Raw genomic sequence first — 115,343 nt, 5'->3', positions numbered from 1 at the left:
CACTAACACTTGTTTACCGTTAATGGTTTGCTGCACCAGCCACACAATATCTTTGGTTAAAAGCGATTGCTGTGAATCGGTTAAGGCAATACCAACCGATAAATTTAATGTACCCATTTGCTCTTTAGCATTATCATAGAGCTGGGTGATTTGTGCGTTAGCATCGGTAATACCAGGGGTGATAAAACGTGTGCCTAGTTTTTTAAGCAAGGCATCTTCAATTAATTGTGTTTCGTAAAAAGGATCGCCTAATAATAAGATGGTGTGGTCAAGCTGATAACCGAGTTGATCTAATAAGTAACTGGAACCCACATAGCTATTTTGATTAATGTTTGGTATTTGGGTGGTGATCAAGTAGGGTGAGTTAGGATCGGATGCTACTCCAAATAAACCACCTACGCTAACATTCACTCCAGGGGAGACTACCGATGATTGATCAATACGTGGGGTAATTAATACGCCGTTTATTGGAAGCGATGTCTGGTTATTCACCAAATTACCACCCAACGTTAATGTGCCACCGGCTTCAATGGTGCTGGCGACATGGCCGGATTGGTAGACGAGGTCAAACGTTTCAAGTGAAGCGATAGAGCCAACCAAGTCATATTCATTGATGACTGGATTATAGATATGCGGTAAACAGCCGGAAGTCATGCAGGTATAGCGCAGGATACTGTTAATATCCATCCCGGTATTAGTAACATTAGCGGTACCTAAATCAACATTGCCGCTGGCGCTGATGTAACTGACTTGCTGGTTAAGGGTGGCGGTGTCTACTACCAGGTTTCCTTGGGAAATAATTTCGCCGGCACGCTCGGTAAAATCTTCTGTTTCTGTAATGACCTGACGTGCTACACCTGGAGGAAGGTTGGGATCGGCCTGCCAGGTAGAGTTATTATCGACCATGAATTTAATGCCGTCTAAATACGGATCAGCATTAAAAATCAGCCATTGATTATCACTGCCGGTATGTGCCAGCATATCGTCATTGCCATGACCTAAGCGGATATCAAAATACTCGATATCGCCTGCATCCTCAATAAAGGAAGGATTCCCGACGCGGTGGTTGCTGAGAGTGTCTGCGACTAATGTCATTAAACCACCGGACTGGATTAAGCTGCTTTGGTTTCTAATAAAACCATGCGGGTGTTGTTTAAGCCACCCATCCATAAAGTGCCAGTTTCTGCCAGGATATAACCCTGGTCATTGAGGAGGTGATTTCCAACTTCTATGTTCATATTGCCGTGCGTATAGAGTACGCCTTGGTTCGTTAGGTCATGTGTAGCACCGAGTAACGCATCATCGTTGGAAGCGATAACACCGGTTGCGGTGTTGTTTAAATCGAGTGCGCTTATATCGATATGCGTTGCCGAAGAGAGTTCTCCTTGATTGGTTAAGGTTCCACCGACTGTTAAAGACAAATCACCCAGCATCGATATAATCGATGTATCATTTAGCCAATTGCCGCTTACGTTTTGCAAGAGGGTGTTGGCCAGTAAGGTGCTGTTCGTTGCGCTGAAACTGCCATTAGTTAGGGACAATTCGTCATTAGCCACAATCTGACTGGTCGTGATAGTGGTTGCTCCAGTGGAAATAAACACCACCGAGTTCGCCAGTATCTCGCTATCGCTTATATCGAGGCTGGCAGCTGTCATGGATATCACATCTTCTGTTCCGCTAGAGAGTAGATGTGTTAAACGAATAGAGTCTGCATTGCCCGTAATGGTGTTGGCTTTCACAAACGCAAAGCCAGAATCAGCATTTGAGCCATCCAACGTAAGTTGATTGCCAGCAGTGAGAGTAAGCTGATCACCAGCATAGATATATTGACCACCTAATGCTGCATCACTCTGTGCATTCACGGTTACAGAACCACCAGCAGAGGTTCTGCCGGTATGGGTCACTTTGCTGGCTGTTGAGGTAAGCTTCACATCTGCAGTAGCAGAAGCAGTGCCGGCCTGAACAAGCTCACCATCTGCGGTGATTTCTAAATTACCGTTACTGGCTTGCAAGATGCCGCCATTATTCACACCAACGCCTGCTTCGGTGCTTTTAAGGTAAATCTTTCCCGCATACATTCCACCCAGTGCTGAGGTATCAATCGCAATGGTGGGTTTGCTTGCTTCGGATTCTGGCGTGGCAGCAAGTGGAGTGGCCACACCCGTTTGATAATGGACTTGGTTGCGGCCTGTTGTGACGCGCACTGTATTACCACCATAAATAGCTGCGTGAATTTGCGTAGCGCGCGAGATAATATCAAACGAATCCGTCTGGCTGGCATCAACGCCGCTGCCTTCAATGAGGATAGTCCCCTTATCCACATGAAAAGAGGTAAGATGGCCGCTACTGTCTAACTGGGGAGTGCCCGTGGTAAGGGTGACTTTGGGCGTATTGATGAAACCACAGCCATTGCAGCTGATGCCGTTGGGATTCGCCACCACATATTCGGCCGTTTTACCCACGATTTCCGTCGGGCCGTTAAGGCCGGTGGTGTTAGTACCGGTGACTTCGTTAAGGATAATGGTTGCTTCGTGGCCGCTAGCAAGATTCGCATTGCCCTGGACAATACTACCAAGGGCTGAATTTGCTGTTGAAGCAGAATTATTAACAATTAACCCTTCGCTTCCCACTTGTAAGTCGGTTAATTGATTGTGAGAAACTCCCGCAGAAGAGGGAGTAGCAATGTTTTCAACCGGCGTATGATTAAGCGATTCAGCCACATTAGGTTGATTACCAGCAGGAGCGCCAACATCTGGCACAATCACCGTTTGCGCATAAGCCATCGAGCCCAGCACAGGCTGCAGTAATAAGATCGTAGACAATGTTAAAACAAGAAGGAAATCTAATTTCCTTCGCAGGGAACGATACACAAGGTTCATAAATGCCAAATACAAACGGGTGGCTGTTTTCAAGATTAAAAAATTGTATACCAGATCGCGACTTTAGAAACAAGCGATTATTTTCAATTTTGGGTTTATAAAATTCTTGAACATATCTCGATGTAAATAAGTGGGGAATTAGGGTGGAATGTTGCTGGTTGCAACAGAGTGCTGCGCTGGATTCTCCAGCCTATTACGCTTACGCTCATAGGCCGAAGATGGCGGCCAAGCCCCTGTTATTTCCTAGTCCACGTCTTAACTGCAACAATAAAGTGCAACGGATGGGGGGTGTGGGCACGCATCTTCAAGAAAAATTAATCTCCTCCGCCCCATGGTATCCATCGGTAAATTTATTGTTGTGTATTATAGACACTTCATATTGCCAATGAACACCATTGCTTAAAACACACCAACGACAATCATTTGATTTATAAAAGAAAAAAGCCCAGAACCACAAAAACCTGACACATTGAAACTGTCCGTTTCAATCCATCAGGTTTCATGGTAATTATTTAGACTAAATGACGTTCGCAACTTACTTCGGACCAAGCATATCCTGAGGACGCACCCATTCTTTAAACTGCTCTTGCGTTAATAAGCCCAATGCAATGGCTGCTTCTTTCAATGTTGTCCCCTCATGATGCGCTTTCTTGGCAATCTTGGCGGCATTGTCGTAGCCAATATGTGGGTTAAGGGCGGTAACTAACATCAGCGATTCATGCATGATTGCATCGATACGTTTGGTGTTTGCTTCAATGCCAACCACGCAATTATCGGTGAAACTACGGCAGCCATCCGCAATTAAAGCAATGGAGTGCATCACGTTATGGATGATCACTGGCTTGAACACGTTAAGTTCAAAATGGCCATTGGAACCACCGATCGTGACCGCAACGTGATTACCCATCACCTGTGCGCATAACATCGTCACAGCTTCACATTGGGTAGGATTCACTTTGCCTGGCATGATCGATGAACCTGGTTCGTTTTCGGGGAGGTTTAATTCGCCCAAACCACAACGTGGGCCAGAACCGAGCAACCGAATATCATTAGCAATTTTCATCAGGCTGACTGCCAGCACATTGAGTGCGCCGGAAATTTCAACCATCGCATCATGGGATGCCAAGGATTCAAATTTATTGGGAGCGGTGACAAAAGGCAGTTTAGTGATCGACGATACTTCCTGTGCAAAAGCTTCAGCAAATCCTTTTTTAGCATTAAGCCCCGTACCTACTGCCGTACCACCTTGAGCCAGAAAATAAAGACGTGGCAAGGTGTTTTTAACCCGCTCAATGCCGTAGGTTAATTGGGCTACATAACCCGAAAATTCCTGTCCTAACGTCATTGGGGTTGCATCTTGCAAATGGGTCCGACCAATTTTAATGATGTCTTTAAACGCATCCGATTTCGCCTGCAGTGCATCGCGCAAATACGTAAGCGACGGGATTAGGCGATGATGGATTTCTTCAACGGCGGCAATGTGCATTGCTGTTGGGAATGTATCATTGGATGATTGGCCACAATTCACATGATCATTCGGATGAACTGGCTTTTTAGAACCGAGCTCGCCACCCAGCATTTCAATCGCACGATTGGAAATCACTTCGTTCGCATTCATATTGGTTTGCGTGCCAGAACCGGTTTGCCACACAACCAGCGGAAACTCATCATTCCAGGTTCCTTCCATCACTTCGGTTGCTGCTTTAATGATAACATCACCAATCTCTGCCTTCAATGCACCATTGGCGATGTTCACAGATGCCGCAGCTCGTTTAATAATACCCAGCGCACGAATCACCGGAAGCGGCATGGTGTCCCTGGGGCTAATATCAAAATTTTGCAGCGAACGCTGTGTTTGCGCACCCCAATAGCGATTCGTTGCCACATTGATTGGGCCAAAACTATCGGTTTCGGCGCGAAAGGTTGTGGTATTATTTTGTTTTTGTTTGAGCTGGACTGACATAAAAACTCCTTCATTTGCATAAAGAACCATTTTTCACGGATATGAGCGTAAGTCAATAGGTCTAGGCTTATTGACTTCATATCCCTTATCACTATTATCCTACCTCAATCAGTATTGAGGGATGCTATGCATAATCATTTATCAAACACCATTACCCATATTCCTGTAAAAGAGTCGATGAAGGAAACAGCACATATCAACGCTGAAGCCTATGCCCGTCTTTACCGCCAGTCATTAGAAGATCCCGAGGGCTTTTGGGGCGAACAGGCCCGACAACACCTGGACTGGATAACCCCTTTTTCCCGTGTTAAAAACACGTCCTTTGCCGATCCTGTTTCTATTGCATGGTTTGAAGACGGCGCTTTAAATGTAGCAGCGAATTGTGTAGACCGCCACGCAGCAAAAAATCCCTCACGCACAGCTATCATCTGGGAAGGCGACAATCCGAATGAGTCACGCCATATTTCCTATAAAGAATTGCAAGAAGAAGTCTGCGCATTAGCTAATGTCCTGACATCGCTTGGCGTGAATAAAGGCGATCGGGTGATTATCTATTTACCCATGATCCCTGAAGCCGCCTATGCCATGCTTGCCTGCGCGCGAATTGGCGCTATCCACTCTGTCGTCTTTGGCGGATTTTCTGCCGAATCGCTCTATGGACGTATTGATGATTGCAAGGCAAAAGTGATCATAACAGCGGATGAGGGCGTGCGCGGTGGTAAACCCATCTCGCTGAAGAAAAATGTGGATGAGGCACTTGTCCACAAAACACCTGTAACACATGTCATAGTGGTTAAACGCACAGGCAATCCCGTTGCCTGGCAGGAGGGGCGAGATGTGTGGTATCACGAACTGACCGCCAAAGCAGCCCATACCCATGAAGCACAACCTATGAATGCAGAAGACCCGTTGTTTATTCTGTATACATCAGGCTCTACCGGTAAGCCCAAGGGAGTTTTGCATACGTCTGGCGGTTACCTGCTTTATGCAGCAATGACCCATAAATTTATTTTTGATTATCATCCCAGCGATATTTATTGGTGTACGGCCGATGTCGGATGGGTAACCGGACATAGTTACATTGTCTATGGCCCCCTTGCCAATGGTGCCACCACATTGATGTTTGAGGGCGTTCCCAATTATCCCGATTTTTCACGATTTTGGCAGGTTATCGATAAACACAACGTGACGATTTTCTACACAGCACCCACCGCCATTCGCGCTTTAATGCGTGAAGGGACCGCCCCTCTTCAGTCCACATCAAGGGAAAGCTTGCGATTATTGGGATCCGTTGGAGAGCCCATTAACCCAGAAGCATGGCTATGGTATTATAATGAAGTCGGCAAGTCACGTTGTCCGATTGTCGACACGTGGTGGCAAACAGAAACCGGGGGAATCCTGATTACACCACTGCCAGGTGCGATTGATTTGAAACCCGGTTCAGCCACATTGCCATTCTTTGGTATCCAACCCGTTATCGTTGATGCTGCCGGCAAGCCGCAAGAGGGCGAGTGCTCTGGCAATCTCTGCATTGCCGATTCATGGCCCGGGCAAATGCGCACCGTCTATGGCGACCATTCGCGTTTTGTACAAACCTATTTCAGCCACTATCCTGGTTATTATTTTTCAGGCGATGGGGCAAAGCGCGATCAAGATGGTTATTACTGGATTACCGGACGCGTCGATGACGTGCTCAATGTATCAGGACATCGTATCGGCACAGCCGAGGTAGAAAGCGCTCTGGTTGCCCATCCTAAAGTAGCTGAATCCGCCGTTGTTGGCCAACCACACGACATCAAGGGAGAGGCCATTTATGCTTATGTTACCCTGGTTCAGGGCGTTATACCCTCACCTGAACTTGTAGCAGAACTTAAACAATGGGTGCGCAAAGAAATTGGCGCCATCGCCATTCCAGATACCATTCAATGGGCTCCTGCCTTACCAAAAACCCGCTCTGGAAAAATTATGCGCCGTATCTTGAGAAAGATTGCCACGCGTGATTATGACAATCTCGGCGACACCAATACTCTCACCAATCCAGAATCCGTAGCGTCACTCATTGAGGGAAGAAATAGCATTTCATGATGATCAACCCTTGAATTCGTATTTTAGATTTAATAGGATAGCTCAGGGGCGACCACAATGTCGGAGGACAGAGATATGGCTACTAATACCGTGTTAATCGTTGAAGATAACGAATTAAACATGAAACTCTTCAGGGACTTATTGCAAACGCACGGTCTTAGTATTATTGAAACCAAAAATGGTTTTGATGCTGTTTCACTTGCAAAAACACATTTGCCTAATCTTATCCTCATGGATATTCAATTACCTGGCATTTCTGGTATTGATGTTATTCGCTCCATTAAAGCAGATCCACAATTAGCCAATATTCCTATTATAGCGATAACGGCGTTTGCGATGAAAGAAGACCGCGACCGCATTATGGAATCAGGCTGTGAGGGATATCTGCCAAAACCTATTTCCATTTCACTGTTCCTCGATATGGTCAGTAAATATCTAAATATCGATTTAAAGAAAAAAGGTAACAACAATGAGTAACCGGATTCTGGTTGTTGACGACTTGCCCGCTAATGTTAAATTGCTTGAAGTAAAACTGAATAGCCAATATTACGAGGTCTCCACAGCAAGCAATGGAAAGGACGCCTTACAAGTGGCACAAACCAAAACACCAGACATTATCCTGCTGGATGTCATGATGCCCGAAATGGATGGATTTGAATGCTGCAAAAGGCTTAAATCAGACCCTAAAACAGCTTATATACCCGTAGTCATGGTCACGGCTCTTAGCAGCGTACAAGATCGCGTTACCGGTTTATCGGTGGGGGCGGATGACTTTCTGACAAAACCAATTAACGATCTTGCCTTATTTGCCCGTATCCGTTCCTTATTGCGCCTTAAGCAAATGACGGATGAATTCCGGTTGCGTAATCTTTCTGGTTCAGAATTTACTGAAGCTGGAGAGACAGGGTTGCCTACCGACATTAACACAGAAGATGCAAAAATTGCCCTTGTTGATGATGACATTGTTCAAGCCAAGAACAATGCTGACAAACTAAGCGCCAAAGGCCATAAAGTAAGCATTTATTCTGATCCTAAAGAAGCAATGGAAGCCATTAAATCACCCGATCTAGATCTGATTATTGTGAGCACACAATTAATCGAGATGGACGGACTGCGTTTATGTTCGCATTTTAAGAGCCAGTCCGAAACACGTCACGTACCGTTACTGATGCTCATTGAAGAAGACGACACAGAAACGATCGTGAAAGGGCTTGATTTAGGTGCTAACGATTATCTGGTAACTCCCACCGATGTAAATGAGTTAACCGCCAGGGTTATCACCCAAGTACGAAGAAAACGCTACCAAAATGCGTTACGCAGTAACGTACAGGAAACAGTGTCAATGGCCGTTCGTGATGGCTTAACCAATCTTTATAACCGTCGCTATTTTGATGTGCATATTAAAAATATGCTCGAAAAAATGAAAGCCGATGGCAAGCCCCTGACGATGATGATTAGCGATATTGATCATTTCAAAAAGATCAATGATACCTATGGACACGTTGTTGGCGATGAAATTTTACGACAAGTCCCAACCGAAATGATCAATAATATCCGCGCCACCGATTTAGTTGCCCGTTACGGCGGCGAAGAATTTGTGATTGTGATGCCGGGGATTGAAACACCCCCTGCACAAGATGTAGCCCAGCGTATCTGTAACAAAATAGCTGCCCAAAATTTTAAGATCAGCGGAGGTGACGGCACCCTTAAATGTACCGTCAGTATTGGCGTTGCTTCGGCCAAACCCGATGACACACCAGAATCTCTTATCAAACGCGCTGACCAGGCTCTTTATCAAGCCAAGGAAAGCGGGCGAAACAGAGTGGTTACCAGCAGCGAGTCGGCAACACCACCGACTGCCGCTTAGGACATCGAGTTTATCGGTCATTTCACACGAAATAACGGGCAGACGAACGGCATGAGGATTGAGCGTCAGTGCTCGAAAGGATATGCGATTACGTATTTTTCTTATAATCAAACTTCCAACGCTTATGAATCCATAACCATTGTCCAGGATGCTGATTCACCCAATCGCCAACCAGGCCATTGACGCGTTCCATGGTATGATGCACATCCCGCTCTTCACTCTCTGTGTTCTCGGCCATAAACGGCTTATGAATAATCACTTTAAACCTTACTCCGCCTAAACGCACAATCTGTACCGGCAAAACAGGCATGTGATGGCGGCGCGAAAGAAGAGCCAAAGCGTCCGCCGTCATCGAAGGATGCCCCAGAAAAGGCACCTCAACACCAGCATTCATTTTTTGATCAATCAACATACCCATCGATCTCCCCCCTTGAATGGCCCTCACCATTGGTTTAATCCCTTTTGGACCCTTGGGAATCAACTGAATATCACGGTTATATTGATAACGCATGGAAGATATCATGCGGTCAATCACGTCTTTCTTGGGTTTTCGATAAATGAACGTTAGTGGTGATTCAAGCCTCTTGGCTACTCGCAACAGAATTTCCCAATTTGCCAGATGTGCCGAAAAAACGATTCCGGCCTTCCCCATCTCACGCCATTCTTTAACATAATGAAGATTCTCTATCTGCACATGGTCATAAAATGCTTCTTCGCTAAGCCGCGACATGGAAGAGAACTCTGCAATATTCCGCCCAAGATTATCCCACACATCCCCCAAAATGATGGACTTTTCCTTTTCAGATTTTGAAGGATAAACATGTTCGAGATTGATTTTGGCCACCTTATGAAAATGAAGCCAAGGACCAATAAGACGCCCCAAAAGTCCCCCTAAAGCAGATGAAAAGCTTAGTGGCAAGATTCTAAAGAGTCCGAAAAGACAAAAAACGAATCCCGAACGAAGAAACGATTTCACGTCAAACAATGCATTTTCCATATAGAAGATGGGGCGAGCAACCGGGATCGAACCGGCGACCCCCAGTGCCACAAACTGGTGCTCTAACCAACTGAGCTATGCCCGCCATAAACTAAAAATAAAAAGAGCGCCCCTACGTGGGGTAAGAACAGGCGCTTTCACTAGGAAACTAGATAAAATAAGCCAAAACGTCAAGTACTAACTTTACCAGAACGCTTAAAACTATGGATTTCTTCGGGGAAGCGTCTGGATTTTACTTCATCGGCATACTGTTTTGCTGCATTCTCGATAATGGTCGCCACATCGGCATATTGCTTTATGAATCGAGGCTTATGCTCATTTGGCGCCAGTCCTAGCATGTCTTCCGTTACCAGCACCTGGCCATCGCATTCGCGTGAGGAACCAATACCAATCGTAGGGATTGATAATTTCGCCGTTATGTCCTTTGCCACCCCCTGCTCTACACATTCCATCACCAACGAAAAAGCACCAGCCTCCTGTAAGGCAAACGCATCTTCTATCATTCTATTGGCTTCTTCCTGCTCTTTGCCCGCGAACCGATAGCCTCCGCGCGCATGGACATGCTGCGGCATTACGCCGATATGCCCCATGACTGGAATACCGCGTTTTACCAGAAACTCTACTGTTTCAGCCATTTCCTCACCGCCCTCTAATTTTACTGCGGAGCACCCCGTCTGGGCAAGGATAGAGGCGGCATTCTCAAAGGCCTGCTCTTTGGATGTTTGGTAACTGGAAAAAGGCATATCCACGACAACCAAGGCTTTCTTGGATGATTTAACAACGGCTCGACCATGGGCAATCATCATCTCAACCGTCACCGGCAGAGTCGTCTCCATTCCATAGAGAATCATGCCCAGACTATCGCCCACCAGCAAAATATCAGTCTGCATGTCCAGCAATTTTGCCACAGGCGCAGTATAGCACGTCAGACAAACCAGTGGGGTTTGATCTTTTGCCATTTGGATATCGATGGTAGTAAGGCGTTTATTCGTGAGTTGCATTGGCATTATCCGATGGTTTTTCAGAGGCATCTCCCAAGGGGAGAGGGCTTCCTTTTACGGCCGGAAACTTGATCGTAACGGTGGTTCCAAGATTAACTTCGCTTTTAATCTCAAACGTTCCATTCATTAATTCAACCAATTTCTTACTTAAAGGAAGACCAAGGCCTGTACCTTCATAACGCCGACTGAGTTTATTGTCAACCTGACCGAAGGTTGCCATTGCTTTGGCAATATCTTTGGGAGCGATACCAATGCCAGTATCTTTCACTTCGATGGTGATTTTTCCATCCCCGCTATCAGGCCAGACAACCAACAAGACTTCTCCACCTTCGGGGGTAAATTTAACCGCATTGGTTAATAGATTGAGGATAACCTGCTTTAAACGTTTTGGATCCGCCTTCAGGATGATGTGTTGTTTTGGAATATTTTCTTTGAGCTCCACTTTGGCATCTTGAGCCCGAGGCAATACCAGACGCATGGCCGTTTTCACCGCCTTGGTTAAATCGACATCAATCATTTCGACTTCCAGCTTATTGGCATCTGCTTTAGAAAAGTCGAGAATGTCATTGATTAAACTTAATAAATGGACGCCGGACGTATGGATATCGCGAATATAATCACGATATTGCTCGCTCCCTAAAGGCCCAAATTGTTCGTCACGCATAATTTCAGAAAATCCAATAACCGCATTTAAAGGCGTCCTCAATTCGTGGCTGATATTGGCAAGGAATTTTGATTTTTCCTGATTTTGTAATTCCGCCCTGTTTTTGGCATCAATCAATTCTTGATTGGCCTCTTGCTGCCTGTTAATAATTTTTGAGGCACTGTAGGATTTATAGAAGGTGAGAAAATAAATAAAAACACCAATAAGTAACAAGCCTCCAGAAACGGCCATTTGGAAATAATTTAAGTAATCCCAGGCCATCGTGATGTTATAATACATATCGATGTAGGCAATCACCTTCCCTGAATCAATAATTGGGAATTTATTTTGTATCAATGAACCGCTGGCCAGATTGCCGTCTTTATCTCTAAAGCTGGTATTAGGTAAAATCTTAGCGGTATTTGTGCCCTTTTCCCCGCCAGCTATTTTATCGTCATAAACGGCTATATCGTATTTATTGGTGGTAATGTAGGTTTTGCCTTGTGGGCTAATGATTTGCACCTTAATCATCGGCAAACGGTTAAAGTAAATAATCGTCTCCTCCACAAATTGTCTTCGCGACTGCGATTTCATCTGGATGTTGTGCATATATTTTGCCCAGATGCTCTGATAATACTGGCTGGCGTAATAGGACGTGTTTTCTTCGACAATCGGCAGAATGATATGTTTCTCTGTCAGTACGCGGATATACTTACCAACCCCAAAAGCCGCTATAATAATAGCCAGGACCGTAAATATCGAAAAATAGCGAAGCATCCCACCCATGGGTCATCCTTAAGGGGCTTTAATCCATTAATGATACGAAAGAATGGTTACTAAAGTATTTCTACCCAGCTTAATTACGGTCGAATCGACCCTCTTTTAAACATAAACAGTGATAGTCTCACGGCTAGGCCCGATCAAGCGGTTGCTTCATCTGACGGAATGTTGTCGTGGCGCATAATAATAATCACTATAGATCCATAAGTTGCTTATTGGACATTAGTGCATAGCACGCGCCACCATCAACGATTTTGAAATGTGTGAATGACTTATTAATCATTCACAGCCGTAGCCTTGGTGGTTTTATTCTCTGGGGTAGTGCCTTGCTTTACGTTAGATGATGAAGCTGAGCTGGCTTGCGCTTTAGCTTGATCCTCTTTCTTTTTCTTCATCACATCTTGGTAACGTTGATCTTCACTTGCCATAATCGCTTTATCACAGGGACGCTTTTCATAGATTGTAATTAATCTCGATGAGCGCTCATTTGCTAGATCCAACGCCTTACTACCATTCATTTCATTGACGATAATTCCCGGCCAAAATAAAAGACCCATGCCGACATTGCGACCAGAAAAGCCTGTTTTTTCATCCACGTCTGATTTCAATATCTTTAAATCGACAATTTGTTTTGCTAGATCGGGGCATGAAAGATCGGCATCCCCAATTTGATTAACTTCGACTTTTTGATGCGTACAACCGGCAGCAAACGCAACGACACAACACAATGATAGCAATGATTTTCTTACCACACAAACTCCTGCAAAAAATAAACACGCCAGAGCATATACAATTCACACGCGGTGTCAATGAGTATTTAAAAGAATTTACCACCGCTACAAACAGCAGCTTTGATGGCTGTCAACGCCTACCAATGCGATAAGAAAGCTTAGTTCAACTCTTCAATGCCAATATTTTGCTTATCGACGACATCATGCATGCGGACAACTTTAGGCGCCTGAAATTCTTCGGTATATTCGATATGATCATATTGCTGAGTAATGGTGGTACTGTCAAAACGCTTGCATTGAGCATCCAACAATGCGCCATCTTCAATGGTCAATTTTTCATACATGATAACACCTGAAACCCTAGCGGTTTTAGAAAGTTTTACGTTTTTAGCTTTGATCAACCCTAAGGTCTTGCCTGCTATCACGATATTCTCAGAGACGATATCACCTTTAACATAGCCACTTTCTCTAACCGTTACGCTATGAGCGTGGATATTGCCCTCAATACTGCCTTGAATTTCAATGTTTCCGCCTTCTCCAACCAGATTGCCGAGAATACTCATGCTTTCTGCTATAATAGACGGCGTAACAGCCGTATTTTGAACAACGTGGCGACTTTCCCCTTTAGTGCTAGAAAACATACGTACCTGCCTTTAAAAATTTCTTAGGATCCACGGCGTCCCCATCCACCCTCACTTCATAATGAAGATGGCTCCCCGTACTCCGACCAGTGCTTCCCTGCAATCCGATCACCTGCCCCCTACGGAGGCGCTGACCGTTGCGTACGAAGATTTGACTTAGATGCCCGTAACGGGTGCTAACTCCGTTACCATGATAAATTTCCACAAATCGGCCATAAGCGCCGTAGCGACCCGCCCGAAGAACACGGCCATCCCCGGTTGTATAGACTTTACCGCCTTCAGGGCCAACAAAATCAAGGCCCTTATGAATAGCTAAAATATTTGTCATTGGGTCGCGCCTAACTCCAAACCCGCTGGATAAACCCGCAGACGGCATCGGCCTTGCAAATGGGAGTGAACGAGCAAGGGTTTCAAGCTTCATTAAATAATCAACTTTTGCCTGCAGCATCGACGGGCTGATTTGTGATGAAAACAACTTGCTCACCAAGGGTATGAATGGCCCACCTTGTCCGACTATTCCTTTTTTTTCGGTGACTAACTTTTGATCGCCAACGTTTAAATTATCAAGATCAAGCCCGGCAACGTCAAAACCATCTTCTACCGTATCGATTTTGCTCGACACATTATCATAAATTTCATTTAACAGACTGTTGGTCTGTTCCGATAATTGTTCAACTTTTGCATTTAGCTCTTTATCTGAATCACCCTTATTCTCAAGCTTTGATAATGGCTTAATCCGCTTGTCGCCTTTCTCAGCATCGGCGGTTTGATGCCCGTGTGTTGGACTTGATTTTAGATATTTGTTCAGTGTCTGCAAATGCTTCTGCAGCTCATCCATTTGTGCCACCAAATTTTTATTGGCTTTGGTCGCATGGACAATTTCGCCTTCCTTGGTTGTGAGCAGGGTTTCAAACACCACAAACTGACCACTTGCATACACCATCCAGGCAGTAAGAACAAACGCAACAGCCGCCACCGATCCTTGAAACCATGGATGCAAATGAATCGTAAAAATAGCGGCATCCGAAACCACAATAATGCGGCGGGGCTTAAACCACTTCTTTAACAAGCTGCGTATGTTCATAATAACTGTTTCAAAACGAGACATGTACCTGGAACCTTTAAATAACGCTTTAAATATGAAAAAAATATTAACATCTTCAGCTACGCAACCGAAGACAACCATCATACTAAAGCAAAAACCAAACAGCAAGCTTTTATGGTCGCAAGAATCGAAAACCTTTATAAATCAGCAGGTTTCAAGATCATTCTAGGTAGGATTATTATAATTTGGAGCCTCCCGTGTCAAAATAATGTCATGAATATGGCTTTCACGCAGTCCTGCCGAAGTAATCATCCTGAAGGTGCATTGGGTCTGCATGCTCGCTATATCGGCATTGCCAGTATAGCCCATTGCGGCCTTGAGTCCGCCAATCAGCTGATGGACAACGCCGGCTGCTGGCCCCTTGAACGGCACACGCCCTTCCACCCCTTCCGGAACTAATTTCATTGAATCACGCACTTCCTGTTGGAAATAACGATCTGCCGAACCTCTAGCCATTGCTCCTACCGATCCCATACCACGATACGATTTATACGATCGTCCTTGATATAAAATAACTTCGCCAGGGCTTTCTTCTGCGCCAGCTAAGAGCGATCCCACCATCACGCAATCCGCGCCGGCAGCGATTGCTTTTGCCAAATCACCTGAATATTTAATTCCACCATCGGCAATCACTTTGATCCCTTCTTTATGGCAGACTTCAACCACTTCCAGAATCGCCGACAATTGAGGCACACCGACACCCGCAACAATACGGGTGGTGCAGATTGATCCCGGGCCAATCCCTACTTTCACAGCATCTGCACCGGCTTTAATGAGCGCTTTAGCTGCCTCTGCAGTCGCAATATTGCCGCCAATCACCGCTACAGTGCCACATGACTGTTTAATGCGTTTTACTGTATCCAATACCCCTTGGGAATGGCCATGAGCGGTGTCGACAATAATCACGTCAACACCGGCATCTACCAACATCTGTGCACGCTCGAATCCTTTATCACCCGTACCCGTGGCCGCAGCAACCCTCAGTCGCCCCTGGGCGTCTTTACACGCGTTGGGGTGCGCATGGGAGCGCTCCATGTCTTTTACGGTAATCAGACCAATGCAGCGATACGATTTATCAACTACCAGCAATTTCTCGATACGATGCTTATGTAATAAGGTTTTAGCGACATCCCTATCGACATTTTCTTCAACCGTGACCAGATTCTCTTTGGTCATAAGCTCACTCACGGGCTGCTTGAGATTGCTGGCAAAACGGACATCACGGTTGGATAGGATTCCCACCAATTTCCCTGTCTTTTTCTCCGCAACCGGAATACCAGTAATTCGGTATTCCTGCATTAAAGCCAGAGCATCAGCTAAGGTGGCTTCAGGATGAATCGTCACCGGATTCACCACCATTCCTGTTTCAAATTTCTTTACTTTGCGGACTTCATCTGCCTGCTCTTCTGGGGTCATGTTCTTATGAATGCAGCCGATACCTCCATGCTGTGCCATAACAATGGCTAACCCACTTTCCGTTACCGTATCCATGGCTGATGAAATAAGGGGTATTCCCAATTTTATACCTGCCGTCAGGTAGGTTTCCGTTTTAGCATCAGCCGGCAAGATATTTGAATAAGCAGGGACAAGAAGTACGTCATCAAAGGTAAGGGCAGGAGTTCTATCGAGATTCATATTGGCAACCTTTCATCACCCAAGACGGGCGGTTAATTGAATGTAGTATGAAAGGGAACGCAAGGTACGCATTGAGAGCCTTTCACCTTGCGGATGTTTTATACCACAAAAACGCCCATAAATAAAGAATTTTATACAGTTTATGCAGATTTTAATTGCTTAGGTGCGTGATACACATTAATTACTTGCTATGCCCTTATTCATCTTCGAGGTTCTAAGATTATGCAATTAACACGTTTTTTCCTTCCTATACTGAAAGAAGTCCCTGCTGATGCGTCTATTGCTTCACACCAGCTAATGTTGCGTGCAGGCCTTGTCCGGCAATTGGTTTCTGGCATTTATAGCTGGCTTCCTTTGGGACTGATGGTTCTTAGAAATATAGAGACAATCGTGCGGGAAGAAATGAACCGTGCCGGTGCCATTGAGCTTTTAATGCCAACCATTCAACCGGCTGATTTGTGGAAAGAGTCCGGACGCTATGAAGATTACGGCAAAGAAATGCTGCGCATTGAAGATCGTCATGAGCACCCATTATTATACGGACCCACGAACGAAGAGGTGATTACCGATATTTTCCGTAAATCTGTCCGCAGCTATAAAGACCTGCCACTGAACCTCTACCACGTCCAATGGAAATTCCGGGATGAAGTGCGCCCGCGCTTTGGTGTTATGCGTGGTCGGGAATTTCTGATGAAAGATGCTTACAGCTTTGATGCCGATCAGGAAAGCGCCATCCGCTCCTACCAAACAATGTTCTTTGCCTATATTAACACATTCAAGCGCATGGGGCTAACTCCCATTCCCGTCAGAGCAGACACCGGCCCAATCGGCGGCAATCTCAGCCATGAATTTCATATTCTGGCCGATACTGGAGAAAGTGCACTCTATTATGATGCCGCCTATGAAGAGATGATGTTAGGCGACATCCATTCGTTTGAGCAGGCGACCTCACTTTACGCAGCCGCCGATGAAATGCATAATCCTGATAATTGTCCGGTTCCTGCCGATCGGTTAAAAGTGCGCCGCGGCATTGAGGTAGGACATATTTTTAATTTTGGCACGAAATACTCTAAGGCTCTCAATGCGAAGGTTACCACCAAAGAAGGTAAAGATGTCCTGGTTGAGATGGGCTCTTACGGCATTGGCGTCTCCCGTTTGGTGGGCGGCATCATAGAAGCCAACCATGATCAGCATGGAATTATCTGGCCAGAACCAATTGCTCCTTTCAAGGTTGGGATCCTTAATCTCAAACAAGGCGACAGCGCGTGCGATGCAGCTTCAGAAAAACTTTACCAATCCCTGGTATCTAAAAATGTATCGGTACTCTATGATGACCGCACCGAAGGCGCTGGCAGTAAATTTGCAACACAAGACCTAATCGGCACACCATGGCATGTCGCCATTGGGCCGCGAGGCCTGGGCGAGGGTGTGGTTGAAATTAAAAATCGACGGACGGGCGAGAAATCGAATGTTTCGGTTGAATCCGCCCTTAACCATTTAATTTAGTAAGGATGCCTCGAATGGCTCTCAGTTTTGAAACCTCTATTGCGTTTAAATATCTACGTTCAAAACGTAAAGAGGGCACCATTTCGCTCATTGCCGTTTTTTCGCTATTAGGCATTGGACTCGGGGTTGCCACATTGATTGTGGTCATGGCTGTGATGAATGGGTTTCATACCGAATTATTATCGCGTATTGTCGGCATTAGCGGTCACATTACCGTAACGGGCACGCATGAAGGGATCACCGAGTATGACAGCCTATCGAATACGATTCGTAAAGTTCCTAATGTTACCAAGGTTGTTCCCTTTATCCAGGGACAGGTCATGGTCACCGCCAACGGAGCCGCAACGGGTGCTTTGGTGCGTGGCTTTCGCTTAGACGACTTAAAAGGAAAAACCGTCATTTCTTCGCATATTTATGCGCCTGATCTTAATCAGTTCAATGAGCCTGATTCCGTTATTTTGGGACGAAATTTGGCGATGCACCTGGGAGTATCGCTTGGCGATATGGTTACCCTGATTTCACCACAAACGACGGCTACCCCATTTGGATTGGTTCCGCGCCTTAAATCTTATCGTGTGATAGGGATGTTTGAAATCGGGATGTACGAATATGACAACTCAACGATCCTGATGCCTCTGGAAGCGGCACAACTTTATTTTAAGTTACCCAATAAAGTCTCGGATTTAGAAGTCACCACAAAAGACATTAATCATACAGCTCCCGTTGTTGCTGCCATTCAGAAACAAATCGGTAGTTGGTTCTTTGTAACTGACTGGCAGCAACAAAATGCCAGTTTTTTCGATGCAGTGAAGGTGGAGCGTAATGTGATGTTTTTAATCCTCACCCTCATTATACTGGTCGCTGCCTTTAATATTATTTCAAGCCTGACCATGCTAGTACAGGATAAATCAAAAAACATAGCCATCATGCGTACTATTGGCGCGTCCCGCTTCAGTATCATGAAAATCTTCTTTATTTGCGGAGCATTTATCGGCGTTACAGGTACCGTCTTTGGTACCATTTTGGGTATTATTTTTTCTCTGAATATTGAAAATATCAGGCAGTTCTTGCAACAGATAACCGGGACCACCCTTTTTGATCCTGTCATCTATTTTTTAAGTGAACTTCCTGCGGAACTCACGTGGGGAACTGTTTTTAGCGTCATGGGTATGGCGCTCAGCTTATCCTTCCTCGCCACTATTCCTCCCGCATGGAAAGCTGCTAAACAAAATCCTGCGGAGGCATTGCGTTATGAATAACCCCATCATCCACCTGCAATCCGTTCATAAACATTTTATGCAGGGCGATAATCTGCTGGAAATTCTGGTTGATGTCAATTTATCGATTGCACCAGGTGAATTAGTGGCGCTTGTGGGACCTTCAGGTTCTGGCAAAACAACCTTATTACAAATAGCAGGGCTACTGGATGTGCCCACCAGTGGCGAAGCGATTATCTCGGGAAAACGCACCTCTGAACTTTCCGAACATAAACGCACCCTTATCCGCCGCTATGATCTTGGTTTTGTGTATCAATTCCACCATTTAATTTCCGAGTTCACAGCGCTTGAAAATGTGATGCTGCCGTTGCGTATTGCCGGCGGGAAACCTAAAGATATTAAAGAAACAGCCGTTCAAATACTAACCGAATTAGGCCTAAGCGACCGAATGGATCACACACCAGGACAACTCTCAGGTGGCCAACAGCAACGTGTTGCCATTGCCCGGGCAATGGTCCATAAACCCGCTCTTATCCTTGCCGATGAACCAACCGGCAATCTCGATCCCCACACGGCCGAAGATGTATTTGAAACCTTTATCAAAGCTTCGCGCGACCATAATCTCTCCGCACTGATTGTTACTCATAATCAGACTTTGGCCGAAAAACTTGATCGCAGAGTAACGCTGCATAATGGAAGACTAGAAGAGTTAAATAGCTAGAAGGTTTGCCGCTAATAAATCGATAGGTTTAAGACAGCTTAAAACGATCTTTCATAGTTCTCAACCTGGCAAAGTCGTCTACATTAGAAACGCGGAGAAACGGGTTACAGCGCTTTTCTATTCCTACGGTGGTAGGTATGGTTGGCAGTCCCTGTTCTCGAAGGGTTGTGGCATTGGCAAGATATGCCATCAAATCCTTATTGTTGGGCTCAACCATCGTAGCAAAGGCACCGTTCGCCAGGGTATATTCATGTCCGCAATAAAGTTTCACATCATCAGGATACGTGGCTATCGTTTGCAGGCTTGCAAAGAGTTGTGCCGGCGTTCCTTCAAATAATCGACCGCAGCCAAGCGAGAATAATGTATCACCACAAAATAAGGCATTCAGTTCGGGCACATGGAGTAGAGTCTGGCCAAGCGTGTGGCCCGGGGTATGCCTCACATCAAAATGGAAACGGCCAAGCCGGTAAGAACCCTTATCTTCCCAGGTTTCATCGATGGCTGGAATACGATGAGCATCCCCCTTATAGCCAATGACCTGACATGATGTTTGCTGCTTAAGCTCAACATTCCCATCCGTATGATCCCAGTGATGGTGTGTATTGATAATGTGTGTCAGCATCCAGCTATGCTTCTTCAGTTCTTTTAATATGGGATCGGCTTCTGAGGGATCGATGACGATGGTAGTATTCGTGGCATCGTCTCGCAATAGATAGGCATAATTATCCTTGAGAACAGGGATAACGATAAGTTGCATGATGAGCCTCTTTAATTCCCCAAAAGAAGCGTGACGCGACCTGCTCCCTTGAGAAGAAGGTCGCTGGATTCTTCTTTATTAACTATGAATCGGTTTTGAGAATGTCGCTAATGCTGCTTCTTTTACCGCCTCAGATAAGCACGGATGTGCATGGCAAATGCGGGCAATATCTTCAGATGCCGCTTTAAAGGCCATGGCCGTCACTGCTTCTTGAATCAATTCACCAGCCTGTGGCCCTACTATATGAACACCCAATACCATATCGGTTTCTTTGCAGGCAATGATCTTAACGAAACCTTCGGTATCCTGATTGGCCCGTGCACGGCTGTTGGCCATGAAACTGAATTTTCCGATATTAACCGCAATGCCCAGCTCTTTCAGTTGATCTTCTGTTTTACCAACGGATGCCACTTCTGGGTGCGTGTAAATCACACTTGGTACCAAATCATAATCCACATGTCCTGCTTGGCCTGCCATGGTTTCAACAGCGGCAATACCATCTTCTTCGGCTTTATGTGCAAGCATTGGTCCAGGAATAACGTCACCAATCGCAAAAATGCCTTTTACGTTGGTTTCAAAATGATCATCGACCAATACGCGTCCACGGTTATCTTTGATGACGCCAACTTCTTCGAGACCTAAACCATCGGTATAAGGACGACGGCCAACCGCAACCAGAACAACATCCGCTTTGATATTTTCACTTTCGCCTGTAGCCAATGATTCAACCGTTAGCGTTACGGTTTTACCGGATACTTTTGCCGCAGATACTTTAGCACCCAGCTTGAAGGAGAAGCCTTGTTTTTCTAACGTACGCTGGAATGCTTTACGAACATCTTTATCCATAAATGGCAAGATCTCTTGGGAATATTCAATCACCTGGACTTCTGAACCAAAACGGCTCCAAACGGATCCCATCTCTAAGCCAATAACCCCAGCACCAATCACCACTAACTTTTTAGGGACTTCCGATAAAGTAAGCGCACCAGTCGACGATACGATTCGCTTCTCATCAATTTCAACGCCCGGAAGAGATGATACTTCAGATCCGGTGGCAATAAGGATACGTTTGGTTTGAATGGTTTCGCTTTTGCCTTTACCAGCAGACACAACCACTTCGGTTGGCGATTTAATGTTGCCTGTACCTTGTATGTACGTAACCTGATTTTTTTTGAATAAGCCTTCAATCCCTTGGGTTAACCCTTTCACGACATTGTCTTTGTTAGACATAACCGTGGACAGGTCAAGATCCAGGCCTTTGATCTTGATGCCAAGATCATTGAAATGTTTAGCATCATGATATTTATGGGAAATATTCAAGAGTGCCTTCGAGGGAATACAGCCAACGTTTAAGCATGTCCCGCCTAAAGCACCGCGCTTTTCAACACAGGCGACTTTCATGCCTAATTGTGCTGCTTTAATTGCGGCAACATACCCACCAGGACCACCACCGATTACAACCAGGTCATATTGACTCATTGGAAAACTCCCTTTCTTACCAAACTAAACGTCTAACAATAAACGCTGAGGATCTTCTACATATTGTTTAATGCGCACCAGGAAGGTCACAGCCTCTTTTCCATCAATTAAACGATGGTCATACGACAGAGCCAGGTACATCATCGGACGAATCACGATTTGACCATTCACCACAACCGGACGCTCTTGAATTGAGTGCATTCCTAAAATAGCCGATTGCGGAGGATTAATGATCGGGGTCGATAATAATGAACCATAGACACCACCATTAGAAATAGTGAATGTACCGCCGGTCATGTCATCAACCGTTAATTTACCATCACGGGCACGCGCACCAAAATCAGCAATTTTCTTTTCGATCTGCGCGAATGACATTTGCTCTGCATTACGAATAATCGGCACAACCAGACCTTGTGGCGTACCAACAGCGACCCCAACATCACAGAAATGTTTATAGACGATATCGTCGCCATCAATTTGTGCATTCACCACAGGAATATCCTGTAATGCCTTAACGGCCGCTTTAACAAAGAACGACATGAAACCTAATTTCACACCATGGCGTTTTTCAAAACTGTCTTTAAATTCGTCGCGCAAGGCTTTGATCGCGCTAAAATCAACTTCATTGAATGTTGTTAAGATAGCCGCTGTATCTTGCGATGCTTTCAAGCGTTCCGCAATCCTTTGACGCAAACGAGTCATGCGGACGCGCTCTTCGAGGCGCGGGTTAGATTCATTTGCCGCAACGGTTGATGCCGCAACAGCGCCAGATCCTGATTCGACGACTTTGAGTACATCACCTTTTGTGGCTCTACCACCTTTACCGGTACCAGAAACAGCATCCGCATCTATTTGATTTTCCTTGGCAATTTTCTGTGCAGCAGGTGAAAGAATCTTGCTTGCTGAAGACGCTGCAGCTGGTGCAGAAATTGCTGCAGCTGGTGTTTTAGACGACGACAACGAAACAGGTGTTTCTGCCCGCGCCGGCGCACTGCCTGCTTTGCTTGGATCAATCGATCCCAACGTAGCTCCTGCTTTTACCGTAGCGCCTTCGCTGACTTTTAATTCGGTAATCATTCCAGCTGAAGGAGCGCTGACTTCAAGCGTCACTTTATCGGTTTCAAGCTCCATAATGACATCATCTGCCTTCACCGTATCGCCTGCTTTTTTCATCAACTTGGCAACCGTTGCTTCACTTACCGACTCACCCAGGGTAGGAACTTTGATTTCTACTGGCATGTTTTGCTCCAATATAGATTAATTATGATAAAGCAGTTTTAACTAAAGAAGCCTGCTCTTCGTTATGCACTTTTTGATAACCAACAGCTGGAGAAGCAGACGCCTTGCGTCCTACATAACCAGCACGCTTGGTTTTGGCATCGGCCTTCGCCAATACGTCTTCCAAAAGAGGCTCAACAAAGGACCACGCTCCCATATTTTTGGGCTCTTCCTGACACCACACAACTTCGGCATTCTTATAGAGCTTCAATTCTGCAATGATCTGGCTTTCTGGGAATGGATAATACTCTTCCATACGGATAATAGCGACATCTTTAATTCCCTCTTTTTCGCGGGCCTCATAGAGATCGTAATAAACCTTGCCACTGCATATCACAAGCTTTCTTACTTTTGCAGGCTTGAGATCGCTGACTTCCGAAATAATCGGTTTAAACGCTGTGCCTGTGATAAAATCATCCATGCTTGAAACGGCCAAACGATGACGCAACAACGATTTAGGCGACATGACAATGAGTGGCTTACGATAATTACGCAGCTGTTGCCGACGCAGAGCATGAAAATAATTGGCTGGGGTAGTGCAATTGACAACATGCATGTTGTCCTCAGCGCACAATTGCAAGAATCGCTCCGGACGCGCCGAGCTATGCTCAGGCCCCTGCCCTTCAAACCCATGCGGCAATAACATCACCAACCCGCTTAAACGCAACCATTTGGTTTCCGCCGAAGCGATAAACTGGTCAATCACCACTTGTGCCGTATTGACGAAGTCACCAAACTGCCCTTCCCATAAAACCAAATTTTTTGGATCGGCTTTGCTGTAGCCATATTCAAAACCAAGGACTGCATATTCAGACAACGTGCTGTCATAAATTTCAAGCTTCGCTTGTTTGTTACTGATTTTATTCAGTGGAATATATCGCTCATTCGTATCTTGGTCAGTCAAAACGGCATGTCGATGCGAGAACGTACCACGACGCACATCCTGCCCCGTAAAACGTATTGGCGTACCTTCCTGCAGCAATGACCCAAATGCCAAAGCCTCACCTGTTGCCCAATCAATACCTTGACCAGAAGCAACCATTTTAGCTTTTGCTTCAAGCTGCCTCTCAATTTTTGAGTTAATGGTGATATGGTTAGGTTTGGTTGAAATAACCTTGCCTACTTTTTTAAGTTCAGCGATATCGACACCGGTTTTTTCGTCTTTACGTTTTTTGCGCTCACCAGTAAGGCCTTTCCAGCTGCCATTTAACCATTCAGCTTCTGGTTTATAGGTATCCGCTGCTTTAAGTGCTTTTTCAAGATCACCCTTAAAGGTTTCACGCATAGTTTGCGAATCTTGTTCTGTTACAACACCCTCAGCTGCTAACTGTTGCGCATAGAGCACCGCAGTGGTTGGATGGACAGCGATAGACTTATACATAATAGGCTGCGTGAAAAGAGGCTCATCACCTTCATTATGGCCATAACGGCGATAACCGATAACATCCAGAACCACATCTTTTTTAAATTGCCGACGATAATCAAAAGCAAGCTTTGTAACATGGGCAACCGCATCAGGATCGTCGCCATTAACGTGAAAAATTGGAATCTGAATTCCTTTCGCCATGTCAGATGCGTACGTAGATGAGCGTGCATCCTCCGGATTAGTGGTAAAACCAACCTGGTTATTCACGATAATATGAATGCTACCCCCCGTTCCATAAGCATCGGTCCGGCTCAGCGTCAACGTTTCTGTCACCACGCCCTGTCCTGCAAAAGAAGCATCCCCATGTAATATCAATGCCATTGCTTTGTCCCAGCTCTGCTGGCCAATCCCCAAGGCATCCTGTCGTGCACGCACCCTTCCCACCGTTACGGCACCCACCGTTTCCAGATGAGATGGATTTGGCATCAGGGTTACGTGGATTTTTTTGCCTTCATATTCGCGCTCACACGTTGCACCCAAATGGTATTTCACGTCACCCGAGATATTCAATTCAGCAGGAAAAGCAGATTTACCCTGAAATTCTGAAAACATTGCTGCATATGGTTTTTTAGTCACTTTGGTGAGGACATTTAACCGCCCGCGGTGAGCCATACCAATAGCAATCTCTTCTATACCGTTTTTGGCAGCAACCGCCAATATCGTTTCAATAGAGGCTATGACCGTCTCGCTTCCTTCTACCGAAAACCGCTTTGTACCAGGAAATTTAACGTGAGCAAATTGTTCAAACGCTTCCGCTTCGATTAAATCCTGCAGTACTCGTCTGCGCTCTTCAGGCGTAACGCTATAATTTCCACGAGAAGACTCCATGCGCTCCGCAATCCACTCCCGTTCTTCAGAGGACAAAATATGCATAAACTCTACGCCGATTTTATCCGTATAGGTGTTGCGCAACGCAAGAATGATATCGTCCAATGTTCCTATTTGAAAACCGAGCTCTCCACCCATCTGGATTGGCTGACCACGATCTTGCTCGGTAAAGCCATAACGCGCAGGATCTAGTTCCTGACAGGGTGAGGGCACCTTAAGACCCAGAGGATCCAGCGTTGCCTCAAGATGTCCGAATTCTTTATACGCATTGATCAGAGCATGAATTGCCACCGTGCGTCGCAGCGCATCTGCATTAATCTCAGAAGCGGACGCTTTAGATTTGTCTTTATCTTTGGATGGCTTTTTTTCTTCCAGAGAATTGAAAAATCCCTGCCATTGCGCATCACCGGTTCCTTTAAATCCAATAATGGCATCGCCCTTTTTGGGCTCCCACGAAGCTCCCTGCAAACTGCGTTTTGCTTGTTGTGGAGACGCGTCTTTCAACTTACTGAAAAACACCTGCCAATCTTCAGAAACAGATTGAGGAGCATCCAGATAACGCTGATACATTTCTTCAATGTAAATAGCGTTCGATCCAAAAACAGCACTCGTGTTAAGAAACTCTTGGAGTGGTAAACGGTTTTTGCTCATATAAAACTCAGGCTTAGGTTAAGCAGCTTTCATCACTTTCAGCATTGTCTCGCCGATGGTCGCAGGAGAATCCGTAACAACCATACCTGCCGACTTCATAGCGTCGATTTTTGCATCAGCACCACCTTTGCCACCAGAAACAATCGCGCCAGCATGGCCCATGCGTCGTCCTGGAGGAGCTGTACGACCCGCGATAAACCCAACAACCGGTTTTTTCGTTTTTTGTGATTTGAGGAATGCTGCAGCTTCTTCTTCTGCGCTGCCTCCAATTTCACCGATCATGATTATACCCTGTGTCTCATCATCGCCTAAAAACAATTCCAGGCAATCAACGAAATTGGTGCCATTCACTGGATCACCACCGATACCGATACATGTTGTCTGACCCAGTCCAGCTGCCGTTGTTTGTGCAACCGCTTCATATGTCAACGTGCCAGAACGAGAAACGATACCAATTTTTCCACGCGTATGGATATGGCCTGGCATAATACCAATTTTACATTCACCCGGAGTAATGACACCTGGGCAATTAGGGCCAATAAGGCGCGTTTTGCTCCCACTAAGCGCACGTTTTACCCGCACCATGTCAAGCACAGGAATGCCTTCCGTGATACAAACCGCAAGCTCAACTCCAGCATCAATCGCCTCTAAGATGGCATCCGCTGCAAATGCAGGCGGGACATAAATAACAGATGCCGTAGCGCCTGTCGTATGAACGGCCTCATCAACCGTATTAAAGACTGGCAAATCAAGGTGTTTAGAACCACCCTTTCCAGGAGTCACTCCTCCTACCATGTTTGTTCCATAGGCGATTGCCTGCGTAGAGTGGAATGTACCTTGCTCTCCGGTGAACCCCTGGCAAATGACTTTTGTGTTTTTACCGACAAGTACTGACATTATGCGGCCTCCTTAGCAACGGCATTGACTACTTTTTGAGCGGCATCAGCCAGATTATCTGCTGATGTAATAGCCAAACCTGATTTATTGAGTATTTCTTTTCCAAGATCCACATTGGTACCTTCCAGACGGACCACCAATGGAACGTTCAAACCGACTTCCTTAGCTGCGGCAATGACGCCTTCTGCAATGATGTCGCAACGCATGATTCCGCCAAAAATATTGACCAGAATTGCTTTGACGTTTGGATCCGATAAAATGATTCTAAACGCCTCAATGACGCGCTCTTTGGTAGCACCACCACCCACGTCCAAAAAGTTAGCCGGACTTTGGCCATAGAGTTTAATAATATCCATGGTTGCCATAGCAAGGCCGGCACCATTGACCATACAGCCAATCGAGCCATCCATTTTTACGTAGCTGAGACTTGCTTTGCTAGCACGAAGCTCCATTGGATCTTCTTCGTTTTCATCGCGCATATCTTCGATATCTTTATGACGATAAAGTGCATTAGAATCAAAGTTAAACTTAGCATCCAGCGGGATAATTTCACCGGTACCGGTAACGACCAACGGGTTAATTTCCAACTGGCTAGCATCGGTTTCAACAAATGCTCTATAAAATTTGGCAGCCAATTTAACGAACTCTTTTAATTGAGCCCCTTCAAACCCCAAACCAAATCCAAGTTTTCGTGCATGGAAATCCTGGAATCCCGAAGCAGGATCGATGGACACCATTTGGATTTTTTCTGGATGATGCGCAGCCACTTCTTCAATATCAACACCACCTTCGGTTGACACCATGAAGGTAACGCGACTTGTTTCGCGGTCAACAACAATACCCAGATAATATTCTTTTTTAATATCCGTGCCCGACTCAATATAAAGGCGCTTTACTTCACGGCCTTCAGGTCCTGTTTGGTGCGTCACCAGAATTTTGCCAAGCATTTCTTGAGCAATTTCTTTTGCTTCATGCGGTGTTTTGCATAACTTAACGCCACCAGCCTTACCACGGCCACCAGCATGAATTTGCGCTTTCACAACAATGATTTTCGAACCAGTTTCGCTTTGGAGAATCTGCGCTTCCTTTTCGGCCTCTTGAGGCGTGAAGGCAACTCGGCCCTCGGGAACTTTTATGCCAAACTTCTTAAGAAGTTGTTTACCTTGGTATTCATGGATATTCATGACCGACCCTTTTGTGATCAAAAAAACAGAAAAAAAACGAACGCCCTCCGCAGGAGAACGTTCGCAACCATAGCACGAATGCTTGATTTTTCAAGCCTAATTTATTTTCAACTATCGTAATATTCTTATACTAGACGGTAAGAGTGATAGATGCAACCAAAGCCTTCACAGCCTCGACCGATTGATCGAACATCTTTTTCTCTTCGGGTGTAAGCTCAATCTCAACGATTCTTTCTACGCCGTTAGCGCCAATAATAACTGGAACCCCTACATACAGGCCTTTGACGCCATATTCGCCATTCAAAAGCGCCGCACATGGCAACACCCTACGTTTGTTTTCAAGATAGGATTTGGCCATTTCAATAGCCGATGCAGCCGGAGCATAATACGCCGAACCCGTTTTAAGGAGTCCCACTATTTCAGCACCGCCATCACGGGTACGCTGAACAATCGTATCGAGTTTTTCCTGGGTCATCCATCCCATTTTAATCAAAGCAGGAAGAGGAATACCAGCAACCGTTGAAAGGCGCACAATCGGCACCATGGTATCTCCATGACCACCCATTACACAAGCCGTGACATCTTCAATTGATACATTCATGGCATCTGCTAAAAAGTGACGGAAACGAGCAGAATCGAGCACGCCAGCCATACCCACGACTTTAGCGGCAGGGAACCCTGTTACTTCGCGCATCACCCAGACCATCGCATCAAGCGGGTTGGTAATCACAATGACAAATGCATGTGGTGCGTATTGTTTAATGCCTTCACCGACTATTTTAATGATATCGGTATTCGTATTCACCAGATCATCACGGCTCATTCCTGGCTTACGGGCAATTCCAGCGGTGACGATAACAACATCGGCACCTTTGATATTTTCATAAGAATCCGTGCCTTCCATTCGGCTCACATATCCATCGATAGCGCAGGTTTGCGACAAATCAAGTGCTTTTCCTTTGGCAACGCCCTCTGTTCTATCAAGCAATACAACATCCCAGTTTTCCTGGCTTGCCAAATGTGCCAACGTTCCACCAATATTTCCTGCTCCAATGAGAGCTACTTTAGGTCTTGCCATATCTAAAATCCTTATCTAAAACCATCAAAAAAAGCGACGCTTTAAAACGTTACACCCGAAAAAGAATAGTGAAAATTCCTTAACAAGTCGCTACTAAAATCCCCTTAGGAATTCATAGACTCGAAGAAATCTTCGTTATTTTTAGTATTTTTTAATTTACTTATCAAGAATTCGATTGCGTCCGCACCACCCATAGGCATAAGAATCCGGCGCAACATCCACATTTTCTGTAAACGGGCTTTATCCAGCAATAATTCTTCTTTACGTGTACCCGATTTGGTAACATCCATGGCCGGGAAGATACGTTTATCTGCAATTTTTCGGTCTAAGACAATTTCAGAATTGCCCGTTCCCTTGAATTCTTCAAAAATAACTTCATCCATTTTTGAACCCGTATCTACCAATGACGTTGCTATAATGGTGAGAGATCCTCCATTTTCACAATTACGGGCAGCACCAAAGAAACGTTTTGGACGCTGAAGTGCATTAGCATCAACGCCTCCGGTCAGTACTTTTCCAGATGAAGGAACAACGGTATTATACGCGCGGGCCAAACGGGTAATAGAATCAAGCAGAATCACTACATCATATTTATTTTCAACCAGACGTTTTGCTTTTTCGATTACCATTTCAGCTACCTGGACGTGACGTGATGCTGGCTCGTCAAAGGTAGAACTGACGACTTCGCCCTTAACAGAACGCGCCATGTCGGTTACTTCCTCTGGACGTTCGTCAATCAACAACACAATCAGATACATTTCAGGGTGATTTTCAGTAATGGCGTGAGCAATATTTTGCAACAGCATCGTTTTACCGGTACGTGGAGGAGCCACAATTAAGGCACGTTGCCCTTTACCCAAAGGCGATACCAATTCGATAATACGGGTGCTTAAAATATCTTTGGTTGGATCTTTTGTGTTGAGGTCAATTTTTTCTTCAGGATACAACGCTGTTAAATTCTCAAAATTCGCATAACGTGATTTTTCAATAGGTTTAAAATTGATCTGATCAATTTTTTGTAAGGAAAAATAGCGCTCTCCTTGTTTGGGTGCCCGGATTAAACCCGATACTGTGTCACCCTTACGCAAACCAAATTTCTTAACCTGAGCCGGTGAAACGTAAATATCGTCTGGTCCTGGCAGATAATTAGATTCAGGCGAACGCATAAAGCCAAACCCATCCTGCATGACTTCAACTACACCCTCTCCCTGTACGCCGCTATGCTCGTCTTCAGCAATATGTTTAAGGATACAGAAAATAAGATCCTGTTTTAGCATGCCACCTGCATTTTCAACCTGATATTTTTCAGCATGTTCCAGCAATTGTTCAGGAGATAATTTTTTGATATCTTTTAGATTAACTAAATTTCTTGGTTTTTCAGGTAGCGCAGTTTCATCGGGGCGTTGATCGCTTGCATTGCGATTTTCAGTATCAGACATAGGGATTCTCTTTTTGGAATAAATGGAAATTTGAATGGTGGGGGGGATATAATAATAATGATAATGACCGCTTTCTTCGCGATCCTGAGTATTATCCTATATAAAAACAATCATAAAGTCAAGTTTCATTAGTCTTTGCCTGTTAAGCATCCAGCCCACCTCTCACCCATTGGGAAATCTATTCCCAACCCTTAAAATGGCTTTACCACTGCTAAAATAATAATGACGATCATAAGAACGGTTGGAATCTCATTAATCATCTTGAAAAACCGTGCTGATTTTTTATGTTGGCCTATTTCAAAATCCTTGCGATATTTAGCTAACATCATATGGAAAGCAGCCATAATTAAGACCAAACCTAATTTTACATGCAGCCATTTTGGCATCCCATTTACAGCTATGATCATGATCAGTATTCCACCAAACAAAAAGGTGGCAATCATCGCCGGATTCATGATATAGCGCAATAATTTGCGCTCCATCGTTTTAAATGTTTGGTCTTGTTCCGACCCAGGCGTTGCTGCACAATGATACACATAAATCCTCGGCAGATATAATAACCCAGCCATCCACGAAATAACCGAAATCAAATGTAGTGCTTTAAACCATAGATAGGCATTTTCCATATAAATCCTTATTTACATTGTGTTGCTAATTGCATAAGCGCCAGGTGAGCTTGATTCAAACGCGTTGAATCATTTGATCTTGCCACTAAGGCTGTTCCTAATTTTCCCTGATGGATAAAAGGGTAGCTACCAATTTCAACATCAGGAAACTGAGATTGAATGTCTGAGAGACTGGCCGCAATCGTCCCTTCTGTCACCATCAACTCCACCGTTTTACTTTCAACTGGAGTTCCACCTTTTAACATCGGCTTAATGAAATCAAACATGGCTTGCATAATTTTAGGAACCCCTGCAAATACATAAACATTTTCAAGGTTAAATCCAGGTGCAGCACTAATGGGGTTATCAATCAATTGTGCCCCAGAAGGAACATACGCCATTTTAATGCGGGCTTCATTTAAATCGTCTTTGCCATAATGTTTCTCTAATCGAAGATAAGCCTCAGGGTGGCAAATCAATGAAACACCAAATGCCTGAGCTACGGCTTCTGACGTAATATCATCATGCGTGGGGCCAATTCCACCCGTGGTAAAAACATACGTCACCTTTTTTCGCAGTTCATTGATATGGCTGATAATCGTTTCTGTTCTATCAGGAATCGATCGAATTTCTTCCAGGTTAATTCCTAAAGCAACCAGTTGTTTAGCTAGATAATTGCCATTGCTGTCTAATGTTCGTCCAGAAAGAATTTCATTTCCGATAATCAATACTGCTGCTGTGTAAGGTGATTTTTCCATTATCTATCCCTGATTGTTCGAAGCACCGACTCAACATGTTCAATGGGCGTTTCAGGAACTATACCATGACCCAGATTAAATATCATCTTGTTTTGATCCAGCTGATGTAACATTCGCTGTGTTTCTTCAACTGCCTTTTTCGCATTGATCGCCAGAACCAACGGATCTAAATTTCCTTGAACAACTGTTTTTGATTGCAACTGTTTCATCGCATGGAGTGGAACACAAGTATCGATTCCAACAGCCTTAACCTGGCATTGCTCCACATAACGTTCATAATGATAACCGGCACCACGTGGAAAACCAATCACAGGAATATGCGGATATTTTTGTGCCAGGGCATGCACAATCTTAGCGGTTGGTTTTATGACCCATTGTTCAAACTCTGTTTCTGGCAAAATGCCAGACCATGAGTCAAATAGCTGAATTATTTCTACGCCTGATTCAATTTGTTTTTCCAGATAAACGATAATAGCATCCGTAAGCGTTTCAATTAATGTGGCAAATACCTGGGGATAACGATACGCAAATACGCGTGTTTCAGTGAAGTGATGATTACCTGAACCATTAATGGCATAGCAGGCTAACGTCCATGGCGCTCCTGAAAATCCAATAAACGCAACATGTTTTGGCAATTTCTGTTTGATCAAATCAATCGTCTCATATACGGGAGAAAGTGTTTGATGAAATCTATTTTCTGAAAATATCGGAAGTGTCTCTGCTGTTACTTTTTCAACAACGGGTCCGCCGGTTTTTTCAAATTTCACTTGAATATCTAGGGCATCAAGCACAACTAAAATATCTGAAAACAAAATAGCTGCATCAAGATCAAAACGTCTAAGAGGTTGAAGGGTTACTTCACAGGCAAGTTTTGGAGTATAACATAAGCTTAAAAAACTATCGATGGTTGAACGTATTTCACGATATTCAGGTAAATAGCGTCCTGCTTGTCTCATAAACCAGACAGGTGTCCTATGAGGCTTTTTACCTGATAAGGTTTGAAGCATGGCTTTGGAAGTGAGATCTGTCATGTTATATCCTGGTTCAATCTGAAAACGAAACAGGGATTATAACAAAAAAATATCTTATAGATATATTCTTTATATAGATAATTATAGTAGGGCGCGAATAACGAGGATAAGGTTATCCGCATGTTATCCTCAGAGTTATGCGCAATCTGTGAAAAAATGTCAATGTGGATAAGTGAGTGGATAATAGCGTAAGATAATGATGTTTGATGGTTACTTCTTTTCATATATATATAATGGAAAAAGAGGGTTTTTGAAGGAAAATTAATTATCCACAAACCAAGCCATGTGAATAACAGGGAAAATTAATTATCCACGTAAATCACGTTGTACACATTTAAAAACAGAAACAAAAAGATGTGGATAAACATTAGGATAAAAATGGTTAGAAACAGGGGATAACGTGAATAGCAAGCCATGCACGTAGTTGTGCGGTGGGTTGTCCTATAGAACATCCCCAGATTTATCCACAGCTAGTTTTTAACAATAGAAAAGATCACAATTGCTTGGGCAATAGGAAAATCGTCAGAAAGCGTGATATCAATTTGAGGGCGAAAACCCTTATTGATTTTTTCATCTAAAAACAGTTTCGCTTTGTTTTCTAGGATCAGAAGTGGTTTTCCAAGTGGGTCGTGTGAAACGATAATGTCAGAAAATTTAATACCGTTTCTAAATCCAGTCCCAAGTGCTTTAACACAGGCTTCCTTTGCAGCAAACCGTTTAGCCAGAAATGTTGCCTGTTTAATCAGGTCTTCTTTTTTAATAAGGCTGAGATCAGAATGTTCTTTTTTGCTGAGAATTTTGTTAAATGCACGTTGAGGATGGCGTTTTATTAAATCCACCATGCGTTGTATGTTAACAATATCGCTTCCAAGTCCAATGATCATATCCCTCGCGCCTTATTTATCAGCATTTTCATGTGACGGACACTTTCTGACAAACCCACAAAAATGGCTTCCCCAATAAGAAAATGACCAATATTTAATTCCACAATATCCACTATTGCAGCAATTGGTTCAACCGTGGCATAAGATATACCATGTCCTGCGTGACATTCAAGTCCAACTTGCTGGGTGAAGGCTGCAGCACGCATAATTTTTTCCAATTCTGTGTGTTGTTGTTCTGCTGTAGATGAACAATATTTGCCAGTGTGCAACTCTACGATATCGGCATCTAATTCTTTTGCAAGTTTGATATGTGCTATTTCTGGTTCAATAAATAACGATACTTTTATACCAGCTTGTTTGATGCATTGAATTTTTGTACGAAGATCTTCTTGAAGCACAGAAAGATTTAATCCTCCTTCGGTGGTAATTTCCTGGCGGCGCTCTGGCACAAAGCAAACGGCATGTGGTCGTGTTCTGAGTGCAATGGCAACCATTTCATCGGTGGCGGCCATTTCTAAATTCAGTGGCAAGCGTATGGCTGATTTAATACGCCCAACATCGCCATCAATGATATGACGACGGTCTTCACGCAAATGGATGGTAATGCCATCAGCTCCGGTGTCTTGTGCAAGCAATGCGGCACGCAAGGGGTCGGGATAATCTCCGCCACGGGCGTTTCGAATGGTTGCGACATGATCAATATTGACGCCAAGTCGAATCGGTTTCATAACTGCAACGTAATTAATTCTTTGAACCTCTTACACGCTCAACAGAATAAATGCAAGTCTCACTTCGCAACGCAGCCATTATGTTGTTTAAGTGGCCAGCTCCGCGGACTTCAATATCTAATATCATTTCAAAGAAATCATGTGAGCGATGCGTTATTTTTAAATTTCGAATATTGCCAAGGCCTTTATAAACAGACATTGCCAACGTGGCAAGGCTTCCTGCTTCGTGTGAAAGCACAACGCGGATACGGCCAATATGAATTTCATCATTGCTTTGTTTTTCCCAGGAGACGTCTACAAGTTGTTCTGGATTGTTGGCAAATGCTTCAAGTGCTTCACAATCGGTGGTGTGAATGGTTATGCCTTTTCCTGCATTCGTAATGCCTATAATTTCATCACCAGGAAGAGGATGACAACATTTTGCAAAATGAATGGCCATGCCAGGAACAAGTCCTTTAAGCGAGATAGCAGATTCTTTTTTGTCAGTTTTATCCTTAAATCGTAACAGCGAAAAAGCACTCTTGCGTTTGGCCAACGGTTTTTTATTAGGAAATAATCCGGTGGAAAGTTCGCTGTGTGAAATGGATCCATCACCAATGGCGCTGTAAAGATCATCTAATGTTTTGCGGCTGAAGATATGCAGAAGCGGTTCAATAATCGTATCATTAAACTCGATATTTTGTTCAGCAAGAATTTTTTTGATAATGGCGATGCCAAGTTTAACATATTCGCTTTTTTGTTGATCTTTAATGTAACGTTTGATTTCGGTTTTTGCTTTTCCTGTTACAGCAAAATCAAGCCAACCTGGAGAAGGAACCTGATTTTTTGAACGGATAATTTCAACCTGATCACCATTTTTTAATTCGGTATTGAGTGGCACCACACGCGAATTCACTTTAGAGCCAACGCAACTATTGCCAATATCAGAATGCACAGCATACGCAAAATCAACGGGCGTACTGCCAACGGGCAACATAATCACATCGCCGCGTGGGGTAAAACAAAAAACGTGATCATAATACATTTCGAGTTTTGTGTTTTCTAAGAATTCCTGAGAATCCGTGGCGTTTTCAAGGATATGCAGCAATTCTCTTACCCAACGATATTGTTTGCCCTCTTTATTGGTTGTGCCGGTTTTATAGCTCCAATGAGCGGCGACGCCTAACTCGGCAATTTCGTGCATTTCCTCAGTGCGAATTTGAATCTCGATAGCTTGTCGTTCTGGTCCCATGACTACGGTATGAAGTGATTGGTAACCGTTGGTTTTGGGTGTTGAAATAAAATCACGGAAAGAATTGGGAACCGTATGAAAATGCGTATGAATCACGCCGAGCGCCCGATAACAATCTTCAAGATTTTTAACGATAATTCTGAAGCCGATAATATCGGAAAGTTGTTCAAAGCTTACATTTTTTTGCTCCATTTTTTTCCAGATGGAGTAAGGCGTTTTTTCACGGCCATACACTTGTGCTGAAATTCCTTGGTTATCCAGCACTTTTGAAATGCGGTTAATAACGCGTTCAACAACGACATTTCCTTGTTGGCGTAAATAGTCAAAACGATTAACAATCGATTGGCGTATCTCTGGATAAAGTTCGGCAAACGCCAAATCCTGTAATTCATTTTTGATTTGTTGAATGCCGATACGTTCGGCAAGTGGTGCATAGATTTCCATGGTTTCTAATGCAATGCGTCGACGTTTGTCTGGAGATTTTACATATTTAAGCGTACGCATATTATGAAGGCGGTCAGCTAATTTGACCAGCAATACACGTATATCTTCCGACATGGCCAGCAATAATTTTCTGAAATTTTCAGCTTGGCGAATATGTTCAGGTTGATATTTGATCTTGGTTAATTTGGTGACGCCGTCAACAAGTTGCGCAATTTCTTCACCAAATTCTGTTTTGATATCTTCCAGGGTTATTTTGGTATCTTCAACGGTATCATGAAGGAGTGCAGTGATAATCGATGCGCTGTCGAGCTTCATTTCCGTGAGTAAGGCAGCGACTTCAATCGGATGAGAAAAATAAAGATCACCAGAGGCGCGCTTTTGCGAACCGTGAGCCTCAAGCGCAAATTGATAGGCTTTGTTAATGAGCGATTCATCCACATTGGGATCATAAGCTTTAATTAATTGCACCAAATCATATTGATGAATCATACGCCGTTATCCCCCTTACCCCACGAACATAGTAATCAAAACAATGATACGCTTTGATTAATCGTCAACGTCGAGATTTTCTTCTGATAAATAAGAATCGTCACCTTCATCAGTGTCGATATCACGCTCTTCACGGACAACGAGTGAATCCATTTCTTCTTTGATGCCGGCGAGAAGATCTGGTGAATCAGTTTCTGTTTCAAGAATATCTTTTTGCAGTAATTTTTGATTGTTGGTGACCAGCTCTTCGCGTAATTGTTCAATATTGAGTTTTGATTCAGCGATTTCACGCAGCGCAACCACGGCGTTTTTATCATTGTCGCGATTAACGTGCATACGAGCACCTGCCGACAAATCTTTTGCCCGCTGGCTGGCAATTGCCACCAGTTCAAAACGGTTTGGAATAATCTGTACGCAATCTTCAACAGTGATTCTGGCCATAAGACACCTATGTATGTAAAGAGGGTAAGAATACCCAAAGTGCAAGGAAATGCAATAAAAATGTGAATGAGCCCATATTTTATGTAGGCTCATGGCGTGGTGGGGATCTAAATTTGGTTGACTTACCTAGAGAATCTTATTTAATGGAGGCCAACAAATAAGGTCCCCCACGATGCCTCCAAAGCTCCCCATTTCCGTCTTTATTATTGCTAAAAATGAAGCTGATCGAATTTCCCATACCATCAAAAGTGTCCGGGATTGGGTCGATGAAGTGATCGTTATTGACTCAGGAAGCTCGGATGAAACGATTGTCGTTTCTGAGACATTAGGAGCGCGGACGGTATGGAATGCTTGGCAGGGATATGGTCCGCAAAAAGTGTTTGGCGAGTCTTTATGCAAGAATGACTGGCTGCTAAATCTGGATGCGGATGAAGAGGTCAGTTCGGAGCTTGCTGAGGAAGTTCAATCGCTTTTTAAGGCGGGAGAGCCGGACAGAAAAGGCTATATACTAAAAATAAAGGCGCTATACCGCTTCCAGAAGACACTGCCGAAATGGGCTCCAGGAACCAGGCAATTGCGCCTCTATCATAAAAAGTATGCAGGCTTTAAGGATTCAACGGTCCATGATTCTGTTGTAATGAAAAACAACCAGGAAACGAAAGAGTTGGATGGAGTTGTCATTCATCGTTGCTTTCGTTCGTACACGCATGCAACGGAGAAAATCAATTTTTATACGAGTATGCAAGCGGAAGATTTATTCAAACGGGGCGTCCGTTTTTCAAGTGCTTTTTTGATCATCACGCCGTTTATTTCGTTCTTTAAATGTTACTTTCTCAGAAAATATTTTCTCTACGGTGTTGATGGATTTATTCAAAGCTGTATCTACGCATTTAATCGATTGCTGCGTTTGGCGAAATTGCGTGAATTGTGGCAAGAGCATGAGCATGTTCAAATGAAAATCGACTAATATAGCCGGTGTTTAACGAACGATTAAGATGTTTTGTATACAATGTGGTCCTTTAGCTTAATAGGATAGAGTTTTATGTCAAAACAAGATGATCGAGTTTTGGGGGAAGTTGGGAATCCTGTTGGCAAAACGGAAACGGTGTTTGGTGCCATACATATGCAAAATGGAAGTTTTGAATCGCATGAACAGCGAACCGAATTAGATCCATTCAACACTTCGAAAAACAATCATCAACCGCAGAGAATCACTGAAAATTCACTCTTTAATGAGGGCAGTGTCAGCAAAGTTCGCTATGCAGGGCTTGCTTATGTATTGCAGCAAGAAGGTGAGCAGGATCCCAATACGCCAGTAGGCAAACATACTGGCAAAAAACTGACGGATCTTTCACAGAATGCCGGTGATTTTTTTAAGGAACCTGCTGTTGAGGCCTATTTAACAAAACGTTATGGAGAGTCAACAGCAAAAGAGGTCCAGGGCTTCATTCAGAATTTATTTAAAGGTGGAGGCAGTGAACAAGCAACCTTAGCCGATCTGACGACCCATTATGCTGGAGTTGGAGATTTAACGCGCGATCAAATCAAAATGTTTGATAAGCAGGGCGTTGAAAAACAGTATACCATGCCAGAACTTTTATTATGTGTACCTGAAAAAAAGGACGGCATTCCACGCGAACGCGAAACTGGAAAACCCTATGCGTTGAATGATCCCAAGATAGCCGATAAGGATTTAAGTAAAGGCCAGTACGGTGTTCATCAATATAGCAACCTAGGATATCTGGTATTGGGTGTTGCTATTGAAGCGGCCCATTATAAGAAAACAGGGGTCGTAAAGGATCACACGATCTTGCTGGATGAGTATATGTTGCATCCTACGCAAGGTAGAACAAAAGATATGATGGATGAAAAGAAAATTTCTTTTGATTCAACCCAACCCCCGGGAGATGATTTTCACAAAGATAATGTTATTAAAGCAGCCCATGGAGAAATATTGCCAAATGGGTCTCTGCGTGCAGCGGATGTTACTAAATTTAATGGAACGAATATGGCAGGAGGCGTGTTTACCTCTGCTAAAGACAGTGACACATTTTTTAAAGAATATTTCCGTGGTTTTAAAGGAACCTCAGAATATGGAGGAGAAAAAAATATATTTTTTACGGATGCTACCATCAATGCTATGGATCAGGAGTGGAGAAAGCATCCTCCATGTGATATAAATCAAAATGTTGACCGTTTTCAAGGGCCTGGTTTTAATGTATCAACTGCAAAGGGGGCCCCCGATAGACGGCCTAGCGCTGACACTCCCCTCACATACGATAAGGACGGTGATGTCTATGGGTTTAGAACCTTCATGACATTTGATCCTGCATTACAAACAGTTGATTTGGCTGTGTTTTGTAAAGAATCCGTATCAAGGCCGACACAAGAGCTTGCTCAGAAATCATCTGTTCTTCAGGATGCCCATCGACCGCCTCTTCCTCAGGAAATACTAAGCGGATTAAAGGGCGTTCAGCAACAAAGCCATTCAGGACCGCCCAGTTCAAAGCCGCCGGAAACCCCAGAAATCAAACCCGTTAACCGCCATATTTCCAAGTAACAGCTCTGTGTTTTCTTGTGCGGGAGGAGGCATTAAGGATGCCGCACATTCTGCAGTGTAGAAAATTGATGAAACAGTGAATCAAGCACCGAAGCCTTCACGGCATCATTGAGCCAAAATGTGTAAAGATAGCGCCCAAACATAGGTGTTAACCACGAAAGAGTGTGGGTGCCACGTGTTTGTTTCCAACCGGCCGAAATCGCCCTTCTGTACATAAGGCGGCGATAAGATTCTGCGCAGTCGGGATTATCGGCAAGTGCATAATAATAGGCAAGAAACCGATCGTGGTTCAGCTGTGATTTGTTTTGCGACAGATTACCAATTTCAATAGGAACGAGATTGACGATGGCCGGTGTGCTGATAAAACGGGCCGCCTTTATCGCCAATCGCACTGGCAGGGATTCATCTTGGATAAAAATCCTTTCATCAAAACCGCCTGCTTTGATAAACAGGTTACGTTCTACCAGAGTACACATGCGTTTATACCGCCCTGTTAAAATACTGTGTAGCGGATCTTTGTGGGTAAAGCAGACATCGGGATCGTCGATGCGCCATGAAAGCAACTCTTTTCCTGGTTTACCTGTTTTTTTCCACGTGCCATAGATAAAATCGCCATGGTATTTGCTGAGCATGTCATGCATCACCTGGATTGCATTTTGGGGTACCACGTCATCATGATCAAGAAAATGCAGATACGCACCGTTTGCCAGTTTTGCGCCCTGGTTTAAACGGACGCTGGGGCCTTTATTATCGGAATTGGTAACAATGGTGACGTTAGGCATTCCTTGTGTTAATTGACGAATCACCTCTACCGAATCATCTTTGGAGCAGTCGTCTACAAAAATAAACTCGCGTGAAAGCTGAGTATCCTGATGGATCAAGGATGCAATGGTATCGGGCAAATAATCTCGTTTGGTATATACGGAAACAATGTGGGAAACATCAACCATTTATTCTACCCTTATTCCTGGTCGTTCTGGTTCTTGGTATAGCCCCTAATTCCTATTTCATCAAGCTGTTCATTGCTTTTGCGCTGAAGACGGGTTTGTTCATTGGATTGATGTTGGTCAAAGAGCAAGTCCGCTTTTTTCTTTTCGCTAAACGCATCAAGAATTTGTTCTTCCATCACGGCAATGCTTGCTTCGACTGTTGCTAATGATTGGCCAAGTGCAGTAATGGTGCGCTGAGAGTGCTGAACGAAACGGATGTAAATGGGATGAAAAGAAATATCATCACCCAGTTTCGATTTTTCTTCTTCAAGTGTGTTTTTAAGGCGGACAATTGATTCTTCAAGCTTTTCCTTGTGATCATACAACGTGGCGATATCCTTTTTTTTGCTAAGGATGGTATGTTCATGTAAGCGAGCCAGGGTTTTTAGGAATTGCATGGTGTGTATGGAACGTGAAAGGCCAAAGGTGTATGTGGAAACGATCTTCAGGTGGCCACGCCACCCGAAGCTCCGCAGGAGCGAAGGATGGTCGGAACGGCGGGATTTGAACCCACGACCCCTAGTCCCCCAGACTAGTGCGCTACCGGGCTGCGCTACGCTCCGACACTAAACAACGATTACTACACGGTCTCAGCAACAACATAACGTTCATTCAAGCGTTGGAGCTTGCTGCGAAACGTTTGCAGTTCCTGATAAATCCGAGTCAATCTGGCTATATCTTGCCGCTCTACGAGTATTTCTGCAAGTGTTTTATTCGATGTGGTTAAAGATCCCGTGGCGGCTTCGGCAGATGGAGGAACCGGAATTTCCTCAGGAGCCTCATTATTTTTTAGAAAACGCTGAGCCCCTTTGATGGTCATTCCTTGTTGATAGAGCAAATCTTTGATGGTTCTAATCGCGTTGATGCTTTCGGCATCATAAAGACGTCGACCATTACATTTAATGGGACGGATTTGGTTTTTGAATTTACCCTCCCAAAAACGTAGAACGTGTGTGGGAAGGTCGAGAATCTCTGCGGCCTCCCCAATGGTTCTGAAGGCATCGTGCGTTTTAGATCCCATGTACCCCGCCCCAACGATTAGGTATTAATTTGATTCTTTAATGTTTTGGAAGGATAAAAACTAACCACGTTGCGAGCAGAGATAAGTGCTTCCTGTCCAGTTTTAGGATTGCGGCCTTGCCGAGGTTGTTTTTTGCGAACGGTAAAACTACCAAAACGAGGAATTTTCACGTGGCCTTCATTTTTCAAAGAATCTGAAATTCCATCAAGAATCGTGTCAACCAGGACGAGTGATTCGGTAAAAGGAATACCAACCCGGCTATAAAAAATATCAGCTAAATAAGCGCGCGTAACAGTTTCAGTCATAAATTCTCCTTCGACATCCTCACTCTAACCTTATTCATAAATTCCGTCAAGGTCTTGTATCATAGGGTATTTCGAGGTGGAGTACTGCTTGATTGATTAATTCATTTAATATATCGACTACTGGTTGTTCTTTTGAGACCATACCAACGCTTTGTCCGGCCATTAGAGAGCCGTTTTCAATGTCGCCTTCAATAACCGCCTTTCGCAACGCCCCGGCCCAAAAATGTTCGATAGCCAACTGAGCTTCAGGCTTAGTGAATTTACCTTCTTTAAAGTCTTTGATGGTTTGAAGTTGAAATTCCATAAACCGACGCGATGCATTATTGGTAATAGCCCGCACGGGAATCACCGGAAATTCGGGATCAATTTGTATCGATGGGATGGCGTCTCGTGCATTGGCTTTGATAAAAGCACGTTTAAAATTGGTGTGGGCGATTGATTCGCTGGCACAGACCAAGAGTGTACCGATCTGACAGCCACTAGCTCCCATTTCCAGGTAAGACACCATGGCTTCGCCACGTCCGATTCCCCCGGCGACAAAGATGGGAACTTTTTGTCCTAATTCTGGCAGAATTTCCTGAGCCAACACCGATGTGGCAACGGGGCCAATATGCCCACCTGCTTCCATGCCCTCGATGATTAAGGCATCTACACCATCTTTAATTAATTTCTTGCCGATGGCAAGGGCTGGAGCAAAGCCGATGACCTTAATGTTTGCGTTTTTAAGCAAGCTGATATGCTGAGAGCGCGGGAGCCCTCCTGCCAGTACCACATGTGAAACGGACCGATCAATACAAACATGAATCAGCGCTTCTAGATCGGGGTGCATTGTGATGAGATTAACACCAAATGGTTTCGTGGTAAGTGCTTGGGTTGCCATGATTTCGGCTTCAAGCAGCTTGGGTGTCATGGAACCGCAGGCGATAACACCAAACCCTCCAGCATTCGAAGTGGAGCTGACCAAATGGCGCTCAGAGACCCACGACATGGCGCCGCCGAGGATGGCGTAATCCGTTCCTAAAAATTCTTTGCCACGTTTCCATAACGTTTCGAGGCGCTTTAATCCAGTTGAATTCATAATTTATACCTAATCGATTAAGACGATGGTTGCATCATTGCGTTGCCAGTCGTAATATAGTGAAGGAGCGTCGGCTGTTCCAGAGGAATTTATGTTATTAGATATTTTAAATACGCCCACTACAGTGGAGAAACAAGCAGATTCAATAGGAAATCAAAGGCTTATGCTTGCGGCTTCATCGTGCAGTCACGGATCAAATAGCCAAGGAAGAAGAGCTTATCCGCAAACTGGAAGAAGTTGACCAGGAGCTTCAGAAGGCCAAACTTCAATGTCGTCACTTAACAGATGAGTGTCAGCGATTAAAAAAACAAAACACCGAAATGGCTGGACAATTTAAAGATCTTTCACAGGATATCCAGCAACCGCTATTGGAATTGGAAGATATTTTGGAGAAGTATCATGGCCCAAGTTGAAATTAAAATCGGCATGTATCATTATCAGATTGCCTGTAAAGATGGTCAAGAAGAGCATTTGCATGATTTGGCCAGACGCTTTGATCAAAGAGTAACGGATGTGGCGGGTTCTCTCAAACGTGGTGCAGACATTAAGACGATTGTGACGGCCAGCCTGTTTATGGAAAATGAAATAGAGGAATTGCGTCAAAAAATGGAGCGTTTAAAACGCCAGGCTGAAGAAGCTGGCGCTAAGGCAAATCGGTCTCCCGAATTATCAGAAGTGATGCGTTCATTAGAAGCTATTGCGGAACTCTTGGAAAAGCGCTAGAGTAGAGATGGGAATGGATGTCTGCTAGGCGCGTTATAGGTCTAATTTCCCAGGAGCCAATACTCATAGTATGGGAGCCGTCTCTTTCATTGGCTGTGGCCTTGGAACATGGTTACCCACCTTTACATAAAGGGTCTCGTGAGGACATGTACACAACGGCCCCGGTGGTGCCATTCCTAATTTTCGGGTTATTTCCTGGATGAATACGACGTTTAAAACGATACTGCGAAAGCATCATTATCAGCTCATGGCGAAGCTGGGAACGCAAGAGCGTGAAAAAATGGACCTCCAGATTTGTGACCATTTTAAACGGCATATTTCGTTGCCTAACCATGCTGTGATCGCCGGTTATTCTCCTATCAAAAATGAGTGCAGCCCTCTTCCTATCCTCGAGGATTTAGTAAGATATCAGCACGTGCTTGCATTGCCAGCCATCCTTGGCAAAGGAAAGCCATTGGTGTTTAGGGCGTGGTGTCCTGGTGATGCAATGGATGTTGGGGAATATGGTATCTTGGAGCCGCGTAACGATGCTCCTCTCGTTAATCCTTCGGTGCTGGTGGTTCCGATGGTGGGGTTTGATGTCAACGGATACCGCTTGGGTCATGGTGGTGGATTTTATGATCGAACCATCGAAATGATACGAAAACATCAATCGCTTTTATGTATAGGGATCGCCTATCATTTTCAACAGATCGAACGGTTGCCGGCTGAAGCGCATGATTGTCGAATGGATTATATTGTAACCGATAAGGAAGTGCTTGCGTTTTCTTAGGGTGAGAGGATAAAATACCATCTTATGTGATTTTATATGATTTGATGAGGAGTTTTCATGGCAGGACATTCGCAGTTTGCAAATATCAAACATCGAAAAGATGCTCAAGATAGAAAGAAGGCCGGTAGATTTACGAAAGTAGTAAGGCAGATCGTGGTGGCCGCAAAAGAAGGCGGGCCTAATACCGACTTTAATGCTGCTTTGCGGGGAGCTGTTATCGCTGCACGCGCGATCAATGTTCCTAAAGATCGCATTGAAGCGGCCATCCGCAAAGGCAGCGGTGAAGGGGAGGGAGATAATTACGAGGAGGTGCGTTACGAAGGTTATGCCCCTGGTGGTATTGCCCTTGTTATTATTGCGCTCACGGATAATCGTAACAGGACGGCTGGAGATATTCGCTCCGCTTTTACCAAATTTGGTGGCAATTTAGGCGAAACAGGCAGTGTCAGTTTTATGTTTGATAAAATTGGTTTGTTGGAATACGACCTATCGGTTGCCAGTGCTGACCAAATGTTTGAGGCGGCACTTGAGGCAGGAGCAACGGATTGCCAATCAGATGAATCGGTCCATGAAATCGTCTGTAATCCAGAGGAATTCAGTGTTGTTCGCGATAGTCTTGTTGCCAAATATGGCGATCCTAAAACGGCGCGGTTAAGCTGAGCGGCCAAAAGAAAGATTGATCGTTGATTCTCTCGAGAAAGCCGAAAAATTGTTCAAACTGATTGATGTTTTGGAAGATAACGATGACGTGCAAACGGTAGAAGGCAATTTTGAAGTACCAGACGACATCGTTAACAGCATGCAGGTATAGTTGTGAAGCAGGGTGAGCACCGCTATCGCGTCTATTACGAAGATACCGATGCTGGGGGTGTCATGTATTATGCCAATTACCTCAAATTTGCAGAGCGCGCACGAACCGATATGCTGAGGGACATGGGGATCATTCAATCGCAGTTGTGTAATGAACTAGATGTGCTTTTTGTGGTGCGGCGTGTGGAGATGGATTTAATAAAGCCGGCGCGGCTAGATGATGAGCTTACCATTTGTACGGTTATTGAACAACTGAGGGCGGCTAGTCTTACCATGAGTCAAACTATTCACTCTATCGAACAGAGGCTGACAACGATTTTAGTCGAAATTGTCTGTGTGGATAATCGTTTTAGGCCAAAGAAATTGCCGGAAGTGATCCGAAATAAATTAGGGGGTTCCCAATGAGTCGTTTACAAAAAATAGGGTGTGTAGCCAGTGATGCCGAGTTGGCAAGACGCAAATTAGCCTATTATCTAAAGCGCTATGGGTGGGTTGACATGGTTGCTACCGGTAATCATGAGGTTGATCTCGTCGTGGCGTTAGGAGGCGACGGCTTTATGTTGAGAGCGCTGCATGATTATAAAGACACAGGCGCTAAATTTTATGGTGTTAATTGCGGAACGGTTGGTTTTCTTATGAATGACCGTGATGATGATTTGCTACAAGATAATATCGAGCAGGCCGTGGAGACGCGTTTTCAACCATTGTTAATGACGGCAGTGAGTGTGACGGGGGAATCTTATACGCGTTTGGCTTTTAACGAAGTGTCGTTACTTCGGGAAACGCATCAAAGTGCAAAAATACGTATCAGCATTGATGGTGCCGTTCGCTTACAGGAGTTGGTCGGTGATGGAGTGCTGGTGGCGACGCCCGCAGGAAGCACGGCTTATAACATGGCGGTGCAAGGCCCCATTATTCCTCTGGACGCAAGATTGCTTGCATTAACGCCGATTAGTCCGTTTAAGCCACGAAACTGGCGGGGGGCTCTTTTGCCACAAACATCGACCGTTGAATTTGAAGTACTAAAGCCGGAGCGTCGCCCGGTGAGCGCCGTAGCGGATTATTTTGAAATCAGGGATGTGGCGAAAGTAAAGGTATGCGAATATCCACAGGCATCAGTGACGGTATTATTTAATGCCAACCATTCGTTGGAAGAGAGGGTGATTAAAGAGCAGTTTATGCTATAAGCCCTTGCGAAACACAACGCCTTAGGGTAATTTCTTCATAGGCCCCGTGTCGCAGATGGTATTGAATCGTGCCCACTTAAGATATAGCTGCAAGCCATGGTTGGGGAACCCAAAAGAATAACAACAACAGTAGGAACTTATTATGAGCAAAAACACTACGCCAGACACCAACAAAGCAAAAGCCCTTGATGCAGCTCTGTCTCATATCGATAAAGCATTCGGTAAGGGAGCGGCAATGCGTTTGGGAGAGCGTCCTAATATTAAAGTGGATGTTGTGTCTACGGGATCGCTTGGTTTAGATATTGCCCTGGGTATCGGGGGCTTACCACGCGGAAGAATCATTGAAATTTTTGGCCCAGAAAGCTCAGGAAAAACAACGCTGACACTGCATGTGGTGCGTGAAGCGCAAAAGGCAGGTGGAGTATGCGCTTTCGTAGATGCAGAACATGCGCTTGATCCTGAATATGCGCGCAAAATTGGTGTAGATATTGATCAGCTGGTGGTATCGCAACCTGATACCGGTGAACAGGCGCTTGAAATTGCTGATACTTTAGTGCGTTCTGGTGCTATTGATGTGCTGGTGGTTGATTCGGTTGCGGCACTGGTTCCAAAAGCAGAAATCGAAGGTGAAATGGGGGATTCCCACATGGGATTGCAGGCGCGTTTGATGAGCCAGGCTTTGCGTAAATTAACGGCGTCTGTTTCGCGTTCAAATTGTATGGTGATTTTTATCAACCAGATCCGGATGAAAATAGGGGTGATGTTTGGTAATCCAGAAACCACCACAGGAGGGCATGCGCTGAAATTCTATGCATCCGTGCGCCTTGATATCCGTCGTGTTGGTTCGGTAAAAGAGAAAGACGAAATTACGGGCAGTGAAACCAATGTCAAAGTGGTAAAGAACAAAGTCGCGCCCCCCTTCAAGCAAGCTAAATTTGATATTATGTATGGCGAAGGCATTTCGAAGTTGGGTGAAATTGTCGACCTGGGTGCGTCGTTAGGGATTGTTGAAAAATCAGGATCATGGTTTTCTTATAGCAGCGTACGGATTGGTCAGGGCAAAGAAAATGCGAAACAATATCTGCGTGATAATCCATCGATGGCAGATGAAATCGAAGGAAAAATTCGTGCACATGCCGGTTTGTTAGGACAAATGGATGAGGCCGAAATAAAAGAACATGAAGAGGAAGACGCTTTAGAGGCGGCGCTCTAAATTAGTGAGGAACTGAAAATGTATACCGTAAATGATATAAGGGCTGCTTTTCTAGGCTATTTTGCCAAGAATGGACATGACGTGGTGCCTTCGTCGCCACTTGTGCCTCATCACGATCCGTCGCTTATGTTTACGAATGCGGGTATGGTGCAGTTTAAAAAAGCATTTACGGGTACAGAGAAGCTGCCTTATGTAAAGGCAGCCAGTTCGCAGAAATGTGTACGCGCCGGCGGCAAACATAATGATCTTGATAATGTTGGTTATACGGCACGCCACCACACCTTCTTTGAGATGCTGGGCAATTTTTCCTTTGGTGATTATTTTAAGGAAAAATCAATCCATTATGCCTGGGAGTTTATTACCAAAGAAGCTGGCCTCCCCCGTGAGAAGCTTTATGTAACGGTGTATCATACCGATGATGAAGCCTTTAATTTATGGAAAAAAATCGCAGGATTTTCGGATGATCGGATTATCCGTATTGCGACCAGCGATAATTTCTGGTCTATGGGTGATACCGGACCATGCGGTCCATGTTCGGAAATATTTTATGATCATGGCGACCATATTCCTGGAGGGCTTCCTGGGACACCTGACGAGGATGGAGACCGTTTCATCGAAATTTGGAATTTGGTGTTCATGCAATATGAACAGCTTTTAGGTGGTGAGCGTATTAATTTACCTAAACCATCGATTGACACTGGTATGGGATTGGAGCGGATTGCTGCCGTGATTCAAGGTGTGCATGATAATTATGATATTGATTTATTTAAACATCTTATTAAAACCTCCCAGGAAATAGTAGGAGATGGTGCTAATAAACATCGCGTATCTCACCGCGTTGTTGCTGATCATATCAGGGCGAGCTGCTTTTTAATGGCCGATGGTGTTATGCCGTCCAACGAAGGGCGAGGTTATGTGCTGAGGCGTATTATGCGTCGGGCAATGCGTCATGTCTATCATATGGATTATCATGAACCGATGTTGTGCCAGCTTGTGCCTACGCTTGTAGAGCATATGGGAGCTGCCTATCCCGAATTGCTTCGTGCCCAACCCATGATTGAAGAAAATTTGCGCCTTGAAGAAGAGCGTTTTGGTGAAACATTGGGACGTGGTATGAAATTGCTGGATCAGGAGGCTGGGCATTTATCCAAAGGTGCACAGCTTGCTGGCGATGTGGCTTTTAAACTCTATGATACCTACGGATTTCCGTTAGATTTAACGGTGGATATTCTACGTGGGCGTGGCATTAGTGTCGACGACCAAGGTTTTGCTGCGTCGATGCAGGAGCAGAAAAAACGTGCTAAAGCGGCATGGGTAGGATCGGGTGAAAAAGAGACGGACGTATTATGGTATGATATTCGCTCTCAGGTGGGCGTTTCAGAATTTGTAGGATATGGTTCTACGTCTGCTGAGGCCATTGTCCAAGCGATGGTTGCCGATGGAAAAATAATTGAGCAAGCGTCTGCCGGTGAAGAGGTGGTGGTGATTCTGAATCAAACGCCTTTCTATGGTGAATCCGGCGGTCAAATGGGTGACCACGGTACATTACAAGCAAACGGCCTCGTGGTTGAAATTAAAGATACCCAGAAAAAATTAGGGGATCTTATTATTCATTTTGGCACGGTTTTGCAAGGAACTATTAAAACAGGCCAGACCCTTACCGCCTCTATTGATATTATAAGAAGGGATGCACTGCGGTCGAATCACTCAGCAACCCATCTTCTTCATTCGGTTTTGCGTGAAGTTCTGGGCTCGCATGTGGTGCAAAAAGGATCGTTAGTCGCTGCGGATCGTTTGCGTTTTGATTTTAGTCATAATAAATCATTAACAGCCGAAGAAATAACGGCCATTGAAACCAAAGTAAACCAGTTGGTGATTCGCAATACCCCAGTTAATACGCAGGTGATGAAACCTGAAGATGCTATTAAAAAGGGCGCTTTGGCATTGTTTGGTGAAAAATACGGTGACCAGGTGCGCGTCGTCGATATGGGGCAAGAGCAATACGAAACACATCCTTACTCAGTCGAGTTATGTGGTGGTACCCACGTGAAGGCAACCGGTGATATTGGCTATTTTAAAGTGCTGGGTGAAGGTGCGGTGGCTGCTGGTATTCGGCGGATCGAAGCGACCACAGCCATGCAGGCATATCAAATGGCCCGTTCGCAGGACGTCTTGCTTCAACAAATCGCTGGACTTTTAAAGGCCACGCCTGCTGAACTTGTGACCCGCATTCATGACCTGATGCAGGAACGCAAGAATCTTGATAAAGCGCTGAGTCAGGCACGAAAAGATGCTGCCCTAGGAGGCGAGGGTGATACGCTTCAGGTTGAGCAAATAAACGGCATTTCCGTGGCAGCTAAAATCCTCCAGAATATCCCAGCTAAAGAATTGCGTGATATTGCTGAAAACATGAAAAAGCAAATGACCTCTGGAGTTGTGGTGGTAGCAAGTAATACCGATGGTAAGGCGGCTATTATCGTGACCGTCTCTTCCGATTTAACCGGAAAAATAAGTGCAGTAGAGCTGGTGAAGGCCGGTACAGCCGCTGTGGGAGGGGCTGGCGGTGGGGGTAAACCCGATTTTGCCCAATCTGGTGGTCCGCAAGGTGAGCATATTGATCAAGCACTAGCGGCAGTCAGAGAGAAATTGCAATCGATTCTGTAATCGTGAGGTTGCCTCTATTTCCCTCTTGGAAGATGGATAGCCACGTGGGTTATTATGTTTCTCCAGTCGTATAAAAATTTAGACACGGATTGTCATCTTGTTTTCAAGCAGAATGAGCCGTGGGCGCAAGGACATCAATGTCATTAATAACATTGGCATGATACGTGACATCGCACCGATATGAATCATTGCGAAATAGGACGATGATGCGTTTCCGAGGTTCTGTGCTTTAATTATGGTTTTTGGGGTGGTAGTAAGTCATCCAAATCGTCGAGGTCATCAAATGAATCGTCACTATTGTCGTCATCATCATCGTCGTCATCGTCATCAAGATCGTCAAACAAATCGTCATCATCATCAAAATCAATAGGTGGGAATGGTGGCAGGTTTGTAGGTTTAGATTGAGGAGGCGCTGGCGGAGGAGGCGCTGGTGGTGTAGGAGGTAAGGCCGGTGCGGGCTGTTGGACGGGCTTCGGTGCATCTGCAGGTTGATCTGCTTTTGATTTGGCTTCAAATTTACGCGGATCGTAAGGCTCTTGCTGTGGAATTTCAATCGGAGGAAGTAGCCGCTTTTTGAAGAACCTTTCATTATAGTAGAAAATCTTCTTGGATTTAATCGGAGGGGATGACTCAATAAGGAGAATCTGCTGATCACGAGGCAAACCGATAACCTCTTGTGGTAGCAACAATGCTCGTTGGGCTTCCGAAACGTGTAACGACCGTGAAGCCGGATTTAGATCTAAGAACTTAGGGCGGTTAACCGATTCCTGTTTAACGGTTTTGTTTCCGATCAATTGCGAAATCAAGTTTGCGGTTTCGTAGTTGTTCGCAGCAAAGGTAATACGGTAGGTGGAGTTTGACAGGAATGAGTTCATTCCTGATTCTTCGTAAATACCTTTAAGCTGTTCAGTATCTTGAATAATAATGAAAAGACGTACTTTGTATCCCCGGAAATAAGCAATACCTGTTTGGAATTGTTCCATTTTTCCAAGCGTAGGAAACTCGTCCAACATGAAAAGAACGCCATAGGGCTCATCTTTTTTTGGAATCTTACGGCAAAGAAATTCGGTCGCTTGCTGATAAAATACCTGCATGAGCGGTTGTAAACGATTAATGTTATCGGGGGTTAAGCCGACGAAAACTGAGGTGCGATCGCGCTTAAAACTAAGGAAGTTAAAGTCGCTGGACGCGGTTGCTGTATCAATTAAGGGGTTGGCCCATAATTCAAGCGAAGAGTTCATGGTTGAAATAACGCCTGAACGCTCTTTATCTGCTTTTTGCAAGAAAGCCGCAATGTTCATATAAGCGACTGGGTGGATTACCTTACCGATCGTATCAAGCACCACGGCTAAATTATACACCACATCATCGCTACGCATGGTGCGCACGACTTCTCCAAATGATTTAACTTTTTCTGGAACAGCCAATAGATACAGCACGACTCCAACGAAGAGGCTTCGCGCTTCGTTATTCCAGAACTCCTGTTCAGGGAGGATCAGGTTGGCGATTTTCTGTACGTCATCCACCATTTGTCCAGGCTTACTACTGATCCAATCAAGCGGGTTATAGCAATGGCTGTAGCCATCGGGATCGGCCGGGCTCCAGACATAGGTTTTTTGTTTTAGCTTTTTGGCGCGGTAACCACTGCCAAGTTCATAGTTTTCAAGTTTAATATCATGAACAACAATGGATTCATGCCAAAAAAGCAAGTTCGGAATAACGAAGCCCACACCTTTACCAGAACCCGTTGGTGCAAATAATAAGGCATGTTGATAGCCATCAGCAATTAAAAGCCCCTGTCGGTCTCGCCCCAAGAGAATACCTGTTTTGCAGCGTAATTTGGCTTTCTTAATATCTTTTTCGGTTGCCCAGTGCGCATCACCGTGAACGGATTCTTTCTTTTTAAAGGGGCGATAATCAATGATAGGCGCGCGGAAGACATACAGAACTAAGCCAAGGAAACCAAACGTTCCAAAGGAGCATATGAATAGTCTGGCAGGGAAATATTCATGATATTCCCAGGGCATAATACTTTTGTAGGCCCACCAATATTGCCAGTAATGTAGCATAATGGCGCGCAAATAGGCCGGGTCAATATATTGATTTGAAAAGGCATTAAAGCCTATTTCTGAAATTAAAAATAGGAATGCTGAAATATAAAAGGTAACGATACCCACCAACGTGACAAGCACACTAATGATAACAAAATTCCGTATCTGGTTAAAAGCAACTGATTCAGAACTCATACTGTTTAACTTCTCGCTTTATAATAGACTTCGGAGATAAAACGACGTCCCTTCTCTCCCCGTTTGAGTTGAACGACGACATCAATGACATTTTTAACATATTGATAAATTTGATCACGGCTAATTCCAAGTCCAGCCTGCATTACCATTAGAACCAGCTGTTCAAAAGCAAGCTGAGGTGTATCGGCGTGTAGTGTTGAGATAGACCCTGGGTGCCCCGTATTGATAGCTCTTAAAAAACTAAATGCTTCTTTTCCTCGTAACTCACCCACAATAATACGATCAGGGCGCAAGCGCAGACAGGCTTCAATAAGGTCTTGGGTGGTGACGTTCGCCCTTCCCTGCCCGCCTTTGGAGGCGATTAAGTGAACGCGATTAGGTTGATCCAAAAATACCTCACGAGCATCTTCAACCGTTATAAGCCTCTCAACATGCGGAATTTCTTTAAGAAGCGCATTGGTAAATGTTGTTTTTCCCGTCGATGTACCGCCACTGATGATCAGGTTCTTTTTCCTTAATACGGTTTGCCGCAGGAATTCTTTGAGTTGGTTGGCATCCAGAAGCTTGTTAAGTTCTTCTTTGTCGAGATCATCTTTTTCATGGGAGGTGGCGGATGCAAAGGCACCTAACTCTTCATATTTATCAAGGTTAAAGTTCAAAACGGTTTGTTTACGGATAGATACTGTCACGGTACCAGATTCACATGCGGGTGGGAACACGATTTGAACCGATAACCCGCTGGAAGCGTTGCTGATAAAAGGGCGTTTCTTCACTGACGCGTTGTTCGGTTGATTGTGCAATCAAATGTGCCAGGCCTTTCAAGTGCTCTAGATCAAGCTCGGGGACTTCATGGCGAAACATGTCCCCGCGTTGTTCAACCCATACTTCACCCGGTTTATTAATCGAAACCTCACTTACGCCTTCTTGCGCAAAGATGGGCTGTAGAGGGCCAAGATAGGTTTCAAGAGCTGTAAAGGTCATTTTACCAATCTCACATCAGTGGAGGAGCCTTCTGGGAAAACCAGATCACGATTCACGAACACCTTAATTTTAGTTCCTTGATCAATCGTAATGGTCGGTTTGACTTGAGCAAAATCGGAAAGCAAGCCCTTCCCTAAATTTCCTAGGCTGGTAACGCCCTGAAGCAGGGCAAAATCAGATGCGCTGCCGCTGGTGGTGGTGCCTCCTCCAGAATTTTGAGTTAAGGAGACGCCATTATCGCTGCCTGAAATTTTCTCAGCGCCAATCGCCGTTGTGAAAGTAAGGATGCTTACGAGCAATGAATTTTGCAGCATTTCGCCGTAACGATCGTAGACGGTTCCTTCGATTCCCGAACGGCCAAGTGGATCAACAGCAGGAGATTTAAGTTCGATGTCCGTTCCATTGGGACGGATAAGCCTGTCCCAGGAAATGGCAACGCGCGATTGTCCACGAACCACATTTGCTTCATATTTCCCGATCAGACGTGATCCTTTCGGGATCAGTACGGCCTTGCCTGTTTCCGCGTAGATATCGCGATTGACGATACCACGGAGTGGGCCAGGAATATCAGTATTAATAGCGGTCTCAAGCACGGCATCAATGATTTTCCCCTGGGCGATGATGATGGACGGGTCGCCAATGGTTTTTGCGGTCGATTGATCGGCGCCGGTACGTTCGATCTTTTCATTGGCTTTTTGCTCGTCTCTTCCAAACATTCCGCCAATATTAAGACCCTTCCCGCCTTTGACAATAATTCCGGCTTTTTTGCGCGCATCCATACGTTGCTTTAACTCTGGATCATCGGACTTAGTTTTTTCTGCCGAGACATCAAGGCTTGGGGGCGGAGGTGGAAGAACAGCATTCGGTTCGTCACCTGTAGGCATAACGGGACCCGCCTGAGCTGGAGTAGGAGGTTCTGGAAGCGTCAATTCTTTAAGTGGGGGTGGTTCAGGCAACGAAGGTGCTGGTGTTGGAATCACCTCAACCGGAGGAGGTGCAGGCTTGGTTTGTATTTTTTCACTCATATCCACGGGGGGATTCAAGGGGGGCGGTGCTTTCTTATTCTCGGAATTTCCGCCAAAAACAAGCCATGCAATAATGGCACACCCACCCACAATGAGTCCAATCATAAGGAGATTTCGCCCCTTAGAAGACGCAACAGCCGTGGCGCCCTGGCTGATTTCAGGGGTTATATCTTCGGCTGAATCATAATGGTTGGGTGGTACTGGTGTGATCATAAAGGAGGTTGTGACTGAGGGGTTGGCATTGATTGGCCCATTGGCGCAGCCTGCGCCGAAAATTGCCTTTCATTATAAATGCAGATGAGGTCATAACCAGACCTCATGATTAAATGAGGGAATGTTTGGCTGATAACATAATAAGGTCCAAGCCTTCTGAAGGAAATGGGGATTTCCTTGTTGTTATCAATGATTGAGAAACTGGGAGCAATGCTCTCATTTTCGAATTGCAAATAAGTGGACTGCCCATCATCAAATACACGAACGGGCGATGCGCGTTCTGGGCCTTTGAGAGCATAATCAAAATTAAAGCTGGAAATACGAGGGGCTTGAAGGGAGCCTAAGCTGTCTTTGCCAATCGCGCCGGCGACCCCAGCCATTTCAGGATTGTCGGATTCGTCAAACTCGGTTTCCTTATCTGGGTAATAAAAACGGATGACGTAAGCGAGCTCTTCGTCTTCAACATCCGTCTCGGATTTAGTTTGAATTTCAAAATAATAAGACCGCTTGGTGGTGATAACCGTGAGGTTCGTCTTAGAATTGTCTTCCAGGGGCTTTAGAAAAAGTCTCCGGCCAACAGGGGTGGCGTCGAGAATAAAAGAATTACCCATAGAAATGGTTTGAATATCCTCACCAACGCCAAATTCAATATTGGTTTGATAGCCATATTGAACGGTTACATGATAAACCTCATTTGCGCTATAAACCAGCGTCTTTATGCGGCTATCTGTGGCAATGGGTTTGCCAATGCCTCCCATCGCAGTAAAGGGAAGGCAAAGGAAAATGAATAATAATGTAGTAAATAATTTATTGGACAGCATCTTGATCTACTCTATAACCGACAACAGTGAATCCCAGTGGATTGGCATTTCTTTCATCAAAATTGAATTCCAAATTGGGTCTAAATTCAAAATCGATGATAGCAATTTTATGTTCAGGCTCCATTCTGCCAGCAAGGCCATCGCCTTGAACAACGAATCTAACTTGAGCGCTGATGACATTATTCCCCGTTTCTTTTTTCAAATTGACCGATTTAAATTCGACAACGCGGGTAAAGGCGGTGCCAAAGCGCAAAATCGGACTGTTGGGATTTTTTAGGTCAATTTGAGACTTGAACGCTCCGTATACTCGATCAGAAGACATAATACGGATGGTCTGATAAAAATTCTCCCGGTAGCGGTTGGGGTCGTATCCTTCGCGGGCTCTTACGTATTGGACAATAAATGACTTAAGCAGCGCGTCTTCGGCGGTGTATTGTTGAATAGTGGCGGGGTTTACGATGTGAACAATCCCTGTTTTATCCTCAATTTCAATAACAAAAGGAAGTATTTTTTTGCTTGAAGAAATCGAAATAACCGTAAATAAACCAACGGCAATGCATAATAATGATGAAATAGAGATAAGCGCAAGCAGATTGCGTTGGACAACAACCGTCTGATACTTGTCGGCATACCAACTGCGCAGACTAGAGGCGCCCTGCTTTCTTTTGGAGCGTTCTTTATTAATGGCGGTGATGATCTTGCGAAGCATAAGTAACCCAATTTTGCTAGCCACTTTATTATTATTTACCTAAAATGACAACTGTCTAATGCACCGGCGCATCTTTAATTGACATTTTAGGCACTAAAAAGAGTTCCAACTAGGATGTTTTATCAAGAATTCGGCTCGGCGGCCTTACGTTTTTAAAATATCCAAGTTTATGTTTAGACTAAGAAACTTAATTTTTTATTGATACGCGCGTCGTTATGGGTTTTAATGACGCTCTAACTTCGATGAGGCGCGAGAAGGTGTGGTCCAGATTACTTTATTCTGGGCGTGTTGAATTATCAGTCAAAGGTGTCGCATGTTTCGATATTTAGGAAAAAAATTATTCGGTACGGTAAATGATCGGGTTGTCCAATCATTTGGGCCGAGAATTCAAGCTATAAATGCGTTGGAGCCGAAAATTCAGGCGCTTTCTGATGATGAGTTGCGTGCACAAACCCAGATATTCCGGGATCGTTTGACCAAAGGAGAAAAGGTCGATGATATCTTGGTTGAAGCCTTTGCTGTTGTCAGGGAGGCTTCGCGTCGAGCCCTGGGGATGAGGCATTTTGATGTCCAGCTCATGGGTGGTATGGTTTTAATGCAAAATAGCATTGCCGAAATGAAAACCGGTGAAGGAAAGACACTTGTCGCCACGCTCCCATCCTATCTGAGGGCTTTGGAAGGGAAGGGTGTACACGTGGTTACGGTTAATGATTACCTGGCAAAACGTGATTCCGACTGGATGGGAGGGGTGCATCGGTTCCTTGGTTTATCAGTCGGATGTATCGTCCATAATATGAGTGACCTTGAAAGAAGGCGGGCGTACCAATCCGATATTACGTATGGAACGAATAATGAATTTGGCTTTGATTATCTCAGGGATAATATGAAGTATGAGATCAATGCTATGGTGCAACGTGGATTCCATTTTGCGTTGGTCGATGAAGTTGACTCTATTTTGGTCGATGAGGCCAGAACGCCGCTTATTATTTCGGGGCCTGCAGAGACAAGTTCAGATTTGTATGTGGTGATGGATAAACTGATTAAGCAACTTCAGCCATCCTATTACGATCTTGATGAAAAAGCCCGTACCGTGACGTATACGGAAGAAGGGACAGAATATGTTGAATCGCTCATGAAGCAACATGGCTTGCTCCCAGAGAAATCCAGTATGTATGACCTGGAGCATGTAAGTCTTGTGCATTACGCTAACCAGGCATTGCGCGCGAATAAGTTATTTTCACGTGATGTCGATTATGTCGTTAAAGATTCAAAAGTTATTATTATCGATGAATTCACTGGCAGGATGGCGGAGGGCCGGCGGTTCTCAGAAGGGCTGCATCAGGCGCTTGAGGCAAAAGAGGCGGTTACCATTCAGCAGGAAAACCAAACCCTTGCTTCGATTACCTATCAGAATTATTTCCGGTTATACCCGCATTTGGGGGGTATGACAGGAACGGCGATGACAGAAGCTAACGAATTCAAAGATATTTATAATTTGAATGTGGTTGAGGTGACTACCAACCAAAAAGTGATTCGTAAAGATAATGATGATGTGGTCTACCGGACGCTTAAGGAAAAATACCAGGCCGTCATTGATCGCATTGCAGAATGCCATCAACGTCAACAACCAGTATTGGTTGGAACCATTAGCATTGAGAAATCTGAGGAATTATCTGAAATTTTGAAAAAACAAAATTTACCTCACCATGTTCTTAATGCCCGCCATCACGAAAAGGAAGCGCATATTATTGCCCAGGCTGGTCGTCCTGGAGCGATTACCATTGCCACCAACATGGCGGGTAGGGGAACCGATATTATGCTGGGAGGAAATCCTGAATTGATGGTGGATGATGCCACGGTTTCTTTAGAAGAGGGATCTGCAGAATTTGAATTGGCCAAAAAGAAGGCCTTAGAAACGCTCGAAACTGATAAGCGAACCGTTATTAATGCCGGTGGTCTCTATGTTATTGGTACGGAGCGTCATGAAAGCCGCAGGATTGATAATCAGCTGCGTGGGCGTTCGGGCCGTCAGGGTGATCCGGGTGAAACATGTTTCTTTTTGTCGCTTGAAGATGATTTGCTACGTATTTTTGGCTCCGATCGTATTTCGGGATTGTTGCAACGAATGGGATTGAAAGATGGTGAGGCGATCATAAGCCCGCTATTGACCAGGACACTGGAAAAGGCTCAGCAAAAAATTGAAATTCGTAACTACGAAATTCGTAAGAATTTGCTTAATTTTGATCGAGTCATGAATGATCAACGTAAAGTGATTTATGAACAACGTATCGAGTTGATGACGGCAGAAAATATTCGCGACACCATTTTGGATATGATTGCAGAATTCAATCATGATTTGCTCTTAATGTTTGTTCCTCATAATAGCTATGTCGATGAGTGGGATTTAGAAAATCTTCAAAAAGAAATGTATCGCGTTTATGGAATCCATGTCGATGTCTCTGCGTGGGCTCAGGAAGAGGGCGTGGGCCCAGAACAGCTTCTAGAGCGTATTCAGGACCTTGCATTGGGTATTATTGCACACAAAGAAGAGCTTTACGGCAGTGATGTGATGCGGGATGTAGAGAAACATATTCTGCTCTTGTCGGTAGATCAGTTATGGAAGGACCATCTTCATTCACTTGATCATCTGCGCCAGGGTATTAATTTGCGTGCCTATGGTCAAAAAGACCCATTGAATGAATATAAACGGGAAGCCTTTGTGCTGTTCCAAAATTTATTGATTCACCTGCGTGAAACCGTGATTCAGCGGCTATCACACGTAGTATTGCAAAATCCTGATACAGAGATACCATTCCCTGTGACGCAGCAGGAAATGCATGAAAGCCATGAAGATCCCGCATTTTCAGCGACCGAAGAGCATGAGGAACGGGTCAGCCGGAATGATCCGTGTCCGTGTGGATCGGGTAAAAAATATAAGCATTGTCATGGGAAGATTGAGTAGGGAATTGGTTCTTTATTCGGCTGGTGATTTGCGGTCTTAGTTGAAAGGAATGAGGGGTTTAGGGAGCCGATTTCCCCTATGCCAAATCTTCGGTGGACGGCTTGCGATCTAACGATTTTCAGGTGGCTGTTAAGGTGGTTGAAGAACACGAAGCTCATCAGAGCGTAGGGTGGTGGGCCTAGGTAGAGTTGAACTACCGACCTCACGCTTATCAGGCGTGCGCTCTAACCACTGAGCTATAGGCCCCTACTAAAAAGTTAGGGAGACATATATAATACCTTCGCCGGCAAAAGTCAAAGGGATATTGGTTTTATTTTGGAGTAATCTATTATCATGCGTGTAAGCCCCAGTTTGAATCAAACGATTTTAAAAAGACAGCAAGAGGCTTCGGATCCCTTTTCTTCGGTATGGGTTAATGCCAATGCGGGTACTGGAAAAACCAAGGTGTTGGTCGATCGCTATATTCGATTGTTACTAGAAGGCGTCCATCCCAGCCATATTTTGTGTCTGACCTTTACCAAAGCAGCCGCAGGTGAAATGACCCAGCGGATTTTCAACCGGTTGGGGGCGTGGGTGTCGCTTAGCCCGGAAAGGCTTGAACAGGAATTGGCGTTATTAAGAGGCGAGGATACGGCATCAGAGCATCATATGCAGTTGGCGCGCCAACTGTTTATTCGGATGATTGACGAGGCGGGAACACTGCAAATTCAAACGATTCATAGTTTTTGTCAAGCATTGTTAAGTCAGTTTCCTGATGAAGCGGGGATAAATCCTCTCTTTCAATTATTGGAAGATCGTGATTCTAAATTGCTCATGTTACAGGCGCGCAGAAAACTATTGGCACTGGCTGATGTTGATGGCCAGCGTTTGTTAAAAGAAGCCATTGATTTTGTAAGTGATTATTATCAGGAGGCGACGCTTGGAGAAATGCTCCACGATATGGTAATGCAGGGACGGTCTCAGTTGGTAAGAATGTTTCAAGGACGGAGCCTGGACGCTGTGCTAGCAACACTTCCGGCGATTCTTGATGTGGACGAGCATGCCGACTTGGGGCGTCTGGAGGCTGATTTTTGCCAAGATCTTGCGCATCTTGCTGATATGGCAAGCAAGCTTGAGCATGGAAAGACAAAGGAATCAAAGCTGGCTCAGGATATAAAAAACTGGATAGGATTAAGCACACCAGAAAGAATACGTAGCCTTGATCATTATATCAAATTATATGTCAGCGCTTCTAATCCACAGGAGCCAAAGAAAATAGCGATTACCAAAGCGATGCAGCAACGCTTTGTCGAATTAGAGACGATGGTGGAAGCGGAAATCAAAAGGGTCATGGTTTTTCAAAATAAGAGAGCGTCTCTACTCCTCTATAAAAGTACGCGAGCTTTTATTATTTTGGCACATCGCTTATTAGAATATTATCAACAATCTAAAAACGAGGCGGGAGTCCTTGATTATGGAGATTTAATTCATACGACGCTGGCTTTATTGTCAAGCGACCAATATGGCACATGGGTGCAGTATAAATTAGATCAAAAAATTCACCATTTGATGGTGGATGAAGCACAGGATACCAGTAAAGAACAATGGCAGGTTATTCTGTCTTTGTGTGAACGATTCCTGGAGGGGAGCCAGCATGAACATCGCAGCTTATTTGTGGTGGGCGATGAAAAGCAATCGATTTACAGGTTTCAGGGTGCTGATATTTCCCTTTACCACCACATGAAAGAGCTGTTGTCCCATGCGTGGGCAGATAGAATGTCGCCTTTGCGGTTCGTTAATCTAGAGGTGTCGTTTCGATCAACGACCCAAGTGCTTGAATGTGTGGATCAGGTGCTGATTCAGCCGGAATTCGATGAAACGCGTCAAGAAGGTATGACCCATCCGGCCTATAGGTTGGGTCAGTTAGGCTCTGTTGTGTGCTGGGGGTTGCTGGAAAATAAGGATGAGGATTCAATGGATGATCAGCAAGAGGATAATGGTGCTGAGAATAACGGATGGCTCATGCCGATTGAACAAAAGAGAAGCCTTTCACCGGAAAAATCATTAGCCTATGCGTGGGCTGATATTATCAACGGCTGGTTAGAGGATAAACGCTATTTACCTGCCAAAGAAAGAGACATTGAGCCAGGGGATATTTTGTTGCTAGTGAGGAAGCGGGGGCCATTTGTGACTGAATTTATCAGAGCCTGCCGACAATTGGGTGTGCCTGTGGCGGGAGTCGATCGGTTGGATTTGATGGAAACGCTGGTGGTAAAAGATTTGCTTGCCTTTGCTCAAGCCGTTTTGTTGCCCGAGGATAATTTAACCCTGGCTACCGTTTTAAAGGGGCCTTTTTTTGGTGTAAGCGAAGAAGATTTATATTCCCTATGCTATAACCGCGGCACGGAAACCGTTTGGGAGAGGCTCCAAAACGTATCATCGCCATGGGCTCAGGCGGCGTGTGCAACGTTGCATCGTTATAGCGAAATGGCAAATTACAGGGATCCATTTAGTTTTTTCAGTGAATTGCTCGAAATCGAGGAGGGTAAAGAACGCTGTATCAAGCAGATGGGGCATGAGGTCATGGAGCCAATAGAAGCGTTTCTTGAACTTGTGTTATCCTATCAGCACATGTACGGTTTTCATCTCCAAGAATTTCTGCAATGGGTTGATGAAGGTAGCGTAACGATTAAACGTGAATTAGAGTCAGGAGTAAAGGAAGTGAGGATTATGACGGTGCATGCCTCAAAAGGATTGCAGGCTCCGATCGTTATTATTCCGGATGCCCACGGGTTTTCATCCACACAAAACAGTATCCTCTGGTTAGGAAAAGAGGTTTCGATTCCACTGTGGGTGAAGAAAAAAGAAATAGCCAATGATTTGGTTTTTGCGGTCAAAGAATATGAAAATCAGCACGATTATCAAGAATCATTACGATTGCTGTATGTAGCGCTCACGCGCGCGGAGGATGAGTTGCATATATCTGGCAAAACCGGTTTGAAAAACCCGAGTCGATCCAGCTGGTATGATCTAGTCAGACGATCTTTATCGCAGCTGGCATCTCACTCTAACGCACGTGGAATGATTGCTTTTGGGGCATCTGCGCCCTTTGTTGAAAGTGAGTATGATCATTTTTCTTAAGATAGTGGGAGGAATAACCCTTGATTTTTAACAATTCATACCTAAATATGTAGAGTATACCCACTCTTGATGTGCCACTCTTGATGTGAGAGTGGATAAGTATAGTAGACTGGGGCTATTTAGGAGCTTTTATGGCAAACGACACAACAGACCAAAAATTTGAGCAGGATGTGCTTAAATCATCCAAACCCGTATTAGTGGATTTCTGGGCTGAATGGTGTATGCCATGCCGTCAATTGACCCCAATCGTTGAAGAGATCGCTAAAGAAAAAGCAGATAGTCTTGAAGTCTATAAAGTCAATATTGACCACAATCCTGAAACACCTACTCGGTATGGTGTAAGAGGTATTCCAACCTTGATTTTATTCAAAGATGGCAAAGTTGCTGCTACGAAAGTAGGCTCTCTCCCTAAGAGCGTCCTTTTAAAATGGGTTGAAGAACAGATTGCCTAATGGTTGATTCGTCGCGGAATTGGCTTGAGCAGTTTCAGTTTACGTTTGTGAAGGCTCTGAAGGCCTTTGTGTATGTGGGCGCTGAAATTGAATTTTATCTCCGACCATTAAGCGAAGATAGCACCGCTCAGCCAATAGATGCTGAAGCACTGGCGGCCTTTTGCCAGGAGTATCATTTGCCAATTGAGCGTATTGACCAAGAAGCTGGAGAGTTGCAGTTTGAGGCTGTTTTTTCGCCCGTGATGAATGGTGTAACGTTATGTGATCAAATCATCCAGTTTAAACAAGGAATAGCTGCGCCTCTGAAAAATCTGGGGTATCGTGTTGATTTCTCGGCCGTGCCCATGGACGGACAGATTGGGAATGGGATGCATTTCCACCTGTCCTTGCTCACCGTGCCACACGGGCAGAATCTATATCAAAAATCATCATCCAAAGAGGATGAAACGGCTTCTTTAAAAGCAAGTGTCGCTGGATTACTGGCAACGATGCCTGAATCGATGATTTTTTTCTGTCCCCAACCAGAAGCACTTAAGCGATTTATTTCTCATGTGAGTGTCGCTGCCAGAATGTGTTGGGGTGGGAATAATCGAACCGTTGCCTTACGTCTTCCGGACTGTACCTTGTTGCCTGAAAAAAGAAGAATAGAACATCGCATTGCTTCGGCCGACGCGGATCCGTATCTCGTATTGTCGGCGATTATGGTGGGGATCCATTACGGAATGACACAACAATTAACGGTAGGCCCAAAAGTGCATGGCAATGCTTTCGATAAAATGTATGGTGAGGCGCCCTATAATTATCCACCTTTTCCAAGGGATTATAATCAAGTGCTTCAATGGAGCAAAGAGGGCGTAATTCTAGAACAATATGAATTAAAGCCAATCTCTTCTAACAACAAGGAGGACGCTCAGTGAACATGAAGGATACGATTTATGCGTTGGCAACGATATTGGGCAAATCTGGTGTGGCTGTTATTCGTGTGTCTGGTGAACAGGCCAAACAATGTTTGGATGCTTTCAAGATCATCTTACCTCAGGAAAGATACGCTCATTATTGCAAGCTCTATCATCTGAGTGGGGATGTCATTGATCATGGTCTGGTGTTTTTCTTTCAAGGGCCGCGAAGTTTTACAGGCGAAGATGTTATTGAATTTCATGTGCATGGGGGCAGGGCCGTAATACAAGCTTGTCTTAACCAGCTTTCATCCATTTCAGGGTATCGTTTGGCAGAGCCAGGTGAATTTTCAAAGCGCGCATTCCTCAATGGAAAAATGGATTTAACCCAGGCAGAAGGATTGGCCGATCTTATTGAAGCGGAAACCGATATGCAACGCAAGCAGGCTGTTCGTCAGATGGAGGGCGGATTGCTCCATCTCTATGAAGATTGGCGTCACCAATTAATGACGATTCAAATGTTGGTCGAAGCCCATATCGATTTTCCCGAAGAAGAAATTCCTACCGATGTACTTGATCGTATGCGACTGCAGCTTGCAGATCTCTGTGCCGTGATTTCCAGACATCTGCAAGACGGGTCTAGGGGCGAAAGAGTACGTAGAGGCTTGCGTATTGCTATTTTGGGTGCGCCCAATGTCGGTAAATCAAGTTTGTTGAATCTGTTAGCCAACCAAGAGGTCGCAATCGTTTCCGAGATTGCGGGAACCACACGTGATGTGCTGGAGGTCCATTTGGATTTGCAAGGTTATGCGGTATCCCTTGTGGATACGGCAGGCATTCGTGCCAAGACGGATGATGTGATCGAACAAGAAGGCATTAAAAGAGCAACGAAGGTAGCCGAGGATGCTGACATACTGTTGATTATGTGTGAGGCTACATCGCCTTTAGAATCGCAATTAAAGCCGTTTGAGCGTTATTTGGGATCGCGCCCCCTTATTCTGGTAAATAAAGTCGATTTAGTATCCAGAGGATCTACCGATGTCAAAGACGAGCGCGTTCTTAGAATTTCAACAAGGACCACAGAGGGTATCGATCGCTTGTTGACGACCCTGGCTGAGGAGATTCAACAGAGATATCAAGTTTCTAACGAGCCCATCATAACCCGTACCCGTTATAGGGAAACGCTTGTAAGTGTATTGAAGATGTTGATGGAATTGAATTTAGAAAATCCGATCGAATTAGTTGCTGAAGATCTCCGATATGCAGCGTCATCGTTAGGCAGAATTACCGGAAAGATTGATGTGGAGGATATATTGGGGCGGATCTTTTCAGAGTTTTGTATAGGAAAATAAGGGTTTTGTGGTAAAATAGCCACGACCAGTTTATAGAGAGCAACTGGATTATCGGTCGATTTGCCCCTGAGAAGAGGAGGGTAAGCGATGTAATCCAATCCAATTCCTTTTTATAAGCTGTTTCACGTGAAACAGCAACTAATCATAGAATAAAGCAATATGCCCCACTCCGCCTTTCCCCATTATGATGTCATTGTTATCGGTGCAGGTCATGCAGGAGCCGAGGCGGCTACGGCCGCAGCACGTATGGGCGCAAAAACAGCCCTGTTCACCCTAAAAAAAGAGAATATCGGTGAGATGTCCTGTAATCCAGCCATCGGCGGAATAGGCAAGGGGACTATCGTTCGAGAGGTCGATGCTTTAGACGGCGTTATGGGGCGTGTCATTGATCGTGCCGGAATTCAGTTTAAAATTCTTAATCGCAAAAAGGGACCTGCAGTGCAGGGGCCGCGAGCGCAAGCTGATAGAGCCTTGTATCGAGCTGCGATGCAAGATGTCATTCTTCATTATCCTAATTTGGATGTGCATTATGGGGTTGTTGACGACCTCATCATCGACCATCAGCAGATCGTAGGAATAAGGTTGAGTGATGGTATTGAAATTAAAACGGCGACAGTAGTGTTAACGACAGGTACATTTTTAGACGGGCTTATCCATATCGGTGATGTTAAAATACCAGCAGGCAGGGTGGGAGAGCAGCCCTCTCTGGGCTTATCCCAATCGCTTAAACGGTGCCAGTTTGTGATGGGGCGTTTAAAAACTGGAACACCACCGCGATTGGATGGGCGGACTATTGATTGGTCAGGCTTGGATGTTCAGCACGGCGATAATCCACCTGAGCCATTTTCTTATCTGACCACAGCCATTAACGTGCCTCAGATCCCTTGTTATATTACGCGAACAACGGAAATAACACATCAGATTATTCGAGATAACCTTCATCGTTCGGCAATGTATGCCGGTCATATTAAGGGGGTAGGGCCTCGCTATTGTCCATCGATTGAGGATAAGATTGTTCGATTTGCTGATAAAACATCGCATCAAATTTTCTTAGAACCAGAAGGGCTGAATGACGATACGATCTATCCCAATGGCGTTTCAACCTCTCTACCTGAAGAGGTGCAGTTTGATTACATACGATCTATCCCTGGGTTAGAAAATGTTGTGATGATCAGGCCAGGTTATGCGATTGAATATGATTATGTCGATCCTCGAGAATTAAAGCCAACACTACAAACCAAAAAAGTTGCGGGCCTGTTTTTGGCGGGACAAATTAATGGAACGACCGGTTATGAGGAGGCCGCGGGGCAGGGGGTGGTTGCAGGTATTAATGCGGCATTGGTAGCTCACGGCGAAGACGGGGAATTTATTATTGATCGTGCGGATGGTTATATCGGGGTGATGATTGATGATTTAATAACCAAAGGCACAAGTGAGCCCTACCGCATGTTTACGTCTCGTTCGGAGTATCGTTTATCACTTCGTGCCGATAATGCGGATCGACGACTTACAGAAAAGGGTATCCTCATCGGTTGCGTTGGTGAAGAGAGACGATTGGCGTATGCTAAGAAGTTGAAAGCATTACAAGAGGCACATCAGCAATTATCAAGCCTTCATATCTCGCCCTCCGAAGCAACCAAACGAGGGGTTTACATTAATCCAGATGGGACTAAACGCACGGCCCTAACCTTGCTTGGTTATCCTAATATCGGGTTGGAGGGGGTTGTTACATTATGGCCTGAAGTGGCGCAGATCAACAAATCAATGATTGAACAGTTGACTACGGAAGCGGTGTATGCTTCTTATTTAGATAGACAAAAAGCTGATATCAAAGCCTTCCGCCACGATGAGGCGCTGGCAATCCCTGACGATATTGACTATAACGAGATACGCTCTTTGTCGAATGAAATGCGTGAAAAATTAAAATTTAACAAGCCAACAACCATTGGTGCAGCAAGTCGAATTCCTGGTGTAACACCTGCGGCAGTGATATCGATTCTTGTTTATTTGCGTCACGTGGCATCTAGAAAAATGGCTGCATAATTTATGTCGTCCCCATCTTTAAAAACGCAGGATCGATTTGAGTGGCTTAATGCACATGTTAATGTTTCACGTGAAACATTTGAGATGTTAGAAAAATATGTCGAACAGCTGATTCGCTGGAATCAGAAGATTAATTTGATCGGACCGTCAACAGTTGACGATATATGGAATCGCCATATTCTTGATTCACTGCAATTGGCGAAGTTGATTCCGGCGGGTGCAAAAAATATATGTGATTTTGGTTCTGGGGGAGGGCTGCCTGGTTTGGTTTTGGCTTTTTCAGAGTGTGCGCCGATTGTTCATCTTGTTGAATCCGACATACGAAAATCTGTTTTTTTAAAAGAAATGGCCGCATTTTCAACTAAGAAAAACATTGTTGTGCATTCACAACGCATAGAAAAAATGGAGAGTTTTTCGTGTGACGTCATTACGGCAAGGGCGCTTGCTCCGTTGGAGAAATTGGTGTTATGGTCAGTGCCTTTTTTGCATGAACAAACCGAATGTTTGTTCATGAAAGGGCAAACGGTGAACGCAGAAATCGCATCATGTTTGCAGCACTTTGCTATGGAGTATGAAAAAATTTCTAGTCTCTCTAGTGCAAAAGGATGGATTGTTAGAATTAAGCATGTTAGCATGAAAAAATAATAGCTCTCAGCGTAAGGAAAACAGTCTATGGATTGTCGTATTATAGCGATCGTTAATCAAAAAGGTGGTGTGGGTAAAACAACAACATCGATCAATTTGGCAACGGCACTAGCTGCAGTAGGTAAGCGTTCGCTGCTTATAGATTTAGACCCTCAGGGAAATGCAAGCACTGGATTGGGCGTCCCGCAACAGATGCGGCGAGTCTCAAGCTATGATGTCATTCTTCATGATAAATCAATAGAGAAGGCGCTCTTAAGAACCCTGGTTCCAGGACTGGATATTATCCCGACAGTCGTTGATTTGTCTGCTGCTGAGGTTGAATTGATCGAGGTTCCAAAACGAGAATTTAGACTAAAGGAACAAATTCAAAAAATTACGCATCTCTATGATTACATCATCATTGATTGTCCGCCATCGCTTGGCTTGCTTACCATTAATGCGCTGGTGGCGGCCAACCGATTGCTGATACCTCTTCAATGTGAATTTTTCGCACTTGAAGGGTTGGCGCATTTGATGCATACAGTTGAATTGGTGAAAAATAAATTGAATCCCGACCTGGCGATTGAGGGGATTGTCTTGACCATGTTTGATCGCCGAAATCGTCTTACTGAACAGGTTGAAGAAGATGTGAGGCACCATTTTGGGCAGTTAGTCTACAGACAGGTTATTCCACGGAATGTTAGAATGTCAGAGGCGCCTTCTCATGGTAAGCCTGCGCTGTTATATGATATTAACTGCAGTGGTTCAAAAGCCTATATGTTGTTAGTCAAGGAAATGTTAGATAAACAAAAGCAACCGATACTGGAGGATGTTGTATGAGTGAAGTGTTCCACGTGAAACAAAAGGCATTGGGCAAAGGTCTGTCTGCATTGCTGGGTGATTCTGATAATATTCAACGCTGGCGTCAGCAGGAAATCAAAGAAGGGGCTATTCAAACCCTCTTATTGAATGAAATAGAGCCGGGACAATTTCAACCAAGAAAGCATTTTGATGATCAGGCATTGCAGGAATTGGCAACGTCGATTAAACAAAATGGGGTGTTGCAACCGATTGTCGTGAGAGCGGTTGGTCAGGGCGTTTTTGAAATTGTTGCAGGTGAGCGTCGATGGCGCGCGTCTAAACTTGCTGGAAAAACGGAGATCCCTGTCGTTATAAAAGAGATGACGGATAAAGAGGCGATGGAAATAGCGCTTCTTGAAAATGTGCAGCGTCAGGACCTTAACCCGCTGGAAGAGGCTCAAGGATACCATCAACTCATAGAGCAATTTGAGTACACCCAGGAGCAATTATCGCAACGCATTGGTAAGAGCCGGTCGCATATAGCCAATTTGTTGCGTTTGTTGGCTTTGCCAGGTCAAATTAAAACATGGCTAAACCAAGGCAAGTTATCGATGGGGCATGCACGTGCATTGCTTGGCGCCGAGGATCCGTTAGGTCTTGCGCATGATATCCTTGATCATGATATGTCGGTTCGTGAGACAGAAAGACGCATTGCCGAAGAAAAACCATCTAAACCAAAAACGACTAAAACCACGCCTGCTTCAGCGAAGGTTGCGCACTCGGAGGTCAATAAGCCAGAAGACGTCCTGGCGATTGAGCGTGAATTATCCCATAAGCTTGGATTGCACGTCGATATCCATATGAAAAATGGCAGTGGTAGTATGACGATTGCGTTTCATTCGCTACATGATTTGGATAAAATATTGACATGCTTTGGTTGAGGATAGGGGAGGGGAGTCTGGGGACACGGCATACTGCATCCCCTTTAAAAACCTAACGCCACCCTGTAAAAACAGGGTGGCGTTGGTTTGCTTAGAATACTGTCAAGTTTTGGTAAGGCTTAGTTAGCTCTTAACCGTAATTGGCAGTTTAAGTTAGTGTTGGCGAGGTTATATTCGTCAGCACCTTGGGTTGTAGCTCTAAATGGAGCTGTAGCGGTTGAAGCGGTAATCGCACTGCCTGTAACACAGTTTGTGTCATTTGGAGTGGCTGCTGCTGCACCGGTTGGATCCATGGCTACGCCGTTTGTGGCGTCACTGACAGCTGTACCGCCTTGGGCAAGTACGATACCTGTCGTAGGTTTGCCATCATCCAATTTTACATCGATACCAAACGCTTCTTCTGGGCGTAACACACCAGCTGTAACAGCGGTAGCACTACCAGTAGCTGAGTTTTGGATACCAATATGGAAGTGGTTGAAACCGTTAATACCATAAACGGTAAATCCGCCTCTGTTTAATTTTGTTCCAGGGAACGAATCAAACAATTTGGCATCTGTTTGAGCTCCATCAAATTGACCTTCTACGAGGTGAGCATGTGAAAGATGCGCCCAGAAATTGGTAACCTCACCACTTGCATCTGTAATGGAACCAGCGCCGTTAGCATCTTCGAACAGACCGTCACCATCACCATCGGTACCAGTTCCTAAACCGAAAATGGCTGCGCGGGTGATATCTCCCGGTACTTGTCCGTATTTACCACGGAAAGTATTAATAGCCGCATTAAAACGTTCCACTTGAGATACAGTCGCCCGAACCTCTGCCGCACGTATTAAGTCTTGGCCAACCAATACCCCACCTACAATCAGTCCGATAATGACCAGCACGATGGACAGCTCTACAAGGGTAAAGCCTGATTGTTTATTAGGGCTTGTAAATCGCGATTTTTTCATATAATTTTCTCCTAGTATTCTAAGTTAAACCAAATGTGGACCTGCTGATACTAACCATGTTACTACAATATTGGTTAACCATTGGTGAAGTATAAGTAAATGCCAAGTAAAATAGTGAAATTTTTTAGATAATTACTTATGGGGAAGCGAATAGGACTGCTTGGTGGATCGTTTAATCCTGCACATGAAGGGCATCTCCATATTAGTCATCGAGCCATAAAAATATTGGGTTTAGACCAGGTTTGGTGGCTGGTTGCTTATCAAAATCCCTTAAAAAAAATACAAGAGATGGCGCCCTTCACCGAGCGTGTGGACGAAGCAAAAGCTTTCGTTTCTAGGGATTATCGGATAAAAGTAAGAGACGATGAATGTCGTTTGGCATCCACCTATTCTATCGATGTCATTCGCTATTTAAAAAACCGATATCGAGGCTATCGGTTTGTTTGGATCATGGGAGGTGATATCGTCGCGGAACTGCATCACTGGAAAGAATGGGATCAATTAGTACGCGAACTACCGCTTCTTTTCGTTGATAGGGGGCAAAGGACTCGGACAATTGTCAATTGCCCTTTCGTTAAACGTTTTAGCTCGTTGAGAGTGAAACCGCAGGTGCTGATGCGTACCGGATCCCCCGCTTGGGCTATGGCTGCAGGCCCCGTAAATCGGCAATCTTCGACTGCTATTAGGCAGTTGAAAAGAGCTGGAAACAGAGCTGGAAACATTGCAAGAATTATGATACAATGATAATTGAGGAGACTATAACATAATGAAAGTACCCCACGCACCGGCGCCTACCCAGGCGGCCTTTGAAGAAAAACAACTACCAGGGCTTCAAGAGGTTCTTCAAACGATAGAATCATCTCTTTCGGAGCATAAAGCCCAAGACATCGTATCCATTAATTTGCGCGGAAAAACCGACGTTGCAGACGCTATGGTGGTTGCAAGCGGGATTTCTGATCGTCACGTATTGGCGCTTGCCCAATATGTCTCGGTAGCGCTTAAGGAAATCGGCATAACTCCTCTGAGCATTGAAGGCAAAGAAAGCAGAAACTGGGTCCTTGTTGACCTGGGTGATGTTGTTGTTCATCTCTTTGTACCTGAAGCCAGAACCTTTTATAATCTGGAAAAAATGTGGGATGTGGTGATTCCTGAACAGGTGGAAACCGTCGAATAGATGGATTTATCTTCGTTAAGGAGTGCCAGGTGAAGCTTACCATTATTGCCATTGGTAAAATGAAGAATTCTGCCTATGCAGGGTTGTTCAATGACTATGTCCAGCGTATTCCCTGGAAAATTTCAGTGATCGAATTGCAATCACCCAAATCATCAGGTAATCAATTGCGTGATGATGAAAATAAATTATTGCAACAAGCGATTCCGCCACAATCAACCCTTATTATTCTTGATGAAAAGGGAAAAGAATTTTCAAGCGAAACCTTCGCAAAAAACCTAGAAATATGGAGACAAACGCATCATACTCATTTGTGTTTTGTTATTGGCGGAGCAGATGGTATTAATGAACAGTTGCGAAAAAGAGCGCATGTGTTAATGTCGTTAGGTATAATGACCTGGCCGCACATGCTTGTGCGTGTCTTGCTTGCGGAACAACTCTATAGGGCGTATAGTATTAGCCAGGGGCATCCGTATCATCGGTCATAGTTTTTATTGAGAGGAACAGTCATGTCGAATCATACTGTAAGTACTTACGATCAAGAATTGAATAAACTCAGAGGTTCGATTGTGCAGATGGCGAAGCTGGTGCTTGAGATCATCGAAATGTCGCGCCAGTCGATTGAGCGTACCTTTATTAATTTTACCGATAAAACCGCAGAGCTGGATAAAGAAATCAACCAGCTTGATGTGATCATTGAAAAACACGCAACCAGTTTGCTTGCGCTTCGTCAGCCAATGGCCATTGACTTGCGTTTAATTACCATTTCGTTGAAGTTGGCGACCATTCTTGAGCGTATGGGCGATATTGCTAAAAACATTGCCAAACGAGCCAATCGTATTTCTGAAAAAGAAAAAGATATTTCACTCTTTTCCAATGAAGTCATTACCTATTTTGATAAAATTGCGGTGGTAGTGGAAAACATGATTTCTGAAGTTATTTTGGCATTTGAACATCTGGACCAAGAGGCGGCTGTCGCTGTATGGAAGAGAGATGATGATGTTGATGCTCACTACCACCAGTTGTTTTTGGCCATTCAAAAAGAAATGATAAGTGATCCTCGTAAGATTGAACAAGCGGTTCAAGTGATGTTTGCTGCCAAAAATTTTGAAAGATTAGGCGATTATGCTGCCAATTTTGCAAAAGCAGTGTATTATATCGCTTCTGGGAAAAGGCTTCGCATTTCTGAAATTGAAGCTCAATCATCCCTCTAAGCCGTTTCATGGATCGATAATCGATGATATATGGATAGAGTTTCCTGTCATTAAATTTAGTGTTTTACTATGATTTCCGCTCGCTCGCAATCGCTTATCAAAGGCCCTCTTGTGTTGTGTATCCTCGATGGATGGGGTATTCACGAGGGCGATAGCCAAAATGCCATCACCTTGGCACAGACACCGAATTGGGATCATTTCGTCAGTAGCTTTCCTCACAGCTATCTCTATACATCTGGCCTTGATGTTGGTTTGCCAAAAGGGCAAATGGGTAATTCGGAAGTGGGGCACATGGCTATTGGCAGTGGCCGGATCTGTTTACAGGATTTGCCACGCATCGATAAAGCCCTTGATGATGGTACATTGGCCCAACATCCACTCCTTGCTGCGATGATTGAACAATTATTGGATTCGGGTAAGCGGTGCCATTTAGCAGGGTTGCTTTCCCCGGGAGGAGTCCACTCACACCAGCAGCATATTTTAGGACTGGCCAATATCATTTCTAGTCATGGTGTTGATGTGTACTTGCATTTATTTTTAGATGGCCGTGATACACCGCCTTCTTCAGCAGAAGAGTATGCCCGCCAGTTTGTTGATGGGATTAAATCCAATCCAAAGATTCATATTGCCACGGCTGGTGGCCGGTATTACGGCATGGATCGAGATAAGCGTTGGGATCGGTTAACGTTAGCGTATGATGCTATGGTTGATGCAAAAGGCGAAGCTCACGCCGATATTCTCTCGATGATCCGTACTCATTACAGTGCCCATATCACCGATGAATTTATGAAACCAGCCATATTGGGCAATTATCAGGGAATGGAAGATGGTGATGCGTTTGTGATGGCTAATTTTAGAGCTGATCGTGTGCGTCAATTGTTAGATAGCCTTTTGAATCCTGGCTTTGATGGTTTCAAGCCGAATCGTCGCCCGCAATTTTCAACCGCTATTGGTATGACCGAATACGCGGCTTATTTAAATCCTTTTATCCAAACCTTGTTTCCATCCGAAGATATGAACCAGGTCCTAGGTAAAGTGCTTTCAGATTACGGTTTGACGCAGTTGCGTATTGCCGAAACCGAAAAATATGCACATGTGACCTTTTTCTTCAATGGCGGCCAGGAGGCCTTATTTGCTGGTGAAGAACGAATAATGATCGAGTCACCTAACGTGGCTACCTACGATTTAAAGCCCGAAATGTCGGCTTTTGAGGTGGCAGATAACGTGATTGAGGCTGTCCATTCCAAAAAATTTGATGTGGTCGTGGTTAATTTTGCCAATACCGATATGGTGGGACATTCTGGTATTTTGGCTGCGGCGATTAAAGCCGTTGAAGCCGTTGACCAATGTATAGGAAGGCTTGCGTCCGCCGTGATTAATGAACAAGGTGCCTTACTGATTACCGCCGACCATGGTAATGCTGAAGAAATGAAGGATCACCAAACGGGTGAACCGCATACGGCACACACGTTAAATCCGGTGCCTTTCTTAGTTGTTTCAGACAGTCTAAAAAACACGCAGGTGAGTTCGGGCCGCTTATCGGATATTGCCCCAACCGTACTCACCATTTTGGGATTGCCTATTCCGGCAGAAATGACAGGCAAGCCTTTAGTTTCCAGAGGAGTTTAACATGACTAAGCAGAGTTTTCTAGAATTGATAAAATCGTTTGCAATCGCCTTGTTACTGGCGGTGACATTTCGATCATTCGCGTTTGAGCCTTTCCATATTCCTTCGGGATCGATGAAGCCTAATTTATTAATTGGCGATTATATTTTCGTTTCAAAATACAGTTACGGTTATAGCCGTTATTCGTTCCCATTTGGAATTCCTGCGTTCAGCGGCCGTTTCTTTGAAAAGAAACCACAGCGTGGCGATATCATTGTTTTTAAATTGCCAAAAGATCCCTCAATCAATTACATCAAACGCCTGATTGGTTTGCCAGGAGATAGGATTCAGGTAAAAGATGGTTTGCTTTACATTAACGGTAATCCGGTAAAACATGAGCCACTCGGCGAACCGTTTGTCGATCATGATGGCGCTTCCGATCTTGAAATTCCACAAGTTAAAGAAACGCTGCCAGAAGGCAACGAATTTGTAACGCTTGATCAGGATCCAGATGGAGCGCTCGACAATACCGGCGAATATATCGTGCCACCAGATCATTTTTTCTTTATGGGCGATAACCGTGATAATTCACAAGATAGCCGGGTGTTGAGTGCGGTAGGATTTGTTCCAAAAGAAAATTTAGTCGGCAGGGCTGTGATCATCTTTTTCTCCCATGATTTCTCACTGACAGGCATTTTCAAATGGATGACTACCGGCAATACTGGCCGTAATTTTAAACGGTTATAGGAATTAATCGTATGTCATTTTATCACAATGACCGCATGCTGGAAACTATTCAAAAACATCTGGGGTATACGTTCAAGGATTCAAGCTTATTGCAGGAATCCCTGACGCATCCCAGCTTGAAAGGGAAGGCAACGGAAGAAACCATTGTGGTGCATTATGAGCGTTTAGAGTTTCTGGGAGATGCGGTGCTTGGCTTGGTTATCGCCGAAAATTTGATCCGGCGCTACCCAGACGAAAATGAAGGTGGTTTGGCAAAGCGGCATTCAGCGCTCGTGTGTGGCGCAACCCTGGCTAGGATTGCCCAAGGGTTGGATGTCGGTAATTTTATCGTCATGACGCATGGTGAACGTATTTCCGGAGGCGAATCGAATAAAGCCAATCTGGAAGATGCGCTGGAAGCCATTATCGGTGCCATCTATCTTGATGGTGGATTAGAGCCGGCTAAAACATTTATTGAATTTCATTGGCAGCCATTGATGGATGTGATGATTGCCCCCCCGCGTGACCCTAAGACGGCACTTCAGGAGTGGGCACAAAAACGCGGAAAACCCATTCCGCAATATGTAATGATACACCAGGAAGGTCCGGCGCACGCTCCGGATTTTACCGTAGAAGTCAGAGTAGAAGGCATGAAATCGGTTCGTGCTAATGGAAGCTCAAAACGTCTGGCAGAGCGCGATGCAGCGGCTGCTTTATTAGGAATGATTGAACATGTCGACACACAACACTAATCCACCCGAAACGCGTTGCGGTTTTATTGCCTTGGTAGGCGCTCCCAATGTTGGTAAATCGACGATGGTGAATGCCATGATAGGCCAGAAAGTAACGATTGTTTCGCCTAAGCCGCAAACTACCCGTGCGATCATGATGGGTATTAAAATGGCTGGCCCAACGCAGCTAATTTTTGTGGATACTCCGGGTATTTTTAAACCAAGGCAGCGTTTAGAGCGTGCGATCGTTAAGGAGGCATGGCGTGGTTTTTATGAAGTCGACTACGTAGCGCTTGTGGTGGACGGCTCTAAAGGCATTTGTGGCGGAACCAGGCACGTGATTGAAGCACTGCAAAAGGAAAAACGCCCGGCGTGTGTGATTATCAATAAAGTCGATTTAATCAAAGCATCGGTGTTGTTGCCACTCAGCCAGGAATTATATGATACCAAATTATTTGAACAGGTATTCATGGTGTCGGCTATTCATGGTGATGGTGTGCAGGATGTGGTTAACTTTTTAAGCACCAAAGCACCCACAGGCCCGTGGCAATATCCTGAAAATGATTTCTCGTCAGCGCCCATTCAATTTCTTGCTGCTGAAATGACCCGTGAGCAAATTTACCTCGAAACCGAGCAGGAGCTTCCGTATTCAACCTGTATTGAAACCGAAGAATTTGAAGAAAAAGCCGACGGCAGCCTGTTAATCCGTCAGGTGATTTATGTATTGCGCGATGCCCAGAAAAAAATCATCATTGGTAAACATGGTTCTAAAATTAAACATATCAGCGAAACCGCCCGCAAAGAATTAGAATCCACCCTTAATCGCAAAGTGCATTTATTTCTACACGTAAAAGTAAAAGATAACTGGACTGAGCGTCCTGAGCATTATGATATGATGCAGTTGGATTTTCCTAAGTAACCTTGGTTTTTGAAAGGGAATTGCGTTTGTTACGCAACCGCTGCAACATCGTTGGCCTCTGTCGCGTAAGCACCTACAGACACTTCATGAAGCGGCACCACATGGGCAATCATCCCCATCATCGCGATACATAGGTCAGCAGACCAAACTAGCGTGGGACTGAGTGGTTTTAGGAACCAGTCGGAAACGGCTTAATCACTCCCGTCTTTTTGGCAGGCTCAATTATCCAACAACCTTGCGTATTCTGGCTTCGCTGATCGCACGCACTTGCTTTAAATGCCCTTGATCCATCGAGTTAACCGCCGCCAATGCCGCTAGGTTGAGAACATCCGATACCGATGAACCCATCTCAACGATTTGAACAGGTCGGCTTAAGCCAGTAAGAATAGGACCGATGACCACACCGCCCCCCAATTCCTGGATCAGCTTAAACGAAATGCTGGCTGAGTGCAGAGCTGGCATAATCAATACGTTAGCTGGTGCAGATAAACGGCAGAATGGGAAGAGTTTTTGCAAATCGCTATTCAGCGCCACATCGGCGGCCATTTCACCTTCATATTCAAAGTCAACGTCAAGTGTGTCCAAAATTTTAACTGCATCACGGATACGCTGCGCGGTTTCCTGCATCGGGTTACCAAAATTAGAAAAAGACAGCAGAGCTACACGTGGCTCATGGCCTAAATGACGCACTTCTTCTGCTACCTGTACAGCAATCTTGGCAAGACCAGAGGCAGATGGCACTTCTGTCACCGCCGTATCCGCAATAAAGACCGTACGGTCTTTGGTAATTACCTGACTGATCCCACACACGCGGTAATCTGGCTTAGGATCAATGACTAAACGAATTTCTTTAAGTGAATCGCTATAGCTGCGGGTAAGACCCGTAACCAACGCATCTCCATCACCACACGCCAGCATACATGCTGCAAAAATATTGCGGTCATTCTTAACCATCCGTACACAATCACGGCGCAAAAAGCCCTGGCGCTCAAGGCGCTCAGTGAGATAATCAATATAGATTTCGTTACGGGTTGATTCTTTCGCATTATGAATTTCAATGCCGGCAAGATCGGTCACGCCAAGCTTTTTAAATCCAGCCTCAACGCGATCGCGACGCCCAACTAACACCGGGATACCATAGCCATTAGCACGCCACTCAGAAGCCGTACGCAATACTGTTTCTTCCTCGCCTTCAGCAAAAATGATCTTGCGCGGATTGCTTAACAAGCGCTGGAATATGAGATTCATATTGTTAGCGGTTGGATTCAAACGCGCTTTGAGCTTGTTAACATAAGCATCCCAATCCGTAATTGGTTTTTTGGCCACGCCGGTATCAACCGCTGCTTTAGCAACAGCAACAGGAATCGTATAAATCAAACGCGGATCAAACGGTGTTGGAATAATATATTCTGGACCATATTCCATTTTGCGCCCTGCATAAGCAGCCGATACTTCATCGGATACCGGCTCTCTTGCCAGCCCAGCCAACGCACGAGCGGCCGCAATTTTCATTTCCTGGTTAATTTCTTTTGCGCGGACATCCAAAGCTCCCCGGAAAATATAGGGGAAACCCATGACATTATTAACCTGGTTATTATAGTCGGAACGGCCGGTTGCAATAATCGCGTCATCCCTTACTTCCAATACTTCTTCAGGTGTGATTTCTGGATTTGGGTTGGCCATAGCAAAAATGATAGGATTTTCAGCCATGGTTTTGACCATCTCTTTGGTTACGGCCCCTTTAACGGACAATCCCAAAAATACATCAGCTCCTACAAGGGCTTCTGCCAGGCTTCTGGTTTCGGTTTCAACGGCGTGTGCCGATTTCCACTGGTTCATTCCACTAGTACGACCCTGGTAAATAACGCCCTGGCTATCACACAGAATTACATTTTCATGTTTAACGCCGATGGCTTTCATTAATTCAATACAGGCAATTGACGCCGCACCGGCGCCGTTTGCCACAACCTTGATATCTTCAATTTTACGGCCAGTGATATCAAGCGCGTTTAATAAACCCGCAACTGAAATAATCGCTGTTCCATGTTGATCATCATGGAACACCGGAATATCCATAATTTCTTTAAGACGTTGTTCAATGATAAAGCACTCAGGCGCTTTAATATCTTCGAGGTTAATACCGCCCCAGGTTGGGCCAAGATATTTGACCGCATTAATAAATTCTTCTGGGTCTTCGGTTGCTACTTCAAGGTCGATTCCGTCAATATCGGCAAAACGTTTAAACAAAACCGCCTTACCTTCCATGACTGGCTTAGAGGCTAACGCTCCCAAATTACCAAGACCCAGCACTGCGGTACCATTCGAAATAACAGCTACCAGATTACCTTTGGATGTGTAGCGATATGCGTCTTCAGGATTTTTATGAATATCAAGACACGGTTCCGCAACCCCAGGAGAATAAGCCAATGACAATTCTTTTTGGGTTGTCAGCGGTTTGGTTGGTGTAATTTCGATCTTACCGGGCTTTCCTTCTTCGTGGAAACGTAAGGCTTCTTCGCGGGTAACTTTTGCGTTTTGGTTTGCATTGGCACTTGTCATAGTATTCCTTTATCATACCTGTAAAATAATGGCGAAAACCTATCACAGTTTGGCTGCAAAATAAAGCTTTATGTACGGTGTCTGTTCCGGTTTTCAGAAACATAAACACGCTTATCGTGTGTGGATTTATCCAAATAACAACGTCAGGGGCCCCTCTAAAGCATCAATAGGTTACCGCCAGCCGTTTTTGCACTTTTCCCACAAGTTCTGGATAGTGTCTTTTTATGTATGCGGATGCCTCGCCAAGACGGTCATCTACTTTAATAGATAAGGCATATCCCGAATAGAGCGGGTAAACTAATCCCACATAAATGACCTCCCCCTTTTTTACTCGAATAGTAGCGATACGTGGCTGACCAGCGTGATCCAAACCATGTTCCATCGTGTATAGGCCATGATCAGATTTCAAATGATTTAATGTGCGAAGGTTCTCTTCCTGGTCGCCACCTCTTATATAAGCCTGTTGCTGGTCTGTTTGATAATAGGTAACGTGCTCCAGATAATACTCACCTTCTGGTACCTGCAATACACATATGGGCGCCAACTCCGGCGATCGACATGGGGTCCTAAATGCCTGATCACCCGAGCTGCCCTTGCGAATCCAGAGCATCTTTCCCTGAGGAGCTTGCATTACGATCACGGCATTTCCACCGGATAAACCATTATTTTCTTGATCATAATCGGATGAATAATGATAGTTTTTCTCAGCTACACAACCCACCAAGAAAAACAGACCTACCACAAAAAACAGACATAATTTGGTCATAACCCTCTCGATTCAGCACCTTTAAGGCGGGAAGCATTACGCTTTATATAAAAGAAACCACACCCAACACCCCGTTCTCACTCATTTTACACCCTCCTTCAATAAATGTTAACTTCTGTTTTGCTATGATGGTTTAATAAGCTTAAAAATTGTGTTTAGGGCTATATGAAAATTTTTAAAACCACATCTCACGCGTCCGCGTTGGAACACGCAAGAAAACCGAGCATTCTAGGTTTTTCGTTAGTAGAGCTCTCCATCGTCCTAAGCATCATCGCTGTCATTGCCGGCGGAGCCCTGACAGTAGGGGCTGCACGCACCAAAGCAGCCAAGTACGAACAAACAGCAAAAAAAATGGAAATCATCGAAAAGGCCGTGGCCTCCTATCTGGCGATCCGCGGGAAAGTTCCATGCCCCGCCATTGGTTCTACTGCCCAAACCGTTTCTACGTTTGGCTTTGAATCGGATACAGCCTCCGATCCTGATCATTGCACAGGGGTTCCACAAGACGGCAATGCCTGGGTGGGCGTGGTTCCTGTCAGAACTCTCCTGTTGCCCGATGAATTTATGTTTGATGGCTGGGGAAGGCGCATCACCTACGCGGTTGATGACCGTTTTGTCAGCAAATGTGCATTATCAACCAGCACAACATGCTTTAGAACCTCCAATCCCGAACCAACTCCCGACACATTTGGTGATGCTTTGGTTGTTCGGTCTACCTTTACCGACACCACGAATATACGCACTAATAAAGCCATTTTTGTGTTGGTAAGCCACGGTGAAAATGGGCATGGGGCCTGGTTAAGGACCGGTGGAAGCCAGCTTGATGCGGGATCTACCGATGTCGATGAATGGGCCAATTCTCACCGCGTGGTTGCTGAAGGCGGAACCCCAGACAGGATTTTTGTACAGAAAGCACGCAATGAAACCTTTGACGACCTAATACGCTACAAAACAAAGTGGCAACTAGTCAGGGAAGCCGGAGCCGTAATCGACGATGAAGAATGTATCATCGCCGACAAAGTGGTCGCAACGGGATCGACCGACAGCCCAACCAATATTTGCAATGGTTCTGCCGTTACTGACTGCATTGCTAAAGTAAGCAAATTGGCCGCCAAAGTCCAAGGATTGTGCTTGCAGTAATCTTCATTCAGTGTATCCTAGCCGCGTAATCTGGAAAATTTGATCATGCGGCAAGCAATAGCCATAAGCGGAGACCATGCAGGTTTCCAATTAAAACAACAGCTTAAATCTTTCGTAACAGACTTAGGATACCAAGTTCTGGATTTTGGGCCCTTTTCGGAAGAATCGGTCGATTATCCCGATATGGTAATCCCAGTTGCCGATGCTATTGCTACGGGAAAAGCCACCGCAGCTATACTTATCTGCGGTAGTGGTATCGGGATCAGTATTGCAGCAAATCGTTTTCAGTTTATCAGAGCTGCCTTGTGCCACAATGCCCTGACGGCCAAACTTGCGCGTCAACATAATGATGCTAATGTTCTGGCGCTCGGCGCACGGATTATCGATGTGCAAACCGCTAAGGATTGTGTAGAAACATTTCTTTCCACAGCATTTGAAGGCGGACGACACGAACTCCGTGTTCAAAAATTATCACATTTACCCCCTCAATCAGGAGAATCATTATGACCAACGTTTTGAAAGCCTTTTTTTCAACCTCCCTTGACAAAGCTGACCCCAGCATCAATGACGCAATCGAACACGAGCTTGCGCGTCAGCAGCAACAGGTCGAATTAATCGCCTCCGAAAATATTGCCAGCCGTGCTGTTATTGAAGCTCAAGGCACGATCCTTACCAATAAATATGCTGAAGGCTATCCAGGTAAACGTTATTATGGCGGTTGTGAAAATGTTGATGTGATAGAGCAATTAGCTATTGATCGCGCCAAACAGGTATTTAACTGCCGTTATGCGAATGTGCAGCCCCATTCTGGCTCACAGGCTAACCAGGGGGTCTTCAATGCCCTCTTGCAACCCCATGATGTTATTTTGGGGCTCTCCCTGGATTCAGGAGGTCACCTTACCCATGGCGCTAAAGTCAATCAATCAGGCAAATGGTTCGATGCCAAACAATATGGTGTGCGTCGTGATAATGGTTTGATTGATTATGATCAAGTGCAAGAATTGGCAACCACCCATCAGCCCAAAATGCTGATTGCCGGTTGGTCTGCCTACCCACGTACCGTTGATTTTAAACGTCTGCGCGAAATAGCCGACAGTGTTGGAGCCTATTTTATGGTGGATATGGCGCATTTTGCTGGATTGGTTGCCGGTGGCGTTTACCCAGATCCACTGCCGCATGCCCATGTTGTCACCACCACCACACACAAAACATTGCGTGGCCCTCGCGGTGGTATGATTTTAAGCAATGACGAAGACCTTGGCAAAAAATTTAATTCATCCATTTTCCCAGGGATTCAAGGTGGACCATTAATGCACGTGATTGCCGCTAAAGCTGTTTGTTTTGGAGAAGCATTGAAGCCTGAATTTAAAGACTATGCCAAACAAGTGGTTGCGAATGCAAAAATCCTCGCTGAAACCCTGCATTCACGGGGCGTTGATATTGTCACGGGTGGAACCGATAACCACGTTGTCCTGGTTGACCTCAGACCTAAGGGCCTCACAGGTAAACAAGCTGAAAACAGCCTGGAGCGTGCCAACCTCACCTGCAACAAAAATGCGATCCCTTATGATCCGCAACCCCCCTTTGTGACGTCGGGCGTTCGCCTGGGTACTCCAGCAGGAACCACGCGCGGCTTTAAAGAAGAACAATTTAAACTCATTGGAAATTTAATTGGTGATGTTTTGGACGGCCTTGCGCAAAACCCTGATCATAATCAGGCTGCTGAGCAACAAGCAAAGGCACAGGTTCTTGAACTCTGCAAAGAATTTCCTATTTACTAATACCTGATTCCAGGGTTCGTTATGCGCTGCCCAAGCTGTCATTGTGATGATACTCAAGTGAAGGATTCGCGTCCTTCTGATGATAAATTGACAATCAGACGGCGGCGCTTTTGCCTCCAATGTGATTATCGTTTTACAACCATTGAGCGTGTGTTAACCCGATTATTTAACGTGGTTAAAAAAACAGGGGAACGCAGGCCTTTTGATCGAAACAAGATCATGCAGTCCATTTTGTTGGCTGTTCGCAAACGGTCTGTCAGTGCTGAACAGGTCGAAGCCATTGTGAATGATATTGTCCAGCAGCTTGAAAGCACGGGTGAATCCGATGTTTCAACCGCCCTTATCGGAGCCAAGGTGATGGAAGCGCTTTCTACCCTTGACCCCATTGCCTATATCCGTTTCGCTTCTGTTTATAAAGATTTTCAGGAAACAACCGACTTTGAAGGGTTTATCAAAGAAATTGAGCCAAAGTAGCATGTCTGTGTCTGCATTTACAACCCAAGAAGCCGATATCCACCATATGCGCCATGCTTTATCACTGGCAATGCGGCATACGGGGCAAACACATCCTAATCCTGCGGTGGGATGCGTTATTGTGAGCGACCATCTGATTGTAGGGAGAGGTTATACAGGTAAGGGAGGTAGGCCTCATGCCGAAACCCAGGCACTTGAACAGGCTGGACCTCGTGCCAAAGGCGCAACGGCTTATATCACATTAGAACCCTGCGCACATCAAGGTAATACGCCACCCTGCACACAGGCCTTAATCAACGCGGGCATTACTAGGGCTGTTATTGCCGTCACAGATCCCGATCCACGTGTGTGTGGAAAAGGGATAGAACAACTCAAAGACGCGGGTATCGATGTTTTGCTCCATGTCCTCAGAGAGGAGGCCATTCACATCAACAAAGGCTTCTTTATCCGCACCCTTAAACATCGTCCCCGCATAACCCTCAAATGCGCATCCAGTCTGGATGGTAAAGTAGCAACCATCAACGGACAGAGCCAGTGGATTACGTCGGCTGATGCACGGTATGCGTCCCATCTGCTGCGCAGGGAAGCGGATGCTATTATGGTTGGCGTAAACACGCTTATCCGCGACAATCCGCAACTCACTTGCCGCTTGCGGGGTATGGAATCCCGTTCGCCATTACGTATTATCGTAGACAGCCATTTGAAAACGCCCGCAAGCGCCTATGCGATACAAACATCGGATCAATATCCCACCATCCTTGCCCATGTTGAAGGGGCAACAAGCCCTTCACTTGCAGCATTTACCGAGCTGAACTATATTTCCACCCGCCCCACCGCATCCCTTCAGGTTGACCTGCCTTCGTTACTTGAAACATTAGCCAACGAGCGTGGCATTAATCATCTCCTGGTTGAAGGCGGTCCATTGGTTGCTTCATCGTTTTTGAAGCTGGGTTTAGTTGATGATATTATCTGGTTTCATGGCCCACTAATTATGGGTAATGACGGTCTTCCTTCCGTCACTGACCTAGGTTTGCCTTCGCTTAACGACACCCATCATTGGCGTCTTATCAACCAAACCAGGTTTGGGAATGATACGATGTGCCGTTATGCTAATATTTATATGGACTCGTTATTTTCATCCTTATGAGCACTGGTAGCTTTAGGCGCATCCGGCGCTGAAGCGGTTGGGGTGGCTTTGGTTGTTGCGAGATCTTTAAACACGTCCTCAACATTGTAGGCCTTTTGCTCTTTACCTTCGAGATCGATAATCGTATGTAAGTGGGAATTCACTTTGGTGACTTCTTCCTTTAAGTCATCAATGTGTAAATCTTTCAACATCTCATGATAACCATCGGTAAATTCCCTCTGTACGGCTATTAACTTAGCTTTAAACACGCGAAAAGCCCGGATAACTCCAGGCAATTCCTTAGGACCAATAAATATAATGGCAACTAAGGCGATCAATCCAAATTCTGAAAAAGAAATGCCAAACATGGGGTTGCAGCCAATAAAATGAGTTGTTTTACCCTCTCATCTTACTCCGGATTTAGTTAAAATCCACCACCATGATTATAAGAATCGCTCCGACATTTCGAATGTCGAAGAATATCACCTAACTTTTTCATCGCAATTGTTAAACATTATTAAAAATAAAATTCTTGAATCCTATAGTCAGATCGATTATACCGTCACCGATGTTTTTAAATGGGAATAGTTATGAAACAAGTACTGAGACCTTTGCAGAGGATGCTTCCTCCTACCACCACGTCGAAGCCAACCATTTTTTCTCAACCGAACAATCCCGTTTTGGTGATAAATAGTAGGTTTCATTCGAACAAAATACAGGCGGTCACTCTATGGGATACAGCGTTCTTCAAACAATCTGAGGACCAAATTAAACGTATTCAAGAAAACAGACTACATAAGGCATGCCCTGATGCACTTTCGGCAGCAACAGAGAAACTCCAAGCTGTTAATAAAGAGCTGGAGCAGTTGGACGTGAGGAAAGCGGACCTTCTGGAGGCCAAAAGCTTCTTGACTTCACTCCTTGAGTCCTATACTCCCATTCATTCTGATGCAGCGTATCTGGCAAAAGGCAGTTCCGTTGCGCAGGCAGAAGAAAAACTTCAAGCGATTAAAGAGAAATCTCCACAATCATTCATTGAATTAGTGAGCCGCGACTCAAACAATAAGAGCGTTGTTGTAAACAAATAAACTGCTCTGGCGATTCTCCTCAGCACGGAGAATCGCCCTAGTTCATCTTGCGAGCAAACCTCAAATAGATGGCCCCGCGTCCCTGCTCATGGGCTTTTTGTTGATAACGCGTTTGAATCCAGTCTGACGGAGGGGTCAGCCAGTCGTTTTTACTTTCAGCCATCCAGGTAAATCCCGTGTGGGTCGTCATGTGGAAAATAATCCACTGTGCATATTCCTGATGATCCGTAGCAATACGCAATTCAGCGCCAGGCTTCATTTTCTGTGCCAGCAAATCCAGGAACGTATGCTGAATGAGCCGTCGCTTTTCATGGCGCTTCTTGGGCCAGGGATCGGGGAATAGAATAAACACTCGACCGAGTGACTCATTTTCAATCCGCTCAAGGATAAGCCGGGCATCATCACTGGAAGCCCTGATATTCTGATAGTTAAATTTCTCCACCAAAACTAAAAATGCAGAGATACCATTCACATAGGTTTCGCATCCCACAAATCCAATATCTGGATGATTATATGCCTGACCGAGCATATGCTCACCTTTGCCAAGACCAATTTCAAACCAGATATCCTTAACCGGCGTTTGAAACCAATGAAACGGATTTTCAAGCGATGGTCCTGGTAACGCAGGAGGCACGGCCAAGGATGAATAGAATCCACCCATCACTTCCTTTTGTTCAGGAGTCAGCGGCCTGCCTTTTCTTCGACCAAACGAAGACAGCCATTTGGGCGGTTGTTTTTCCATACGCATTATCAAATTCTAATCTTAAACAACTAACGCTTTAGCAGGATGATTGCTAGTGGTTGATTTAAGATGGAATTCCTGTCTCAAGGCATCGACCAAATCGGTTTTTTCCCAGGTAAATCCACCTTCTGTTTCGGGGTCACGACCAAAATGCCCGTAAGACGCCGTCTTTTGATAGATAGGTTGATTGAGCTTTAAATGGGTACGGATGCCACGCGGGGTAAGATCCATCAACGCATTCAACACTTCTGCCAGACGATCATCACTGATTTTGCTAGTACCATGAGTGCTCAGATAGAATGACACCGGTTTAGCAACGCCAATGGCATAGGATAATTGAATCAAACACTCTTCGGCAAGCCCCGAAGCCACGACATTTTTAGCCAGGTAACGCGCTGCATACGCTGCGGAACGATCGACTTTGGTAGGGTCTTTTCCAGAAAAACAACCGCCACCATGGGGCGCAGCGCCACCGTAGGTATCAACAATAATTTTCCGTCCGGTCAAACCAGTATCGCCATCAGGACCGCCAATCACAAATTTACCGGTTGGATTGATCATATATTCGGTACCGACTAACCATTCTTTTGGAAGCGACGCTTCAATGTAAGGAATGATCATATCACGCACTTGTTGTTGGGTTACACCTTCGACATGTTGCGATGAAATCAAAACGGTTTTAGCGCGAACCGGTTTACCCTCGACATATTCAAGCGAGACCTGGCTTTTAGCATCAGGACCAAGCAAGGGCAATTTACCAGCTTTGCGGTCAACCTGGAGGCGGCGCAGCACATCATGCGAATAATGGATGGCTGCTGGCATAAAAATATTTCCGCTGGTGTTTATTTCGTTGGTAGCATAACCAAACATAATTCCCTGGTCACCCGCGCCTTCATCTTTGGTGCCGCTAGCATCAACGCCTTGGGCAATGTCAGCTGATTGCTGATGCACATAGACATCCACCTTTGCTTTTTGCCAATGGAAGCCTTCCTGTTCGTAGCCGATATCTTTGATGACACGGCGCGCAGTTTCTTCAATGACTTGTTTATTAACAGACTCTGGTCCCCTGGACTCACCGGCAATAACAACCTGGTTAGTGGTTACCAGCACCTCAACCGCAGAGCGGGACTGAGGGTCTGCCGCCAAAAAGGTATCGAGTACGGCATCTGAAATTTGATCGCAAATTTTATCGGGATGGCCATCGGCAACCGACTCACTGGTGAAAATGTGATGACGGCGTTTTTTAAATGAAAAGGACACGAAAGATACCTAGCTTAATTGAACCAAATAATGAAAATTCCGTGGGTGATCATACAGTGAAACCGCATGTAATTCAACCATTTCATGGCATGAGCCTTTTGTTTAACAACAATAAGTTTCCTTAAAACCTGGTTAATAAGTCGCTCTACCCCAGCATTACAATCCTTATTCTGTTACAATCAAGCTCAATAAAATGAAGGCCTGATAGAGAAAATTCACCCAAACGTCAAAATGCTATTGTATATATTGCAAATTTGTGATTAAATAGTTAACTGCTTCCTGTTAGAGAAGAGATAAGAAAAGGAGTCATTATGGTAGCCAATCGTTCATTTGCAGATCTCAATATCATGGTTGTAGACGATGATGACGACACCCGTTATATCGCCCATCAGCTACTCAAGAAGGCTTGTGGCTTTGAGCATATTCGAGAATTCACCGAAGGACGCTCCGCTTTGGATCATCTGATGGAACACCCAACGGATGTTGATATTATTTTTATGGACCGCATGATGCCACGTATGACTGGGTTGGAATTTTGTCAGGAGCTTCGTAAAACACCGCAATTCTCGCATGTTGACATCATTGTCCAAACGGGCAAGACCGCCTGGTTTGAGATTGATGAAATCCTTGAATCGCAGCCTGACTATCTCATCAGGAAGCCGTTTTTACAAGAGCAGCTTACTCCCTATTTTGCCGAAGCTGGCAAGCGCGCCTTACGCCGCCGAACCTTTACAGAAGCGCTTACCGGCAAAGCCGACATCATGCCCCCACAGCTCTTAACCTTTGAAGCAAGAACAATCGCCGAAGCACCCGCCATCGCCATTCAACTAGCTCGGTATTTTCCGCGTCCACTGCACGTGGTGGAAGCCATATACGAACTGATCGTTAATGGGATAGAGCACGGAAATCTTGACATGGGTTTCAGTCTTAAACGATCACTACTCAATGCAAACACCTATGAGCAGTGCCTCAGACAAAAGGAACAAGAGGCGCAGCATCAGCACAAAACGGTGACCATCCATCTTCACCAAGCCAACAACACACTTTTTCTTACCCTTCAGGATCAAGGCAATGGCTTTAATCATGCGCCTTATCACACCCTAACCCGCTACTTACTGGTCGAGCCCTTCGGCCGCGGTATTATTAAGGCGCATCGTGCATTTGATACGGTCGAGTATCAAGGCGCCGGCAATCGGGTTATGTGTTCGTATAGATGCTCGAGTGGAAGCGTATAGGCCTACACGAGAAGGATTTTCATGCTGACTCCAGCAGACACTCATCCGCGGTTGGTATCGACCCATTCATAAGTATCATTCATAATGCGTGAACTCGATTATATAAATATGATTCTATAAATATAATGCATATACTAAATAAGTATTGATGTGTATCATCCTATGAACAGGCCACACTCTACAAAGAGTAAGTAAATTTCCTAAATAGTGTTGTGAAAAAGGCACCTGTTTTCAGGTGCCTTTTTTAATGACAGTGTGTTTAGTTCAAGAACCTGTATTAATGTCTAAATTGATTTCATTGAGCGCCGGAGGGAGGCGCCTAAACAAATAGGAAAGAATAATAGCCTTGCTTTTACCGCCTCGGCCTTAGGTTAAATCCGACCTGAGCAGAACAAAAAAAATCAATCTGTTAGTCACCTATTTTTGCCAACGTAATAGGCACACACCAACAACAAGACGCTCAATAACCCATAGAACTTATCACCAAACCGTGCATAGAGTGTGGGTGCAAGGGCATTGGGCAGGGAGGCATTGATAATGCCTGTTTTATTTAACCCAAGTGACGCACGAATACGGCCATAAGCATCGAAGACGCCGCTTATCCCTGAATTGGCTACCCTGACCAACGGCAGGCCTTGTTCGATCGCCCGCACCCTGACCATGTGGAAATGCTGATAAGGACCGCTACTTGTGCCAAACCAGGCATCATTCGTAATGTTGACCAACCATGAAGGACGCAGATCTTTATTGACGCTTTCCTGTGGGAAAATACCTTCATAACAGACTAACCCCGAAAAAGGTGGCGTGTTGGGAACGCTAATGGTTTTAGGGCCGGTTCCAATTTCAAAATCGCCCATGCCATGGGTAATTTTATCGATAAAGGGTAATAACGCACGCATCGGCACATATTCACCAAAAGGCACCAGGTGGGTTTTATCGTAATGCCCCTCGACTTCTCCTGTGCCATTGAGAACAAACATCGTGTTCCATAATTTATCCTGGCTCTCGGTGGCTCCAGAAATTAGGCGGATACCTCCCGTAATCAAATGCACGTTGTCTGGCAGAGCCCCGGCGATAATTTCATGGAGTGGACTATATTGATTCAAGACAAAAGGTACGGCCGTTTCTGACCAGATGAGATGTGTGATTTTCTCACTCCCGGGCAGATTACTCATGCGCAAATGCTTTTCCACAATTCCCAGCCGCATTTGCGAATCCCATTTGATATTTTGTGGAATATTGCCCTGAACTAAACGCAAATGGATGCTGGGGGTATTCCCCGTATTGGAATGCATCAATCTGACCATGCCAACACCTGTTAGACATGCAAGCGTGACAACGCCAAATACCGCAGGTACCCACATTCTTTTAGGAAGCGAAAGCAGGGCATAAGCCGGCAATGCGTAAGCGCATAAAGCCAGTAGGCCGAGGCCATGAATGCCAACCCATGCCGCCCCCTGCAACATAACCACATGAAAGCCAAGGCTATAACCTAGCAGATTCCACGGAAATCCTGTGAACAGATACGTGCGCCCGTACTCTAGTGCTGTATAAAAAACAATAAACAATAACACCGGATCATGTAACCAGCGCCGTGCATAGTGCACCAATAGGCACGCGACAGCCGGAAAGATCGCGATAAAAGCGGGCACTCCCAAAACCGAAAAAGGAACCATCCACGCAAATTTATCTGCTTCCTGCAATAGCGCATAAGCGGTCCAATAAAGGCCAAAGACAAAAAACCCCCATCCCCACCACCAACCAATCCACCAGGCCTGCCTTAAACAGCTTGCGTTGGCCAGATAATAGATGACCACCGGAATGGTGATAAACCAGATGGGAAAAAAGAAAATGGGAGCTAGTCCCAAAACGCTCAGCCCCCCCAAGAGGAAGAGGAGCGATTTTTGTTTCCAGCCCTGCAGCGATAAAACGGCAGCCAGTATCTGCCTTAATTTATGCCTGATCCGAGGATTCTGATTCTGATTCAGATTTTGATTCTGAATCGGTGTAATTGGATTTGTTTGCGAGTAGGTGGATTTTGATTTTTTTGACACGGCGTGGATCTGCTTCTAGCACCTCAAAAATAATTCCTGACGGGTGGGAAATTTCCTCACCATTCTTGGGAACATACCCCAATTTATGGAAAATGTAACCACCGAGTGTGTCAAATTCTTCCATTTCGTTAGCAACAATGGTTGAGCCGGTTTCCTTTTCAAATGTTTCAACTTCAACCCTACCACTGGCAAGCCAGGTGCTTTCATTGAGACGCTGCAACAGAATTTCGTCATCAGTGTCGTGTTCATCTTCGATTTCACCGACAATTTCTTCCATGATATCTTCAATGGTAACCATGCCATCAATGCCACCATATTCATCCAGCACCAAAGCCATGTGTATCCGTTTCAAACGCATTTTAAGTAATAAATCAACCAGCTTGATCGATGGCGACACAAACAAAATATCCCGCAATATATGCTGGATGTAGAAATTTTTATGTGTCCCCAAATAAGGAAGCACATCTTTGGTGTGAATAAACCCTTTGACGTTGTCGAGACTCTCTTCATAAACAGGAATGCGTGTATGTTCACTGGTAATGAGGCATTCGCGCAATTCATCCAGGGTGGTATGTTTTTCAACAGCGATAATATCGCTGCGGGGAACCATCACATCATTGGCTCGCAAATCCCTAAACTCAATGACATTGCGCAGCATAAATTGCTCCTGCACACTTAAGTTAGCGTGACCGGTCTCATCACTGGCACCAATTTGATCTTCCGCCTGCGCGTATTTATTCCTGGAAAATAATCGGCGAAACCATGATCGCAATTCTGCTGTGTTTCGTTTTTCCCTGTATCGTCTCATAAAGCTATCCTAATTCCCTTTTATGCACCCAGCTCTTCATAGGGGTTTGCAATCCCCTGGCTTTGAAGAATCTGTATTTCTAAATTTTCCATGATTTCAGCTTCGTCATTGTCTTCGTGATCATACCCAAGTAAATGCAAAAGCCCGTGAATAACCAGATGATGGATATGGTCCGTCAGGGTTTTTCCTTCTTCTTTGGCTTCCTTATCGATGGTTTCATAAGCAAGGATAATATCCCCCAGCATTGAGATGCCTTCAACGCTTTCTGGCAGCACATACTCCAATGGGTTTAATGGCTCCTGCGGAAACGACAAGACATTGGTGGGTTTATCCTGCTTGCGGTACGATGCATTTAATCCTTGAATCATAGGGTCGTTGGCTAGCACAACCGCCACCTCAACCACGCTGTCAGGATTTTTTTCTAAATAAGGTTTCAGCTGCGGTATCGCAAAGGCCTGCTGCATGATATGTACCACATCATGTTCAAGATTTGGAATGGTCAACCACGCCGGGTGCAGGGGGTGAATAAGGATATGCACCCTCTCACTACACAATGGATCACTTGTCATAGGCCCGTATAATTTTTGTTAACAAAGGATGTCGGATTATATCCTTCTCTGAGAATTCAACAACCCCTATTTCATCTAAATGCTTTAATCGTTCCACTGCATCACGTAGACCACTGGTAATGCCGCGTTCTAAATCCACTTGTGATAAATCACCGACCACCACCATTTTAGAGCCTTCACCTAAGCGGGTGAGGAACATTTTCATTTGCGTAGGCGTTGTGTTTTGTGCCTCATCAAGAATCACGATCGAACGGGTTAATGTTCGGCCCCGCATAAAAGCCAGTGGGGCAATTTCAATCATGCCTTTTTCGAGATAGCGAGCAATATCATCCGCGCCTAGCATATCGTGCAGGGCATCATAAAGAGGCTGTAGATAGGGGTCAATTTTGTCTCGTAAATCACCAGGAAGAAATCCCAATTTTTCACCGGCTTCTACTGCAGGACGCGATAACACGATTCGCTCCACCTCATGTTTCAATAACAACGCAACCGCAACCGCAACCGCCAAATAGGTTTTACCCGTTCCAGCAGGGCCAGTAGCAAACACCATATCTTTGGTTCTTAATTCGGAAATATATTTACGCTGCTGTTCGGTATAGTGCCTGATTTGTCGCTTACGTGTCGTTAACACCGGCTCATTGGTTAAGGTTTCACTGGTATCGCTGGTTGAAATTTCCATAGTAAGACGCACCATTGCTTCTACCTCTTTTAGACTAATGGTTTGATGACGTTGGAGCGTTCTATAGAGGGAAACCAATACCTCCCTGGCAATCACTATTTTTTGGTCATCGCCTTGGATAGAAATCGTGTTCCCGCGTGAAGAGATAGACACTCCCATGAGCTTCTCGATTCGGCTTAAATTGGCGTTATTTTCTCCCATCAGTTGCCCAAGCAACTCGGAACTATCGAACGAAACGTGTATAATACCTTCACTCAATGCCAGATCCCCTGTTTTTCGTTGACCTACATTTTCCGTTTATGCATTCTTCATCGTTTAAGTTTAGGCCACGTTTGCTAAATTTGTGTAAATATATTTTCAACCAATTTACCTTCGAGGCTATTTGCACCGGCACTGACCAGTTCAACCTCGCAAATGCGGTTCATTATTTCTTTGTCGGTTTTTACATGTACCGACTGCAGATACGGTGTTTTACCAATCACTTGCCCTGGATGCTTACCTTTTTTGAAGAAAAGCACCGGCATCGTTTTGCCTACGGAGGCCTGGTTAAACGCCAATTGCTGTTGCCGCAGTAATTGCTGCATCCGCTCCAACCGGTTGGATTTAACGTCTTCTGGAACCTGGTTCTCCATTTCAGCCCCAGGGGTTCCTGGACGCTGACTGTATTTGAACGAATAAGCCTGGGCAAACCCAACCGTTTTGATCAATTCCATGGTTTCTTCAAAATGCGCTTCTGTTTCACCAGGAAAGCCAACGATAAAATCAGACGAAAATTGAATATCTGGATTGTCTTTCCTTAGCCTTTCAATGTGCTTAAGAAAAAATTCGGCAGTGTGCTGGCGGTTCATCGCTTTGAGGATCGTATCCGATCCCGACTGGACCGGCAAATGGACAAACGGCATTAACTTATCTATCTCGGCATGGGCTGCAAACAGGCTGTCGTGCATATCGCGCGGATGGGAGGTTGAATAACGGATACGCTCTAACCCCTCAATCTTGGCAATGTGACGGATTAACACTCCCAAATCCCAAATTGTACCATCAGGTCCCTCACCGTGAAAGGCATTCACATTTTGCCCAAGCAGGGTGATTTCTTTTGCACCGTGTGCGACATACGCCAAGGCTTCACGGTAAATATCCGACACCGGGCGCGAATACTCGGCACCACGCGTATAGGGAACCACACAAAAAGTACAGAATTTATCACAGCCTTCCTGGATCGATAAAAACGCCGAGATGGGCGATTCAGAAATATCCGGCAACGCATCAAATTTAGACATTTCCGGAAATTCAAGGTCAACCAATTTACCTTTGCGGCGCACTTCGCCAATCATTTTGGGCAGATTCTGATAGGATTGTGGGCCCACCACAATATCCACAAACGGAGCGCGACGAAAAATTTCTTCACCTTCTGCTTGCCCTACACAGCCAGCCACAGCAATAATCATTTCATGGCCGAGTTTTGCGCGCGCTTCTTTCGCCATACGAATGCGGCCAAGCTCCGCATAGACTTTCTCGGATGCTTTTTCACGGATATGACAGGTATTGAGGATAACCATATCGGCATCACTGAATAAATATTTATCCTGCTCTGTTTCATCCTGCTCGCATGCCTGGATGGCGGGGGTAATCAATTCAAACCCCAACGGCTTGAGTGAATCAAGCATTCTCCCAGAATCATAAACATTCATCTGACAGCCATAGGTTTTAATATATAATTTCTTACTCAATGCATTCTCCATTTATCTGAATACTTGACATAAACCTTATTTTTTCTTTTCAGATTCAAGTAAGGGCACGGCATACAGTTCCAGGCGGTGATCCACCAATCGGAAGCCTAAATCGTAGGCGATTCTTTCTTTAAGGCGTTCTATTTCTTCATTATAGAACTCCAAAACAGTCCCCGAACGAATATCGATCAAATGGTCGTGATGCCCGTCTTGAACGGTTTCATAACGGGAGCGGCCATCGCCAAAATCGTGACGGTCAATAATGCCTTCATCTTCCAGTGTACGCAAGGTTCGATAAACAGTAGCAATGCTATTCAATTTAGGGTTGATGGCGCTAGCCCGACGATGGACTTCCTCTACATCAGGATGATCCGTAGCGTCTGACAACACTTTAACAATAATACGGCGTTGTTCGGTAAGTTTAATCCCTTTTTCCAAACATTTTTTTTCTAGTTCGGAAAGAGGACCACGCTTGTTTGCTATTGTCATATATTACCTTGTACCATACGAAAAGGGCATCTCCAAAAAATTTCAGAGATGCCCTTACTTATATCAGCAATCACGCCAACAGTCTATGCATTCTCAAATGCATCAATACGGACGGTAGATGCTTTTCTAGCACCACGGCGATGGGCACGGTGGCCAAGGCCGATGTCTTTTGCCAATTGGCTTCTTCTTTCAGCATAGCGTGGAGCAACCATTGGGTAATCCGCTGGAAGACCCCATTTTTTGCGGTATTCTTCCGGTGTCATGTTGTAATTGGTGCGAAGATAACGCTTAAGCATTTTCATTTTCTTGCCGTCTTCTAAACAAACAATGTAATCCTCATGTATAGATTGATCAATTAAATCACTTACTTCTTGTGGGGTGCGAAGGGTGGTGAAACCAATGCCGCTTGACCAGTCAAGGCTCTTGAATCCGCCATAAACATTCTTAATGAGTTCAGGTAAATCGGAAGGAATCACATGATTGTGAGAAACATAAGAAGCAACCAGCGTTGCTGTGCATTCCAATAGCACGTTAGCGTCAATATTGTTGACCATAAAATATCCTTATTAATACTAAAAAAATAACCTAATTTAAGTAATATGCTAATTATAGCATGACTTCCCCTAATGAAACTGTAGTTTTAAAAAAAATGCAACAAAAAAATCGGACTTAGCTAAAAAAGTTTCTTTTTTTGGTATATCCAGTTGAAATTTAAACATTTTTTCACTACCATCAATTGGGCGAATTTAATTCAATTCCAGGTTATGAGCATTAAAAAGTCAAAAAAACCCCTCCATGTCGTGGCCCTTTCCTATGAACAAGGCAAGGACCATGCGCCACGTATTATTGCTAAAGGCCAGGGTGAATTAGCCGAGAAAATCTTGTCGATTGCTAAGGAACATCGCATTCCTGTTCATCACGATACGTCACTGGCCGAAATCCTTTCTGCGTTTGAATTAGATGCGTTTATTCCTCTTGAGGCATATCATGCCGTTGCCCAGATATTGTCCTATATTTATCGCAACCATCCACCTGTGAGTATTGCCTTATGACACTTGTTATACCTGATACGCTCAAACAAACAGCCGATCTTCTGGTTGAACAATTCCAGGAATTGATTACCACCGTTATGCTGTTACGGCAAAACCCAATTGGCAATGAAATTGATGATCAGGCAACTATACTTGAAGAAAAGATGAAGCAATTCAAAAATAATATTAACAAGGGCGATATGACGGCTGCCCGCGACATCATGAAAGAAACTGTTGAATTATGTTATAGTTTTCGCGATGCTATCAAAACCGAAATTGACCGCATCAACCAGTCGCAAAAGCGCAGAGTGCTTACCGCATTCATATTCCAAGCGAATTGGTTGAGCAGGACTAATGAGGTAACCGATCCTTAAACATGAGTTGGGAACGTCTGTCATGGATGATTGGGGTCATCATTGCAGCATAAGCGAATAACGAGGAAAGAGGCCACCGATGATTGATCCCTTCATGATGCTACGCGTAGTGATTGCACTGCTGTTTGTGCTCAGCCTCATTGGCATCGTCTTTGTGTTACTCAGGCGCCATCAATCTGGCTCCTGGGTATCGATAAAAAAACCCCGGCGTATCCGCCTGGTCGAATCACTGATGCTCGACAATAAGCACCGCGCCATTTTACTGGAAAGGGATCAGTGCCGTTATTTTATTCTCCTGGGCGGAGCCAAACCAATTGTGCTTGATCAGGAATCAACCCGTCTTGATACACACGATTCGCAAGCATGATGAGTATGGCTATGACTTTATTTTCCTCCCATTCCCGCGCCGCCCTGAGCCGTTATCATGGTTTGGCTGGTGTATGCGCCCTTATAGCTCTGGTTGCCCTTGTAACCACCCTTATGTTCGCGCCACACCCGGCCTGTGCCCAGGCTTTATCCGTTGATTTGGGGGGTGATGCCAATAGCGGCAGTGTTACCGGCAAGATTTTACAGATGGTCCTTCTGGTTGGGGTATTAAGCCTGGCTCCTTCGCTGCTGGTCATGGTCACCTCTTTCACCCGTATCATTGTGGTGCTCTCTTTCCTGCGCAGTGCCTTGGGTTTGCAGCAAACCCCGCCAACCCCGGTATTGGTAAGCCTGGCGTTATTTTTAACCGGCTTTATCATGATGAATACGTTTGAACAAGCCTATAAAGACGGCATTGCCCCCTTAATGCGTGAAGAAATCAAAGAAGACGTTGCCATGGAACGCACCGCTAAGCCATTCCAGCATTTTATGCTAAGCCAGGTACGCGAGAAAGATTTGGGCCTGTTTATGGACCTGGGTAAAATCCCCCCCCCAACCAAAGCCGAAGACACCCCCTACCGTGCCTTGGTCCCTGCGTTTATGATCAGCGAGCTGCGCCGTTCGTTTGAAATAGGCTTTCTCATTTTTCTTCCCTTCCTGATGATCGACATGCTCGTTTCCTCTACCTTGATGGCCATGGGTATGATGATGCTTCCACCGGTGATGATTTCACTACCGTTTAAGTTGATTTTCTTTGTGATGATCGACGGCTGGTATTTGATCTGCGGGAGTTTGGTTAAGAGCTTTGGGGCGGTTTGAGATCATCGTACGAGCAACTACATCAGTCCAAACAAACCAGATACAGAGTGCGTCTAGGGCCTCCCCCTACTTATGTGTGAGCCCATTTTGAGGGAGCATTCCACTATTGGCCGGCGAGTCAGGGATTAAAACTTCTGGCTTGCCAGCCTTATAGCGGATGACGTGATCTTTAGCTTCATTCTTTAGGCTACCCAGCACAGGATGATCTTCCGGCAAGTGCTTCCGATTTACGTGATTTTTCGACTCCATTAACATGGTTCTTATGCCCATTCATAAGATCCTGGTGTGAACGTTTAGAAAGATCAGGATTTGCTTCAAGATAGGTTCTTGCGTGCTGAATTAGGTATGGATTATCGATAACCAGCTTCGTTAGTCCATAATTTGTTTTTGCTTCGATCCGGCAATGGGGAAATGACTCCCGGATAACGTCTGAGATTGTTTTTTGCTGCTCGTTGTTGAGTTCAAAGAATGTGCACACTAATTGAGGATTATTTACGTTTTCTTGATTTTTGCAATGAAGACTCTTTAGTCCACTTTCTACAAGTTTATCTAAGATTTCAACACAAGATTGGCGTGTATAATAATGACATAGTCCTTTGACTAAAAGAGGACTCTCCAGCCATTGCTCAGCTGTTATTTCTTCTTCCTGGCTTTTTTCGAATAAACGCAGTGCGGGAACAATGCTTAAAACAGAAATTATTTCAGGAACTATTTCAGAAAAGGGAGGGTTTTCTGGTTTTAGATGCCCAATGATGTCCTGATACATTTCGACAGGCAGCCCATGATCCTTTTGAATCGCATGAAAGTTAAATCCTATTAATGCCGAAATAACATCAGGGTTGAGCCGCATCAGGGTTGTCAAAACGGAAACTGCAATAAGTGGCCTATCTTTGGCCATATCAAGATAATTATCATACCACGTCATCTTGGTCATAGGGGCAATGTTTCTATCCCAGGTGGGGGCGTTTTTAGCAATCGATTTATACAATCCTCTGGTGCTGCTGTCGAATTTATCGTCATTGATGCGAGCCACAAGCGCGCAAGGTTCGCTTCTTGTAACTCCAAAAAAAAGCATTATATCAAGGCTTTTAGCAATGTTTTGCCAAGCTTTTTCATATTCTTTTCTTTGCTCTTTTGTCTCACACTCAGGAGCAAATATGTCAAAGTAATTCTCTGGATCGAAATCCTCGTCGAGACTCATCTCCAGTGAGCCAATAGGTATTATCCCCCCGTCTGTTTGGGGGAGAGTAGCTCCATGGCGCAGCATTAATTTTACAATATCGGGGCGTGAAATCGCGTAATAAAGTGGAAATTGTCCAACTTTCTCAGCATGCGTTCCACATCCTAATTCCAGAAGATGCTTCACAACCTCAAAAGATCCGGTCTCGGCAGCGACCGTTATTGGCAATTTACCATCTTTCTTAGATATAGTATTAATAGTATTAAGATTCTTATTTATTACTCCTATTATCGTTTCATCGGATTTTTTTGCTTTTATAGCATGAATAATAGTCTCTCTCATATAGGTCTCCATTCTTGATTAGAAATCGAGGAACTCTATACTGCGATAAAGATGGAGTCAACCTGGTTATGATATGAATCTATTCTATATCTGTATAATGAAAAGACAATGTTTGATTTGGCTTGTCTATGTGGGGTTTGCCAATGTTTTCTTATAATTAACCCAGAAATTCTCGATATTATCCAGACCCAGTGTTTTTTCGAGTTCCTTAGGGCGGATAGGTTTAGGTACTTCGATTAGATAATTGATGATTTGGGTCGTTTTTAATGTGGTATCTAAATGCGGTTGATAGCGTTCTTTGATAATGCTAAGCCCTTTCTCATGGCCTGTCATGGCATATCCCAATGACAGCCGCATCAGTAGATCGCTTTCTTCCTGATTAAGTAGTGTATTTTGCAAATGCCGTCGCATGAGGACTTGTTCTAGCGTGGCAACCAACCTAACCCAGTTGCGTTGACGCCAGAAAATTTCGGATCTCAATAAATTAGATTTTTCAGATGGGTCATTATCAAGCAGGGCTTTGGCGTCTTCACCACGGCCCAGATTTATATAGGATTCTGCACGCAAATAACGTGCTTGCCGCAGGATATCTTCCTCGGCTGTGGGGGCGATTTTATCGAGGGTTTCAATGGCTTTGTCAGATTTTTTCTCTAAGAGATACAGATGGGCTAATTCCAGTAATGCATGATCTTTTTCTGCGCCTGAAAGTCGATATTGCGTTTGATGTTCTAGCAGTAAAATAGCTTCAGGGATTAAGTCAACCCTCGACAGTCGTGTTGCCAATTTCCGTGTAATTTCATCCCCTACGGAACCAATGGGTTGCCATTCTCTGAATTTATAATAAAGTGAAAGTGCATCAATGTCTGACAAACGATCAGCTCCACCATCTTTAAATAAAAACTGAAATGTTTCACTCAGCTGACGACTAACCGACAGGCTATATTCTGATTCGGGATAAAAGGTCACAAATTGTTTCCATGATTGCATACCTTTTTCATAGTGCTTGTCGTCGACATAAAGCTGACCGATGTCACGTAGAATCTGGCCTTCAAAATCGGGCTCACGCCAGACAAAGACAAGATGTTCCAGACGTTCGGCCGCCTTCGAAGAATCTATTTGCTTGAGATCTAATTGAATGCGGATGAAATTATACTCAGCACGTGCGCGATTTAATCGATCCTTTGCATCGCCCATTAATTCTTGCAGAATGGTTTTTGCTTCGTCCCATTCTTTTTGTTTCATGAGCAGCTGTGCTTTCATGAACTTAATGTCATTGATGGGAGTGTCTGCGCCTTTTTCTTCTAAAAGATTGTCGATCACTGCTTTTGCTTTTTCGCCACCATCATCCAGCGATAAAGCCCATTGGGCAGAGGCTAGCCCCAAAGGAATACGCCAGGTTTGGGGATAAAGTCTCAAAAAATCTTCGCGGTATTGAACATAAGGAAGGTCCGTTCCAGGCTGACGTTGTTCTAGCTGAGTTAAACCATCCCAGAACGTTACCTCTTGTTGTTCTTTAAAGGATAAGGGCATGGATCGTAATAGGGAGAAATCCTGACTGGCCTGTGGGAAATCATGAAGCCGATAGGCTAGTGCTCCATGAAGCATTAGAAATGTTTTCTGTAATGATAAGGGGGTATTGAATGATTTGATATAATTGAGTACGCCGAGCGCTTCGGTGTTAAAATCATTTTGCGCATACCACCGTGCAATATCAAAATGGACACCCAGCCTGTCTTTGGGATCTGGGATCGTATTTAATTTCTGATTTAAGCGGTCTAGGCCCTGCAAAAAGGATGCTTTGTTTTCGGCTTTTGGAATCGGAAAGGGCAATAAGGTTGACGTGAGCATTAATCCGTCTTGTAGATGCTGCTTTTCATATTGATTAATTTCTGCGTCGACTTGAGCCTTTTGTTGTAATTCAATATAAGGCTGAAGTGAGGGGCTTTCGATCATAACTCCTGTGGGATCCTGCTCTACGGTAACTTCCTCATTATGGGCAATAATAGCAAGTCCCTGAGCGCTTGGTAAAATAGAATAATCGACGGATTGAATGAAAGAGGCAATACCTACTTCTGCATAAGGAAGCGGAACAATCACGATGTTATCGCCGATATCCGGATCGACCATACGGATAATTTGACCCGTATTGGCAACGGGAATATAGCTTCCTGCGCGATGTTTAACTTGATTAAGGGGTTTAACGGTCAAAATGCGTCCAGGCGCTTTTGCCTGAGGTAAAAAATAGAGTTTCCAATCGTTGCCCTTGTGGCGTGTTTCCACATGAAGTGGGGCATCATGCTGAATACGGATGATCGTGTAATGTTTATCGACAATTTGCTTTATGTCCTTAATGTGTGGCAATTGATGGTTGAAATCACTTAAATCAACATGTTTATAAGCATCAAACACAATCCAGGTATAAGGAGCGCGTTCAAACACCGCCAACGATACTAATTGATCCCAATGAATGGTTACGTAGGGGTATTGATCAATGCTGATTGATGTTGGGTCTTCTTTTTCATCATCGCCTTTGGCTAATTGATCCCATGCGTTGATGCGCATTGTATCCTGAGAGATTCCCTTTTGCAGGATCGCTCGTTCATTGGTTTCTTCTGCCGGGGCGGTGTTCTTATCCTGATCAAGCTGTTCTACGACGGGATTTTTTTCGGGGATTGGTTTAGGGGGGGCAACCGTAGTAGGGGCGGGTGGAGCTGTGCTCGACTTAAGTGCTTGGGGTGTTATGGCCTTTGTTTCCTTAGAAGTTACGGCCTGGTCTTTTGGTGGCCGAGCGGGCGTGTTTTTCTTTTCGGCTACTGCTTTTTGGGGTGCATCGCTTGGAATAACCTCTGTTTTTTTCGGTCTCTTTTTAGACTGTAGCTGTGCTATTTTCTTTTGCTTTTCAATAGCCCTTAACGTTGATGCGGGGGGCACCAATCGTACAACTGGTTTTGGTGAAGCAGCTTCAGTGGCTTCTGGCAAAGGGCCTTCAGATTTATCTTCTTTTTTCTCTTCTTTAGCTGTGTTGGTATTATCGTTGTTGGGTTCCTCAGGGCCGGCACTTGGTTCTAATTCTGCAAATTCGGCAGGGCTTGTCTGTGCGGCCTTAGAATGGGATTGTACAGAAGATTTAGCATTTCCCAGAATGATGTCGACCCCTTGGGTTTGCCTTTTAAGCATAAAGGGCTGATTAAACACAATATTGATCGCCTTGTGATCCTGGCTTGAGGAAGCGGATGTTATATATGGTTTTAATTTAGCTGTTAATAAGGTCGTTTTGGCGGCATATTCTTCGCGGAAACGGATAAACAAAGTAGAGCCGACTTTTCCTGTCTGGAATTGTGGCGTATCGGCTGCTTCAAATTGAATATGAAGGGTGGTGATTCCGTCATTTTCAGAGTGATTGACCGAAAATGTAAGTGGCTGTGCTGCTTTCACCATGGGTGCCAAGACAAAAAAACTCAGCATTAATGCTGATCCAAGCACGCTTAAGAACCTGGCGCGAACCACAACACTACCCCATCGCATACGCGAAAACACCTCACATCCTGTCTGGCCATCCTGTCTGGTGTTATCCAGCTATTTAAAATTTAAATAGCCTTAACAGGATGGATCAAAATTGCGATTGCAGGACCATCATGCGCTGGTTTTTGTACCTCAGCTACAGCGGCATCTTGTTCCACAACCCTTCCAAAGATGGGTATGTTATAACTATATCCTGATTTTTTCAACTCCTCTGCCAATTGCTTGGCACGAATAAAAGAGGATTGCCATTGTTTTTGAAAAACATGATCCACCAAACTTGGATTGGGAATCTCTATCCGACATTCTAATTTGTTATTAACGCTATAAAGCATATTGCCTAAATAAAAAATCAACGAAATGCCCTCGACGGATAATTCGGACTGGTCGGGTTTAAAAAGCGCTGTTAGGGGCACGGTAACAGCAAGATGACCTTTCTCTTCCTTTACCGTAAAGGCTTGCAAGGCTGGGTCATCGTTTATTTGTTGGAGTAAGACTTTTTTGAAATAACTGAGATCGGTGATGGTCTGCTTTGAGTCATTGCCGCTGACCCGCTTGATTCGTTGATCCAGGATCACTCCATTGATGGGTTCAACAAAGACATCACCCATTGAATTTTTTACCTGCTTCCAGCCATCGGCATTCATCTCTGAAATTGAAAAAGTAAGCACAAAAAAAGAAAGGATGATTCCCAAAAGATCAGCCAGTGAAATCATCCAAAAATGTTGGATATCATGTGTATCAGATTCGCTCATGGGTTCTCTCTTTTTCGTGAGGTTCAAAAATAAATTGAATGGTATCGGGTTGTTCAGAGCTAATCCCGATTTCCACCTGAGCGATTGGTGCACCATTGGCCAGCAGGAAATGAGCCAAATAGCCCGCTTGAAGCATCGCGAGCTCCTGGGTTTTTGTTTCTTGTTTTTTAAAACCAATCACACATCTCAATTTAAACGTTGCGTGTTGATCCAGCAGTTGCGACACAAGCTTCAGTAAAAACACCTGTCTGTTTTGAACAAGGTGACTGGTTTCACTGTTATATAATTGGGTCAATTTAACCGGCATTTTGATGGATTCATGGTCTATTTCGGCCTCTACAGGGCCAAAAGCAGAAGGATCAGAAAATAATTTTCTAACCATAGCCAGGCGCTCTGGCAGGGTGCTGTCAACTTTTTCACGGTAAGAAAGCTCTTTGAACTGGCCATTTAAACTATCAATAACATTCTGTTTTTTTGTCGCCACTGGGGTTGAGAGCGAGCATAAAATAACAAAAAAAGCCAGCATTACCAGGTATAGCGGAATCAACATACCAACAAAGCTATTCACTTTGCGGTTATCTTTCCATTTTAAATGGCTGTTTGTGTCTCTGCCTTTCATACCTCTCCCCTACCTAAAGCATATTCCATCTTTTAGGCATAGCGCAAGATTCTTACTAGACAGTTTAAAGATTTTCTTTTATAAGGGTGGGTCTTGATGACAACTTTCCTAGCAACTGCTGGGGGGTTTATGTGCCCAGATAGCTCAGTCGGTAGAGCAAAGGACTGAAAATCCTTGTGTCGCCAGTTCGATTCTGGCTCTGGGCACCACCCTGCTTCGCTGAAGCTTCGCAGGGCGTTTCCCTGATTAAAACGAAAACTCAGATCCTACGTAGCTTCAGCGGAGCAGGAAACAGTTTACTTTTATCCCACAACCGTCTATAATCCGCTCCACATATATGTTTCTAGCCTTAAGGAATAACAAATGTCTAAATTACTGATGCCTAAAGCAACCGCTGTGTGGCTGGTTGAAAATACGTCTTTAACCTTTGACCAAATTGCCGATTTTTGCAACCTTCACCCGCTTGAGGTAAAGGGCATTGCTGATGGCGAAGTGGCTACAGGCATTATTGGTATTGATCCCATCGTTGGCGGACAGCTTACCCGGGATGAGATTGAACGCTGTGAAAAAAATTCAAACACAAAATTACTGCTCTCCAGAAAAGCGGAGCTGATTGACGAAATTAAACGTAAAAACTCTAAGCGTGCCCGCTACACCCCTGTTGCTCGCCGTCAGGATAAGCCGGATGCGATTTCATGGTTGTTGAAGCACTGTCCTTCTATTAAGGATGCGCAGATTATCAAATTGATCGGTACCACCAAGAATACCATTAAAAGTATTCGTGAGCGCTCTCACTGGAATATCGGCCAAATAAAACCTCGTGATCCGGTGTTGCTGGGCTTGTGCACGCAAACGGAGCTTGATCTAGCAGTCGATGAAGCCCGCAAGTCGGAAATCATTTCTGGAAAGAAAGAGACCGGTACGGAATAGGGTTGTTACCAACTAACGAAAAATGAGCCATGATGCGGTTTTAACCGTCATCCTAGGCTTTTAGATGAGTAGAGGGCCGTAGTCAGTACCCATCTAAATCGGAGAACCAGCACGATATTCATTGCGCGACTAGCGCAATTCGTAACTATCTGCTACGACGACATCAAAAGATGCCCTAAGTGGCCGGCTGACTGTTATCCACAGGGGACACATTGCCCTGCGTCCACTTTAATAAATTGTGCTTTCCCACCTAACCCTTCAAAAAGCGACGCATCCGTTCCGGTTAACCAGGCTTGGCTTTTAAGCAGCAGCAGTTCTTCAAACAAAGCATGGCGGCGGGTGATATCGAGATGGGCTACTACTTCATCGAGCAGTACGATCGGTGGATGCTGATGCCAGGTTACTTTGGCGCGTATATGTGCCAATATAATCGACAGTAGTAATGCTTTTTGTTCTCCCGTAGAGCATTGGTGCGCGGGCATGTGGTTAATGCCGTGGGTTACGGCTAAATCGCTGGTTTGTGGCCCGACATGGTTGCGCCCAGAAATCCGGTCGCGGTCTCGGTTTTTTAAATAAGACTGGCTCAGCAGCGCTTCGGCTTCAATGGCGGGCATCTCCTGCAGCCACGTTTCACACTGACCTACGATGCGCAGCAGCGCTTTAGGAAAGGCGCTTAGGGTTAAATCGATGGATGTCTGTATAATCGACAATGCGTCATTGCGGTTGGCGGCAATGGCTACAGCTAATCCTGCTAGTTGATGTTCAAGCGTATGAAGCCATATAGGATCAAAATGTTCTTCCTGAAGTAAGGTCATCCGTTCTTTAAGAAGTTTTTCATACTGGCTTACCAGATTGGCATGATCGGGGTGAAACGCATATGTGAGGCGGTCAAAAAAGTGGCGACGCTCGCGCGAGCTTCCTAAAAATAATCCATCCATCATCGGCGTGACCCACGATACATGAATGATTTCGGCTAACGCTTTTTGGTCCCGGGTAATTTTGCCTGAAATTTTGATAAGCCGTTTATTCGGTGTAGCCAGGCTGTAGCTGGTGCCAAGTTCAATATGGTCACCACTTTGGGTGCAAAGCAGCGTGGCGATGCCCCACTCTTGGGCAAGAGGAGTGGGCATTTCCGGTTTGCGTGTGAGGATATCGGCCAAGGCAGATTGGCGCAACCCCTTGCCGGGAGACAAAAAGGAGAGGGCTTCCAGAATATTGGTTTTACCGGCGCCGTTTGAGCCTGTCAGAACAACGGGCGCATTGCCAACGGACAAATGAAGCGTTGGATAGCACCTAAACCCAGTTAAATGAAGAGTGGATACGGCATGAGCGGTCATGCCGCTAGCTTAACAACTTATGAGGCATTCCTCAATCGTCTTGTACCCCAGGCGTTTAGCGTCATCCACCGGTGAAGCGCCCCAACGGTCTTTGGCATGGATAACCGCTTGGGCATCAATAAGAAATTGGACCGTCGCTAATTGATTTTCGCACACGGCCAAGTGTAAGGCTGTCCGGCCATCGTAATCGCCCTGGTTGATGTCGGTTCCCAGGCTGATTAGGCGGCGAATTTCATGAAGATCGCCACGACTGGCGGCGGCGATCAAGGCAAATTGTTGCTGCAGGGCTTGTTCTACTCGGGGATGGCAGGGGTCATCTTTGCCGGAATGATAACTAAAGCTATCATAATTATGAAAATTAAAATGCTTCACCAGCTCTTTACTAAATTCAACCCCCCTGACCGAATTACCGATGTCGTCGAGGCGTGGCGAATAAATAACAATGCCGGCAATTCCAGGGATAACCAGCATAATCGTTCCCGATGCACCGGATTTGGCTGGTATACCCACCGAGAATGCAAATTCACCTGAAAATTCGTACATACCGCACGAATACATCAGCGACAGGCAGTGTTTGAGCGTGTCATTGGAAAAGACACGCTCACTGGTGAAGGGGCAGACCCCAGCATTGGCGAGGGTGGCAGCAATCTGGGCGTGGATAGATGTGGAGACTTCAATAGAACAGCACTGAAAATAGAAATCCAGTGTTTCACGAATATTGGTATGAGGAAGGAAGGCTTTCTTTTCTCTCATAAAATGGGCCAGGGCGGCGTTGCGGTCGGACTGGTCTTTTTCGGCCAGGCATACAGAATTGTTAAAATCAATCCGCGCGTGTCCAGCCAATGCCGACCAGGTTGACATGACATGGTCAAAACGATCAGCCAGGGGTAATTCGGGTTGAATGAGTGAGCATCCCATGATGGCTCCAGCATTGATCATCGGATTATGGGGCAGGCCTTTAGCATTGAGCGTGAGGGCATTAAATCCCAGGCCACTTGGTTCGCGTCCCATATGGGCATGAACCATTTCTTCACCGAGCAATTCAAGGGCTATGCAGTAATTGATGGGCTTAAAGGTGGATTGCACGGAATATTGAACCTGTGAATCGCCTAGTGAATAAATCTGTCCATCGGTTGAGCACACCGTAACGGCAAAATAATCCGGGTTGGTGCGTGCCAGTTGCGGAATATAATCGGCAACTTTGCCAGAATGGTTTGTGGCGACCCGATCAAATATGGACCGAATTTTTGCGGTGAAATGTTCAAAATCAGGGATGATCAATTGTCCTTTAAGGGCTTTTTCTAGAAGCGACAGATGCGGCTTAGCCAGTTCGGAAAACGATTGTTGTGTAAGCTGTGTGTCGTAAGGTAAAAGCGAAAGAGCCGTTTTCAGGCCGCGCAAACGCACATCATGGTCAACGCATAAGCCGTGATGCGTCAATGTGCTGACCAGATTGGCCGGATCAAGTAATCCAGACTCGTTATCTAACAGAGATTGAAAGAGAGAAGAATAAAGTTTGTCCATACTACACAACAATAAATTTACCTATGGGTATCATGGAGCGGAGGAGATTAATTTTTCTTGAAGATGTGGGCTCACATTCACCATTCGTTTACATCAAATATGTTCAAGAATTTTATAAACCCAAAATTGAAAATAATCGCTTGTTTCTAAAGTTGCGACCTGCTATACAATTTTCTAATCTTGAAAACAGCCACCCGTTTGTATTTGGCATTTATGAACCTTATGTATCGTTCCCTACGAAGGAGATTAGATTTCCTTCTTGTTTTAACATTGTCTACGATCTTATTACTACAGCCCGTGCTGGGCTCGATGGCTTATGCGCAAACGGTGATTGTGCCAGATGTTGGCGCTCCTGCTGGTAATCAACCTAATGTCGCTGAATCGCTTAATCATACACCGGTTGAAAACATTGCTACTCCCTCTTCTGCGGGGGTTTCTCACAATCAATTAACCGACTTACAAGTAGGAAGCGAAGGGTTAATTGTTAATAATTCTGCTTCAACAGCAAATTCAGCCCTTGGTAGTATTGTCCAGGGCAATGCGAATCTTGCTAGCGGCCACGAAGCAACCATTATCCTTAACGAAGTCACTGGTACTAACACCACCGGCCTTAACGGCTCGACGGAAATCGTGGGTAAAACGGCCGAATATGTGGTGGCGAATCCCAACGGCATCAGCTGCAATGGCTGTGGTTTCATCAATACGCCCAAAGTCACCCCCTTACCACGGGCACTCCCCAGTTAGACAGTAGCGGCCATCTTACCTCTTTTTATGTGGATAAGGGGACTATCCTCATTGAAGGCAGCGGCGTTGATGCCAGCCAGACGGATTCGTTTGATATTATCTCGCGCGCTACGCAAATTCACGCAGCTATTTATGGTGGTAATACAGTGCGCGTCACAACAGGCCGCAACCAAGTCCATTATCAAACGGGTGTGGCCCACTCCACTTGCTGCCACTACGGAATCAGAACTTAGCAAGCCCACCATTGCCATTGATACTTCAGCACTAGGTGGAGGTGTTTTAGGTGCCGTGGTAGCAGAAGGAGTCGGTGATGCAGAGGTGGATGCATTGTATGATTATGTGGGAGCTAAAAAAGATGCAGCAGGAAACTGGCTCTATGATCAATTTACGCCGGATCAATTGCATGCTATTATTGGTTTTGGGGCGGTATTTCTTGCTCCGGCGTTTGCTCCAGAAAAGGCGGTAGGCGCTGCGGCAACTGAAATGGGTGAATTGGCAAATAATATAAAAGTGATAGGTAGACTTACTGATACTGAAGTCGCTAAAGATTGGGTAGGACATGAAGTACTTGATATTCCTGAGTGGTCAATAGAAAAGAATATGCAATGGGTAGATTCAGGCATTGAAAATGGACAAACATTTTATCTAGCTTCTCCAATTGAAGGAAACACGATTCAAACCGGTGGCTCGTTTGCGGGACAACCAACTGTAATGGCTCGAGAAATAAAAAGACTCGAAAAAGCCGGCTATGTGAGAATTGGCGATTACTATGTTTCTCCTGCGCAGATCGGAATTTTTCAATTGCCTTAAATGGATTTAAAAATGGATACTAAAATTGATAAGATATTAAAAACGGAAGATCGGGGCGATGCTTATTTTGAATTGGTTTCGCTCTTCCTTAATAGCTCCGAAGACACAAGAAAATATATATTAGACAACTGGGATTTTGGTGCCATATGGAAATATCCTGATTTCAAAAGACTATGTTGTTTAAAGAATGAAAATAGATCTTGCAGCGAGAGAATAATAGCGATGCTGGTTTATTATGTATTTTCGTCAAAAGAAGAAAAGGATGTAAGGGATATTATTTTTGCACTTGCTGTAGCATATAATAGTTGTTTATTAGCTGATATAGATCCTTATCAAATAGTTAATAGGGTTGCACAACATGCCCCTGATAATATTAAAAATGAGTTCAAGAGATTTTTGTCTAGAAAAGAGGCAGATAAAAGTTTATCTGCCTTCATGTTGGTAACCGAAATAAATGCAGATGGAGAATTAGAAATTAGAATATCACCTGAGTTTGATTAATATTTTACGTATGCTGGCGCCTCCTCGACTAAAAGTGAGCTGCCTAGTACTTTAGTGCGTGTCGTCACCATTGGCACCTCCGACCTCGTGCGCCATACGGAAGGTCGGTATCACAAGAGCACGTCTACCAGTGATTCCATCGAGCGCATCGGTTCGAGCATCACGGCAGGAAACGACCTCATCCTAAGTGCCTTATCACCCAATGTAAGCACCGATGGCAGTGGCAATATAACCATTAGTGGCAGTGCGCTTACTGCGGGGCATGATCTTGACCTTGATGCGGCCAATAACGTTAACATTGTCTCTGCTGCTGATTATTATCATAGTCTCTATCAAGGTAAAAGTGGCGGTGGTGGTTTTATGGGCGGCTCGTCTATCCGTGCAGAAAGGAGCTTTGACCAATAAGCTTCCGTTTTAACGGCAGGCCACAGCATCAACGCGACAGCGGGCGATAGCATGTTTATTCAAAGCAGTAACCTGACAGCTTCCGATGCCATTAACCTTAACGCCAATACATTGTTATTTGGTGCGGCCAAAGATGTGGATTACTTAAGCATCCAGTCCACCAAAGATAACGGCATTATGACCACCATGGTGAATCAAGGCCATCATATTGAGACGGTTAAGCAAACCAAACTGCAAGCCAATACGGTGAACTCAATGCCACGTCGTTTGCGGTCCAATATGAAGGCCAGGAGGGAGAAAATCTTAGCCAATCCATTGACCGTCTCAAACAACAACCCGGCTTGCAGTGGCTGGGCAACTCCAACAACAAACGAACGTAGGCTGGGAAAAGGTCGATCCTGTGTATCAGGAATGGTACCACAAAACCACCGGCCTTTCAGCGCCTGCTGCGGCGGTCATTGCCATTGCTGTAGCCGCAGCAACAGGTGGTATGGGCGCTCCCATAGTCGGTGCAGCAGAAGGATCGGTATCAGCCTTTATGGCCAATGCTGCGTTCAGTACATTGGTCACACAAGCAAGCATTGCGTTGATCAATAATAAGGGTAACATTCTGGGTGCACTGGAAGACATGGGATCGTCAGCTAATTTAAAACAACTGGCAATCAGTGTGGTGAGTGCAGGGATTGCCCAGGGTGCCGTCAATCAATTCGGTTTAATTCAAGATCCCGGCACATCGCTGGTCGACAAACTAAGCTATAACATCACTACCTCCACCATCAACAACACCGTTGGCAACGTCATCAATGGCAATAGCCTCACCCACGGTCTTGGCACATCGCTCTTAGGCAGCCTCACTACCTCCGCCGGTGAGCAGGCTACCCAATATGTGGGTGCTTTATGGGATCTCAACAAAATCGATCCAGCAACTCACTTGGTGCTACACGGTGCCATCGGCTGCGCAACCGGCATGGGATTGGGCGGCCAAAGGTGTTGGTGATGCTGCTACTAAGCTTGGCTTTACCTTAGACCAAAGCGCAAAGATTGGACAGTTTACGGCGTTAGGAGTGGGCTTCCTCAAGGGTGAAAGTGCGGGTGAAATACAAATTTCTAACGCAACCGCATTGCAGGCGATTAATTTTAATTTGTTGCTGGAAAAGAGTTCGTTTGCTGGTGATTTTATTGACAGTGTTGGCAAGGGAATGAAGGAAGGAAACCAGATCATTGACAAATTTGTGAGTGATAATACGCCTGGTTTTGTTAAGAAAGGGCTGGGTGCTGTCTCTGATTTTTATGCGGAGGGTGTTCAATCCGAAATCATGGGTGTTGATCTCGGCCTGCGCTTAACACTCGGCAATGAGCAAGTGGATGCATTCTATGACTCGATAGGTGCTAAAAAGGATGCGGCTGGGGCATGGTTATATGACCAGTTCACGCCGGATCAACTTTATGCTATTGTTGGGTTTGGCTCTGTGTATCTGGCACGAATTTTTGCTCCGGCACCAGAAGCGGTCGCTTTAAAAAGTGGATTGGGAGGAGCCTTAGAACAATCTGAAACTGGCATTGTGTGGGGCGGCGGCATCAAAAGCCAAGGCATACCTTGGGAAGATACATTGGCAAATTCCCTTGGTGCCGATAATAGATTGCCTTTCACAATGAGTACCTTTGATTTTTATGATCCAACGATTGGTTTAGCAACCAGTGCTAAAACACTCGATACATTAACGGTCAATAGGCTTGAAAACCCAAACACAGTTTATAATACCCTGGTGGGGTATATTGATAAAACAGCTAATTTCCAGAAAGCAAAGATTCCTGGAACTGGCCAATTGCTAACAGCAGATGAAATCAATTCTCGAAGTATCCAGTTGGCCGTACCTTCTGATACGACCCCAGCGCAATGGCAGCAAATAGGAAAAGCGGTTGACTATGGAAACCAGATGAATGTAAATGTGATTGTGACAAGAATTAGGTAAGTGAATGACCTTTAAACGCGATCTAAATCAAAAGAATGCTGGTGTCTATGTTAATGAGAAATTTTATTCCATCGAAACTCTTTCGGGAATGGGACTTCTAAGTAGAGATTTTCGTGCGAAAGAATACATCTTACTACCTGATGCCAGTGAAGAGGAGTTAGGCCAGGCTATCTTAGGTGCATTGTCTTATAGTCGGGTAGTTAATCGTAAAGCAGACCCCGAGTTATGGGATACTGAGGCTGCTAAAATACGCGCACAGAAATGGATAGAGGGGCTTATGCAGCGTTTTGGTTATAAAACGCGGGCTGTTATGTTTAGAAAAATGAAGAGTTGTGATATTGTTATGAAAAATGGAATGATAGAAATAAGTCCTAGCCGCAGGGAGCGTAACGGTAATTTATTTACCGGTGAAGGCATTCAAAAATCAGATTATATTTATCTTCCAGATACTAGCACCCCAGCAGAGATTGGAGCAGGATTAAAATTAGCCTTAAGCAGATGTTTGCCAAAAGAGATTGAATAACCATAAAATACAAAATACGTAAAAACATAGATAAGTATATCATTATGATAAGACTATTAAATTCTATTCCAAGGTGGTTTAAGCAGAAATCTGATTATAGTGAAATATCATCAGAGCCAGATTTTCCACAAGGATTTGGATATAAGACTGCCTGGCTTGCGATACCAAGCAAGTCCTTAGATGAAATTATTAAAGTGCTTCATTTGTCTCAACCAGTAAAAGCCAATTGGCAATCCGGGCTAAATCATATTTATAATGATAGAAAGGATAATCATGTTTTTGTTACACCTTTGATCAAAGGCTGGAATTTTGTTATCGGATTTGGCATAGGTAGCTTTTCAACTGATAAGGAAAATAATAAGATTTTTTTACATTCTTTGACGTCCTTAGCCCAAAAAATGCCTAACTTTTATTATTTCTGTACGCATCGTGTATGTGAATATCACTCATGGATAATGATTGAAGATGGAAAGATAAAAAGGGCGTTTGCTTATGGTGATGGAGAAATATTTTATGAAAAAGGAGCAATAACCTCCCAAGAAAAAGAATTGGATGTGATATTCGGTGCGGAAAGTGATTATAAATTTCCAGATGAAGAAGATGTCATTAAAATAGCTTCAGCGTGGTCAACCAATCCTTTGGATATAGGAGAAAACACAGACACAGAAGGAGTTGGCATTCTAGGTAAAATATCCAATGGGAGTTGAGGCGCTCCCAATTGTTGTACCAGTTAGAAGTAGGGAGAAAATTATACTGTTGCAGGGGATGGAAAAATCCTTTGAAATTGCCTCCAGCGTGTATTGAGAGCATTCTATTAGAGCATATGATGAAAGAAAAGTTTAACAACTATGTTTGTCGGAAGCAATCTTGAAGTAAAAGTTATCGAGCGCATAAAAGATGCTTCTAAACAATCAGGGAATATTATTATTGATGCACGCAAATACCCAGAAGTTGATGAATCTATGTTTAATAATATTGTAAATAGAATGCCTGGATCCACGGGAGGAAACAGAGTAAAGTCAGTGATTGTTATTACGTCTGAAGGTACATTTAGCCATAAATTTTGAGATTAAACCATGCATATGTATTCATTAGGTAACAATATAATAAAACGCATTTTGAATAACTTAGAACAAAATGGAGTGACTGAACAGAATGTTCTATTATGGAAGGGATATTTGTATGGTTTATACGATGTCACTTTAATTAAATTTTATCTCGATCTATTTAATTTATTTCCAGATATTGGATTCAGGGAACGAGTAGAAATAGAATTTTATGACATCATCGCACCAGACACCGAAAGAGAATTAATTGAAAAGTCTAAAGGCAATAACCACAATTTTAATTGCCAAAATTTCTTTTCGAGAATCAAAGACATGCAAGCTGTTTGTGAACAAACAGCCTTTGAAAATTATCCGATTGCGAAAAACATAAACATTAGTGATTTAAAGAATCTTTTATCCTCCCAACTAGCTTGGCGCGGTCCAACTGATTCTTTAATTTTGTTTTGGAAAGGATATCTAACCGCTTTTATTCATACCGGCGTTATTATGTATGATGATTATTTAGAACTAGTAAAACATTTTCCAGGCCTTGGAAATGATTTATTGACTGATTTATATAGAAATGCTCCCGTAACAAATTTAAACATCCCAGATATAACTGTATTAATAAAAGAAATGCCAATATCTCCCAAAAGCATAAATATAGATTGTTGTCATCCTCAATGGTCGCCTACAGAATTTGATAGTTGCATTAAGTGGAGTCCCGTTATATCAATTGATAAAAATCGAGATAGATTAGAAAACCGCATAAAAAAACTCATTAGCGAATATCTGACTATAGAAAGACCCCATTTTTTAGC

Annotated in this window: 107 protein-coding genes, 4 tRNA genes and 2 pseudogenes (2 of these 113 running past the window's edge); 56 read left to right on the top strand and 57 right to left on the bottom strand. The window is 44.6% G+C overall.

All coding sequences use genetic code 11. The features are described from left to right. The 3 genes from IPP74_05800 to fumC all read right to left on the bottom strand — a co-directional run. Positions 1–1,095, bottom strand: partial view of a hemagglutinin repeat-containing protein gene (locus tag IPP74_05800; GenBank protein MBL0318785.1) — the beginning only. 3,093 nt of this gene lie to the left of the window's left edge; the window shows 1,095 of its 4,188 coding nt (coding positions 1–1,095); the start codon lies at positions 1,093–1,095; its stop codon lies off the left edge, out of view. 17 nt (positions 1,096–1,112) lie between these two features. Beyond that, positions 1,113–2,879: a filamentous hemagglutinin N-terminal domain-containing protein gene (locus IPP74_05795; GenBank protein ID MBL0318784.1), complete on the bottom strand. Its 1,767-nt coding sequence runs from the start codon at positions 2,877–2,879 to the stop codon at positions 1,113–1,115. A gap of 535 nt (positions 2,880–3,414) precedes the next feature. After that, complete coding sequence (fumC, locus tag IPP74_05790; GenBank protein ID MBL0318783.1) at positions 3,415–4,842, bottom strand: class II fumarate hydratase; 1,428 nt, start codon at positions 4,840–4,842, stop codon at positions 3,415–3,417. A 126-nt stretch (positions 4,843–4,968) separates the two neighbouring features. On the opposite strand from fumC, the gene acs reads away from it, so the two are divergent. From acs to IPP74_05775, 3 genes are all read left to right on the top strand, one after another. Further along, the gene (gene acs / locus IPP74_05785) at positions 4,969–6,927 is read left to right on the top strand and encodes an acetate--CoA ligase (GenBank protein MBL0318782.1); all 1,959 of its coding nucleotides are present in this window, start codon (positions 4,969–4,971) and stop codon (positions 6,925–6,927) included. A gap of 75 nt (positions 6,928–7,002) precedes the next feature. Then, positions 7,003–7,404, top strand: a complete 402-nt coding sequence (locus IPP74_05780) for a response regulator (protein ID MBL0318781.1) — start codon at positions 7,003–7,005, stop codon at positions 7,402–7,404. Beyond that, entirely contained in the window at positions 7,397–8,794 is a 1,398-nt protein-coding gene (locus IPP74_05775; protein ID MBL0318780.1) for a PleD family two-component system response regulator, read from the top strand. Before IPP74_05780 ends, IPP74_05775 begins: the two co-directional genes overlap by 8 nt. Positions 8,795–8,882: 88 nt before the next feature. Here IPP74_05775 and IPP74_05770 read toward each other — a convergent pair whose 3' ends face one another. The 8 genes from IPP74_05770 to guaB all read right to left on the bottom strand — a co-directional run bounded on the left by IPP74_05770 (position 8,883) and on the right by guaB (position 16,327). Continuing rightward, a complete protein-coding gene (locus IPP74_05770; GenBank protein MBL0318779.1) occupies positions 8,883–9,779 on the bottom strand; it encodes a hypothetical protein in 897 nt (298 codons plus the stop codon). Positions 9,780–9,799: 20 nt separating this feature from the next. Further along, positions 9,800–9,876 (bottom strand) — tRNA-His (locus IPP74_05765). 85 nt (positions 9,877–9,961) lie between these two features. Continuing rightward, the gene (panB, locus tag IPP74_05760; protein MBL0318778.1) at positions 9,962–10,798 is read right to left on the bottom strand and encodes a 3-methyl-2-oxobutanoate hydroxymethyltransferase; all 837 of its coding nucleotides are present in this window, start codon (positions 10,796–10,798) and stop codon (positions 9,962–9,964) included. Beyond that, complete coding sequence (locus IPP74_05755; protein ID MBL0318777.1) at positions 10,776–12,221, bottom strand: hypothetical protein; 1,446 nt, start codon at positions 12,219–12,221, stop codon at positions 10,776–10,778. Before IPP74_05755 ends, panB begins: the two co-directional genes overlap by 23 nt. A 269-nt stretch (positions 12,222–12,490) precedes the next feature. Continuing rightward, positions 12,491–12,967 carry a hypothetical protein gene (locus IPP74_05750; GenBank protein ID MBL0318776.1) on the bottom strand — a complete coding sequence of 159 codons (477 nt, stop codon included), beginning with the start codon at positions 12,965–12,967 and terminating at the stop codon, positions 12,491–12,493. A gap of 137 nt (positions 12,968–13,104) precedes the next feature. Next, the gene (locus IPP74_05745; protein MBL0318775.1) at positions 13,105–13,587 is read right to left on the bottom strand and encodes a polymer-forming cytoskeletal protein; all 483 of its coding nucleotides are present in this window, start codon (positions 13,585–13,587) and stop codon (positions 13,105–13,107) included. Further along, positions 13,577–14,776, bottom strand: coding sequence for a peptidoglycan DD-metalloendopeptidase family protein (locus tag IPP74_05740; protein MBL0318774.1), 1,200 nt, complete (start codon positions 14,774–14,776; stop codon positions 13,577–13,579). The genes IPP74_05745 and IPP74_05740 overlap by 11 nt, the downstream gene beginning before the upstream one ends. An 81-nt stretch (positions 14,777–14,857) precedes the next feature. After that, on the bottom strand, positions 14,858–16,327 hold the full coding sequence (guaB, locus tag IPP74_05735; protein ID MBL0318773.1) for an IMP dehydrogenase: 1,470 nt from the start codon (positions 16,325–16,327) through the stop codon (positions 14,858–14,860). A gap of 222 nt (positions 16,328–16,549) precedes the next feature. Between guaB and IPP74_05730 the strand changes: the two genes are divergently transcribed. Genes IPP74_05730 through IPP74_05720 form a run of 3 tightly spaced genes read left to right on the top strand, consistent with a single transcriptional unit; the run spans position 16,550 to position 19,771 of the window. Beyond that, on the top strand, positions 16,550–17,833 hold the full coding sequence (locus IPP74_05730; protein MBL0318772.1) for a proline--tRNA ligase: 1,284 nt from the start codon (positions 16,550–16,552) through the stop codon (positions 17,831–17,833). A 14-nt stretch (positions 17,834–17,847) separates the two neighbouring features. Further along, positions 17,848–19,092 (top strand): lipoprotein-releasing ABC transporter permease subunit, encoded by a 1,245-nt coding sequence (locus IPP74_05725; protein MBL0318771.1) that lies wholly within the window; start codon positions 17,848–17,850, stop codon positions 19,090–19,092. Beyond that, positions 19,085–19,771: an ABC transporter ATP-binding protein gene (locus tag IPP74_05720; GenBank protein ID MBL0318770.1), complete on the top strand. Its 687-nt coding sequence runs from the start codon at positions 19,085–19,087 to the stop codon at positions 19,769–19,771. Before IPP74_05725 ends, IPP74_05720 begins: the two co-directional genes overlap by 8 nt. A 28-nt stretch (positions 19,772–19,799) precedes the next feature. On the opposite strand, the gene gloB is transcribed toward IPP74_05720, so the two are convergent. The 15 genes from gloB to IPP74_05645 form a co-directional block, all read right to left on the bottom strand. Further along, on the bottom strand, positions 19,800–20,528 hold the full coding sequence (gene gloB / locus IPP74_05715; protein ID MBL0318769.1) for a hydroxyacylglutathione hydrolase: 729 nt from the start codon (positions 20,526–20,528) through the stop codon (positions 19,800–19,802). A gap of 78 nt (positions 20,529–20,606) precedes the next feature. Further along, a complete protein-coding gene (lpdA, locus tag IPP74_05710) occupies positions 20,607–22,007 on the bottom strand; it encodes a dihydrolipoyl dehydrogenase (GenBank protein ID MBL0318768.1) in 1,401 nt (466 codons plus the stop codon). 24 nt (positions 22,008–22,031) lie between these two features. Then, on the bottom strand, positions 22,032–23,246 hold the full coding sequence (odhB, locus tag IPP74_05705; GenBank protein MBL0318767.1) for a 2-oxoglutarate dehydrogenase complex dihydrolipoyllysine-residue succinyltransferase: 1,215 nt from the start codon (positions 23,244–23,246) through the stop codon (positions 22,032–22,034). Positions 23,247–23,268: 22 nt separating this feature from the next. Next, positions 23,269–26,190: a 2-oxoglutarate dehydrogenase E1 component gene (locus IPP74_05700; protein MBL0318766.1), complete on the bottom strand. Its 2,922-nt coding sequence runs from the start codon at positions 26,188–26,190 to the stop codon at positions 23,269–23,271. Between the two features lie 18 nt (positions 26,191–26,208). Next, the gene (gene sucD / locus IPP74_05695; protein ID MBL0318765.1) at positions 26,209–27,087 is read right to left on the bottom strand and encodes a succinate--CoA ligase subunit alpha; all 879 of its coding nucleotides are present in this window, start codon (positions 27,085–27,087) and stop codon (positions 26,209–26,211) included. Continuing rightward, positions 27,087–28,271 carry an ADP-forming succinate--CoA ligase subunit beta gene (gene sucC, locus IPP74_05690; GenBank protein MBL0318764.1) on the bottom strand — a complete coding sequence of 395 codons (1,185 nt, stop codon included), beginning with the start codon at positions 28,269–28,271 and terminating at the stop codon, positions 27,087–27,089. Before sucC ends, sucD begins: the two co-directional genes overlap by 1 nt. Before the next feature lie 130 nt (positions 28,272–28,401). Then, positions 28,402–29,349: a malate dehydrogenase gene (gene mdh, locus IPP74_05685; GenBank protein ID MBL0318763.1), complete on the bottom strand. Its 948-nt coding sequence runs from the start codon at positions 29,347–29,349 to the stop codon at positions 28,402–28,404. A gap of 104 nt (positions 29,350–29,453) precedes the next feature. Next, the gene (gene rho, locus IPP74_05680) at positions 29,454–30,788 is read right to left on the bottom strand and encodes a transcription termination factor Rho (GenBank protein MBL0318762.1); all 1,335 of its coding nucleotides are present in this window, start codon (positions 30,786–30,788) and stop codon (positions 29,454–29,456) included. A 191-nt stretch (positions 30,789–30,979) separates the two neighbouring features. After that, complete coding sequence (gene hemJ / locus IPP74_05675; protein MBL0318761.1) at positions 30,980–31,414, bottom strand: protoporphyrinogen oxidase HemJ; 435 nt, start codon at positions 31,412–31,414, stop codon at positions 30,980–30,982. A gap of 8 nt (positions 31,415–31,422) precedes the next feature. Beyond that, the gene (locus tag IPP74_05670; protein MBL0318760.1) at positions 31,423–32,151 is read right to left on the bottom strand and encodes a competence/damage-inducible protein A; all 729 of its coding nucleotides are present in this window, start codon (positions 32,149–32,151) and stop codon (positions 31,423–31,425) included. Beyond that, positions 32,151–33,182 carry a uroporphyrinogen decarboxylase gene (locus tag IPP74_05665; protein MBL0318759.1) on the bottom strand — a complete coding sequence of 344 codons (1,032 nt, stop codon included), beginning with the start codon at positions 33,180–33,182 and terminating at the stop codon, positions 32,151–32,153. The genes IPP74_05670 and IPP74_05665 overlap by 1 nt, the downstream gene beginning before the upstream one ends. 470 nt (positions 33,183–33,652) lie before the next feature. Beyond that, the gene (acpS, locus tag IPP74_05660) at positions 33,653–34,066 is read right to left on the bottom strand and encodes a holo-ACP synthase (protein ID MBL0318758.1); all 414 of its coding nucleotides are present in this window, start codon (positions 34,064–34,066) and stop codon (positions 33,653–33,655) included. Next, positions 34,063–34,794: a pyridoxine 5'-phosphate synthase gene (locus tag IPP74_05655; GenBank protein ID MBL0318757.1), complete on the bottom strand. Its 732-nt coding sequence runs from the start codon at positions 34,792–34,794 to the stop codon at positions 34,063–34,065. Before IPP74_05655 ends, acpS begins: the two co-directional genes overlap by 4 nt. A gap of 13 nt (positions 34,795–34,807) precedes the next feature. Then, positions 34,808–36,958 (bottom strand): bifunctional (p)ppGpp synthetase/guanosine-3',5'-bis(diphosphate) 3'-pyrophosphohydrolase, encoded by a 2,151-nt coding sequence (locus tag IPP74_05650; protein MBL0318756.1) that lies wholly within the window; start codon positions 36,956–36,958, stop codon positions 34,808–34,810. A gap of 57 nt (positions 36,959–37,015) precedes the next feature. Beyond that, the gene (locus IPP74_05645) at positions 37,016–37,399 is read right to left on the bottom strand and encodes a DNA-directed RNA polymerase subunit omega (GenBank protein MBL0318755.1); all 384 of its coding nucleotides are present in this window, start codon (positions 37,397–37,399) and stop codon (positions 37,016–37,018) included. 172 nt (positions 37,400–37,571) lie between these two features. Here IPP74_05645 and IPP74_05640 point away from each other — a divergent pair, with 172 nt between their 5' ends. Then, positions 37,572–38,366, top strand: a complete 795-nt coding sequence (locus tag IPP74_05640; protein MBL0318754.1) for a glycosyltransferase family 2 protein — start codon at positions 37,572–37,574, stop codon at positions 38,364–38,366. Between the two features lie 75 nt (positions 38,367–38,441). Beyond that, on the top strand, positions 38,442–39,959 hold the full coding sequence (locus IPP74_05635; protein ID MBL0318753.1) for a serine hydrolase: 1,518 nt from the start codon (positions 38,442–38,444) through the stop codon (positions 39,957–39,959). 32 nt (positions 39,960–39,991) lie between these two features. On the opposite strand, the gene IPP74_05630 is transcribed toward IPP74_05635, so the two are convergent. The 6 genes from IPP74_05630 to IPP74_05605 form a co-directional block, all read right to left on the bottom strand. Further along, entirely contained in the window at positions 39,992–40,909 is a 918-nt protein-coding gene (locus tag IPP74_05630) for a glycosyltransferase family 2 protein (GenBank protein ID MBL0318752.1), read from the bottom strand. A gap of 11 nt (positions 40,910–40,920) precedes the next feature. Beyond that, on the bottom strand, positions 40,921–41,346 hold the full coding sequence (locus IPP74_05625) for a flagellar FliJ family protein (protein MBL0318751.1): 426 nt from the start codon (positions 41,344–41,346) through the stop codon (positions 40,921–40,923). 88 nt (positions 41,347–41,434) lie between these two features. After that, positions 41,435–41,511: transfer RNA gene (locus tag IPP74_05620), tRNA-Pro, on the bottom strand. A 17-nt stretch (positions 41,512–41,528) separates the two neighbouring features. Continuing rightward, positions 41,529–41,969, bottom strand: a complete 441-nt coding sequence (locus IPP74_05615) for a MerR family transcriptional regulator (GenBank protein ID MBL0318750.1) — start codon at positions 41,967–41,969, stop codon at positions 41,529–41,531. A 17-nt stretch (positions 41,970–41,986) separates the two neighbouring features. After that, positions 41,987–42,274 carry an integration host factor subunit alpha gene (locus IPP74_05610; GenBank protein ID MBL0318749.1) on the bottom strand — a complete coding sequence of 96 codons (288 nt, stop codon included), beginning with the start codon at positions 42,272–42,274 and terminating at the stop codon, positions 41,987–41,989. 46 nt (positions 42,275–42,320) lie between these two features. Further along, on the bottom strand, positions 42,321–43,352 hold the full coding sequence (locus tag IPP74_05605) for a nitronate monooxygenase (GenBank protein MBL0318748.1): 1,032 nt from the start codon (positions 43,350–43,352) through the stop codon (positions 42,321–42,323). A gap of 167 nt (positions 43,353–43,519) precedes the next feature. On the opposite strand from IPP74_05605, the gene IPP74_05600 reads away from it, so the two are divergent. The 8 genes and pseudogenes from IPP74_05600 to alaS all read left to right on the top strand — a co-directional run bounded on the left by IPP74_05600 (position 43,520) and on the right by alaS (position 50,721). Further along, positions 43,520–43,765, top strand: a complete 246-nt coding sequence (locus IPP74_05600; GenBank protein ID MBL0318747.1) for a hypothetical protein — start codon at positions 43,520–43,522, stop codon at positions 43,763–43,765. Beyond that, positions 43,752–44,075, top strand: a complete 324-nt coding sequence (locus IPP74_05595; protein MBL0318746.1) for a cell division protein ZapA — start codon at positions 43,752–43,754, stop codon at positions 44,073–44,075. The genes IPP74_05600 and IPP74_05595 overlap by 14 nt, the downstream gene beginning before the upstream one ends. Positions 44,076–44,274: 199 nt before the next feature. Next, complete coding sequence (locus tag IPP74_05590) at positions 44,275–44,847, top strand: 5-formyltetrahydrofolate cyclo-ligase (GenBank protein MBL0318745.1); 573 nt, start codon at positions 44,275–44,277, stop codon at positions 44,845–44,847. Positions 44,848–44,904: 57 nt separating this feature from the next. Then, positions 44,905–45,658: pseudogene (locus tag IPP74_05585) on the top strand (YebC/PmpR family DNA-binding transcriptional regulator). A 62-nt stretch (positions 45,659–45,720) separates the two neighbouring features. Further along, the gene (locus IPP74_05580; protein ID MBL0318744.1) at positions 45,721–46,062 is read left to right on the top strand and encodes a YbgC/FadM family acyl-CoA thioesterase; all 342 of its coding nucleotides are present in this window, start codon (positions 45,721–45,723) and stop codon (positions 46,060–46,062) included. After that, positions 46,059–46,844 (top strand): NAD kinase, encoded by a 786-nt coding sequence (locus IPP74_05575; protein MBL0318743.1) that lies wholly within the window; start codon positions 46,059–46,061, stop codon positions 46,842–46,844. Before IPP74_05580 ends, IPP74_05575 begins: the two co-directional genes overlap by 4 nt. A 142-nt stretch (positions 46,845–46,986) precedes the next feature. After that, complete coding sequence (gene recA, locus IPP74_05570) at positions 46,987–48,057, top strand: recombinase RecA (protein MBL0318742.1); 1,071 nt, start codon at positions 46,987–46,989, stop codon at positions 48,055–48,057. A gap of 18 nt (positions 48,058–48,075) precedes the next feature. Further along, the gene (gene alaS, locus IPP74_05565; protein MBL0318741.1) at positions 48,076–50,721 is read left to right on the top strand and encodes an alanine--tRNA ligase; all 2,646 of its coding nucleotides are present in this window, start codon (positions 48,076–48,078) and stop codon (positions 50,719–50,721) included. A gap of 233 nt (positions 50,722–50,954) precedes the next feature. Here the strand turns inward: alaS and IPP74_05560 are convergent, their stop codons facing one another. The 5 genes and pseudogenes from IPP74_05560 to IPP74_05540 form a co-directional block, all read right to left on the bottom strand. Beyond that, positions 50,955–52,967 carry a type IV secretory system conjugative DNA transfer family protein gene (locus IPP74_05560; GenBank protein ID MBL0318740.1) on the bottom strand — a complete coding sequence of 671 codons (2,013 nt, stop codon included), beginning with the start codon at positions 52,965–52,967 and terminating at the stop codon, positions 50,955–50,957. Positions 52,968–52,972: 5 nt separating this feature from the next. Further along, a pseudogene (gene virB11, locus IPP74_05555) lies at positions 52,973–53,948 on the bottom strand (P-type DNA transfer ATPase VirB11). Then, on the bottom strand, positions 53,945–55,186 hold the full coding sequence (locus IPP74_05550; protein ID MBL0318739.1) for a TrbI/VirB10 family protein: 1,242 nt from the start codon (positions 55,184–55,186) through the stop codon (positions 53,945–53,947). Before IPP74_05550 ends, virB11 begins: the two are co-directional and overlap by 4 nt. Then, positions 55,183–56,007, bottom strand: a complete 825-nt coding sequence (locus IPP74_05545) for a TrbG/VirB9 family P-type conjugative transfer protein (GenBank protein ID MBL0318738.1) — start codon at positions 56,005–56,007, stop codon at positions 55,183–55,185. Before IPP74_05545 ends, IPP74_05550 begins: the two co-directional genes overlap by 4 nt. After that, entirely contained in the window at positions 55,994–56,716 is a 723-nt protein-coding gene (locus IPP74_05540) for a type IV secretion system protein (protein ID MBL0318737.1), read from the bottom strand. The genes IPP74_05545 and IPP74_05540 overlap by 14 nt, the downstream gene beginning before the upstream one ends. A 313-nt stretch (positions 56,717–57,029) precedes the next feature. Here IPP74_05540 and secA point away from each other — a divergent pair, with 313 nt between their 5' ends. Then, positions 57,030–59,678 (top strand): preprotein translocase subunit SecA, encoded by a 2,649-nt coding sequence (secA, locus tag IPP74_05535; protein ID MBL0318736.1) that lies wholly within the window; start codon positions 57,030–57,032, stop codon positions 59,676–59,678. Positions 59,679–59,848: 170 nt separating this feature from the next. Here the strand turns inward: secA and IPP74_05530 are convergent. Further along, positions 59,849–59,924: transfer RNA gene (locus IPP74_05530), tRNA-Ile, on the bottom strand. Positions 59,925–60,011: 87 nt separating this feature from the next. Between IPP74_05530 and IPP74_05525 the strand changes: the two genes are divergently transcribed. The 8 genes from IPP74_05525 (at position 60,012) to IPP74_05490 (ending at position 69,907) form a co-directional block, all read left to right on the top strand. Continuing rightward, the gene (locus tag IPP74_05525; protein ID MBL0318735.1) at positions 60,012–62,798 is read left to right on the top strand and encodes a UvrD-helicase domain-containing protein; all 2,787 of its coding nucleotides are present in this window, start codon (positions 60,012–60,014) and stop codon (positions 62,796–62,798) included. Positions 62,799–62,929: 131 nt separating this feature from the next. After that, positions 62,930–63,250, top strand: coding sequence for a thioredoxin (gene trxA / locus IPP74_05520; GenBank protein MBL0318734.1), 321 nt, complete (start codon positions 62,930–62,932; stop codon positions 63,248–63,250). Then, the gene (locus tag IPP74_05515; protein MBL0318733.1) at positions 63,250–64,167 is read left to right on the top strand and encodes a hypothetical protein; all 918 of its coding nucleotides are present in this window, start codon (positions 63,250–63,252) and stop codon (positions 64,165–64,167) included. The genes trxA and IPP74_05515 overlap by 1 nt, the downstream gene beginning before the upstream one ends. 2 nt (positions 64,168–64,169) lie before the next feature. Continuing rightward, positions 64,170–65,498, top strand: a complete 1,329-nt coding sequence (mnmE, locus tag IPP74_05510; GenBank protein MBL0318732.1) for a tRNA uridine-5-carboxymethylaminomethyl(34) synthesis GTPase MnmE — start codon at positions 64,170–64,172, stop codon at positions 65,496–65,498. Positions 65,499–65,657: 159 nt separating this feature from the next. Continuing rightward, entirely contained in the window at positions 65,658–67,541 is a 1,884-nt protein-coding gene (mnmG, locus tag IPP74_05505) for a tRNA uridine-5-carboxymethylaminomethyl(34) synthesis enzyme MnmG (protein MBL0318731.1), read from the top strand. 3 nt (positions 67,542–67,544) lie between these two features. Further along, positions 67,545–68,186, top strand: a complete 642-nt coding sequence (gene rsmG, locus IPP74_05500) for a 16S rRNA (guanine(527)-N(7))-methyltransferase RsmG (protein MBL0318730.1) — start codon at positions 67,545–67,547, stop codon at positions 68,184–68,186. A gap of 27 nt (positions 68,187–68,213) precedes the next feature. Beyond that, positions 68,214–69,005, top strand: coding sequence for a ParA family protein (locus IPP74_05495; protein ID MBL0318729.1), 792 nt, complete (start codon positions 68,214–68,216; stop codon positions 69,003–69,005). Beyond that, positions 69,002–69,907, top strand: coding sequence for a ParB/RepB/Spo0J family partition protein (locus IPP74_05490; protein MBL0318728.1), 906 nt, complete (start codon positions 69,002–69,004; stop codon positions 69,905–69,907). The genes IPP74_05495 and IPP74_05490 overlap by 4 nt, the downstream gene beginning before the upstream one ends. A gap of 119 nt (positions 69,908–70,026) precedes the next feature. Here IPP74_05490 and IPP74_05485 read toward each other — a convergent pair whose 3' ends face one another. Next, on the bottom strand, positions 70,027–70,857 hold the full coding sequence (locus IPP74_05485) for a prepilin-type N-terminal cleavage/methylation domain-containing protein (protein MBL0318727.1): 831 nt from the start codon (positions 70,855–70,857) through the stop codon (positions 70,027–70,029). A gap of 138 nt (positions 70,858–70,995) precedes the next feature. Here IPP74_05485 and nadD point away from each other — a divergent pair, with 138 nt between their 5' ends. From nadD to era, 8 genes are all read left to right on the top strand, one after another. After that, the gene (gene nadD / locus IPP74_05480) at positions 70,996–71,601 is read left to right on the top strand and encodes a nicotinate (nicotinamide) nucleotide adenylyltransferase (GenBank protein MBL0318726.1); all 606 of its coding nucleotides are present in this window, start codon (positions 70,996–70,998) and stop codon (positions 71,599–71,601) included. A gap of 22 nt (positions 71,602–71,623) precedes the next feature. Next, entirely contained in the window at positions 71,624–72,031 is a 408-nt protein-coding gene (gene rsfS, locus IPP74_05475) for a ribosome silencing factor (protein ID MBL0318725.1), read from the top strand. Positions 72,032–72,060: 29 nt separating this feature from the next. Beyond that, positions 72,061–72,516 carry a 23S rRNA (pseudouridine(1915)-N(3))-methyltransferase RlmH gene (rlmH, locus tag IPP74_05470; GenBank protein MBL0318724.1) on the top strand — a complete coding sequence of 152 codons (456 nt, stop codon included), beginning with the start codon at positions 72,061–72,063 and terminating at the stop codon, positions 72,514–72,516. 21 nt (positions 72,517–72,537) lie between these two features. After that, a complete protein-coding gene (gene phoU, locus IPP74_05465) occupies positions 72,538–73,242 on the top strand; it encodes a phosphate signaling complex protein PhoU (GenBank protein ID MBL0318723.1) in 705 nt (234 codons plus the stop codon). Positions 73,243–73,311: 69 nt separating this feature from the next. Beyond that, positions 73,312–74,871 carry a 2,3-bisphosphoglycerate-independent phosphoglycerate mutase gene (locus IPP74_05460; GenBank protein ID MBL0318722.1) on the top strand — a complete coding sequence of 520 codons (1,560 nt, stop codon included), beginning with the start codon at positions 73,312–73,314 and terminating at the stop codon, positions 74,869–74,871. A 1-nt stretch (position 74,872) separates the two neighbouring features. Continuing rightward, positions 74,873–75,595, top strand: a complete 723-nt coding sequence (lepB, locus tag IPP74_05455; protein ID MBL0318721.1) for a signal peptidase I — start codon at positions 74,873–74,875, stop codon at positions 75,593–75,595. Positions 75,596–75,630: 35 nt separating this feature from the next. After that, a complete protein-coding gene (rnc, locus tag IPP74_05450) occupies positions 75,631–76,326 on the top strand; it encodes a ribonuclease III (GenBank protein ID MBL0318720.1) in 696 nt (231 codons plus the stop codon). Continuing rightward, the gene (gene era, locus IPP74_05445; protein MBL0318719.1) at positions 76,307–77,224 is read left to right on the top strand and encodes a GTPase Era; all 918 of its coding nucleotides are present in this window, start codon (positions 76,307–76,309) and stop codon (positions 77,222–77,224) included. Before rnc ends, era begins: the two co-directional genes overlap by 20 nt. Before the next feature lie 222 nt (positions 77,225–77,446). Here era and IPP74_05440 read toward each other — a convergent pair whose 3' ends face one another. Both IPP74_05440 and IPP74_05435 read right to left on the bottom strand, forming a co-directional pair. Then, on the bottom strand, positions 77,447–79,783 hold the full coding sequence (locus IPP74_05440) for an NADP-dependent malic enzyme (protein MBL0318718.1): 2,337 nt from the start codon (positions 79,781–79,783) through the stop codon (positions 77,447–77,449). Positions 79,784–79,946: 163 nt separating this feature from the next. Then, positions 79,947–80,549 carry a hypothetical protein gene (locus tag IPP74_05435; GenBank protein MBL0318717.1) on the bottom strand — a complete coding sequence of 201 codons (603 nt, stop codon included), beginning with the start codon at positions 80,547–80,549 and terminating at the stop codon, positions 79,947–79,949. A gap of 165 nt (positions 80,550–80,714) precedes the next feature. Here IPP74_05435 and IPP74_05430 point away from each other — a divergent pair, with 165 nt between their 5' ends. Genes IPP74_05430 through ribD form a run of 5 tightly spaced genes read left to right on the top strand, consistent with a single transcriptional unit; the run spans position 80,715 to position 85,091 of the window. Then, positions 80,715–81,689 (top strand): type II secretion system protein, encoded by a 975-nt coding sequence (locus IPP74_05430; GenBank protein MBL0318716.1) that lies wholly within the window; start codon positions 80,715–80,717, stop codon positions 81,687–81,689. 45 nt (positions 81,690–81,734) lie between these two features. Then, positions 81,735–82,196, top strand: coding sequence for a ribose 5-phosphate isomerase B (gene rpiB, locus IPP74_05425; protein MBL0318715.1), 462 nt, complete (start codon positions 81,735–81,737; stop codon positions 82,194–82,196). Then, entirely contained in the window at positions 82,193–83,470 is a 1,278-nt protein-coding gene (locus IPP74_05420; protein MBL0318714.1) for a serine hydroxymethyltransferase, read from the top strand. Before rpiB ends, IPP74_05420 begins: the two co-directional genes overlap by 4 nt. Before the next feature lie 21 nt (positions 83,471–83,491). Beyond that, on the top strand, positions 83,492–83,944 hold the full coding sequence (gene nrdR, locus IPP74_05415; GenBank protein ID MBL0318713.1) for a transcriptional repressor NrdR: 453 nt from the start codon (positions 83,492–83,494) through the stop codon (positions 83,942–83,944). A 7-nt stretch (positions 83,945–83,951) separates the two neighbouring features. Next, positions 83,952–85,091 (top strand): bifunctional diaminohydroxyphosphoribosylaminopyrimidine deaminase/5-amino-6-(5-phosphoribosylamino)uracil reductase RibD, encoded by a 1,140-nt coding sequence (gene ribD / locus IPP74_05410; GenBank protein MBL0318712.1) that lies wholly within the window; start codon positions 83,952–83,954, stop codon positions 85,089–85,091. On the opposite strand, the gene IPP74_05405 is transcribed toward ribD, so the two are convergent. After that, complete coding sequence (locus IPP74_05405) at positions 85,061–85,438, bottom strand: hypothetical protein (GenBank protein ID MBL0318711.1); 378 nt, start codon at positions 85,436–85,438, stop codon at positions 85,061–85,063. The genes ribD and IPP74_05405 overlap by 31 nt on opposite strands. 222 nt (positions 85,439–85,660) lie before the next feature. Here IPP74_05405 and IPP74_05400 point away from each other — a divergent pair, with 222 nt between their 5' ends. Continuing rightward, on the top strand, positions 85,661–86,158 hold the full coding sequence (locus IPP74_05400; GenBank protein ID MBL0318710.1) for a hypothetical protein: 498 nt from the start codon (positions 85,661–85,663) through the stop codon (positions 86,156–86,158). A 37-nt stretch (positions 86,159–86,195) separates the two neighbouring features. Here IPP74_05400 and trmB read toward each other — a convergent pair whose 3' ends face one another. Beyond that, positions 86,196–86,900 carry a tRNA (guanosine(46)-N7)-methyltransferase TrmB gene (gene trmB / locus IPP74_05395; GenBank protein MBL0318709.1) on the bottom strand — a complete coding sequence of 235 codons (705 nt, stop codon included), beginning with the start codon at positions 86,898–86,900 and terminating at the stop codon, positions 86,196–86,198. Between the two features lie 21 nt (positions 86,901–86,921). Beyond that, positions 86,922–88,160, bottom strand: a complete 1,239-nt coding sequence (locus IPP74_05390; protein MBL0318708.1) for a methionine adenosyltransferase — start codon at positions 88,158–88,160, stop codon at positions 86,922–86,924. Between the two features lie 311 nt (positions 88,161–88,471). Here IPP74_05390 and IPP74_05385 point away from each other — a divergent pair, with 311 nt between their 5' ends. Next, on the top strand, positions 88,472–89,395 hold the full coding sequence (locus IPP74_05385; protein ID MBL0318707.1) for a response regulator: 924 nt from the start codon (positions 88,472–88,474) through the stop codon (positions 89,393–89,395). A 413-nt stretch (positions 89,396–89,808) separates the two neighbouring features. Here IPP74_05385 and lnt read toward each other — a convergent pair whose 3' ends face one another. The 7 genes from lnt to IPP74_05350 form a co-directional block, all read right to left on the bottom strand. After that, on the bottom strand, positions 89,809–91,449 hold the full coding sequence (gene lnt / locus IPP74_05380; protein MBL0318706.1) for an apolipoprotein N-acyltransferase: 1,641 nt from the start codon (positions 91,447–91,449) through the stop codon (positions 89,809–89,811). After that, on the bottom strand, positions 91,349–92,257 hold the full coding sequence (locus IPP74_05375) for an HlyC/CorC family transporter (protein MBL0318705.1): 909 nt from the start codon (positions 92,255–92,257) through the stop codon (positions 91,349–91,351). Before IPP74_05375 ends, lnt begins: the two co-directional genes overlap by 101 nt. A gap of 20 nt (positions 92,258–92,277) precedes the next feature. Further along, on the bottom strand, positions 92,278–92,721 hold the full coding sequence (gene ybeY / locus IPP74_05370) for an rRNA maturation RNase YbeY (protein ID MBL0318704.1): 444 nt from the start codon (positions 92,719–92,721) through the stop codon (positions 92,278–92,280). 94 nt (positions 92,722–92,815) lie between these two features. Further along, positions 92,816–93,706 (bottom strand): PhoH family protein, encoded by an 891-nt coding sequence (locus IPP74_05365; protein ID MBL0318703.1) that lies wholly within the window; start codon positions 93,704–93,706, stop codon positions 92,816–92,818. A 134-nt stretch (positions 93,707–93,840) separates the two neighbouring features. Continuing rightward, on the bottom strand, positions 93,841–95,247 hold the full coding sequence (gene miaB / locus IPP74_05360) for a tRNA (N6-isopentenyl adenosine(37)-C2)-methylthiotransferase MiaB (protein ID MBL0318702.1): 1,407 nt from the start codon (positions 95,245–95,247) through the stop codon (positions 93,841–93,843). Between the two features lie 24 nt (positions 95,248–95,271). Next, positions 95,272–95,724 (bottom strand): transcriptional repressor, encoded by a 453-nt coding sequence (locus tag IPP74_05355; GenBank protein ID MBL0318701.1) that lies wholly within the window; start codon positions 95,722–95,724, stop codon positions 95,272–95,274. 83 nt (positions 95,725–95,807) lie between these two features. Next, positions 95,808–96,278, bottom strand: a complete 471-nt coding sequence (locus tag IPP74_05350) for a MucR family transcriptional regulator (protein ID MBL0318700.1) — start codon at positions 96,276–96,278, stop codon at positions 95,808–95,810. Positions 96,279–96,488: 210 nt separating this feature from the next. Here IPP74_05350 and IPP74_05345 point away from each other — a divergent pair, with 210 nt between their 5' ends. From IPP74_05345 to fliP, 4 genes are all read left to right on the top strand, one after another. Next, complete coding sequence (locus IPP74_05345) at positions 96,489–96,776, top strand: EscU/YscU/HrcU family type III secretion system export apparatus switch protein (protein MBL0318699.1); 288 nt, start codon at positions 96,489–96,491, stop codon at positions 96,774–96,776. Continuing rightward, complete coding sequence (locus IPP74_05340; GenBank protein MBL0318698.1) at positions 96,773–97,129, top strand: hypothetical protein; 357 nt, start codon at positions 96,773–96,775, stop codon at positions 97,127–97,129. The genes IPP74_05345 and IPP74_05340 overlap by 4 nt, the downstream gene beginning before the upstream one ends. Positions 97,130–97,208: 79 nt before the next feature. After that, entirely contained in the window at positions 97,209–97,496 is a 288-nt protein-coding gene (locus tag IPP74_05335) for a flagellar biosynthetic protein FliO (GenBank protein MBL0318697.1), read from the top strand. A gap of 11 nt (positions 97,497–97,507) precedes the next feature. Next, positions 97,508–98,314 (top strand): flagellar type III secretion system pore protein FliP, encoded by an 807-nt coding sequence (gene fliP, locus IPP74_05330; protein MBL0318696.1) that lies wholly within the window; start codon positions 97,508–97,510, stop codon positions 98,312–98,314. Between the two features lie 187 nt (positions 98,315–98,501). Here the strand turns inward: fliP and IPP74_05325 are convergent, their stop codons facing one another. The 4 genes from IPP74_05325 to IPP74_05310 all read right to left on the bottom strand — a co-directional run bounded on the left by IPP74_05325 (position 98,502) and on the right by IPP74_05310 (position 104,729). Then, positions 98,502–99,836 (bottom strand): ankyrin repeat domain-containing protein, encoded by a 1,335-nt coding sequence (locus IPP74_05325; GenBank protein ID MBL0318695.1) that lies wholly within the window; start codon positions 99,834–99,836, stop codon positions 98,502–98,504. A gap of 126 nt (positions 99,837–99,962) precedes the next feature. Then, the gene (locus IPP74_05320) at positions 99,963–103,361 is read right to left on the bottom strand and encodes a hypothetical protein (GenBank protein MBL0318694.1); all 3,399 of its coding nucleotides are present in this window, start codon (positions 103,359–103,361) and stop codon (positions 99,963–99,965) included. Positions 103,362–103,423: 62 nt separating this feature from the next. Continuing rightward, positions 103,424–104,110: a hypothetical protein gene (locus IPP74_05315; protein ID MBL0318693.1), complete on the bottom strand. Its 687-nt coding sequence runs from the start codon at positions 104,108–104,110 to the stop codon at positions 103,424–103,426. Continuing rightward, a complete protein-coding gene (locus IPP74_05310; GenBank protein MBL0318692.1) occupies positions 104,097–104,729 on the bottom strand; it encodes a hypothetical protein in 633 nt (210 codons plus the stop codon). The genes IPP74_05315 and IPP74_05310 overlap by 14 nt, the downstream gene beginning before the upstream one ends. Before the next feature lie 133 nt (positions 104,730–104,862). Here IPP74_05310 and IPP74_05305 point away from each other — a divergent pair. After that, positions 104,863–104,938: transfer RNA gene (locus IPP74_05305), tRNA-Phe, on the top strand. Positions 104,939–105,092: 154 nt separating this feature from the next. Further along, positions 105,093–105,659 (top strand): DUF1013 domain-containing protein, encoded by a 567-nt coding sequence (locus tag IPP74_05300; GenBank protein MBL0318691.1) that lies wholly within the window; start codon positions 105,093–105,095, stop codon positions 105,657–105,659. A 194-nt stretch (positions 105,660–105,853) separates the two neighbouring features. Here the strand turns inward: IPP74_05300 and recF are convergent, their stop codons facing one another. Together recF and glsA are read right to left on the bottom strand one after the other, a co-directional pair. Beyond that, on the bottom strand, positions 105,854–106,996 hold the full coding sequence (gene recF, locus IPP74_05295) for a DNA replication/repair protein RecF (protein ID MBL0318690.1): 1,143 nt from the start codon (positions 106,994–106,996) through the stop codon (positions 105,854–105,856). A 9-nt stretch (positions 106,997–107,005) separates the two neighbouring features. Further along, positions 107,006–108,520 carry a glutaminase A gene (glsA, locus tag IPP74_05290; protein MBL0318689.1) on the bottom strand — a complete coding sequence of 505 codons (1,515 nt, stop codon included), beginning with the start codon at positions 108,518–108,520 and terminating at the stop codon, positions 107,006–107,008. Positions 108,521–108,742: 222 nt separating this feature from the next. Between glsA and IPP74_05285 the strand changes: the two genes are divergently transcribed. The 10 genes from IPP74_05285 to IPP74_05240 all read left to right on the top strand — a co-directional run. Further along, positions 108,743–109,264: a filamentous hemagglutinin N-terminal domain-containing protein gene (locus IPP74_05285; GenBank protein ID MBL0318688.1), complete on the top strand. Its 522-nt coding sequence runs from the start codon at positions 108,743–108,745 to the stop codon at positions 109,262–109,264. Between the two features lie 132 nt (positions 109,265–109,396). Then, positions 109,397–110,074 carry a hypothetical protein gene (locus tag IPP74_05280; GenBank protein ID MBL0318687.1) on the top strand — a complete coding sequence of 226 codons (678 nt, stop codon included), beginning with the start codon at positions 109,397–109,399 and terminating at the stop codon, positions 110,072–110,074. Between the two features lie 12 nt (positions 110,075–110,086). Beyond that, positions 110,087–110,575, top strand: coding sequence for a hypothetical protein (locus IPP74_05275; GenBank protein ID MBL0318686.1), 489 nt, complete (start codon positions 110,087–110,089; stop codon positions 110,573–110,575). A gap of 54 nt (positions 110,576–110,629) precedes the next feature. Next, a complete protein-coding gene (locus tag IPP74_05270) occupies positions 110,630–110,980 on the top strand; it encodes a hemagglutinin repeat-containing protein (GenBank protein ID MBL0318685.1) in 351 nt (116 codons plus the stop codon). A 346-nt stretch (positions 110,981–111,326) separates the two neighbouring features. Then, complete coding sequence (locus tag IPP74_05265; GenBank protein ID MBL0318684.1) at positions 111,327–111,977, top strand: DUF637 domain-containing protein; 651 nt, start codon at positions 111,327–111,329, stop codon at positions 111,975–111,977. Beyond that, the gene (locus IPP74_05260; GenBank protein MBL0318683.1) at positions 111,925–112,953 is read left to right on the top strand and encodes a hypothetical protein; all 1,029 of its coding nucleotides are present in this window, start codon (positions 111,925–111,927) and stop codon (positions 112,951–112,953) included. Before IPP74_05265 ends, IPP74_05260 begins: the two co-directional genes overlap by 53 nt. Positions 112,954–112,957: 4 nt before the next feature. Beyond that, positions 112,958–113,476: a CdiI family contact-dependent growth inhibition immunity protein gene (locus IPP74_05255; protein ID MBL0318682.1), complete on the top strand. Its 519-nt coding sequence runs from the start codon at positions 112,958–112,960 to the stop codon at positions 113,474–113,476. 44 nt (positions 113,477–113,520) lie between these two features. Then, the gene (locus IPP74_05250; protein ID MBL0318681.1) at positions 113,521–114,183 is read left to right on the top strand and encodes a hypothetical protein; all 663 of its coding nucleotides are present in this window, start codon (positions 113,521–113,523) and stop codon (positions 114,181–114,183) included. 141 nt (positions 114,184–114,324) lie between these two features. Beyond that, complete coding sequence (locus IPP74_05245; GenBank protein MBL0318680.1) at positions 114,325–114,543, top strand: hypothetical protein; 219 nt, start codon at positions 114,325–114,327, stop codon at positions 114,541–114,543. A 9-nt stretch (positions 114,544–114,552) separates the two neighbouring features. After that, a protein-coding gene (locus tag IPP74_05240) for a hypothetical protein (GenBank protein MBL0318679.1) crosses the window boundary here: on the top strand, positions 114,553–115,343 show its 5' portion. 550 nt of this gene lie beyond the right edge of the window; only the first 791 of its 1,341 coding nucleotides appear in the window; it begins with the start codon at positions 114,553–114,555; the stop codon falls past the right edge of the window.

The sequence above is a fragment of the Alphaproteobacteria bacterium genome (assembly GCA_016722515.1).
In the GTDB taxonomy this organism is placed as follows: Bacteria; Pseudomonadota; Alphaproteobacteria; order Rickettsiales; family JADKJE01; genus JADKJE01.
This window is presented reverse-complemented; position numbering and strand designations above follow the sequence as displayed.

Excerpts from the sequence above, each read along its gene's own strand:
- IPP74_05795 (MBL0318784.1), bottom strand. The coding sequence starts at position 2,879 with ATGAACCTTGTGTATCGTTCCCTGCGAAGGAAATTAGATTTCCTTCTT.
- fumC (MBL0318783.1), bottom strand. The coding sequence starts at position 4,842 with ATGTCAGTCCAGCTCAAACAAAAACAAAATAATACCACAACCTTTCGC.
- acs (MBL0318782.1), top strand. The coding sequence starts at position 4,969 with ATGCATAATCATTTATCAAACACCATTACCCATATTCCTGTAAAAGAG.
- IPP74_05780 (MBL0318781.1), top strand. The coding sequence starts at position 7,003 with ATGGCTACTAATACCGTGTTAATCGTTGAAGATAACGAATTAAACATG.
- IPP74_05775 (MBL0318780.1), top strand. The coding sequence starts at position 7,397 with ATGAGTAACCGGATTCTGGTTGTTGACGACTTGCCCGCTAATGTTAAA.
- panB (MBL0318778.1), bottom strand. The coding sequence starts at position 10,798 with ATGCCAATGCAACTCACGAATAAACGCCTTACTACCATCGATATCCAA.
- IPP74_05755 (MBL0318777.1), bottom strand. The coding sequence starts at position 12,221 with ATGGGTGGGATGCTTCGCTATTTTTCGATATTTACGGTCCTGGCTATT.
- IPP74_05745 (MBL0318775.1), bottom strand. The coding sequence starts at position 13,587 with ATGTTTTCTAGCACTAAAGGGGAAAGTCGCCACGTTGTTCAAAATACG.
- IPP74_05740 (MBL0318774.1), bottom strand. The coding sequence starts at position 14,776 with ATGATGGTTGTCTTCGGTTGCGTAGCTGAAGATGTTAATATTTTTTTC.
- guaB (MBL0318773.1), bottom strand. The coding sequence starts at position 16,327 with ATGAATCTCGATAGAACTCCTGCCCTTACCTTTGATGACGTACTTCTT.
- IPP74_05730 (MBL0318772.1), top strand. The coding sequence starts at position 16,550 with ATGCAATTAACACGTTTTTTCCTTCCTATACTGAAAGAAGTCCCTGCT.
- IPP74_05725 (MBL0318771.1), top strand. The coding sequence starts at position 17,848 with ATGGCTCTCAGTTTTGAAACCTCTATTGCGTTTAAATATCTACGTTCA.
- IPP74_05720 (MBL0318770.1), top strand. The coding sequence starts at position 19,085 with ATGAATAACCCCATCATCCACCTGCAATCCGTTCATAAACATTTTATG.
- gloB (MBL0318769.1), bottom strand. The coding sequence starts at position 20,528 with ATGCAACTTATCGTTATCCCTGTTCTCAAGGATAATTATGCCTATCTA.
- lpdA (MBL0318768.1), bottom strand. The coding sequence starts at position 22,007 with ATGAGTCAATATGACCTGGTTGTAATCGGTGGTGGTCCTGGTGGGTAT.
- odhB (MBL0318767.1), bottom strand. The coding sequence starts at position 23,246 with ATGCCAGTAGAAATCAAAGTTCCTACCCTGGGTGAGTCGGTAAGTGAA.
- IPP74_05700 (MBL0318766.1), bottom strand. The coding sequence starts at position 26,190 with ATGAGCAAAAACCGTTTACCACTCCAAGAGTTTCTTAACACGAGTGCT.
- sucD (MBL0318765.1), bottom strand. The coding sequence starts at position 27,087 with ATGTCAGTACTTGTCGGTAAAAACACAAAAGTCATTTGCCAGGGGTTC.
- sucC (MBL0318764.1), bottom strand. The coding sequence starts at position 28,271 with ATGAATATCCATGAATACCAAGGTAAACAACTTCTTAAGAAGTTTGGC.
- mdh (MBL0318763.1), bottom strand. The coding sequence starts at position 29,349 with ATGGCAAGACCTAAAGTAGCTCTCATTGGAGCAGGAAATATTGGTGGA.
- rho (MBL0318762.1), bottom strand. The coding sequence starts at position 30,788 with ATGTCTGATACTGAAAATCGCAATGCAAGCGATCAACGCCCCGATGAA.
- hemJ (MBL0318761.1), bottom strand. The coding sequence starts at position 31,414 with ATGGAAAATGCCTATCTATGGTTTAAAGCACTACATTTGATTTCGGTT.
- IPP74_05670 (MBL0318760.1), bottom strand. The coding sequence starts at position 32,151 with ATGGAAAAATCACCTTACACAGCAGCAGTATTGATTATCGGAAATGAA.
- IPP74_05665 (MBL0318759.1), bottom strand. The coding sequence starts at position 33,182 with ATGACAGATCTCACTTCCAAAGCCATGCTTCAAACCTTATCAGGTAAA.
- acpS (MBL0318758.1), bottom strand. The coding sequence starts at position 34,066 with ATGATCATTGGACTTGGAAGCGATATTGTTAACATACAACGCATGGTG.
- IPP74_05655 (MBL0318757.1), bottom strand. The coding sequence starts at position 34,794 with ATGAAACCGATTCGACTTGGCGTCAATATTGATCATGTCGCAACCATT.
- IPP74_05650 (MBL0318756.1), bottom strand. The coding sequence starts at position 36,958 with ATGATTCATCAATATGATTTGGTGCAATTAATTAAAGCTTATGATCCC.
- IPP74_05645 (MBL0318755.1), bottom strand. The coding sequence starts at position 37,399 with ATGGCCAGAATCACTGTTGAAGATTGCGTACAGATTATTCCAAACCGT.
- IPP74_05640 (MBL0318754.1), top strand. The coding sequence starts at position 37,572 with ATGCCTCCAAAGCTCCCCATTTCCGTCTTTATTATTGCTAAAAATGAA.
- IPP74_05635 (MBL0318753.1), top strand. The coding sequence starts at position 38,442 with ATGTCAAAACAAGATGATCGAGTTTTGGGGGAAGTTGGGAATCCTGTT.
- IPP74_05630 (MBL0318752.1), bottom strand. The coding sequence starts at position 40,909 with ATGGTTGATGTTTCCCACATTGTTTCCGTATATACCAAACGAGATTAT.
- IPP74_05625 (MBL0318751.1), bottom strand. The coding sequence starts at position 41,346 with ATGCAATTCCTAAAAACCCTGGCTCGCTTACATGAACATACCATCCTT.
- IPP74_05615 (MBL0318750.1), bottom strand. The coding sequence starts at position 41,969 with ATGGGATCTAAAACGCACGATGCCTTCAGAACCATTGGGGAGGCCGCA.
- IPP74_05610 (MBL0318749.1), bottom strand. The coding sequence starts at position 42,274 with ATGACTGAAACTGTTACGCGCGCTTATTTAGCTGATATTTTTTATAGC.
- IPP74_05605 (MBL0318748.1), bottom strand. The coding sequence starts at position 43,352 with ATGAATTCAACTGGATTAAAGCGCCTCGAAACGTTATGGAAACGTGGC.
- IPP74_05595 (MBL0318746.1), top strand. The coding sequence starts at position 43,752 with ATGGCCCAAGTTGAAATTAAAATCGGCATGTATCATTATCAGATTGCC.
- IPP74_05590 (MBL0318745.1), top strand. The coding sequence starts at position 44,275 with ATGAATACGACGTTTAAAACGATACTGCGAAAGCATCATTATCAGCTC.
- IPP74_05580 (MBL0318744.1), top strand. The coding sequence starts at position 45,721 with ATGTATTATGCCAATTACCTCAAATTTGCAGAGCGCGCACGAACCGAT.
- IPP74_05575 (MBL0318743.1), top strand. The coding sequence starts at position 46,059 with ATGAGTCGTTTACAAAAAATAGGGTGTGTAGCCAGTGATGCCGAGTTG.
- recA (MBL0318742.1), top strand. The coding sequence starts at position 46,987 with ATGAGCAAAAACACTACGCCAGACACCAACAAAGCAAAAGCCCTTGAT.
- alaS (MBL0318741.1), top strand. The coding sequence starts at position 48,076 with ATGTATACCGTAAATGATATAAGGGCTGCTTTTCTAGGCTATTTTGCC.
- IPP74_05560 (MBL0318740.1), bottom strand. The coding sequence starts at position 52,967 with ATGAGTTCTGAATCAGTTGCTTTTAACCAGATACGGAATTTTGTTATC.
- IPP74_05550 (MBL0318739.1), bottom strand. The coding sequence starts at position 55,186 with ATGATCACACCAGTACCACCCAACCATTATGATTCAGCCGAAGATATA.
- IPP74_05545 (MBL0318738.1), bottom strand. The coding sequence starts at position 56,007 with ATGCTGTCCAATAAATTATTTACTACATTATTATTCATTTTCCTTTGC.
- IPP74_05540 (MBL0318737.1), bottom strand. The coding sequence starts at position 56,716 with ATGCTTCGCAAGATCATCACCGCCATTAATAAAGAACGCTCCAAAAGA.
- secA (MBL0318736.1), top strand. The coding sequence starts at position 57,030 with ATGTTTCGATATTTAGGAAAAAAATTATTCGGTACGGTAAATGATCGG.
- IPP74_05525 (MBL0318735.1), top strand. The coding sequence starts at position 60,012 with ATGCGTGTAAGCCCCAGTTTGAATCAAACGATTTTAAAAAGACAGCAA.
- trxA (MBL0318734.1), top strand. The coding sequence starts at position 62,930 with ATGGCAAACGACACAACAGACCAAAAATTTGAGCAGGATGTGCTTAAA.
- IPP74_05515 (MBL0318733.1), top strand. The coding sequence starts at position 63,250 with ATGGTTGATTCGTCGCGGAATTGGCTTGAGCAGTTTCAGTTTACGTTT.
- mnmE (MBL0318732.1), top strand. The coding sequence starts at position 64,170 with ATGAAGGATACGATTTATGCGTTGGCAACGATATTGGGCAAATCTGGT.
- mnmG (MBL0318731.1), top strand. The coding sequence starts at position 65,658 with ATGCCCCACTCCGCCTTTCCCCATTATGATGTCATTGTTATCGGTGCA.
- rsmG (MBL0318730.1), top strand. The coding sequence starts at position 67,545 with ATGTCGTCCCCATCTTTAAAAACGCAGGATCGATTTGAGTGGCTTAAT.
- IPP74_05495 (MBL0318729.1), top strand. The coding sequence starts at position 68,214 with ATGGATTGTCGTATTATAGCGATCGTTAATCAAAAAGGTGGTGTGGGT.
- IPP74_05490 (MBL0318728.1), top strand. The coding sequence starts at position 69,002 with ATGAGTGAAGTGTTCCACGTGAAACAAAAGGCATTGGGCAAAGGTCTG.
- IPP74_05485 (MBL0318727.1), bottom strand. The coding sequence starts at position 70,857 with ATGAAAAAATCGCGATTTACAAGCCCTAATAAACAATCAGGCTTTACC.
- nadD (MBL0318726.1), top strand. The coding sequence starts at position 70,996 with ATGGGGAAGCGAATAGGACTGCTTGGTGGATCGTTTAATCCTGCACAT.
- rsfS (MBL0318725.1), top strand. The coding sequence starts at position 71,624 with ATGAAAGTACCCCACGCACCGGCGCCTACCCAGGCGGCCTTTGAAGAA.
- phoU (MBL0318723.1), top strand. The coding sequence starts at position 72,538 with ATGTCGAATCATACTGTAAGTACTTACGATCAAGAATTGAATAAACTC.
- IPP74_05460 (MBL0318722.1), top strand. The coding sequence starts at position 73,312 with ATGATTTCCGCTCGCTCGCAATCGCTTATCAAAGGCCCTCTTGTGTTG.
- lepB (MBL0318721.1), top strand. The coding sequence starts at position 74,873 with ATGACTAAGCAGAGTTTTCTAGAATTGATAAAATCGTTTGCAATCGCC.
- rnc (MBL0318720.1), top strand. The coding sequence starts at position 75,631 with ATGCTGGAAACTATTCAAAAACATCTGGGGTATACGTTCAAGGATTCA.
- era (MBL0318719.1), top strand. The coding sequence starts at position 76,307 with ATGTCGACACACAACACTAATCCACCCGAAACGCGTTGCGGTTTTATT.
- IPP74_05440 (MBL0318718.1), bottom strand. The coding sequence starts at position 79,783 with ATGACAAGTGCCAATGCAAACCAAAACGCAAAAGTTACCCGCGAAGAA.
- IPP74_05435 (MBL0318717.1), bottom strand. The coding sequence starts at position 80,549 with ATGACCAAATTATGTCTGTTTTTTGTGGTAGGTCTGTTTTTCTTGGTG.
- IPP74_05430 (MBL0318716.1), top strand. The coding sequence starts at position 80,715 with ATGAAAATTTTTAAAACCACATCTCACGCGTCCGCGTTGGAACACGCA.
- rpiB (MBL0318715.1), top strand. The coding sequence starts at position 81,735 with ATGCGGCAAGCAATAGCCATAAGCGGAGACCATGCAGGTTTCCAATTA.
- IPP74_05420 (MBL0318714.1), top strand. The coding sequence starts at position 82,193 with ATGACCAACGTTTTGAAAGCCTTTTTTTCAACCTCCCTTGACAAAGCT.
- nrdR (MBL0318713.1), top strand. The coding sequence starts at position 83,492 with ATGCGCTGCCCAAGCTGTCATTGTGATGATACTCAAGTGAAGGATTCG.
- IPP74_05405 (MBL0318711.1), bottom strand. The coding sequence starts at position 85,438 with ATGTTTGGCATTTCTTTTTCAGAATTTGGATTGATCGCCTTAGTTGCC.
- IPP74_05400 (MBL0318710.1), top strand. The coding sequence starts at position 85,661 with ATGAAACAAGTACTGAGACCTTTGCAGAGGATGCTTCCTCCTACCACC.
- trmB (MBL0318709.1), bottom strand. The coding sequence starts at position 86,900 with ATGGAAAAACAACCGCCCAAATGGCTGTCTTCGTTTGGTCGAAGAAAA.
- IPP74_05385 (MBL0318707.1), top strand. The coding sequence starts at position 88,472 with ATGGTAGCCAATCGTTCATTTGCAGATCTCAATATCATGGTTGTAGAC.
- IPP74_05375 (MBL0318705.1), bottom strand. The coding sequence starts at position 92,257 with ATGAGACGATACAGGGAAAAACGAAACACAGCAGAATTGCGATCATGG.
- ybeY (MBL0318704.1), bottom strand. The coding sequence starts at position 92,721 with ATGCAGCAGGCCTTTGCGATACCGCAGCTGAAACCTTATTTAGAAAAA.
- IPP74_05365 (MBL0318703.1), bottom strand. The coding sequence starts at position 93,706 with ATGGGAGAAAATAACGCCAATTTAAGCCGAATCGAGAAGCTCATGGGA.
- miaB (MBL0318702.1), bottom strand. The coding sequence starts at position 95,247 with ATGGAGAATGCATTGAGTAAGAAATTATATATTAAAACCTATGGCTGT.
- IPP74_05355 (MBL0318701.1), bottom strand. The coding sequence starts at position 95,724 with ATGACAATAGCAAACAAGCGTGGTCCTCTTTCCGAACTAGAAAAAAAA.
- IPP74_05350 (MBL0318700.1), bottom strand. The coding sequence starts at position 96,278 with ATGGTCAACAATATTGACGCTAACGTGCTATTGGAATGCACAGCAACG.
- IPP74_05345 (MBL0318699.1), top strand. The coding sequence starts at position 96,489 with ATGAGCATTAAAAAGTCAAAAAAACCCCTCCATGTCGTGGCCCTTTCC.
- IPP74_05340 (MBL0318698.1), top strand. The coding sequence starts at position 96,773 with ATGACACTTGTTATACCTGATACGCTCAAACAAACAGCCGATCTTCTG.
- IPP74_05335 (MBL0318697.1), top strand. The coding sequence starts at position 97,209 with ATGATTGATCCCTTCATGATGCTACGCGTAGTGATTGCACTGCTGTTT.
- fliP (MBL0318696.1), top strand. The coding sequence starts at position 97,508 with ATGACTTTATTTTCCTCCCATTCCCGCGCCGCCCTGAGCCGTTATCAT.
- IPP74_05325 (MBL0318695.1), bottom strand. The coding sequence starts at position 99,836 with ATGAGAGAGACTATTATTCATGCTATAAAAGCAAAAAAATCCGATGAA.
- IPP74_05320 (MBL0318694.1), bottom strand. The coding sequence starts at position 103,361 with ATGCGATGGGGTAGTGTTGTGGTTCGCGCCAGGTTCTTAAGCGTGCTT.
- IPP74_05315 (MBL0318693.1), bottom strand. The coding sequence starts at position 104,110 with ATGAGCGAATCTGATACACATGATATCCAACATTTTTGGATGATTTCA.
- IPP74_05310 (MBL0318692.1), bottom strand. The coding sequence starts at position 104,729 with ATGAAAGGCAGAGACACAAACAGCCATTTAAAATGGAAAGATAACCGC.
- IPP74_05300 (MBL0318691.1), top strand. The coding sequence starts at position 105,093 with ATGTCTAAATTACTGATGCCTAAAGCAACCGCTGTGTGGCTGGTTGAA.
- recF (MBL0318690.1), bottom strand. The coding sequence starts at position 106,996 with ATGACCGCTCATGCCGTATCCACTCTTCATTTAACTGGGTTTAGGTGC.
- glsA (MBL0318689.1), bottom strand. The coding sequence starts at position 108,520 with ATGGACAAACTTTATTCTTCTCTCTTTCAATCTCTGTTAGATAACGAG.
- IPP74_05285 (MBL0318688.1), top strand. The coding sequence starts at position 108,743 with ATGTATCGTTCCCTACGAAGGAGATTAGATTTCCTTCTTGTTTTAACA.
- IPP74_05280 (MBL0318687.1), top strand. The coding sequence starts at position 109,397 with ATGGTGGTAATACAGTGCGCGTCACAACAGGCCGCAACCAAGTCCATT.
- IPP74_05275 (MBL0318686.1), top strand. The coding sequence starts at position 110,087 with ATGGATACTAAAATTGATAAGATATTAAAAACGGAAGATCGGGGCGAT.
- IPP74_05255 (MBL0318682.1), top strand. The coding sequence starts at position 112,958 with ATGACCTTTAAACGCGATCTAAATCAAAAGAATGCTGGTGTCTATGTT.
- IPP74_05250 (MBL0318681.1), top strand. The coding sequence starts at position 113,521 with ATGATAAGACTATTAAATTCTATTCCAAGGTGGTTTAAGCAGAAATCT.
- IPP74_05245 (MBL0318680.1), top strand. The coding sequence starts at position 114,325 with ATGTTTGTCGGAAGCAATCTTGAAGTAAAAGTTATCGAGCGCATAAAA.